79 protein-coding genes, 1 tRNA gene and 1 rRNA gene (1 of these 81 running past the window's edge) are annotated in these 89,454 nt (G+C 73.9%); 57 read left to right on the top strand and 24 right to left on the bottom strand.

Translation table 11 applies throughout. From position 1 onward, the window contains the following. Positions 1–20: 20 nt before the first annotated feature. Positions 21–137: ribosomal RNA gene (gene rrf, locus RM425_RS14710) — 5S ribosomal RNA — on the top strand. A 439-nt stretch (positions 138–576) separates the two neighbouring features. On the opposite strand, the gene RM425_RS14705 is transcribed toward rrf, so the two are convergent. Continuing rightward, on the bottom strand, positions 577–1,443 hold the full coding sequence (locus RM425_RS14705; RefSeq protein ID WP_311345967.1) for a hypothetical protein: 867 nt from the start codon (positions 1,441–1,443) through the stop codon (positions 577–579). 297 nt (positions 1,444–1,740) lie between these two features. Here RM425_RS14705 and RM425_RS14700 point away from each other — a divergent pair, with 297 nt between their 5' ends. Continuing rightward, positions 1,741–2,649, top strand: coding sequence for a tetratricopeptide repeat protein (locus RM425_RS14700; protein WP_311345966.1), 909 nt, complete (start codon positions 1,741–1,743; stop codon positions 2,647–2,649). Between the two features lie 93 nt (positions 2,650–2,742). Continuing rightward, a complete protein-coding gene (locus tag RM425_RS14695; RefSeq protein WP_311345965.1) occupies positions 2,743–3,102 on the top strand; it encodes a single-stranded DNA-binding protein in 360 nt (119 codons plus the stop codon). Between the two features lie 5 nt (positions 3,103–3,107). Here RM425_RS14695 and RM425_RS14690 read toward each other — a convergent pair whose 3' ends face one another. Further along, on the bottom strand, positions 3,108–4,448 hold the full coding sequence (locus RM425_RS14690; protein ID WP_311345964.1) for a DUF1015 domain-containing protein: 1,341 nt from the start codon (positions 4,446–4,448) through the stop codon (positions 3,108–3,110). A gap of 71 nt (positions 4,449–4,519) precedes the next feature. On the opposite strand from RM425_RS14690, the gene RM425_RS14685 reads away from it, so the two are divergent. Beyond that, complete coding sequence (locus RM425_RS14685; RefSeq protein WP_311345963.1) at positions 4,520–5,608, top strand: HAD-IIA family hydrolase; 1,089 nt, start codon at positions 4,520–4,522, stop codon at positions 5,606–5,608. 13 nt (positions 5,609–5,621) lie between these two features. Here RM425_RS14685 and RM425_RS14680 read toward each other — a convergent pair whose 3' ends face one another. Then, positions 5,622–5,960, bottom strand: a complete 339-nt coding sequence (locus RM425_RS14680; RefSeq protein ID WP_311345962.1) for an alkyl sulfatase C-terminal domain-containing protein — start codon at positions 5,958–5,960, stop codon at positions 5,622–5,624. 199 nt (positions 5,961–6,159) lie between these two features. On the opposite strand from RM425_RS14680, the gene RM425_RS14675 reads away from it, so the two are divergent. The 5 genes from RM425_RS14675 to RM425_RS14655 all read left to right on the top strand — a co-directional run bounded on the left by RM425_RS14675 (position 6,160) and on the right by RM425_RS14655 (position 10,811). Further along, complete coding sequence (locus tag RM425_RS14675) at positions 6,160–6,390, top strand: hypothetical protein (RefSeq protein ID WP_311345961.1); 231 nt, start codon at positions 6,160–6,162, stop codon at positions 6,388–6,390. After that, the gene (locus RM425_RS14670) at positions 6,390–7,184 is read left to right on the top strand and encodes a TlyA family RNA methyltransferase (RefSeq protein WP_311345960.1); all 795 of its coding nucleotides are present in this window, start codon (positions 6,390–6,392) and stop codon (positions 7,182–7,184) included. Before RM425_RS14675 ends, RM425_RS14670 begins: the two co-directional genes overlap by 1 nt. Beyond that, on the top strand, positions 7,181–8,224 hold the full coding sequence (locus RM425_RS14665) for an NAD kinase (RefSeq protein ID WP_311345959.1): 1,044 nt from the start codon (positions 7,181–7,183) through the stop codon (positions 8,222–8,224). Before RM425_RS14670 ends, RM425_RS14665 begins: the two co-directional genes overlap by 4 nt. Beyond that, complete coding sequence (gene recN / locus RM425_RS14660) at positions 8,199–10,031, top strand: DNA repair protein RecN (RefSeq protein WP_311345958.1); 1,833 nt, start codon at positions 8,199–8,201, stop codon at positions 10,029–10,031. Before RM425_RS14665 ends, recN begins: the two co-directional genes overlap by 26 nt. Before the next feature lie 63 nt (positions 10,032–10,094). Continuing rightward, on the top strand, positions 10,095–10,811 hold the full coding sequence (locus RM425_RS14655) for a class I SAM-dependent methyltransferase (RefSeq protein WP_311345957.1): 717 nt from the start codon (positions 10,095–10,097) through the stop codon (positions 10,809–10,811). 180 nt (positions 10,812–10,991) lie between these two features. On the opposite strand, the gene RM425_RS14650 is transcribed toward RM425_RS14655, so the two are convergent. Then, positions 10,992–11,834, bottom strand: a complete 843-nt coding sequence (locus tag RM425_RS14650) for a TetR/AcrR family transcriptional regulator (protein ID WP_311345956.1) — start codon at positions 11,832–11,834, stop codon at positions 10,992–10,994. Between the two features lie 212 nt (positions 11,835–12,046). Here RM425_RS14650 and steA point away from each other — a divergent pair, with 212 nt between their 5' ends. Genes steA through RM425_RS14610 form a run of 8 tightly spaced genes read left to right on the top strand, consistent with a single transcriptional unit; the run spans position 12,047 to position 22,501 of the window. Then, entirely contained in the window at positions 12,047–13,234 is a 1,188-nt protein-coding gene (gene steA / locus RM425_RS14645; RefSeq protein WP_311345955.1) for a putative cytokinetic ring protein SteA, read from the top strand. Continuing rightward, positions 13,231–14,178: a copper transporter gene (locus RM425_RS14640; RefSeq protein ID WP_311345954.1), complete on the top strand. Its 948-nt coding sequence runs from the start codon at positions 13,231–13,233 to the stop codon at positions 14,176–14,178. The genes steA and RM425_RS14640 overlap by 4 nt, the downstream gene beginning before the upstream one ends. After that, positions 14,175–15,023, top strand: coding sequence for a hypothetical protein (locus RM425_RS14635; RefSeq protein WP_311345953.1), 849 nt, complete (start codon positions 14,175–14,177; stop codon positions 15,021–15,023). The genes RM425_RS14640 and RM425_RS14635 overlap by 4 nt, the downstream gene beginning before the upstream one ends. After that, positions 15,020–16,642 carry a murein biosynthesis integral membrane protein MurJ gene (gene murJ / locus RM425_RS14630; RefSeq protein WP_311345952.1) on the top strand — a complete coding sequence of 541 codons (1,623 nt, stop codon included), beginning with the start codon at positions 15,020–15,022 and terminating at the stop codon, positions 16,640–16,642. Before RM425_RS14635 ends, murJ begins: the two co-directional genes overlap by 4 nt. Continuing rightward, the gene (locus RM425_RS14625; protein ID WP_311345951.1) at positions 16,635–17,792 is read left to right on the top strand and encodes a glycosyltransferase family 4 protein; all 1,158 of its coding nucleotides are present in this window, start codon (positions 16,635–16,637) and stop codon (positions 17,790–17,792) included. Before murJ ends, RM425_RS14625 begins: the two co-directional genes overlap by 8 nt. Further along, positions 17,789–20,194, top strand: coding sequence for a hypothetical protein (locus tag RM425_RS14620; RefSeq protein ID WP_311345950.1), 2,406 nt, complete (start codon positions 17,789–17,791; stop codon positions 20,192–20,194). The genes RM425_RS14625 and RM425_RS14620 overlap by 4 nt, the downstream gene beginning before the upstream one ends. Continuing rightward, positions 20,169–21,905, top strand: a complete 1,737-nt coding sequence (locus tag RM425_RS14615; protein ID WP_311345949.1) for a CTP synthase — start codon at positions 20,169–20,171, stop codon at positions 21,903–21,905. Before RM425_RS14620 ends, RM425_RS14615 begins: the two co-directional genes overlap by 26 nt. Continuing rightward, positions 21,905–22,501: an NUDIX hydrolase gene (locus tag RM425_RS14610; RefSeq protein WP_311345948.1), complete on the top strand. Its 597-nt coding sequence runs from the start codon at positions 21,905–21,907 to the stop codon at positions 22,499–22,501. The genes RM425_RS14615 and RM425_RS14610 overlap by 1 nt, the downstream gene beginning before the upstream one ends. A gap of 196 nt (positions 22,502–22,697) precedes the next feature. Here RM425_RS14610 and RM425_RS14605 read toward each other — a convergent pair whose 3' ends face one another. Continuing rightward, positions 22,698–23,426 carry a phosphotransferase family protein gene (locus tag RM425_RS14605; protein ID WP_311345947.1) on the bottom strand — a complete coding sequence of 243 codons (729 nt, stop codon included), beginning with the start codon at positions 23,424–23,426 and terminating at the stop codon, positions 22,698–22,700. Positions 23,427–23,598: 172 nt separating this feature from the next. Here RM425_RS14605 and RM425_RS14600 point away from each other — a divergent pair, with 172 nt between their 5' ends. Beyond that, entirely contained in the window at positions 23,599–25,068 is a 1,470-nt protein-coding gene (locus RM425_RS14600; RefSeq protein ID WP_311345946.1) for an HNH endonuclease signature motif containing protein, read from the top strand. A 94-nt stretch (positions 25,069–25,162) separates the two neighbouring features. Here the strand turns inward: RM425_RS14600 and RM425_RS14595 are convergent, their stop codons facing one another. Beyond that, positions 25,163–25,771: a hypothetical protein gene (locus RM425_RS14595; protein WP_311345945.1), complete on the bottom strand. Its 609-nt coding sequence runs from the start codon at positions 25,769–25,771 to the stop codon at positions 25,163–25,165. A gap of 131 nt (positions 25,772–25,902) precedes the next feature. Between RM425_RS14595 and ald the strand changes: the two genes are divergently transcribed. The 6 genes from ald (at position 25,903) to scpB (ending at position 31,568) form a co-directional block, all read left to right on the top strand. Further along, complete coding sequence (gene ald, locus RM425_RS14590) at positions 25,903–27,018, top strand: alanine dehydrogenase (protein ID WP_311345944.1); 1,116 nt, start codon at positions 25,903–25,905, stop codon at positions 27,016–27,018. 50 nt (positions 27,019–27,068) lie between these two features. Beyond that, positions 27,069–27,995, top strand: coding sequence for a site-specific tyrosine recombinase XerD (locus RM425_RS14585; RefSeq protein ID WP_311345943.1), 927 nt, complete (start codon positions 27,069–27,071; stop codon positions 27,993–27,995). A 211-nt stretch (positions 27,996–28,206) separates the two neighbouring features. Further along, positions 28,207–29,112 (top strand): AAA family ATPase, encoded by a 906-nt coding sequence (locus tag RM425_RS14580; RefSeq protein ID WP_311345942.1) that lies wholly within the window; start codon positions 28,207–28,209, stop codon positions 29,110–29,112. Beyond that, positions 29,109–29,624, top strand: coding sequence for a hypothetical protein (locus tag RM425_RS14575; RefSeq protein ID WP_311345941.1), 516 nt, complete (start codon positions 29,109–29,111; stop codon positions 29,622–29,624). The genes RM425_RS14580 and RM425_RS14575 overlap by 4 nt, the downstream gene beginning before the upstream one ends. 149 nt (positions 29,625–29,773) lie before the next feature. After that, on the top strand, positions 29,774–30,649 hold the full coding sequence (locus RM425_RS14570) for a segregation and condensation protein A (protein WP_311345940.1): 876 nt from the start codon (positions 29,774–29,776) through the stop codon (positions 30,647–30,649). 73 nt (positions 30,650–30,722) lie between these two features. Next, complete coding sequence (scpB, locus tag RM425_RS14565; RefSeq protein ID WP_311345939.1) at positions 30,723–31,568, top strand: SMC-Scp complex subunit ScpB; 846 nt, start codon at positions 30,723–30,725, stop codon at positions 31,566–31,568. 23 nt (positions 31,569–31,591) lie between these two features. Here scpB and RM425_RS14560 read toward each other — a convergent pair whose 3' ends face one another. Next, the gene (locus tag RM425_RS14560) at positions 31,592–32,032 is read right to left on the bottom strand and encodes a hypothetical protein (RefSeq protein WP_311345938.1); all 441 of its coding nucleotides are present in this window, start codon (positions 32,030–32,032) and stop codon (positions 31,592–31,594) included. Between the two features lie 116 nt (positions 32,033–32,148). On the opposite strand from RM425_RS14560, the gene RM425_RS14555 reads away from it, so the two are divergent. Next, positions 32,149–32,994 (top strand): pseudouridine synthase, encoded by an 846-nt coding sequence (locus tag RM425_RS14555; protein WP_311345937.1) that lies wholly within the window; start codon positions 32,149–32,151, stop codon positions 32,992–32,994. 25 nt (positions 32,995–33,019) lie between these two features. Here RM425_RS14555 and RM425_RS14550 read toward each other — a convergent pair whose 3' ends face one another. From RM425_RS14550 to RM425_RS14535, 4 genes are all read right to left on the bottom strand, one after another. Beyond that, positions 33,020–34,117: a LacI family DNA-binding transcriptional regulator gene (locus RM425_RS14550; protein ID WP_311345936.1), complete on the bottom strand. Its 1,098-nt coding sequence runs from the start codon at positions 34,115–34,117 to the stop codon at positions 33,020–33,022. Between the two features lie 142 nt (positions 34,118–34,259). Continuing rightward, complete coding sequence (locus RM425_RS14545; protein ID WP_311345935.1) at positions 34,260–35,096, bottom strand: carbohydrate ABC transporter permease; 837 nt, start codon at positions 35,094–35,096, stop codon at positions 34,260–34,262. Between the two features lie 37 nt (positions 35,097–35,133). After that, positions 35,134–36,114, bottom strand: a complete 981-nt coding sequence (locus RM425_RS14540) for a carbohydrate ABC transporter permease (RefSeq protein ID WP_311345934.1) — start codon at positions 36,112–36,114, stop codon at positions 35,134–35,136. Between the two features lie 7 nt (positions 36,115–36,121). Beyond that, the gene (locus tag RM425_RS14535; protein ID WP_311345933.1) at positions 36,122–37,414 is read right to left on the bottom strand and encodes an ABC transporter substrate-binding protein; all 1,293 of its coding nucleotides are present in this window, start codon (positions 37,412–37,414) and stop codon (positions 36,122–36,124) included. Between the two features lie 107 nt (positions 37,415–37,521). On the opposite strand from RM425_RS14535, the gene RM425_RS14530 reads away from it, so the two are divergent. The 9 genes from RM425_RS14530 to der all read left to right on the top strand — a co-directional run bounded on the left by RM425_RS14530 (position 37,522) and on the right by der (position 48,367). Beyond that, positions 37,522–38,793 carry an endo-1,4-beta-xylanase gene (locus RM425_RS14530; protein ID WP_311345932.1) on the top strand — a complete coding sequence of 424 codons (1,272 nt, stop codon included), beginning with the start codon at positions 37,522–37,524 and terminating at the stop codon, positions 38,791–38,793. A gap of 112 nt (positions 38,794–38,905) precedes the next feature. Then, positions 38,906–41,245, top strand: a complete 2,340-nt coding sequence (locus RM425_RS14525) for a beta-xylosidase/alpha-l-arabinosidase (protein WP_311345931.1) — start codon at positions 38,906–38,908, stop codon at positions 41,243–41,245. Further along, positions 41,245–42,255: an acetylxylan esterase gene (locus tag RM425_RS14520; RefSeq protein ID WP_311345930.1), complete on the top strand. Its 1,011-nt coding sequence runs from the start codon at positions 41,245–41,247 to the stop codon at positions 42,253–42,255. The genes RM425_RS14525 and RM425_RS14520 overlap by 1 nt, the downstream gene beginning before the upstream one ends. Continuing rightward, positions 42,255–43,757 carry an arabinosylfuranosidase ArfA gene (arfA, locus tag RM425_RS14515; RefSeq protein WP_311345929.1) on the top strand — a complete coding sequence of 501 codons (1,503 nt, stop codon included), beginning with the start codon at positions 42,255–42,257 and terminating at the stop codon, positions 43,755–43,757. The genes RM425_RS14520 and arfA overlap by 1 nt, the downstream gene beginning before the upstream one ends. A gap of 82 nt (positions 43,758–43,839) precedes the next feature. Beyond that, complete coding sequence (locus RM425_RS14510) at positions 43,840–44,913, top strand: ABC transporter ATP-binding protein (protein WP_311345928.1); 1,074 nt, start codon at positions 43,840–43,842, stop codon at positions 44,911–44,913. Further along, complete coding sequence (locus RM425_RS14505; RefSeq protein WP_311345927.1) at positions 44,910–45,827, top strand: aldose 1-epimerase family protein; 918 nt, start codon at positions 44,910–44,912, stop codon at positions 45,825–45,827. Before RM425_RS14510 ends, RM425_RS14505 begins: the two co-directional genes overlap by 4 nt. An 85-nt stretch (positions 45,828–45,912) precedes the next feature. Next, on the top strand, positions 45,913–46,275 hold the full coding sequence (gene aroH / locus RM425_RS14500) for a chorismate mutase (protein ID WP_311345926.1): 363 nt from the start codon (positions 45,913–45,915) through the stop codon (positions 46,273–46,275). Between the two features lie 59 nt (positions 46,276–46,334). Continuing rightward, positions 46,335–47,024, top strand: coding sequence for a (d)CMP kinase (gene cmk, locus RM425_RS14495; RefSeq protein ID WP_311345925.1), 690 nt, complete (start codon positions 46,335–46,337; stop codon positions 47,022–47,024). Next, the gene (gene der / locus RM425_RS14490; RefSeq protein WP_311345924.1) at positions 47,021–48,367 is read left to right on the top strand and encodes a ribosome biogenesis GTPase Der; all 1,347 of its coding nucleotides are present in this window, start codon (positions 47,021–47,023) and stop codon (positions 48,365–48,367) included. The genes cmk and der overlap by 4 nt, the downstream gene beginning before the upstream one ends. Positions 48,368–48,400: 33 nt before the next feature. Here der and RM425_RS14485 read toward each other — a convergent pair whose 3' ends face one another. Beyond that, entirely contained in the window at positions 48,401–50,554 is a 2,154-nt protein-coding gene (locus tag RM425_RS14485; protein WP_311345923.1) for an MMPL family transporter, read from the bottom strand. A 215-nt stretch (positions 50,555–50,769) separates the two neighbouring features. On the opposite strand from RM425_RS14485, the gene RM425_RS14480 reads away from it, so the two are divergent. Further along, positions 50,770–50,843 (top strand) — tRNA-Pro (locus RM425_RS14480). A 102-nt stretch (positions 50,844–50,945) separates the two neighbouring features. On the opposite strand, the gene RM425_RS14475 is transcribed toward RM425_RS14480, so the two are convergent. From RM425_RS14475 to RM425_RS14465, 3 genes are all read right to left on the bottom strand, one after another. Further along, positions 50,946–51,332: a tyrosine-type recombinase/integrase gene (locus tag RM425_RS14475; protein WP_311345922.1), complete on the bottom strand. Its 387-nt coding sequence runs from the start codon at positions 51,330–51,332 to the stop codon at positions 50,946–50,948. A 255-nt stretch (positions 51,333–51,587) separates the two neighbouring features. Then, positions 51,588–53,783 carry a prolyl oligopeptidase family serine peptidase gene (locus RM425_RS14470; RefSeq protein ID WP_311345921.1) on the bottom strand — a complete coding sequence of 732 codons (2,196 nt, stop codon included), beginning with the start codon at positions 53,781–53,783 and terminating at the stop codon, positions 51,588–51,590. Between the two features lie 672 nt (positions 53,784–54,455). Beyond that, positions 54,456–55,361, bottom strand: a complete 906-nt coding sequence (locus RM425_RS14465; RefSeq protein ID WP_311345920.1) for an endonuclease/exonuclease/phosphatase family protein — start codon at positions 55,359–55,361, stop codon at positions 54,456–54,458. 458 nt (positions 55,362–55,819) lie between these two features. Here RM425_RS14465 and RM425_RS14460 point away from each other — a divergent pair, with 458 nt between their 5' ends. Beyond that, complete coding sequence (locus RM425_RS14460; RefSeq protein ID WP_311345919.1) at positions 55,820–56,329, top strand: GNAT family N-acetyltransferase; 510 nt, start codon at positions 55,820–55,822, stop codon at positions 56,327–56,329. A gap of 396 nt (positions 56,330–56,725) precedes the next feature. Here the strand turns inward: RM425_RS14460 and RM425_RS14455 are convergent, their stop codons facing one another. Beyond that, entirely contained in the window at positions 56,726–57,172 is a 447-nt protein-coding gene (locus tag RM425_RS14455) for a GNAT family N-acetyltransferase (protein ID WP_311345918.1), read from the bottom strand. 259 nt (positions 57,173–57,431) lie between these two features. Beyond that, positions 57,432–58,757, bottom strand: coding sequence for an AI-2E family transporter (locus RM425_RS14450; protein WP_311345917.1), 1,326 nt, complete (start codon positions 58,755–58,757; stop codon positions 57,432–57,434). A gap of 288 nt (positions 58,758–59,045) precedes the next feature. Between RM425_RS14450 and RM425_RS14445 the strand changes: the two genes are divergently transcribed. Both RM425_RS14445 and RM425_RS14440 read left to right on the top strand, forming a co-directional pair. Continuing rightward, a complete protein-coding gene (locus RM425_RS14445; RefSeq protein ID WP_311345916.1) occupies positions 59,046–59,705 on the top strand; it encodes a hypothetical protein in 660 nt (219 codons plus the stop codon). Positions 59,706–59,793: 88 nt separating this feature from the next. Continuing rightward, positions 59,794–60,549: a hypothetical protein gene (locus RM425_RS14440; protein WP_311345915.1), complete on the top strand. Its 756-nt coding sequence runs from the start codon at positions 59,794–59,796 to the stop codon at positions 60,547–60,549. A gap of 4 nt (positions 60,550–60,553) precedes the next feature. Here the strand turns inward: RM425_RS14440 and RM425_RS14435 are convergent, their stop codons facing one another. The 3 genes from RM425_RS14435 to RM425_RS14425 form a co-directional block, all read right to left on the bottom strand. After that, positions 60,554–61,192, bottom strand: a complete 639-nt coding sequence (locus RM425_RS14435) for a histidine phosphatase family protein (protein ID WP_311345914.1) — start codon at positions 61,190–61,192, stop codon at positions 60,554–60,556. 159 nt (positions 61,193–61,351) lie between these two features. Continuing rightward, positions 61,352–63,556, bottom strand: coding sequence for an MMPL family transporter (locus RM425_RS14430; protein ID WP_311345913.1), 2,205 nt, complete (start codon positions 63,554–63,556; stop codon positions 61,352–61,354). Positions 63,557–63,560: 4 nt separating this feature from the next. Continuing rightward, positions 63,561–64,148: a TetR/AcrR family transcriptional regulator gene (locus RM425_RS14425; RefSeq protein ID WP_311345912.1), complete on the bottom strand. Its 588-nt coding sequence runs from the start codon at positions 64,146–64,148 to the stop codon at positions 63,561–63,563. A 199-nt stretch (positions 64,149–64,347) separates the two neighbouring features. Between RM425_RS14425 and RM425_RS14420 the strand changes: the two genes are divergently transcribed. The 4 genes from RM425_RS14420 (at position 64,348) to RM425_RS14405 (ending at position 68,687) form a co-directional block, all read left to right on the top strand. Further along, positions 64,348–65,982, top strand: coding sequence for a molybdopterin-dependent oxidoreductase (locus RM425_RS14420; RefSeq protein ID WP_311345911.1), 1,635 nt, complete (start codon positions 64,348–64,350; stop codon positions 65,980–65,982). Positions 65,983–66,272: 290 nt separating this feature from the next. Further along, a complete protein-coding gene (locus tag RM425_RS14415) occupies positions 66,273–66,470 on the top strand; it encodes a hypothetical protein (protein ID WP_311345910.1) in 198 nt (65 codons plus the stop codon). Between the two features lie 119 nt (positions 66,471–66,589). Continuing rightward, positions 66,590–66,817, top strand: a complete 228-nt coding sequence (locus RM425_RS14410) for a hypothetical protein (RefSeq protein WP_311345909.1) — start codon at positions 66,590–66,592, stop codon at positions 66,815–66,817. Between the two features lie 208 nt (positions 66,818–67,025). Next, entirely contained in the window at positions 67,026–68,687 is a 1,662-nt protein-coding gene (locus RM425_RS14405) for a patatin-like phospholipase domain-containing protein (protein ID WP_311345908.1), read from the top strand. 869 nt (positions 68,688–69,556) lie between these two features. On the opposite strand, the gene wrbA is transcribed toward RM425_RS14405, so the two are convergent. After that, on the bottom strand, positions 69,557–70,156 hold the full coding sequence (gene wrbA / locus RM425_RS14400; protein WP_311345907.1) for an NAD(P)H:quinone oxidoreductase: 600 nt from the start codon (positions 70,154–70,156) through the stop codon (positions 69,557–69,559). 278 nt (positions 70,157–70,434) lie between these two features. On the opposite strand from wrbA, the gene RM425_RS14395 reads away from it, so the two are divergent. From RM425_RS14395 to RM425_RS14370, 6 genes are read left to right on the top strand one after another with little or no spacing between them, the layout of a single operon-like run. Further along, positions 70,435–72,075, top strand: coding sequence for an acyl-CoA carboxylase subunit beta (locus RM425_RS14395; protein WP_311345906.1), 1,641 nt, complete (start codon positions 70,435–70,437; stop codon positions 72,073–72,075). Next, positions 72,072–74,036, top strand: a complete 1,965-nt coding sequence (locus RM425_RS14390; RefSeq protein WP_311345905.1) for an acetyl/propionyl/methylcrotonyl-CoA carboxylase subunit alpha — start codon at positions 72,072–72,074, stop codon at positions 74,034–74,036. The genes RM425_RS14395 and RM425_RS14390 overlap by 4 nt, the downstream gene beginning before the upstream one ends. Further along, positions 74,029–75,801, top strand: coding sequence for an acyclic terpene utilization AtuA family protein (locus RM425_RS14385; RefSeq protein ID WP_311345904.1), 1,773 nt, complete (start codon positions 74,029–74,031; stop codon positions 75,799–75,801). Before RM425_RS14390 ends, RM425_RS14385 begins: the two co-directional genes overlap by 8 nt. After that, a complete protein-coding gene (locus tag RM425_RS14380; RefSeq protein WP_311345903.1) occupies positions 75,798–76,415 on the top strand; it encodes a TetR/AcrR family transcriptional regulator in 618 nt (205 codons plus the stop codon). The genes RM425_RS14385 and RM425_RS14380 overlap by 4 nt, the downstream gene beginning before the upstream one ends. After that, the gene (locus RM425_RS14375) at positions 76,412–77,188 is read left to right on the top strand and encodes a TIGR03084 family metal-binding protein (RefSeq protein WP_311345902.1); all 777 of its coding nucleotides are present in this window, start codon (positions 76,412–76,414) and stop codon (positions 77,186–77,188) included. The genes RM425_RS14380 and RM425_RS14375 overlap by 4 nt, the downstream gene beginning before the upstream one ends. A gap of 45 nt (positions 77,189–77,233) precedes the next feature. Then, complete coding sequence (locus tag RM425_RS14370) at positions 77,234–78,379, top strand: NAD(P)H-dependent flavin oxidoreductase (RefSeq protein WP_311345901.1); 1,146 nt, start codon at positions 77,234–77,236, stop codon at positions 78,377–78,379. A 153-nt stretch (positions 78,380–78,532) separates the two neighbouring features. Here the strand turns inward: RM425_RS14370 and RM425_RS14365 are convergent, their stop codons facing one another. Then, positions 78,533–78,736, bottom strand: a complete 204-nt coding sequence (locus RM425_RS14365; protein ID WP_311345900.1) for a hypothetical protein — start codon at positions 78,734–78,736, stop codon at positions 78,533–78,535. Between the two features lie 55 nt (positions 78,737–78,791). Here RM425_RS14365 and RM425_RS14360 point away from each other — a divergent pair, with 55 nt between their 5' ends. Next, on the top strand, positions 78,792–79,328 hold the full coding sequence (locus tag RM425_RS14360; RefSeq protein ID WP_311345899.1) for a DUF2243 domain-containing protein: 537 nt from the start codon (positions 78,792–78,794) through the stop codon (positions 79,326–79,328). 8 nt (positions 79,329–79,336) lie between these two features. Here RM425_RS14360 and RM425_RS14355 read toward each other — a convergent pair whose 3' ends face one another. Then, positions 79,337–81,097, bottom strand: a complete 1,761-nt coding sequence (locus RM425_RS14355; RefSeq protein WP_311345898.1) for a hypothetical protein — start codon at positions 81,095–81,097, stop codon at positions 79,337–79,339. Between the two features lie 114 nt (positions 81,098–81,211). After that, a complete protein-coding gene (locus RM425_RS14350) occupies positions 81,212–82,987 on the bottom strand; it encodes a hypothetical protein (RefSeq protein WP_311345897.1) in 1,776 nt (591 codons plus the stop codon). A gap of 265 nt (positions 82,988–83,252) precedes the next feature. Between RM425_RS14350 and RM425_RS14345 the strand changes: the two genes are divergently transcribed. The 8 genes from RM425_RS14345 to ftsR all read left to right on the top strand — a co-directional run. Continuing rightward, complete coding sequence (locus tag RM425_RS14345; RefSeq protein ID WP_311345896.1) at positions 83,253–85,334, top strand: elongation factor G-like protein EF-G2; 2,082 nt, start codon at positions 83,253–83,255, stop codon at positions 85,332–85,334. Between the two features lie 79 nt (positions 85,335–85,413). Continuing rightward, entirely contained in the window at positions 85,414–86,094 is a 681-nt protein-coding gene (locus RM425_RS14340; protein ID WP_311345895.1) for a CDP-alcohol phosphatidyltransferase family protein, read from the top strand. Beyond that, entirely contained in the window at positions 86,091–87,002 is a 912-nt protein-coding gene (locus tag RM425_RS14335) for a DUF881 domain-containing protein (RefSeq protein ID WP_311345894.1), read from the top strand. The genes RM425_RS14340 and RM425_RS14335 overlap by 4 nt, the downstream gene beginning before the upstream one ends. A 3-nt stretch (positions 87,003–87,005) precedes the next feature. Beyond that, on the top strand, positions 87,006–87,338 hold the full coding sequence (locus RM425_RS14330) for a small basic family protein (RefSeq protein ID WP_311345893.1): 333 nt from the start codon (positions 87,006–87,008) through the stop codon (positions 87,336–87,338). Further along, positions 87,335–88,108, top strand: a complete 774-nt coding sequence (locus tag RM425_RS14325) for a DUF881 domain-containing protein (RefSeq protein ID WP_311345892.1) — start codon at positions 87,335–87,337, stop codon at positions 88,106–88,108. The genes RM425_RS14330 and RM425_RS14325 overlap by 4 nt, the downstream gene beginning before the upstream one ends. 95 nt (positions 88,109–88,203) lie before the next feature. After that, positions 88,204–88,608, top strand: coding sequence for a glycine cleavage system protein GcvH (gcvH, locus tag RM425_RS14320; protein ID WP_311345891.1), 405 nt, complete (start codon positions 88,204–88,206; stop codon positions 88,606–88,608). Between the two features lie 260 nt (positions 88,609–88,868). Next, positions 88,869–89,387 (top strand): oxoglutarate dehydrogenase inhibitor Odhl, encoded by a 519-nt coding sequence (gene odhI / locus RM425_RS14315; protein ID WP_311345890.1) that lies wholly within the window; start codon positions 88,869–88,871, stop codon positions 89,385–89,387. A 3-nt stretch (positions 89,388–89,390) separates the two neighbouring features. After that, a protein-coding gene (gene ftsR, locus RM425_RS14310; protein ID WP_311345889.1) for a transcriptional regulator FtsR crosses the window boundary here: on the top strand, positions 89,391–89,454 show its 5' end (the start). The gene runs 674 nt beyond the window's last position; the window shows 64 of its 738 coding nt (coding positions 1–64); its start codon is at positions 89,391–89,393; its stop codon lies beyond the right edge, outside the window.

Here is an 89,454-nt window from a genome sequence, read left to right as displayed (position 1 = left end):
TTCGAACAAGTTCACAGAGTTACGGCGGTCATGGCGAGAGGGAAACGCCCGGTCTCATTCCGAACCCGGAAGCTAAGCCTCTCAGCGCCGATGGTACTGCCCTGGAGACGGGGTGGGAGAGTAGGACGCCGCCGGACAACTATTACCGAACGGGGGTCAGAGCCACGCGCTCTGACCCCCGTTCGCGTTGTCCGTTGTTCAGCACTCGTCGGCTCCGCCGAGTGTGCCGCTATTCGATGAGGTACCCCGAACATGACTACTCCGCGACGCGGTTCAGACGGCCCGCGCGGTTCCTCCGGCCGCGCACAGCCAGGATCCGGACGACCAGGGGCCCGCGCTCAGCGGCCCGCGGGTGCTTCGGGCCGGCCCGGCGTCGCTCGGAACGTTGCCGGTGGGCGGGGTCGTCCTGCTGAGGGTGACCGTCAGCCGCGGCCGCAGAGCGACAGGGATGCCCGGTACTTCGCCGAGCGAGGCAACGACAGGTCGGGCGCAGCACCGCGTCGTCCGTCGGCCGGCGGAGGATCAGCAGGTCAGCGGGGGCGCTCCGCCGACCGCACCTCCGTTGCCGGTGGGTCGTCACGTGACGATCGGAGCGGCTGGCAGGACCGTCGCCCTTCCAACGACCGACCTCAGCGTGACCGTCCGCAGGGCGATCGTTCCCAGGGTGGTGGCTGGCAGGACCGTCGCCCTTCCAACGACCGACCTCAGCGTGACCGTCCGCAGGGCGATCCTTCCCAGGGTGGTGGCTGGCAGGACCGTCGCCCTTCCAACGACCGACCTCAGCGTGACCGTCCGCAGGGCGATCGTTCCCAGGGTGGTGGCTGGCAGGACCGTCGTCCCTCCAGCGACCGGCCCCAGCGGGATCGCCCGCAGGGTGGTGGCTGGCAGGACCGTCGCCCGTCGGGTGACCGCCCGCAGCGTGATCGTCCCCAGGATGATCGCCCGCAGGGTGATCGCCCGCAGCGTGATCGTCCCCAGGGTGGGGGCTGGCAGGAGCGTCGCTCCTCGGGTGACCGGCCGCAGCGGGATCGTCCGCAGGGTGGTGGCTGGCAGGACCGTCGTCCCTCGGGTGATCGTCCCCAGGGTGACCGACCGCAGCGTGATCGCCCGCAGGGTCATCGTCCGCAGGGTGGGAGCTGGCAGGACCGTCGTCCCTCGGGTGACCGTCCGCAGCGGGATCGTCCGCAGGGTGGGAGCTGGCAGGACCGTCGTCCCTCGGGTGACCGGCCCCAGGGTGACCGACCGCAGCGTGATCGCCCGCAGGGTGATCGTCCCCAGGGTGGGAGTTGGCAGGACCGTCGCCCCTCGGGTGACCGGCCCCAGAATGGGAGCTGGCAGGAGCGTCGCCCCTCGGGTGACCGTCCGCAGCGGGATCGTCCGCAGGGTGGTGGCGGGCAGGACCGCCGTCCCTCCAGCGACCGACCGCAGCGTGATCGGCCGCAACGGGATCGTCCCCAGGGTGGGAGCTGGCAGGACCGTCGGCCCTCGAGTGATCGCCCGCAGGGTGATCGCCCGCAGCGCTCCGGCACCGGCGCGCCGGACTCCGGCGGTACGGGCAGCTGGCGTGACCGCCGCCCGGCGGACGAACGGCGCAGTGGTCCCGACCGGGGCCCGCGGACCGACGACCGGACGGACCGTCGTCCGCCACTTCCGCCCGGCCCGGAGATCCCGGAGTGGGCCGATCCGCGCGACCTCGACCCGGCCGTCCGCACGGCCCTGCGTGGGCTCGACTCTCGCGGTGTGGACAAGGTCGCGGGGCACCTGGTCGCCGCCGGCACGCTGATCGACGACGACCCGCACACTGCGCTGGCCCACGCGCGGGCGGCGCGTGACCGTGCGTCCCGTGTGGCCGTCGTGCGGGAGGCGGTCGGCGTCGCGGCGTATCACGCGGGCGACTACGCCGAGGCGGCGCGGGAGCTGCGCGCCTACCGTCGCATGAGCGGCGACCACGCCTACCGGGCCGTCCTCGCGGACTGCGAGCGCGCGCTCGGTCGGCCGGAGGTCGCCCTGCGCCTCGTCGCCGAGGCTCTGGCCGAGTCCCCGGACGAGGAGGAGCTGGCCGAGCTGCGGCTCGTCGAGGCCGGTGCACGCCGCGACCTCGGTGAGGACGCCGCAGCCCGGCTGGTGCTCGAAGCCGGGCTCGGCGGGCGCCCCACGCCCGACTCGCTGGTGGAGGGGGACGAGATCCGACTCCGCTTCGCGGCGGCCTACGCCGACCTGTTGCACGCACAGGGCGAGCACGCGCTGGCGCAGGAATGGCACGACGCCGTCACCGCCCTGGACGCCGAGGCGCTGGCCGACTCGGTCGAGTTCACCGAGATCGAGGAGGCCGACGAGGACGAGGACGCGGTGCCTGAGGACGAGGACGCGGTGCCTGAGGACGAGGACGCGGTGCCCGACGACGGGGACGAGGAGCTCGACGACGCGGAGTCGCTCGAGGCTGCGATCGAGGCGGAATTCGAGAGCTCCGACTCGGAGGAGCCGGACGTCCACGGCGCCGACTTCCCGACCGCGGGGCGCTCCTTCCAGGACGAGGTCGAGGCCGAGGTGGCCGAACTGCTCGGCGAGACCGACGCGGGCACCGGGGACGCTGCGCCGTCCGAGGACGACGGACCGGCGGGCGACGGTCCGAAGGGCACGACCCCCTGACACCGGGGCGGTAGCCCGTCCACACCTACCACCTGGTTCCACAGATGACGGCCGCCCCTGTGTCGGGGGCGGTCGTCGCACCAGGCTCGGTCCATGAGCGTGGCTGTGATCGACCGGAACGACGTGGTGCTACGGGGACGGCTGTCCGCACCGGCAGAGAGCCGCACTCTGCCCAGCGGGGACACCTTGGTGAGCTTCCGGCTGGTGGTGCGCCGGCCCGAACCCAGGGCCCGCGGTCAGTCGGTCGACGTGCTCAGCTGCATCACCTATGACCGGTCGCTGCAGCGGCGCGTGGCGGCCTGGCAGCCGGGGGACGTCGTGGAGATCGAGGGAGCCCTGCAGCGGAGGTTCTGGCGCACCGGGTCGGGCACGGCGTCGGTGTGCGAGGTGAACTGCCGGCGGGGGCGCAAGGTGCCGCGCGCCGGCGCCTCGGCCACCGAGCGCACCGCGTGAAGAGGTCAGTCCGCCAGCGGGCGCAGGACCAGCCCGGTCCGGGGCTTGGGGACGAACAGCGTCGACTTCCGGGGCATCCGGGCTCCCGCCCGGGCGACGGCGGCGACGTCAGCCGGCGACGGGGGGCGGAGCAGCAGCGCGACCCCGGCGCGCTCGGTCGCGGTCCGCAGCGCCTCCTCGACGGTGTGGGCGATGAGCACACTGTCGGGTCGGTCCGGCCGGCCCCACAGCCCCTCGATCAGTCCCCGGTGGGCCAGGACGACGTCGAGACGGCGCCAGGCATCGGGTGCCTCCGAGGGCACCCGGGCGCGGACCGAGGGCGCCGGGTCGTCCAGGTGGAGCAACCGTCGGCCGTCGCTGATCAGGTAGCCGGAGCCTTTCGGGCGGCTCGACCAGGTGCGGACCGCATCGATGAGCGCCGCCTCGTCGGACGGGCCGGCGGGCACGGGGACGCCGGAGACGGCGAAGCCGCGCGCCGCGGCCGCGGCGGCGTCGTCCAGATCGAGGTCCGGCAGCACCCGGTGGATCGCGGCCACGCGCAGGCCGCCGGGGCCCATCGGCGTCACGAGCGCCAGCACGGCGTCGCAGCCGGTGCAGCCGGGGTCGATGCGCTGGTGGGCCCGCGCGGCGGCGAACCGGTGATGGCCGTCGGCGATCACGGCCCCGGTGCGCCGGAGTGCGTCGGCGAGCCCGGTGATGACCGGCGGCTCGGTCACCCGCCAGAGCCGGTGGCGGACGCCGTCGTCGTCGAGGAGCTCCAACGTCGGTGCGGCCTGGAGGGCGTGGTCGGTGAGCGCGGCCACGTCGGGGTCCACGTCGTGGGCCAGGACGATCGGTTCGAGGTCGGTACGGGTCGCCGCCAGCAGTGCCCGGCGCCCCTCGACGGCCTCGGGGAACGTGTCCTCGTGGGGCAGCACGGCGGACGAACCAGGTGCGGGGATGCTGACCGCTGCCAGCCACCCCGCGGTGGCCGCCTCGCCGTCCGGTGGTTGCAGCTCGTAGGCCCAGACGGCCGGCGCCTCGTCCCGTACCAGGATCCCCTCGTCCTGCCAGGCCCGGAGGGTCTGGGCGGCCTGGGTGGCCCAGGACGGCGGGGCGCCGGCGGCGGCCGGCGGCGCGGCCCCACCCGGGGCGTCGCCCTGCGGCAGGATGAGGCGCACGATGTTGTGCGGATCGGAGCCCGCGAGGCGCTCCCGCCCGTCCGTGGTCACCAGGTCGTAGGCCGGCGAGCTCACGCGGGCCAGGTGCGCCGGATCGGGCGACGCATAGGTGAGGGCGCGGAAGGGCCGCACCTCCAGACCTGTCGCATGATCGGACGGGCGGCGGTCCGCCGGCGACGAGGGCACGACCAGATCGTAGGAGCGTCGCGGTGCCACGCCGTCGGCGCGATGGGATGACCAGCAGCAGGAGGACACCGATGACCGGCACCCCATCCCTGGCGGCGGGGTCGGGCGGACCGCTGGCCGGCCAGCACGACGTGGCGCTGCTTGACCTGGACGGTGTCGTGTACGTCGGGCCCGACGCGGTTCCGGGCGTTCCGCAGGCCCTGGGCGACGTGCGGCGGTCGGGCATGCGCCTGGGCTACGTCACCAACAACGCCGCCCGCACCCCGGAGGAGGTCGCCGCGCACCTGACCGAGCTGGGCGTCCCTGCCGATCCCGCCGACGTCATCACCAGCTCGCAGGCCGCGGCCACCGTCGTCGCAGGACTCCTGGGCCCGGGCGCCCGCGTTCTCCCGGTCGGTGGCCCCGGTGTCGCGACGGCGCTGCGGGCAGCCGGCCTCACCGTCGTCGAGCGGGCCGAGGACCGCCCGGACGCCGTCGTCCAGGGCTACGGCCGGGAGGTCGGCTGGGCGCAGCTCGCCGAGGCCGTCGTCGCGGTGCGCAACGGGGCCCGGCACGTCGCCACCAACACCGACGCCACCATCCCCTCCCCTCGCGGACCGTTGCCGGGGAACGGCGCGATGGTGCAGGTGGTGAGCGCGGTGACCGGCCGGGAGCCGCTCGTCACCGGCAAACCGGATCCGGCGATGCATGCCGAGTGCGTGCGCCGGACGGGTGCGCGCCGGCCGCTGGTGGTCGGCGACCGGCTCGACACGGACATCGAGGGCGCCCGGCGGGCGGACGCGGCCAGCCTGCTGGTGCTGTCCGGGGTCACCGATCCCGGACAGCTGTTGGCCGCCGTCCCCGAACACCGGCCCGACCACCTGGCGCACGACGCGTCCGGCCTGCTCGCGGTCCACCCGGCGGTCGTCGGCACCCCGACGGGATGGCGGTGCGGCGCCTGGGAGGCCCGGCCGGCGGAGGCCGGTGCCCTGCGCCTGGGGCAGCTGGCGGACGGCGAGCGGCCGGCCGGGGACGGGGCGTCCGACGGCCTCGACGGGCTCCGGGCGCTGTGCGTGGCCCACTGGACCCACCACCCCGATGACGGGGCGGCAGCCCGAGTGGTGGCCGGCGACGCCCCCGCCAGGGCAGTCCTCGACGGCTGGTGGCTGGGAACGGGCTAGCCGGAGCCGATGGTCAGAGCAGCTTGCGCAGCCGGAGCATGTCCCGCAGCCCGGCCTCGAGCTTGACGCGCCCGGCCGCCCAGGCTGACGCGAAGGACAGGTCGCCGCCGGTCAGGGCCACGAGGTCGTCGCTGGTCATCGTCAGGCGGATGTCGGCGCGGGGGACCTCCGGGCCGTCCGGCAGCACCTCCAGGTCATGGACCGCGCCGGCGCTCAGCCGGCCCATCACCACCTGGTCCAGGTCGGTCAGCCGGCAGGACAGGCTGCGATCCAGCCCGGCGGCGGCCGGGTTGGACGCCAGGTCGCCGAGGATGCCCCGGAGGGCGGTGAGGCACTGATCGATCGTGGCCACGCGGGCGCTCTCCTGCCGACGTCGGGACGTACCGGGCGCCAGACGGTAACGCCTGCCCTCCGTCGCGCCGGTGCCCCGTCATCGGTGACCGGTAACCTCGGCGGCGCACCGGAGAGGCGCAGAACCGGCACCACCGGCGCGCGAGGGTCCGCGTTCGACGATCGCCGCACCACCACCCAGCACGCGAGAGGCGGGAACGATGACCGAACCGCACCCGCAGCGACCCGTGCCGGGCCCGCCGCGCCACACGCCGGGCCCGGACGGCTCCCCGGAGTCCGCCCGGCCGATCGCCTCCGGTGAGCACGCGGCTTCCGCTGCGGAGGACCCGTTCGCCGATCTCGACCAGCGCCCTGTCGCCGAGCACGTGGCCGTCTACGAGGCCGAGCACGGCCGGCTCCAGCGCGAGCTCGGCACGATCGACCAGCTCTGATGACCCGCCGCAGGCTCGACGCCGAGCTGGTGCGCCGGGGCCTGGCCCGGTCCCGCGAGCACGCGGTCGCCCTGATCGCCGAGGGCCGGGTCGCCGTCTCCGGACGCGCCGCGACCAAGCCGGCCACCGGCGTCGACGCCGGTGACCCGGTCGTCGTCCGCACCGACCCGGAGCAGCCGAGCTGGGTCTCCCGCGGGGCGCACAAACTGCTCGGCGCCCTGGAGGCGTTCCCCGTCGCGGTCGAGGGCCGCCGGGCGCTGGATGCCGGCGCCTCCACCGGTGGCTTCACGGAAGTGCTGCTGCGGCGCGGCGCGGCGGGGGTGGTGGCCGTCGACGTGGGCTACGGCGAGCTCGCCTGGTCCCTGCGCACCGACGACCGGGTGAGCGTCCACGAGCGCACCAACGTCCGTTCGCTCACCCCCGAGGCGATCGGCGGGCCGGTCGACCTGGTCGTGGCCGACCTGTCGTTCATCTCGCTGCGGCTGGTGCTGCCGGCGCTCACCGGCTGCGCGTCCCCGGAGGCGGATCTGCTGCCGATGGTGAAGCCTCAGTTCGAGGTGGGCCGCGAGCGGCTCGGCGCCGGTGGGGTCGTGCGCGATCCCGAGCACCGGGTGCAGTCGGTCCTGCAGGTCGCGACCGCCGCGGCGGCGCTGGGGTGGGGGACCGCCGGCGTGGTGGCCAGCCCGTTGCCGGGCCCCGCCGGGAACGTGGAGTTCTTCCTGTGGCTGCGCCGGAACGCGGCGCCGGTGCAGGAGGACGACGTCCGACGAGCAGTCCAGGAGGGACCGCAGTGAGTCCGACCACGGAGGGCGTGCCCGCCTCTCAGCCACGGCGCGTGCTGCTGACCGTGCACACCGGCCGGCGGGACATCGTCGCGCTGGCCCGCAGCTCGGCGGCGCGGTTGCAGGACGGCGGCATCGTCGTGCGCCTGCTCGAGGACGAGGCCCGGGACCTGGACATCCCCGGCGCCGAACTGGTGCCGGCCGACGCGGAGGCCGCTCTGGACACCGAGATCGTCATGGTCTTCGGCGGCGACGGCACGTTCCTGCGCGCCGCGGAGCTGGCCCGGTACACCGATGCCGCGCTCATGGGCGTCAACCTCGGCCGGGTCGGCTTCCTCGCCGAGACCGAACCGGAGGCCGTCGAGGAGACGCTGCAGGCCATCGAGCGGTGCGAGTACTCGGTCGAGGAGCGGCTCGCCATCGAGGTCGACGTCGTCGACGCCGGCGGAACGGTGACCGGCGGGACCTGGGCGCTCAACGAGGTGTCGATCGAGAAGGCCGAGCGCTCGCGGGTGCTGGACGTCGTCATCTCCATCGACGGCCGGCCGCTGACCAGCTTCGGCTGCGACGGCGTCCTCTGCGCCACGCCCACCGGCTCGACCGCGTACGCCTTCTCCGCCGGTGGCCCGGTGGTCTGGCCCGAGGTCGACGCGTTGCTCCTGGTGCCGACCAACGCCCACGCGCTGTTCGCGCGGCCCCTGGTCACCTCGCCGTCCTCGGTGCTCACCGTCTCCGTGCCCGCCGACGGCAACCGGGCCCGCGTCTCGGCGGACGGACGCCGGATGGTCGACGTCCCCGACGGTGGGCGCGTCGACGTCCGCAAGGCCTCCCGCCCGGTGCGGATCGCCCGCGTCCACGCCGCCACCTTCGGCGACCGCCTGGTGGCCAAGTTCGGGTTGCCGGTGCGCGGCTTCCGTGATGCCCGCCACGCCGGGCCCGGCCACGAGCTGAGCACCCGCCGGAACGTCCTCACCCGTGACGTCGTCACGGGGGACGGCGACCTCGCCGCCGGAGGGGAGGCGGCCGGTGCCGGTGCGCGCGACGACGCCTGACGAAGGACCCTCCTGCCCCCCACCCCTCGCTCACGCTCGGGGCGGGACCCTGCAGGAGGGCCGTTCCAGCACGTCACCCGGGCGGCTGACGGAGCTGCGGATCCGCGGGCTCGGGGCGATCGACGACGTCACCCTCGAATTCGGCCCCGGCCTGACCGTCGTCACCGGTGAGACCGGCGCCGGCAAGACGATGGTCGTGACCGGGCTGACCCTGCTCTTCGGCGGACGAGCCGACCCGGGGCGCGTCCGGGCGAACGGGCGGGCCGGGGTCGAGGGCCGGCTGGCCCTGCCACCCGACTCCCCGGTGTGGCAGCGGGCGGCTGACGCAGGAGCCGACCCCGACGACGACGGCAGCCTCATCCTGGCCCGCACCGTGAGCGCCGAGGGCCGGTCCCGGGCGTTCCTCGGCGGGCGCAGCGTGCCCGTCGGCGTGGTCGCCGAGCTGGCCGACAGCCTGCTCGCCGTGCACGGGCAGACCGACCAGCTGCGGCTCTCCCGCCCGGCCGAGCAACGCCGGGCACTGGACCGCTACGCCGGACCCGCGCACCTCGCGCTCCTGGACCGCTACCGCGCGGCCCACGAGCGCTGGCGGGCGGCGGCCGCCGAGCTCGACCGCCGCCGCACCCAGGCGCGCGAGCTGGCCCAGGCCGCCGACGTGCTCCGGCACGGCCTCGAGGAGATCGAGGCCGCCGCACCGGAGCCGGGGGAGGACGAGGCCCTCGCCACCCAGGTGAAGCGGCTCAGCGACGCCGACGCACTGCGTGAGGCGGCCGACGAGGCGCGCATGGCCCTGGTCGGCGACGTGACCGGCGATCTCGGCGGGGGAGAGGCGCCGCAGGACGCCACGGCCGCCTTGTCCATCGCCGAGCGCGCGCTCGCCGCGTCCGACGACCCGACCCTGGTGCTGCTCGCCCAGGACCTCGCGGACGCCGTGGCCGTCGTGTCCGACGTCTCCGCCCAGCTCGCCGGCTACGTCGCCGATCTCGACGCCGACCCCGCGCGCCTGGCCGAGGTGATGGATCGACGCGCGCTGCTCACCGCCCTCGTGCGCAAGTACGCGGCGCCGGGTGAGGGCGTGGCCGGGGTGCTGGCGTGGGCGGAGGACGCCCAGCGGCGGCTGTCCCAGCTCGACGTCTCCGACGAGGCACTGCACTCGCTCGCCGCCGAGCGGGACGCGGCACGGGCCGAGGTCGACGCGCTGGGCGCCGAGATCTCCGCCGGCCGGCGGTCGGCCGCCGAGGGGTTCGCCGCCGAGGTGGGACGGGAGCTCGCCGGACTGGCCATGAAGAGCGCCCGCGTCTCCTTCGCCGTCGACAGCGACCCGGACGAGCCCGGCCCCGACGGTCTGGACCAGGTCGCGCTGCTGCTGGCCGCGCACCCGGGCGCGCCCGCCCGCCCGGTGCAGAAGGGTGCCTCCGGCGGTGAGCTCTCCCGCGTCATGCTCGCCATCGAGGTGGTCTTCGCCGGTGCCGATCCCGTCCCGGTCATGGTGTTCGACGAGGTCGACGCCGGCGTCGGTGGACAGGCCGCGGGGGAGATCGGCCGGCGGCTGGCCCGGCTGGCCCGTCAGCACCAGGTCGTCGTCGTCACCCACCTGGCGCAGGTGGCCGCCTTCGCCGACACCCACCTCGTCGTCGACAAGTCCCCGGACACCGGGGCCGGGGTCACCGCCACCGACATCCGCGCGGTCGACGGCGACGACCGGGTGCGCGAGCTCGCCCGGATGCTCTCCGGCCTGGCCGACAGCGACACCGGTCGGGCCCACGCCCGGGAACTGCTCGCGGTCGCCGCGGAGGCACGTGGGTGAACGGTGCGTGCCCGGTCGGGTGATTCGGGCGTGCACGACCGAACGGCGGGGTAGGACCATTCGGTGACCTGCTTCTCCTCGGCCGACGAATCGGCGCACTACGGGTTCTCCGTCTGCATGCTGCTCGCGCAGTACCGCGCCCAGCTCGGCTGGGAGCGCGACGGTGTCGTCGAGCTGGGAAGCGGTGACGCCACCGCCATCTCCGACGTCGTGGCCAGCCTGCCCGGGCTCCGGGTGCGCGGCTTCGACATCAGCGCGCCGTCGGTCGAGAAGGCACGCGCGAACATCACCGCCCGCGGGGTGGCCGACCGGTACACCGTCGAGCTCGGCGACTTCTTCGACCAGGCCGATGCCTCCGGCGGGCCGCAGATCGCCGCGGTGATCTCCAACCCGCCCTACATCCCTGCGCCCGACCGCGACATCCTCATGCCCGAGCTCTGGGGCGGCGTGTACGGCAACGACCTGGTCCTGCAGCTGCTCAAGGCCGGCTACGACAACGTCATCGCCGCCGTCGCCAGCTACTCCGACCCGGTGACCACCGTGCGCACCGCCGAGGACGCCGGCTACCGGGTGGCGAACTTCCTGGCGATGGGGCTGGACTACGGCGCCTACAGCAGCGAGCCGAAGGTCCGCGACCACGTCCGCCGGCTCTGCGCCGAGGGCCGTGGCTGGGCCGGGGACGACGAATACATGGTCGCGGTCGCGCTGTTCACCCGGAACCCCGACGTCCCCGGCGACCGCGCCGACCAGCTGCTGAACTCACTCCAGATCACTCCGTGATCTGAGGATCCTTCCGTGATCCTCCGGATCACACCGCGGCCACGAGCCGTCCCCGACCTGCGCTGAGCCGGTCCCGGCACTCCTCGGGAAACCCTCCGGGTCCCCGCTCGTCGGGCCGCCTCGCAGGGCGGCTCCAGTCACCGCCGAGGGGGACCCTCCGGGTCCGCCCTCGGCGGGTGACTACCTCCGCTTGGCGTAGCCGGCGAGGCCGAACTGGAGGAGCGCCAGCCCGCGGCGGCCCTGGCGGCGCAGCTCACCGGAGAGCTCCGGTCCCGTCACCCCGGCGAGCACCCGGTCGCGCGCCAGTTCGAGCAGCGAGGCGTAGAGGCCCAGGACGGCGTGTGCCGCGAGCCACGGCTCGACCTGCCCCGGCCACGCGCGCGTCTCCTCGGCGATCAGCCCGGCCAGCGAGTCGGTCAGCTCGCCGAGGATCTCCCGCTCCCGGACCTGCAGCGTGCGGCTGCCGCGGATGACCCGGGCCATGCGGGCCACGCCCTCGGCCGCTTCCGGCGCCCCGAGCAGACCGACGGCGGCGACGACGAAGCTCCCCGCCGCAGCGGACACCGACTCGCCGGACGGACGCTTGCGCACCGCGTCGAGCAGGGCTTCGCGCATCGGCGGGTCGGCGTCGAAGACCAGCCCCTCCTTCATCGGGAAGTGGTTGAAGACGGTCTTCTCCACGACTCCGGCGCGCTTGGCGATCTCGACCACGCTGACCGCGTCGAAGCCCCGGTCGGCGAACAGGTCGGCGGCGGCGTCGACGATCCGCGCCCGTGTCTCCTGGTAACGCTGCTCACGCCGGCCGGGTGCGCGAGCGGCGCGGCGCGCGGCGTCGGCGTCGTCCTCGACGGCCGGTGCAGCCGTACGCGCGGCGTCCCCACCCGGCGAGGCGGGTCCGGTCGCCGCCGGTGCGGTCGACTCCCGCTCGGCGGGCAGGCCGTCCGGCGGGGGTGCGGTCGGGAACGCCCTGATCAGCGGCGAGGGGACCGAGGGGACGGGTTCGGCCGCCGGTGCCGTCGGCACGGGGGGAAGAGGATCGGTACGGGGTACTGCGCGGGCCACTCCAGTCACATGCGCAACGCTAGTCACGAGTGCGTAACGATCGAGCGCCGACGCGATCGGCACCGGCACTGGCGTGTCGCGCCGCCCTGGTGTCGTGCACTCTGCGTGACTGTCAGGTCGCAGGCGCGCGTCGGAGGATCGACGGGTCACCGGCGCGTGAAAGCATGGAGTTCATGCGCATCGGCACCCTCGGACGTGGCCGGGCACAGGAGACGGGTCCCGGTGTCAGCGGAACCGTCCGCTTGGACCGCCGCACGAAGACCCTGACCAAGCGACTGCGCCCCGGCGACATCGCCGTCATCGACCACGTCGACATCGACCGCGTCAGCGCTGACGCGCTGGTGGGCTGCAAGGTCGCCGCCGTGGTCAACGCGGCCCCCAGCATCTCCGGGCGCTATCCGAACCTCGGGCCCGAGATCCTCGTGAACGCCGGTATCCCGTTGCTCGACGGCGTCGGCCGGGACGTCTTCGCCGCCCTCAAGGAGGGCAGCACCGTCCGGCTCCACGACGGTCAGCTGCTGACCGAGGACGGCACCGTGGTCGCCGAAGGCGTGGCGCAGGACGCCGAGCGCATCACCGCCTCCATGGCCGAGGCGCGGGCCGGGCTGTCGACGCAGCTCGAGGCGTTCGCGGCCAACACGATGGAGTACATGAAGCGCGAACGCGCGCTGCTCCTCGACGGCGTCGGCGTGCCGGACGTGGCCACGGCCATCGACGGCCGGCACGTGCTCATCGTCGTCCGCGGCTACGACTACAAGGAGGACCTGCACGCGCTGCGGTCCTACATCCGCGACTACCGGCCCGTGCTCATCGGGGTCGACGGCGGCGCCGACGCGCTGATCGAGGCCGGCTACCAGCCGGACATGATCATCGGCGACATGGACTCGGTCAGCGACGCCTCCCTCACCTCGGGGGCGGAGGTGGTCGTGCACGCCTACCCCGACGGCCGGGCACCGGGGCTGCCGCGGGTGCAGGAGCTCGGCGTGGAGGCCATCACCTTCCCGGCGGCCGCCACCAGCGAGGACATCGCGATGCTGCTCGCCGACGAGAAGGGCGCCAAGCTCATCGTCGCGGTGGGCACCCACGCCACCCTCGTCGAGTTCCTGGACAAGGGCCGTGGCGGCATGGCGTCCACGTTCCTGACCCGCCTGCGGCTGGGCGGGAAGCTGGTCGACGCCAAGGGCGTCAGCCGGCTCTACCGCAGTCGGATCTCGACCGCGGCCCTGGTGGTCCTCGTGCTGGCGGCCTTCATCGCCATCGGCTCCACCCTCGTGGTGTCCACGGCCGGACGGGTCTACTTCGGTCTGCTGCTCGACCAATGGAACGGCTTCATGTTCTGGCTGGAGAACCTCTTCTCGTGATCGACTTCCGTTACCACCTGGTCTCGCTGATCGCCGTCTTCCTGGCGGTGGCACTCGGGATCGTCATCGGCACGACCGCGCTCAACGGGCTGCTCCTCGACGATCTCGAGGGCCAGGTCAGCGCCCTCGAGCAGGACAAGCGGTCGCTGGAGGACCAGACGCGGTCGCTGCAGGCGCGGCTCGACGCCGAGGACCAGTTCGAGATCGCCGTCGCCCCGGCCCTGGTCGACGGCGCGCTCGCCGACAGCAGCGTGCTGCTGGTGGTCGCCGACGACGACGTCGACACCGAGACCGTCGAGGAGGTCGGCGACCTCATCAGGCAGGCAGGCGGCACCGTGGCCGGCCAGATCACGTTGACCCCGGAGTTCAGCGACCCCTCCTCGGAGTCCAGCCTGCAGAGCTACGCCACCGGCTCCGGTCTGCCCGCCGGCATCACGCTGCCCGAGGTCGACGACGCCGGGCAGCTGGTGGGGTCCCTCCTGGCGCAGGTGCTCATGGTCCCGCCGGGCGGGGGCGAGCCCGACAGCGCCGCCACGTCCTCGGTCCTGGCCGGGCTCCCGGCGCTCGAGGTCCTGCGGATCGAGAGCGAGTCGGTGGCCCCGGCGGACTACGCCGTCGTCCTCACCGACGGCGAGCTCACCGACGACCAGGCGGAGGAGCGGACCGCCAATCTGGTCGAGCTGGTCGAGGCGCTGGACCAGGCCGGCTCCGGCGTGGTCGTTGCCGGCAACGCGATCTCGGCCCGCGAGAACGGCCTGGTCGGGACGGTGCGCAGCGACCCCGAGCTCGCCGCCGCCGTGTCCACCGTCGACAACATCAACGCCCCGGCCGGCCGGATCAGCACCGTCCTCGCGCTGCGGGCCGAGGGCGAAGGCACCTCGGGCGCCTACGGGACCGGAGAGGACACCCAGCCGGTGCCGCCGCTCCAGGCCGCGACCCCGTGAGGTCACGGCCCTCCGTCCGCAGCCGGGTGGGGCTCGTGCTCGCCGGTGCCGCGGCCGGACGGGCCGCGCTGGGCGCGGCGGGCGCCCTCGCCGCCACGGAACGCGGCCACGTGTGGCGCCGCACGAACTACGCCGGCCGCGAGCTGACCCTGCTCGGGGGGCCGGCGCTCGCCGTGGCCGCCACCGCCGCCGGCGTCCTCGGCGCCCCGGCGGGGCTGCGCGCCGCCACGGCCGTCGTCGGGGGCGTGTCGGCCCTGGTGGGCGGCTACGACGACCTCGCCGGAGCCCGGCCGGAGCAGGCACGGGACAAGGGACTGGCCGGCCACCTCCGTGCCCTGCGGGCCGGACGGGTCTCTGCCGGCGCGGTCAAGGTCGCGGGCATCGGGGCCGCGGGGGCGGTGGCCGCGCTGCTCACCGCCCGCGGCCGGGGCCCCGGCGCCCTGACCGACGCCGTCCTCACCACCGGCCTGGTCGCCGGCACCGCCAACCTGGTGAACCTGCTCGACCTGCGGCCGGGCCGGGCGGCGAAGGTCGGCCTCCTCGCGGCCACGGCCACCATGGGCGGCCCTGCGGGCACCCTCGTCGCCGGGCCGCTGGGCGCCACGCTCGCGGTGCTGCCGGCCGACCTCGGCGAGCAGGTGATGCTCGGCGACAGCGGGGCCAACGCACTCGGCGCGCTGCTCGGCCTGCGGCTGGCCGCGGCACCGTCCCGGCGCCGGCGGGCGGGACTGCTCGCCGCCATCACCGCCCTGACCCTCGCCAGCGAGAAGGTCAGCTTCACCCGGGTGATCGAGGCGACCCCCGGCCTCCGGGACCTGGACCGGCTCGGCCGCCGGACCTCGTGACCCGCCGCTCGGTCGCCCAGGGGGTCGCCGGGGCGGCGGCGCTGATCGCCGTCCTCACCCTGCTGGCCCGCGTGGCCGGCTTCGGCCGCACCCTGGTGTTCACCAACGCGGTGGGTGCTGACAGCACCGGTGACGCCTACCAGGCGGCCAACACCGTGCCCAACATCGTGTTCGAGGTCGTGGCCGGGGGAGCGCTGGCGGCCCTGGTCGTGCCGATGCTCGCCGGTGGCATCGCCGTCGGCGACCGGGAGCAGGTGCGCCGGACGGCGTCGGCCCTGCTCGGCTGGACCCTGCTCGTGCTGACACCGCTGGCGCTGCTCATCGCCGCGTTCGCCGAGCCGATCGCCCGGGTGCTCAACCCCGGCGAGCCGGCGGAGGCCGACCTCGCCGCCCGGCTCCTGCTGGTCTTCGCGCCCCAGGTCGTGCTCTACGGCATCGGCATCGTGCTGGCCGGCGTCCTGCAGGCGCACCGGCGCTTCGCCGCCCCCGCCATCGCCCCGCTGCTCTCCAGCCTGGTGGTCGCCTCGGCCTACCTGCTGTTCGCGGGCATGGGCGGCAGCCGCGACGTCGCCGGCCTGTCCCGGCCGGCCGAGCTCGTCCTGGGCGTGGGGACGACGCTGGGCGTGGTGGCGCTGAGCCTGAGCCTGCTCGTCCCGCTCCGCCGGCTCGGCCTGGGACTGCGGCCCTCGCTCAGCTTCCCGGTCGGCGCGGCCCCGCGGGTGCGCCGGCTGGCGGTGGCGGGTGTGCTCACCCTGGCCGGTCAGCAGCTGGTCGCCTTCGTCGCGATCCGCCTCGCCGGCGGCGACGCGCCCGACGGCAGCCTGGTCGTCTACGGCGCCGGCCTCACGCTCTTCCTCGTCCCGTGGGCCGCGCTGGCCGTGCCTCTGGCGACGTCGGCCTACCCGGGCCTGGCCGAGCGTGCCGACGTCGGCGACGACGCCGGGTACGCCCGCACGCTGGCCCCGGTCACCGCACTGGTGGTCGCCGCCTCGGCAGGAGCCGCTGCACTGCTGATCGCGGTCGCCGGACCCATGGCGCGGATCTTCCTGAGCTCGGGCACCGACGCCGACGTCAGCGCACTGCGCGACACCACGATCGCCTTCGCCCCGGGGCTGGTGGGCTACGGGCTCGTCGCCGTCCTGACCCGCGCCCTGTACGCACGCGGGCAGTGGAAGGCGCCGACCGGCTGCGTGGTCGGCGGCTGGCTGGTCGCCGTCGTCGCCGACATCGTCCTCGCCGGCGCGCTGCCGGCCGCCGACCGGGCGGCCGCGCTCGGTGCCGGGCACACGCTGGGCGTCACCGTCGCCGGGCTGGCGCTGCTCGTCGTGGTCGCGCGCACCGCTCCCGCGGGCTCGCTCACCGGGTTGCCCCGCATCGGGACGGCGGCGCTGGCCGCGGCGGCGGCGGGGGCGGTTGCCGGGCTCGCCCTCTCCCGCGCCCTCGGCGCGGACCCGGTGCCCGACCAGGGGGTCGTCGCCGCCGTCGGCGTCGGCGTGCTCGCCGCGGCATCCGTGCTCGTCGTCCTCCTGGCGGTCATGATGGGAGCCGCGCGCGGCCCCCTGACCGCCGCGCTGCGCGCCTTGCGCGCGCCCGACCGGCAGGAGGTGCACCGTGGCTGAGCGGCCGCCGCTCGCGGGCCGCCGCGTCGTCGAGGTGCTGGCCACCAGCGCCGGCGGGGTGGGCGCGCACGTCCGTGCCCTGCTCCCGACGCTGCGCGAGGCCGGCGCGGACGTGGGGGTGTGCGGTGCCCCGGCGACCGAGGAGCTGTTCGGCTTCACCGCCACGGGCGCGGACTTCACCCCCGTGGGCATCTCCACCGGCCTGGCGCCGGTGGCCGATGCCCGGGCCGTCCTCCAGCTGCGCCGTGCCCTGGTCGGCGCGGACCTCGTGCACGCCCACGGGCTGCGCGCCGGGCTCGTCGCGGCGGCCGCGCTCCGTCTCGGGGGACGGCAGCGGCTCCCGGGGTCGAACCCACCGCTGGTCCTCACGCTGCACAACGCGCTGCAGGAGGGCGGCGGCCGGCTGCGGAGCGCCCTGCAGGCCCTGGAGCGGCTGACCGTCCGCGGAGCCGATCTGGTGCTCGCCGTCTCCAGCGACCTGGCCGTCAACGCCCGCCGGGCCGGTGCGCGCGACGTGCGGGTGGCCCCTGCCCTGGCACCGCCGCTGCCTCCCGCCCAGCGGAGCCGCGCCGAGGTGCGGGAGGAGCTCGGCGTCGCCGACGGCCGTCCGCTGGTGGTGGCGGTGGGCCGGCTGCACCCGCAGAAGGGCTACGACGTGCTCCTGGACGCCGTCGGGCGCTGGGCGGGTGACGACGCGCCGCCGCTGGTCGCGATCGCCGGGGACGGCCCGCTGCAGGAGGAGCTGGCCGCCCGCATCGACGCCGAGCGGCTGCCGGTCGTCCTGCTCGGCCGGCGCGGCGACGTCGCCGACCTGCTCGGCGCGGCCGACGTGTGCGTGCTGCCGTCGCGCTGGGAGGGCAGCCCCTTCACCGCCCAGGAGTCGCTGCGCGCCGGCACCCCGCTGGTCTCCACGCGCGCGGGCGGCATCCCCGAGCTGGTGGGGGAGGCCGCCGACCTCGTGCCGGTCGGCGACGCCACCGCGCTCGCCGACGCGGTCCGGCGGGTGCTCACCGATCCTGCCCACGCCGCCGGGCTGGCCGAGGCCGGGCGGCGCCAGGCGGCCCGGTGGCCGGACGAGGCCGGCGCGGGGCGCCGCGTCGTCGCCGTCTACCGCGAGCTGCTCGGGGCGCCGGAAGCCGAGCACCGGTGAGCACCGGCCGGCGGTGGACCCTGCCGCTGGTGCTGCTGCTGACGGTCCTGCTGGGGTGGGTGCCGGCGGCCTCGGCGGCGGACGACGCAGGGGCGGGCGAGCCGGCGGCCGCGGACCGCGTCGTGGTGATCGGTGTGCCCGGCCTGGTGTGGAGCGACGTCGACCCCACGACGACCCCCCAGGTCTGGGACATGGCCGAGCAGGGCTCGATCGGCGCGCTGTCGGTCCGCGCCGCGCGGGGCACCACCTGCCTGCTCGACGGCTGGGCGACCCTCGGCGCCGGCAACCGGGCCCGCTTCCCGGGACCCGACGACGGCCTGCCCCCGGTGCCGCTGCCCACCGTGCCGCTCCCCGAGGACGGGCCCGGCGTCCCCGTGCCGGAGGGTGCCCCGGAGGAGCCCGCCGACGACGCGGTGGAGCCCGAACCGCGGGTGGACACCTCGCTGTCGTACTGCGGCCTGCAGGAGCGGATCGCCGCGGTGGCGCTGGACGACCCGGCGGCCACGGTGCAGCGGACCGCCGACGACGAGGGCACGGCGCGGTTCGGCGCCGAACCCGCGGCGCTGGGTGCGGGCGTCGGGTGCGCCGCGGTGGCCGGGCGGGCGGCGGCGCTCGCGGTCGCGGCGCCCGACGTCCAGCTGGAGCGCCGGGTGGTCCTGCCCACCGACCCGGCCGAGCTGACCGCCTTCCTCGACGAGTGCCCGCTGAGCCTGGTCTCGCTGGACCACCTCACCATGGCGGGCAGGCCCGGTGTCGACCGGACCGACGACGGCACCGAGCCGCTGCCGCGGGCCGGCGCACTGAGCCGCATCGACGAGGCGGTGGGCCGGGTGCGGGCCGCCGTGGCGGAGCTGCCGCAGGACGCGCTGGTGCTGCTCGCCGGCATCTCGGAGGTCAACGACGGCCGGCCGCAGCTGCACGTCGGCATCGCGACCGGGCCCGGGTTCGACACCTCCGGGTGGCTGACCTCGGCGAGCACGGGGCGGGCGCCGTACGTCCAGCTCATCGACCTCGCGCCCACGGCCCTGCGGGCGCTCGGGCTGGACGTGCCGGCATCGATGAACGGCCAGCCGCTGCGGGCCACCGCCGACCGTCCGCCGCTCGCCGACGCCGTCGCCGCGCTGGAGCACGTGAACGTCGCTGCGACGGTGCACCACCGCAACGTCAGCACCTTCTTCTGGCTGGTGGTCGGCGTGGGTGTCGCCGTGGTGGTCCTCGGCGTGCTGGTGCTCGGCCTGCGCGGCACGCGCGCGGCGCGGACCGGCCCGGGACGTCGCGCTCCGGACGCCCTGCGGGTGCTCTGCCTCGCGGCCGCGGCGCTGCCGGTGGCGACGTACCTGGCCGGGCTCGCCCCGTGGGAGCGGACCGGCTCCCCGCTGACGTCGCTGGTGCTCGCGGTGCTGGCCGCGGTCGTCGTCGTCACCGCGGTGGCCCTGCTCGGGCCCTGGCGGCGGTCCGAGCTGGGGCCGCCGCTGGTGGTGGTGGCCGGAACGCTCGCGACGCTGGTCGGGGACGTGCTGACCGGCTCGAACCTGGAGCTCAACGGCCTGCTCGGCTACAGCGCGATCGTCGCCGGCCGGTTCACCGGCTACGGCAACCTCAGCTTCGGGTTGCTGTCGGTCAGCGCCCTGCTGGTCACGGCCGCTGCCGCCGCCGCCGTCGGCCGCCGCGTGCCCCCGGAGCGCCGGAGTGCGGCGGTGGCCGCCGTCGTGCTCGGCGCGGGGGTGCTGACCGTCGGGGTCATCGGCGCCCCGGCGCTGGGCCGCGACTTCGGTGGCGTGCTCGCGGCCCTGCCCGGCTTCCTGCTCCTGGCGATGCTGCTGACCGAGGTGCGGGTCACCGTCGTCCGGCTGACCGCAATCCTGGCGGCGGCCGTGCTGGCCGTGGGCAGCATCGCCGTCCTCGACTGGACGGGGCCCGCCGCCGAGCGCAGCCACCTCGGCCGGTTCGTCGAGCAGGTGCTCACCGGCGAGGCGTGGACGGTCGTGTCGCGCAAGGCGGAGGCCAACCTGAACATCCTCCTGGGCAGCCCGCTGGCCTGGATGCTGCCGGTGGCCCTGGTCGCCGCGGTCTGGCTGCTGCGCCCCGGGGGCCCGCTGCGCACCGTCGACGGGGTCCCGCCCGGTGGCCTGGCCCCGGCCGACGCCGCGGTGCTGCGCTCGGCGCTGCTCGTCGGCGCCCTGAGCCTGACGCTGGGCGCGGCGGTGAACGACTCCGGCGTCGCACTCCCGGCCACCGCGGCGGCGCTGCTGGTGCCACTGTTGATCTGGCTGGCCGCCGCACCAAGGCCGGGCACCCCCGGGAAGGGTGAGGGCGTACGTGGCGCTGCCGACACGGGCCCGGACGACGACCCGGACCGTGTTACGGTCGTCTCCCGTGGGTCGACCGTCTGGAACGCTTGAATCCGTCGCATCTCGCGGCCTCCTCCGCAACTCCCAGCCGACGAAGTTCGTCTTCGTCACCGGCGGGGTTGTCTCCTCCCTCGGCAAGGGCCTGACCGCCAGTTCGCTGGGCGCGTTGCTGTCCAGCCGCGGGCTGCGGGTGACCATGCAGAAGCTGGACCCCTACCTCAACGTCGATCCCGGGACGATGAACCCGTTCCAGCACGGCGAGGTCTTCGTCACCGAGGACGGCGCCGAGACCGACCTGGACGTCGGTCACTACGAGCGGTTCCTGGACATCGACCTCTCCGGCCGGGCCAACGTCACCACCGGCCAGGTGTACTCGGACGTGATCGCCAAGGAGCGCCGCGGGGAGTACCTCGGCGACACCGTGCAGGTCATCCCGCACATCACCAACGAGATCAAGTCGCGCATCACGGCCGTCGCGGAGGGACCGGACCGGGTCGACGTCGTCATCACCGAGATCGGCGGCACGGTCGGCGACATCGAGTCGCTGCCCTTCCTCGAGGCCGCCCGGCAGGTGCGCCACGAGATCGGCCGGGACAACTGCTTCTTCCTGCACATCTCGCTGATCCCCTACATCGCGCCCTCGGGCGAGCTGAAGACCAAGCCCACCCAGCACTCGGTGGCCGCGCTGCGCAGCATCGGCATCCAGCCCGACGCACTGGTCTGCCGCTCGGACCGGGAGATCTCCGAGGGCCTCAAGCGCAAGATCAGCCTGATGTGCGACACCGATGCCGAGGGCGTCATCTCCTGCCCCGACGCGCCGTCGATCTACGACATCCCGAAGGTGCTGCACAGCGAGGGCCTGGACGCCTACGTCGTCCGCCGGCTGGGCCTGCCCTTCCGCGACGTCGACTGGACCGTCTGGGGCGACCTGCTCGACCGCGTCCACGCGCCCAAGCAGACGGTCACCATCGCGCTGGTCGGCAAGTACATCGACCTGCCCGACGCCTACCTGTCGGTGACCGAGGCGCTGCGTGCCGGCGGCTTCGCCCACCACAGCCGGGTGCAGATCCGCTGGGTGCCCTCCGACGACTGCGAGACCCCCGAGGGTGCGGCCAAGGCGCTGGCCGGCGTCGACGGCGTGTGCATCCCGGGCGGCTTCGGTGTCCGCGGCATCGAGGGCAAGCTCGGCGCGATCCGGCACACGCGGACCAACGGCATCCCGACCCTCGGGCTGTGCCTGGGCCTGCAGTGCATGGTCATCGAGTACGCCCGCGACGTCGCCGGGCTGGAGAAGGCCAACTCCACCGAGTTCGACCCGGAGACCCCCGAGGCGGTCATCGCCACGATGGCCACGCAGGTCGACGTCGTCTCCGGAGCGCGCGACATGGGCGGCACCATGCGGCTGGGCAGCTACCCGGCCACCCTGCAGCACGGCTCGGTCACCGCCGGCGTCTACGGCTCGACCGAGATCACCGAGCGGCACCGGCACCGGTACGAGGTGGCCAACGCCTACCGCGACCGACTCACCGAGGCGGGGCTGGTCTTCTCCGGCACGTCGCCCGACGGCACGCTGGTCGAGTTCGCCGAGCTGCCCAGGGACGCGCACCCGTTCTTCGTGGGCACCCAGGCGCACCCGGAGCTCAAGAGCCGCCCGACCCGTCCGCACCCGCTGTTCGCCGGGTTCGTCCAGGCCGCCGTGGACTACCAGGAGTCCGCGCGGCTGCCGGTGGTCATCGACGAGGCGCAGCAGGTCGGCACCTGATGAGCGACGCCGCCCCGCACGACTACCGGGTGCTGGACAGCGAGACGGTCTTCGACGGCCACGTCATCTCGCTGCGCCGGGACACCGTGGCGATGCCCGGCGGCGGGGACTCCGTACGCGAGGTCGTGACGCACCCGGGCGCGGTGGCCGTGGTGGCCCTCGACGACGACGGGCAGGTCGTGCTGCTGCGGCAGTACCGGCACCCGGTTGGGCAGTACCTGTGGGAGCTGCCCGCGGGGCTGCGCGACGCCGACGGCGAGCCCCCGCTGGAGACGGCGAAGCGCGAGCTGGCCGAGGAGGTGCTGCTGGCCGCCGAGCGCTGGTCGCTGCTCACCACCACCTACAGCTCGCCGGGCTTCTGCGACGAGATGGTGCTGGTCTACCTCGCCGAAGGCCTCACCGAGGTCACCCGTCCCGACGGGTTCACCGTCGAGCACGAGGAGCTCGACCTGACCGTGGAGCGGGTGCCGCTTGCCGACGCCGTGCAGCGGGTCTACGACGGCGACATCCGGAACGCCGCCGCGGTGGTCGGGTTGCTGGCCGCCGCGCAGGCGCGGGTCGCCGCGCCACGGCTGCGCGACGTCGACGCTGAATAGTCGATCAGGGAGCGCAGGTCAGCGCACGCGAGGACGGCACTCGCGGGTGACGGATCGGGCTGCTCCGAGGAGATTGTTCCCCGGATGTCAGTCAGGCGCCCGGTACTCCGGACCTCGCCCTGAGCGGCCCTCTAAGGGACATTCAGCAGTGCGCCATGTGCCGCTGACGGGCATCAGCGCCTGCGCCCCCAAGGAGTCAAAGCACGGACGTCAGCAAGGCGACCTCGGGCGATGGGTCGAAGCCGTGCTCGACAAGCCAGCGGATCGCACGCAAGTTCTTCATCGACCACCATGCGCGGATCACGTCGAGGTCGACTTCAGTGCCGTAGCCGGCGGCAACGTCGCCCAGGTGTTCCTGGTGGCCGAGTGTGAGAAGGGCGAGGTCGAACAGCGCGTCGCCCTGGCATGCCTCTGACCAGTCGAGGACGCCGGTGATCTCGTCTTGGTCGACGAAGACGTGGGCGACCTGCAGGTCGCCGTGCACGAAGGCCGGAGTCCACGGTCGGAGCGCGGTCTCGGCGATCCGGCGGTTCCGCGTGATCACGTCGCCGGGGAGCACGTCGTTGACCGCGAGCCACTCGCACTCGTGGTCGAGTTCCGTTGCAAACTCGTCGGTGCTCCGGCCCGGCCAGGGCGGCAGTGGGGCGTTGTGCAGTGTTCGGGCGGCGGCACCGGCCGCCTCCCATGCTGCTGACGATGACGTCGACGGCTGGCCGAGGCGGCTGAGCGCCGCCCCCTTGAGGGCAGCGAGGGCGAGCACGGGCGGCTTCCGCCACAGCACGTCCGGGGTCGGGATCGGAGCCATGCTCATTGCCTCGACCTCGACGTCGGCGCGTTCCTGATCAGCGTCGATCTTGAGGAACACGTCGCCAACACGCAAAGTTGTGCGCTCGTGATGGGCGACGACGACTTCAACCTCACCCACGCTGGCCATCGTCGCGGGATGGCCCTTGAGGACGCAACGTCGTTATCGCCTGCCGCATGTCCCATAGGCCGCCTTCAGGACGAGTCCGAGACGTAGTCAGGCCTAGGGCAGCTCCGCACCAGCTGTCCTCATCTCGCCCAGAACTGTCAGAGGTGGCCCGTAGCTTCGTGGTGTGCAGACGACGGCGGGGTCCTCCGTGGTGGAGGGTGTGCTGATCGACTGGGTGCGCACCCAGCCGGAGCCCGACCCGCGCGTGCCGGTGTCGTGGCTGGACGACGTGCAGGTCGCTGAGGAGCTGGCCCGGATCCAGCGGGACCGGGCGAGGCAGACCGCTCGGGAGGCGGAGCTGATCCTGCGCCTCGCCGAGCTGCGCCCCGACTCCGACGACCCGCCACCGGGCACACCGGGCGCCCGTCGGCGGAGCTGGCAGAAGACCGATCCCGAATTCGCCGGGGTGAGCGAATTCCTCCCGGACGAGGTCGCGCACGCGATCAACCTCGGCCGGGGCACCGCGGCGTTCCGGGCGCGGCGAGCGTTCACCTGGCGGGAGAACCTGCCGGCCACCTTCGCCGCGCTCCGCACCGGCCGGCTCGACGAGCGCCGGGCCGGCGCGCTCGCCGACGTGCTGCAGCACGCCCGGCCGGAGCTGGCGCAGGCGGTCGAGGCGGCACTGCTGGACGGGGCCGTCGAGCTGTCGCTCGCGCGCCTGCGGGACCGAGCGTTGGAGCTGCTGGCGGAGCTGGACGCCACGGCGGTCGAGGAGCGGCGGGCGGAGGCGCAGCAGGCCGCCGACGTGCGGGCTTTCCCGACCGCCGACGGCATGGCCACCCTGACCGGGGAGATGAGCGCCGACGAGGCGGCCGCCTGCTACGCGGTCATCGACCAGCTCGCGAGGATGGCGCAGGCCGACGGCGACGAACGGCCGATCGGCGTGATCCGCTCAGCGATCATGTCGATGCTGATCCTGCGTCCGGTCGACCACGGCCTCCCCGGTGTCACGGTGCAGCTGACCGTCACCGCTGCCCTCGACGGACTGGAGGGCACGAGCGCCCGAGGCGGGGCGGTGGACGGGTTCGTGATCACCGCCGCACACCTGCGTCAGCTGCTCCAGCGGCTGGGGGCGATCGGACTGACGCCGCCTGCCGGCGGATCGCTGACGTTCGCGCTCACCGACGAGCGCGGCCGGCTGCTGGCCACGGTGAGCGCCGCCGAGCTCGCCCGCCTCGCCGCCCGGGGCTGCTCCGAGCACCCCGATGCGGCCTGCGACTGCGCGGTGCTGGGCATGCCGGAGGACACCGACGAGTACGCCCCTCGCATCGCCCAGCGGCGGTTCGTCACGACGCGGGACCGGCGGTGCCGGATGCCGAACTGCGGTCAGCGGGTCGGGATGGCCGATCTCGACCACGTGATCGCGCACTCGGTCGGTGGACGCACGTCGTGCGCCAACCTGTGCTGCGCCTGCCGTTCGCACCACCGGCTGAAGACCTTCGCCCACGGCTGGGAGTTCCGTCTGGAACCGGACGGCACCCTTCGCGTGACCAGCCCGTCCGGCATCACCCGGAGCACCCGCCCACCGGGCCTGCGGCGACCTGAACCCGAACCCGCGCCGCTCGACCCGGCGCAGTACCCCCCACCCTTCTGACTCCTCGGTCCTGCTGCCCGGTCCGGGCCGACGCGGCGACGAGTCGACCCGATCGCGTTTCTCCGAGTCGACTGCCGCATGCCCGCGTGTCCGGTCAGCTGCTCGGCACCCGCAGGCCGAGCCGGTCGAGTTCGACCGTGGCGAGTTCCCGGACCGCAGCGGGGTCACCGGACCGCCAGGCCCCGGTCGTGCCGGGCGGCAGCGCGGCCAGGCGCGGGAGCGGAGCGGTGGCGACGGCCCGGGCGGCGAGCAGCTCGAGGTCGAGGGTGCCGGCGAGCATCCGCTCGACGACGGCCACCTCGCGGACGAACCGCGTGCGCCACGGCAGCCAGCGCAGGAGCAGCCAGCCGATCGGCAGGACGATCAGCGCGGTCACCAGCACCAGGGCCAGCGTGCCGACGGCGTCCTGCACCGCGGCGCCCGCCCCTCCGACCGACCCGGCCGCATCCGCGAGGCCCTGGAACGGCTCGGCCAGATCGTCCCCCACCAACGGCAGGCCGTCGGCGATACCCGCGGCGGTGTCCATGGCCCCGGCGACCGAGGAGCCCAGGTCCTCCACGGACTGGCTGGGCCGGTCGAGGACGTGGACCGCGTCGTACGTCTCCAGCGCGGCCCAGATCCACACCGCCGCCCAGACCAGCATCCCGAGGTCGGCGCCCACCTGGCGCCAGCGGAGATCGGCACGTTCGGCATACAGACGCATGCAGCGATCGTGGCCGATCGGCGGACCTTTCGCCGGGTCTCCACGCGCGAGCGGCCCGGACCCGCCCGCGGACCTACACTCCGCCCAGAGCCGGTCTGCTCGGGGCGGCCGCCGGTCGGGGAGGTACGTCGGTGCGGATCGGGCTGGTCCGGGAGATCAAGAGCGGTGAGTACCGGGTGGCGCTCACCCCCGCCGGCGTGACCGAGTTGGTGCGTGCCGGGCACGAGGTGCTCGTCGAGCGCGGCGCGGGGGAGGGGTCCTCGATCCCGGACGCCGACTTCAGCGCCGCCGGCGCGCAGCTGGTGTCCGGGGCCGAGGACGTGTGGGCCGGGGCGGACCTGCTGCTCAAGGTCAAGGAACCGGTGGCCGAGGAGTACGGGCGGCTGCGCGCCGGCCAGACCCTGTTCACCTATCTGCACCTGGCCGCGTCGAAGGAGTGCACCGAGGCGCTCGTCGCCTCGGGGACCATCGCGATCGGCTACGAGACGGTCCAGACCGCCGACGGGGCCCTGCCGCTGCTCGCCCCGATGTCCGAGGTGGCCGGCCGGATGGCTCCACAGGTGGGGGCGCACGCCCTGGAGCGCGCGCACGGCGGCCGGGGGGTGCTGCTCGGCGGCGTGCCGGGCGTGTACGCCGCGAAGGTCGTCGTCCTCGGGGCGGGGGTGTCGGGCATGAGTGCCGCGGCGATCGCGCTGGGGATGCAGGCCCAGGTCGTCGTCCTGGACAAGGACGACGACAAGCTGCGCGCCGCCGACCGGATCTACCAGGGCCACCTGCAGACCCTCGCCTCCACGTCCTACGAGGTGGAGCGCGCGGTCCTGGACGCGGACCTGGTGATCGGCGCGGTGCTGGTGCCGGGGGCCCGGGCGCCGGTGCTGGTGAGCAACGAGCTGGTGGCGCGGATGAGGCCCGGCTCGGTGCTGGTCGACATCGCCGTGGACCAGGGGGGCTGCTTCGAGGACACCCGGCCCACCACCCACGACGACCCGACCTTCCGGGTGCACGGATCGGTCTTCTACTGCGTCGCGAACATGCCGGGCGCGGTGCCCAACACCTCCACGCACGCGCTGACCAACGTCACGCTGCCCTATGTGATGGCACTGGCCGAGCGCGGCACGGTGGCGGCGGTGGGCGCCGATCCGGCGCTGGCCCGTGGGGTGAACGTGGCCGCCGGATCGGTGGTCCTCCCCGAGGTGGCCCGGGCGCACCGTCTCCGCGCGGCCCCGTTGGCGGAGGTGCTGTCCTGACCGTCACGGACGTCGCCGGGCGCCGGTCGGGCTCCGACGTGGCGCGGGTGGTGACCGGGTACCTGGACCACCTCACCGTGGAGCGCGGCCTGGCCGCCAACACCATCGCCTCCTACCGTCGTGATCTGCGCCGGTACACCGAGTACCTCGAGACGGCCGGTGTGCGCGCACTGGGCGAGATCGCCGAGTCCGACGTCGCAGGCTTCCTCGCCGCGCTCCGGCGGGGGGACGAGGAGCACCCGCCGCTGTCGGCGACCTCGGCCGCCCGCGCCGTGGTGGCGGTGCGGGGACTGCACCGCTTCGCGCTGCTCGACGGACTCGTGCCCGACGACGTCGCCGCGGAGGTCCGCCCGCCGACGCCGGCCCGCCGGCTGCCCAAGGCCGTGCCGGTGGAGTCGGTGGTGGCGCTGATCGAGGCCGCCGGTGCGGTGGAGGGGCCGCGAGGGCTGCGCGACCGGGCCCTGCTGGAGCTGCTGTACGGCACCGGCGCACGCATCTCCGAGGCGGTCGGGCTCGCCGTCGACGACGTGGACCGGGGGCAGGCGACGGTGCGGCTGGCCGGCAAGGGCGGCAAGGAGCGGATCGTGCCCGTGGGCAGCTACGCGCTGCGTGCGGTCGAGGAGTACCTCGTCCGTGCCCGGCCGGAGCTGGCCGGGAAGAGCCGCGGCGGCGTCCGCGGCGGCACGCTGTTCCTCAACGTCCGCGGCGGGCCGCTGTCCCGGCAGAGCGCGTGGCAGATCCTGCGCTCTGCCGCCGAGCGCGCCACCGGCGGCAGCGACGAGCTGGCCCGGTCGGTGTCCCCGCACACGCTGCGGCACTCGTTCGCCACGCACCTGCTCGACGGCGGTGCCGACGTCCGGGTCGTCCAGGAGCTGCTGGGCCACGCGTCGGTGACGACCACGCAGGTCTACACGCTGGTCACCGTGGACCGGTTGCGCGAGGTCTACGCGACGAGCCATCCGCGCGCACTCAACTGACAGTCACTCCGCTCGGTCGTCGGCAACTCCTGTCCCCGATTCGGCTGTAGCAGTCACACGCGTTGTCACTCGTCGCCATGTCGACAAGTCTCCGGCGCGTCTCCTTGGGTGTTCCCGCCACTCTTCGTAGCGTCCTCATCACCCGAGCGGACAGGACGGCTGGACGCACCCGGATCACCGGGATCGGGCACGAGCTGGAGGCAACAGACCCATGGCGATCCGAGCGGACGCGGCCCCCGCCGTCGCGCGGCCGCGCGACACCGACCCGGAGATGGGTGCCGCCGCCTCGCGGCAGGACCCCGCGCGCGCCCGGCAGCGCCGGCTGCCGGACCCCAAGCCGCTGACCGAGCACGGTCCGGCCCACGTCATCGCGATGTGCAACCAGAAGGGCGGCGTCGGCAAGACGACGTCGACGATCAACCTGGGCGCCGCGCTGACCGAGTTCGGCCGCAAGGTGCTGCTCATCGACCTCGACCCGCAGGGTGCCCTGTCGGTCGGGCTGGGCATCCCGGCGCAGAACATGGACCGCACGATCTACAACGCCCTGATGGAGCGGCAGACCACGCTCCGGGATGTCCGGGTGCACACCGACATCCCGGGCCTGGACCTGGTGCCCAGCAACATCGACCTGTCGGCCGCCGAGGTGCAGTTGGTCAGCGAGGTCGCCCGTGAGCAGACCCTGATGCGCGTGCTCGCCGACGTGCGCGACGAGTACGACTACATCCTCATCGACTGCCAGCCCTCGCTGGGCCTGCTCACGGTCAACGCCCTCACCGCCGCGCAGGGGGTCATGATCCCGCTGGAGTGCGAGTTCTTCTCGCTGCGCGGGGTGGCTCTGCTCGTCGACACCATCGACAAGGTGAAGGAGCGGCTGAACCCGCAGCTGGAGATCTCCGGCATCCTCGCCACGATGTACGACGCGCGGACCGTGCACTGCAAGGAGGTGTTCAGCCGGGTGGTCGAGGCCTTCGGCGACACCGTCTTCCAGACCGTCATCCAGCGCACCGTCCGGTTCCCCGAGACCACGGTGGCCGGCCAGCCGATCACCACCTGGGCGCCGACCTCCTCGGGTGCCGCGGCCTACCGCGACCTCGCCAAGGAGGTCATCGCACTGTGACTCGTCGACCCGTGCTCCCGGGGGCGTCGGAGCTGTTCCGCCGCACCGACGCCGCCTCTGCCGTCCCCGAGGTCACCGAGCTGCCCAGCCTGAGCAGCACCGTCAGCTCGCCCGCCCTCCGCAACGCCGCGGCCGGCCGCCGCGCCGAGGAGGCGGCACCGGCGAGCCCGCTGACCCTGGTGCCCGGCGGAGCGACGCCGGCCGCACCCGCGAACGACGAGCTGGAGGCGTTCCGGGGCGCACCGGCGCCGGCTCCGGTGCTCAAGCCGCACGTGCCGACCCGGGGTCGTCCCGCCCGCGGCCGGGAGCGGGCGAAGCACGACGAGAAGATCACCGTCTACATCTCGGCCGACGACCTGATGGAGCTGGAGACCGCCCGGCTCACGCTGCGCGGCCAGCACGGCGTGGCCGCCGACCGGGGACGCATCGTCCGCGAGGCGATCTCGGTGATCCTCGCCGACCTGGCCGACCGCGGCGAGGACTCCGTCCTGGTGCGCCGGCTCAAGGCGTAAGCGACAACTCTGTCGTCCTCCGGACGACACCGCGACCACGTGCCGTCCCCTTGGCGTGCTGAGCCCACCCGTCCTTCCTCGGGGAGCCCGTCGGGCCCCCGTTCGTCAGGACGACCTGGTGCGTTGACGATCTCTTCTAGGCTGCGGTCGTGACCGAGGCGCAGCCGGCATCGCGCTTCACCGTCCGGCTGACCAACTTCGAGGGTCCCTTCGACCTCCTGCTGCAGCTGATCGGCAAGCACAAGCTCGACGTCACCGAGATCGCGCTGTCGACGGTCACCGACGAGTTCATCGCCCACCTGCGGGCGCTGGGCGACGAGCTCGACCTCGACCAGGCCAGCGAGTTCCTCGTGGTCGCCTCCACGCTGCTCGACCTCAAGGCCGCCCGGCTGCTGCCCGCGGCCGAGGTCGACGACGAGGAGGACCTCGAGCTGCTCGAGGCCCGGGACCTGCTGTTCGCCCGCCTCCTGCAGTACAAGGCCTACAAGCATGCCGCCGCCTTCCTGCGCGAGCGGGAGACCGAGGCCGCCCGCCGGTTCCCCCGCGCGGTCGGGCTGGAGGCGCGGTTCGCCGAACTCGTGCCGGAGGTGCGGCTCGACCTGACACCCGAGCAGTTCGCCGCCCTGGCCGCGCGGGCCCTGGCGCCCAAGGCCCCCGAGGTCGTCGGCGTCGCCCACCTGCACGCCGCGGCGGTGAGCGTCAGCGAGCAGCTGATGGTGGTGCGCGACCACCTGGCCCGCGCCGGCACCGTCTCCTTCCGCGCGCTGACCGCCGACTGCACGCACACCCTGGAGGTGGTCGCCCGGTTCCTGGCGCTGCTGGAGCTCTACCGCCAGCAGCGGGTCACCTTCGAGCAGCTGACGCCGCTGGGCGACCTGCACGTGCGCTGGGCCGGACGGGAGCCGTCCGGTGAGGCGGTCGACGTGGACGGCGCGCTGCCCGGGCCGGGCCCGGACGGCAGCCGTCCGCCCGCCACCGACGACGACATCGACATCGACATCGACATCGACGAGGAGTACTCGTGAGCGAGCGTGCGAGCGGACGCATGAGCACAGCAGCCAGGCGCACGGGCTCGACGAGCGCGAACGAGGTGAGCCCGTGAGCAGCGACGACGACCGGCCCGGCGACGGACCGGCCCCCATCTCCTGGGAGGCGCTGGCCGCCGAGCTCGCGGCCACCCGCGAGGCGGCCGAGCGCCGGGGCGACGACGACCCCGCCGCCTGGGACGCCGTCGCGGCGGAGCTCGCCGCCCGGGTGTCCGAGCTCCCCGGCGACGTCGTGGACGTGCCGCCGGTCCCGCTCGAGGACGACGGCGACGCGGCGCCGGCAGCGCCGACGGCCGCCCCGGAGCCCGAGCCCGCACCCGAGCCGGAACCGGAGCCCCTGGAGCAGCTGGACCCGGACGAGCTGCGCGGCGGGCTCGAGGCGCTGCTGTTCGTCATGGACGACCCCGTCGACGAGGTCACCCTCGCCGGGGCGCTGCACTGCGACGTCGCGCAGGTCCGCACCGGCCTGGCCGACCTGGCCGCGGGCTACGACGCCCGGTCGGCCGGGATCACCCTGCGCCGGGTGGGGGAGGGGTGGCGGCTCTACACCCGCGAGGAGCACGCCGGCATCGTCGAGCGGTTCCTCGTGGACGGGCAGCGCAGCCGGCTGACCCAGGCCGCGCTGGAGACCCTGGCCGTCATCGCCTACCGGCAGCCGGTCACCCGCGCGCGGGTCGCCGCGATCCGCGGCGTCGGCGTCGACGGCGTCATGCGGACGCTGATCACCCGCGGGCTGGTGTCGGAGGTGGGCAGCGACCCGGACAGCGGGGGAGGGCTGTACGGCACGACGCCGTTGTTCCTCGAGCGGCTCGGGCTCACTTCGCTCGCCGACCTGCCGGAGCTGGCCCCGCTGCTGCCGGAGACCTCCACCGTCCTCGACGAGCACCCCGACAGCTGACCCGGCGCCGGCGACGTCGTCGCTCAGTCCGGCGGGGCGAGCGTCACCGTGGTGTCGTCCGAGGACCGGCCCCAGTCGAGCACCGCGGTGACCGGACGCGTCGGATCGAGTCCGTCGGGCACCTCCACGACCGTGACGTGCGGTGCGTCGTCGGCGCTGCACACCTCCTGGTCGGGGCGCAGTTCCACCACGTCGATCGTCAGGTGCTGGGGCTCGGTCACCGTCGGGGCACCGGGTCCCCGCGGACAGCTCGAGCTGCCGCGGATGGTCACCGCCAGGTAGTCGCCGCCGTCGACCCAGGCGAGCGGGTGGTCGCCCACGGGCTCGATCCGGTAGCGCGCGAAGTCCTCCCGGCCGCTCTCGCTGACCGGAGGCACGCGCTCGACGGGATCGGGCGAGCACGCCAGGAGCGCGCCCGGCGCACCCAGCGTCGTCATCAGCAGGAGCCCCGCCCACCGCCGCATCGGTCGACTCCTCCCGTTGCACCCGCCGGCGACGGACGCTATCCGGCCGCGCGCCGCGGTGGGGTGCGCGACGGCGTGGCGGGAGCACCTCCGCCGAGGTGGGAGACTGGGCGGTGATGAACGCTGCGACCCCGAACGACGACGTCCCCACCGCTTCCGGCGAGGGCTGGTCCGAGGACATGGAGCTCGCTCCCGTCCACCCCGCCGACCGTGCCCCCGAGACCGACGGCGACGACCGAGAGGGGGAGCGGCTGCAGAAGGTCCTGGCCCGGGCGGGCGTGGGATCCCGCCGCGTCTCCGAGGACATGATCGACGCCGGCCGGATCAGCGTGAACGGCGCCGTCGTCCGGGTGCAGGGCATGCGGGTCGACCCCACCCGGGACAAGATCGCCGTCGACGGCGTGCGGGTCGAGACCCGCGACGACCGCGTCACCTACGCGATGAACAAGCCGCCGGGCGTGCTCACCGCGATGAGCGACGACCGCAACCGCCCGACCGTGGGTGACATGGTCGGCGACCTGGCGCCCGGGCTGGTGCACGTGGGCCGACTGGACCAGGACACCGAGGGCCTGCTGCTGCTCACCACCGACGGGGAGCTGGCCCACCGGCTGGCGCACCCCTCCTACGGGGTGCGCAAGACCTACCTCGCCCAGGTGTCGGGCTCGGTGCCCCGGGACCTGGCGAAGCGGCTGCGCGGCGGGATCGACCTCGACGACGGCCCGGTGAAGGTGGACTCGTTCCGCGTCGTGGACACCCACGCGGGCCAGTCGGTGGTCGAGGTCGTGCTGCACGAGGGCCGCAAGCACATCGTGCGCCGGCTCCTGGCCGCGGTCGACCTGCCGGTGTCCCGGCTGACCCGTACCGCGGTCGGCCCCATCGAGCTGCGCGCGATGCGCTCGGGCACCATCCGCAAGCTCAGCCGGCAGGAGCTCGGCACCCTCTCCGAGCTCGTCGGCCTCTGAGCCGTCCGGCGGGCCGACGACTCCGTCAGCGCGCCCCGCGCGGGGCGACGGCGGACGCCCGGACGACGACGGACGTGTCCAGGGTCCGGTGGGGCCGGGCGAGGTCGTCGCCGGAGATGAGGGTCAGGAGCATCCGGGTCGCCTCCTCGCCCATCCGCCGGATCGGTTGCTGCACGGTCGTCAGGGGCGGATCGGCCAGGGCGGACTCCGGGATGTTGTCGAAACCGACCACGGAGAGGTCGTGCGGCACGTCCAGGCCGAGCTCGGCGGCGACCGCGAGCGTCTCCAGGGCGGAGAGATCGTTCGCCGCGAAGATCGCGGTCGGTGGATCGGACCGGGCCAGCAGGTCCCGAGCCGCCTCGCGCGCCGGTTCGGCCTCGAAGTCACCGCACCGCACCAGGCTCTCGTCCACCTGCACCCCCGCGGCGGCGAGCGCCTCGCGGTAGCCCTGCTCCCGCTGCTGCGCCGACAGCAGGTCCGACCGTCCGGTGATCATGCCGATGCGGGTGTGGCCCAACGCGAGGAGGTGCTCCACGCCGAGGCGGGCCCCCTGCAGGTTGTCGGCAGCCACCGACGGCAGGCCCGAGGGCCCGGTGTGCGGATCGACGGCCACGACCCGGCCGTCGGCCTGCACGTCGGTCACGGTCGGCGTGACCAGGACGGCGCCGTCGATGAGGGACCCCATCAGCCGGCTCAGGGACCGCCGCTCCCAGCCCACGTGCGCCTCGACGTGCCCACCGGCGGAGTAGGCGATCAGCTCGTAGCCCGAGCCGTGGATGGCGTCGGCCACTCCCTTGAGGACCTCGGTGCTGAAGGGCTCGAAATCCATGACGAGCACGCCGATGACGTTGGTGCGGTGGTTGCGCAGGCTGCGCGCGACGAGGCTGGCCTCGTAGCCGAGCCGGTCGATCACGCGGGTCACGTGGCCGACGGTCTCCGCGGACACGCCGTAGCGCCCGTTGATCACCTTCGACACGGTGGAGATCGAGACGCCGGCCTCCGCGGCCACCTGCTGCATCGTCACCCGGCCCTGGAGGTACGGAACGGGCAGGACCGGCGCTCCGGCATCCGTGCTCGCGGCGATGCGCCCGCCGACACCGTCACGGGGTGGGTGGAGCGTCATGGACGACCTCTCGTCGGTGGAAAGGCGGGGCCGTGCCTCACCGGCTCGCACCGTGGTCGGCTGCAGCTGTATCGGAATGTCCGGGACGCACGATAGGAGGTGGAGTCCGTCAGGACGTGGCTTTCCCGACGGGCGCGGGAGCTCAACCCTTCACCGCTCCCTGGAGCCCGCTGACGATCCGCCGCTGCATGGCCAGGAACAGGATCAGCGCGGGGATCATCGCCAGTGTGGTGAACGCCAGCACCCCCGCGGTGTCCGCCGAGTACTGGGTGGAGAAGTCGGCCACGCCCAGCGGCAGGGTGCGCATCTCGCCCTGCAGCAGGAGGAGCGGGAGCAGGTAGGCGTTCCAGGAGGTCACGAAGGCGAGGACGCCGACCGTGACGAGTGCCGGCATCGACAGGGGGATCGCGATCCGCCAGAAGATCCCGATCCGGCTGGCGCCGTCGAGCATGGCGGCTTCCTCGAGCTCCTTGGGCAGCGCCATCAGGAACGGCCGCAGGATCACCACCGTGACCGGCAGGGCGAACGCCGCCTGCGGCAGGGCGACGCCCCACCAGCTGTTGCCGAGCTGCAGGTCGCGGGTGACCAGGATGAACAGCGGGATGATGGCCACGGCCGCCGGGAAGAGCAGCCCCAGCACGAACACCAGGAACAGCGGCTCGCGCAGCGCGAACTGGTAGCGCGCGAGCGGATAGGCGGCCATCACACCGGCGAGTACCGCCACCGCAGTCGTGATGACGGCGATGGCCGTCGAGTTCAGCGCGTACCGCCAGAAGGCCTCGTTGCCCAGGACGTTGCCGTAGTTGCCGAACACCCACGGGTCGGGCAGGCCGGCCGGGTCGCGGGCCAGCTGGGCGTTGGTGCGGAAGCCACCCAGCGCGCCGTAGAGCACCGGCCCGAGCGTGACCGCCACGACGGCCAGCGCCACCAGGTAGACGAACGGGCCACCCCGTCCGTACGTCGTCGATCGCCTGGCCATCACCGGGAGCCCTTCTCGAGTGCGGGTGTCGCGGCGGTCACGCGTCGGCCTTCGTGTCGCGGCGGAGCACCAGGAACTGGTAGGCGACCGCCATCGCGAATCCGATGAAGAACAGCACGACGGAGGCCGCGCCGGCGATGCCGTAGTTGCTGCGCTGCGTCCCCTGGCTGACCAGGTACGTCGCCATCGTGGTCGTCGCGTTCGCCGGCCCACCACCGGTGAGGATCCAGACCATGTCGAACAGCTGCAGGGACCCGATCATCGACAGGAAGACCCAGGTGCGGATGGTCGGTGCGATGAGCGGGACCGAGATGCGGCGCTGGACCTGCCACCACGAGGCGCCGTCGAGCTGCGCCGCCTCGTGCAGCTCGTCGGGCACGCCCTGCAGGCCGGCGAGGAACAGCAGCACGGCCAGACCCAGGTACTTCCACGTGAGCACGACGAAGACGGTCGTCAGGGCGAGGTCGGGCGTGCCGAGGAAGCCCTGCTCGGGGACCGGGATCCCCACCGACGACAGCATCTGCTCGAGCAGACCCGACCGCGGCTGCAGCAGCTGGAACCACACGACGCCGGCGATGACCTCGGCCAGCACGTAGGGGACGAAGATGATCGTGCGCAGGAGCCCGCGTGCGCGGATCCGGCGGTTGAGCAGCAGCGCGAGCGCCAGGCCCAGCGGCAGCTGCACCAGGATCGAGGCGAAGACGATGATGAAGTTGTGGGTGACCGCGTCGGTGAAGACGTCGTCGCTCAGCACGAGGGCGTAGTTGTCCAGCCCGACGAAGTCCACCATCGGGCCGAAGCCCTTCCAGCGGTAGAAGGACATGCGGGCCGCCGAGTACACCGGGTAGACGACGAAGATCGCCATCAGCGCCAGGGCCGGCGTCACGAACAGCAGGATCTCGAGGCGCTGCCGGCGCTTCTCGCGGCGGCGGCGTCCGGTCACCCGGGGCGCGTCCGCGCCCCGGGTGACCGCTGCGCCGGGGTCCGTCGCCGCCGGCGCAGCGGTCACGTGGGTCATCGGTGGATCACTTCTCCAGGTCGGCGGCCTGCTGAGTGTCGTCGACGATGTCCTGCGGCGACGCCTGGTCGGCGAACAGCAGGGCGATCGCGTCGTTCATGGCGCCACCGACCGACGCCCCGAACGCGGTGTCGAAGTAGAGCTGGATGTAGGGAGCCGCGTCACGGACCTCGAGGAGCTGGGCGAGGGCCGGGTCGGACACCGCGTCCGTGGCGGCGGGGTTCGTGGGGAGCCCCATGTCGTTCTCCGCGAAGCCGACCTGCACGTCGTCCGACAGCAGGTACGTCACGAAGTCGACCGCCGAGTCGGGAGCGTCCTGCGAGACCGCCCACGCGTCGCCACCACCGAGCTGCGCCTCCGGGTCTCCCTCGCCGCCCGCGATCTCCGGGAACGGGAACCAGCCGGTCCGGTCACCCAGGCCCTCGCCGTCCTCGGTGAGGCCCTGCATGACGCCGGGCTCCCAGTGGCCGGCCAGCTCCATGGCCACCTGGTCGGTGGCGAGCAGGCCGGAGGCCGAGGTCGCCCCCTCCTGGGCCGGGGTCGTGAGGAAGCCCGGGTTGAAGGGTTCCGTCTCGATCAGGTTCTGCAGTTCCTCGCCGGCCTGGGTGAAGCAGGGGTCGGTGAACTCGAGGCTGGTGACCGCGTCCTCGAGGACGTCCTGCCCGCAGGACCGCAGCGCCGTGTAGTACCAGTAGTGGGCGGCCGGCCACTTGTCGCCCGCGCCCACCGAGAGCGGGGTGATGCCCGCGGCCTTCAACTGGTCGATGACGGTGTAGAGCTCCTCCATCGTGGCCGGCGGCTCCTGGATCCCGGCCTGCTCGAAGAGCTCGGTGTTGTACCAGAAGCCCACGACGCCGAGCGAGAACGGCAGCGCGTACGTCTGGCCGTCCACCTGCCATCCGGCCACGTTGCCGCCGAGCATGTCGATCTCCTCCGAGGCGTCCTCGGAGAGGTCGCGCACCAGGCCCGCCTCGACGTGGTCGGCGAGCTCACCGCCGCCCCGCTCCATGTAGACGTCCGGCAGGTCGCCGCTCTGGAACGCCGCCTCGAGCCGGTCGACCATGTCCTCGTGCGCCATGGCCTCGATCTCGACCTGCACGCCGGGGTTGTCGGCCTCGAAGTCCTCCGCCACCTGCTCGTAGTAGCCCCTGCCGGGCTCGTTGTTCGAGTTGTGCCACCAGGTGATCGTGTTGTCGTCGCCTCCCGAGGCGCTGGTGTCGTCACCACCGCAGGCTGTGGCTGTCAGCAGCACCGCACTGCTGCAGAGCACCGAGAGAGCTGCTCGCCCCGAACGCCGCATGTCTGACTCCTTTGTCAGTCCGCACGCCCTCTGTGGCGTGGAACACGTCCCGAGAAGATGGCAGGCGCGGCTTGGCAATGTCAAACGTTGTCGATAACGTTTTCGGTGTGACCTGCTCCACTGATGCCGATGCCCTGCGGCGAGCCGACGCAGTGGTGACCGTGCGCTCCGCCGACGGCTCGCCCTGCCCCGGCACGGACGTGCTGGTCGAGCAGGTGCGGCACGGCTTCTCCTTCGGCAACATCGGCTTCGACTTCGTGGGCCCGGCGAACGGGGAGCACGGCGAGGGGCGGGAGAACGTCTTCGGCGGAGCCGACCCGGAGGCGGCCGGGGCGCTCGAGGCGCTGTGGCTCGATCTCTTCACCACCGCCACGCTGCCGTTCTACTGGGCCGGCTTCGAACCGGTGCAGGGCGAGCCCGACACCCGTCGCCTCCGGGCGGCCGCCGCGTGGTTCCGCGAACGGGGCGTCACGGTCAAGGGGCACCCGCTGGTCTGGCACACGCTCACCCCCGACTGGCTCCGGGAGCACTCCGACGAGGACGTCGAGACCATCGTGCGGGCCCGGGTCCGGCGGGAGGCCGCGTCCTTCGCCGGCCTCGTCGACACCTGGGACGCGATCAACGAGGTCGTCATCATGCCGGTCTTCGCGAACGAGGACCGGCAGAACGCCGTCAGCCGCCTGTGCCGCCGCATCGGTCGCATCCCGACGATCCGCCTGGCGTTCGAGGAGGCACGCGACGCGAACTCGGCCGCGACGCTGGTCCTCAACGACTTCGACCTGTCGACGGCGTACGAGTGCCTGATCGAGGGCGTCCTCGAGGCCGGCATCCGGATCGACGCGATCGGCCTCCAGAGCCACATGCACCGGGGGTACTGGGGCGAGGAGCGGACGCAGGAGGTCCTGGAGCGGTTCGCGCGCTACGGACTCCCGCTGCACTGGACGGAGACGACCCTGGTGTCGGGTGACCTCATGCCGGCGGAGATCGAGGACCTCAACGACCACCGGGTCGGCGAGTGGCCCTCCACGCCGGAGGGGGAGGAACGGCAGGCCGTCGACGTCGTCCGCCACTACCGGACGCTCCTCGCCCATCCCGCGGTCGAGGCGGTGACCTACTGGGGGATGACCGACCAGGGCGCCTGGCTGGGCGCCCCCGCGGGGCTGGTGCGCTCCGACGGCACCCCGAAGCCCGCCTACGACGCCCTCCACGGCCTCGTCAAGGGCGAGTGGTGGCTGCCGCCGACCCGGCTGCGGACCGATGCCGACGGCCGGGTCGCCGTGCGCGGGTGGGCCGGCGAGTACACGGTGTCGGCGGGGAACGCCTCGGGCGCCTTCGTGCTGCGGCCCGACCGGACCCCGCCCGAGGTCACGGTGGCCTGACCGCCCCGCCGCCCGCCCGACCGACCGCCCACCCGACCGCCCACCCGACCGCCCCACTGCCCGACCACCGCAGCACCGAGCACCACCGAGACAGGACGGACTTCCGAAGAGCATGGTCTCCAACGTCGGCATCGACACCGCGCCGTGGCGCGACCCGGGCGTCCCGCCGGAGGACAGGGTGGCGGACCTCATCCCGCGCATGACGCTGGAGGAGAAGATCGCCCAGCTGTACGGCGTGTGGGTGGGCATCGATGCCACCGAGGGCGAGGTGGCCCCGCACCAGCACGAGATGGCGGCGGCGCCGGTCGACTGGGAGGAGCTCATCCGGAACGGGCTGGGGCAGCTCACCCGGCCGTTCGGGACGGCCCCCGTGGACCCGCTCGTCGGGGCCAAGGGCCTCGCCGAGAGCCAGCGGCAGATCATGTCGGCCGGGCGGTTCGGCATCCCCGCGCTGGTGCACGAGGAGTGCCTCACGGGGCTCGCGGCCTGGACGGCGACCGCCTTCCCCTCACCGCTGTGCTGGGCGGCCAGCTTCGACCCCGACCTCGTGGAGCGGATGGCCGCGCTGATCGGTCAGGGCATGCGCCGCCTCGGCGTCCACCAGGGGCTCGCGCCGGTCCTCGACGTCGCCCGGGACCTGCGCTGGGGGCGGGTCGAGGAGACCATGGGCGAGGACCCGCACCTGGTCGGCACGATCGGCAGCGCCTACGTCCGCGGCCTGGAGTCCAGCGGCGTCGTGGCGACCCTCAAGCACTTCGTCGGCTACTCCGCGTCCCGTGCGGGGCGCAATCTGGCACCGGTGTCCGCCGGGCCCCGGGAGATCGCCGACGTGCTGCTCCCGCCGTTCGAGATGGCGCTGCGGGCCGGCGCCCGGTCGGTGATGAACTCCTACACCGACATCGACGGGGTGCCCTCGGCGGGCGACCCGGCGCTCCTTACGTCGCTGCTGCGGGGGACCTACGGCTTCACCGGCACCGTGGTCGCCGACTACTTCTCGATCGCGTTCCTCCAGGCCCTGCACGGCGTGGCCGGTTCCCCCGCGGAGGCCGCCGCGCTCGCCCTCGAAGCCGGGATCGACGTGGAGCTGCCGACCGTGAGCTGCTACGGCGAGCCGCTGGTCGGGGCTGTCCGCAGCGGAGCCGTCGACGAGGGTCTGGTGGACCGGGCCCTGCGCCGGGTCCTGCTGCAGAAGTGCGAGCTCGGCCTGCTCGACGCCGACTGGTCGCCCGACGCACCGGCCGTCCTCGACGGCCACGTCGACCTCGACTCCGCGGAGTCCCGGGCCGTCGCCGGGGAGCTGGCGCGCCGTTCGGTGGTCCTGCTCACCAACGACGGCACGCTGCCGCTGCGCGACGGCCTGCGCTTGGCCGTGGTGGGCCCCCGCGCCGACACCACCCAGGCGATGCTCGGCTGCTACTCGTTCCCGATGCACGTCGGCGTCCACCACCCGGAGGTGCCGGTCGGCGTCGACATCCCGACGTTCGCCGACGCGCTCAGGACGTCGCCGGCGGCGTACGACGTCGTGGTCGCGGACGGCTGCCCCGTCCTGGGCGGCGACGACGAGGGCATCGCGGCCGCCGTGCGCGCCGCGGCCGAAGCCGACGTGTGCGTCGCCGTCCTCGGTGACCAGGCGGGCCTCTTCGGCAACGGCACCTCGGGGGAGGGCTGCGACGCCGTGGACCTCCGGCTCCCCGGCCGCCAGGAGGAGCTGCTGGAGGCGCTGCTCGCCACGGGGACGCCCGTCGTGCTGGTGCTGCTCGTCGGCCGCCCCTACGAGCTGTCCCGCCAGGTCGACCGGCTGGCCGCGGTGCTGTGCGGGTTCTTCCCCGGTGAGGAGGGCGGCCCGGCGATCGCCGACGTCCTCAGCGGGCGGGTGGCCCCGTCGGGCCGGCTGCCGGTGAGCTTCCCCCGGGCGGAGAGCAGCCAGCCGGGCACCTACCTCGCGGCGCCTCTCGGCCGGCGCACCGACGTGAGCGTCGTGGACCCGACCCCGCTGTTCCCCTTCGGGCACGGGCTCGGCTACGGCTCGGCCACCTGGACGGGGAACCGGTCGGTCAGCGGACCGGAGTGGGACACCGACGGCAGCACCGAGGTGGAGGTCGGGCTCCGCAACGACACCGACCACGAGGTGACCGAGGTCGTTCAGGTCTACCTGCACGACCTGGCCGCCGAGGTGGTGCGGCCGGTGCAGGCCCTCGTCGCCGCCCGGCGGGTGGACCTGGCGCCGGGGTCGGCCGTGACCGTCCGGTTCGCCCTGCACGCCGACCTGACCTCCTTCACCGGCCGGGACGGTTCGCGGATCGTCGAGCCGGGCGAGGTCGAGCTGCGGGTGGGCGCCTCCAGCGCCGACGTGCGGGAGGTGCTGCGGTACACCCTCACGGGTCCCTGCCGCACGGTCGGGGCCGACCGGAGGCTGCACCCGGAGACGGTCGTCGAGCAGAGCGCCGGCTGATGCCGCAGACCGACCTCCCGCTGGAGGAGCTGCGGCGCTACGACCCGCAGCTGGCCGCCCCGGACGATCTGTGGGAGTTCTGGACGGCGACCCTCGAGGAGGCGGCCGGGCGCCCGCTGGACGTGCGCTGCACGCCGGTCGACTCCGGGCTGGTGACGGTCGAGACCCACGACGTGTCCTTCGCCGGCTTCGGTGGCTCCGAGGTGCGCGGCTGGCTGCACCTGCCGGCCGGCGCCCTCCGCGGGGACGGCCCGCTGCCCGGGGTCGTCCAGTACCAGGGGTACAACGGCGGCCGTGGGCTGGCCCACGAGCACGTCCTCTGGGCGTCGGCGGGCTTCGCGCAGCTCGTCGTCGACACCCGGGGCCAGGGGAGCGGCTGGGCCGTGGGGGACACGGGCGACCCGGTGGGCTCGCCGGCCGCCCAGCCGGGCTTCCTCACCCGCGGCGTCCTGTCCCCGCAGGACTACTACTACCGGCGCGTCTACACCGACGCCGTGCGGGCGGTCGAGGTGCTCCGGCAGCTCCCGGACGTCGACGGCGACCGGATCGCGGTGACCGGCGTCAGCCAGGGCGGCGGCATCGCGCTGGCCGTGTCCGCCCTCGCCGCCGGGGTGGGCGCGGTGATGGCCGACGTGCCGTTCCTCTGCGACTTCCCGCGTGCCACGCGTGTGGCCCCCGGTGACCCGTACGGCGAGGTCGTCCGCTACCTCAAGGCCCACCGCGACCGCGTGGACCGGGTCTTCGAGACGCTGAGCTACTTCGACGCCGCGGTCCTCGGGCGTGGGGCCTCCGCCCCGGCGCTCTTCTCCGTCGCGCTCATGGACGAGATCTGCCCGCCGTCGACGGTCTTCGCGGCCTACCAGGCCTACGGGGGCCCGAAGGAGATCTCGGTCTACCCGTTCAACGACCACGAGGGCGGGGAGGGCCACCACCAGCGCCAGCAGCTCGCCTGGCTGGGCACCCGGCTCCGGGCGCCTCACGCGCCGGCGGTGCGGGGACGGGGAGCCTGATGCTGCACGCCCGCCTCACCGTCGACCCGGCGCACCCGGTGGGCCCGGTGTCGCGACGGCTCTTCGGCGCCTTCGTCGAGCACATGGGCCGCAGCGTGTACGGCGGGATCTACGAGCCCGGCCACCCGGCGGCGGACGAGGACGGTTTCCGCCGGGACGTGATCGACCTCGTCAGGGAGATGGGGGTGACCACGGTGCGGTACCCCGGAGGGAACTTCGTCTCTGGATTCCGCTGGGAGGACGGCGTCGGGCCACGCGACGAGCGCCCCGTCCGGCTCAACCTGGCGTGGCACAGCACGGAGACCAACGAGGTAGGGCTGCACGAGTTCGCGGCGTGGCTGGAGAAGGTCGGCGCCGAGCTGATGCTGGCCCTGAACCTCGGCACCCGGGGCACGCTGGAGGCCCTGGACCTGCTCGAGTACGCGAACGTGCCGTCGGGCACGACGCTCGCCGACCAGCGGATCCGCAACGGGCGCCGGGAGCCGTTCGACGTCCGGATGTGGTGCCTCGGCAACGAGATGGACGGACCGTGGCAGCTCGGCCAGCGGTCCGCGGAGGACTACGGCAAGCTCGCCGCCCGGACGGCGAAGGCCATGCGGCAGGTCGATCCCGACCTCGAGCTGGTCGCCTGCGGCTCGTCGGGCGCGTCGATGCCGACCTTCGGTGAGTGGGAGCGCACCGTCCTCTCCCACGCCTACGACGACGTGGACTTCATCTCCTGCCACGCGTACTACGAGGAGGAGGACGGGGACCTCGGCTCCTTCCTGGCCTCCGCGAAGGACATGGACCGGTTCATCGAGACGGTCACCGCGACCGCCGACCGCGTCAAGGCCGTGCGCAGGAGCCCGAAGAGGATCAACATCTCCTTCGACGAGTGGAACGTCTGGTACCTGTCCCGGGTGCCGGCGGACCTCGCGAAGCGCATCGACGACTGGCCCCTCGCGCCACCCATCAGCGAGGACCCCTACACCGTGGCGGACGGCGTCGTCGTGGGCAGCCTCCTGATGTCGCTGATCCGGCACGCCGACCGGGTGACGAGCGCCTCGATCGCCCAGCTCGTCAACGTGATCGCCCCGATCGCGGCCGAGCCGCAGGGCCCGGCGTGGCGCAAGTCGACCTTCTTCCCGTTCGCGGTCACCTCCCGACTGGCACGCGGCGTCGCGCTCCGCGTGGGCGTCGACGGCCCGACCTACGACACGGCCGCGCACGGCGAGGTGCCGGTCGTCGACGCTGCTGCCACGACCGACGCCGGGAGGGCCGCGCTGTTCCTCGTGAACCGCTCGCAGACCGACGACGTCGAGGTGTCGATCTACGTGTCCGCGCTCGGCACCTCCACCATCGAGGAGGCGCTGACCCTCTCCGATCCGGACCCGCACGCGGCGAACACGGCCGACCGGCAGGACCGGGTCGGGCCGCGCCGCAACGACTCGGCCGCGCTGGCCGACGGCGCGCTCCGGATCCTCCTCCCGCCGGTCTCGTGGTCGGCGGTCTCCCTCCGCTGACCACCTGACGAGGCACCACCGCACGGCACCACCCCAGAGCCCGAGACCCGGCGACGACGCCGGGGGAGCAGAGGAGCAGGACATGGCAACGGTCACCTACGACCACGCGACGCGGGTGTACCCGGGCGCGCAGCGGCCGGCGGTCGACGCGCTCGACCTCACCGTCGAGGACGGCGAGTTCCTGGTGCTCGTCGGCCCGTCCGGCTGCGGCAAGTCCACGTCGCTGCGGATGCTGGCCGGCCTGGAGGACGTCAGCGAGGGCCGGATCCTCATCGGGGACCGCGACGTCACCGAGGTGGCGCCCAAGGACCGGGACATCGCGATGGTGTTCCAGAACTACGCGCTCTACCCGCACATGACCGTGGCCGACAACATGGGCTTCGCCCTGAAGATCGCCGGGATGGGCAAGGCGGCCATCGCCGAGCGGGTGCAGGAGGCGGCGAAGCTCCTCGACCTCGAGGACTACCTCGCCCGCAAGCCGAAGGCGCTCTCGGGCGGTCAGCGCCAGCGCGTCGCGATGGGCCGGGCCATCGTCCGCCAGCCGCAGGTGTTCCTCATGGACGAGCCGCTGTCCAACCTCGACGCCAAGCTGCGCGTGCAGACGCGGACGCAGATCGCGCAGCTGCAGCGCCGGCTCGGGATCACCACCGTGTACGTCACCCACGACCAGGTCGAGGCCATGACGATGGGCGACCGGGTGGCGGTGCTCAAGGACGGCCTCCTGATGCAGGTCGGCCGGCCCCGCGAGCTCTACGACCGTCCGCGCAACGCGTTCGTCGCCGGCTTCATCGGCTCGCCCGCCATGAACCTGTTCACGCTGCCCGTCACCGACGGCGGGGTGCTGTTCGGCGACGTCGTCCACCCGGTCGCCCGCGACGTGCTCGGGCCGGCGGAGGACTCGCAGGTCGTAGTCGGCGTCCGGCCCGAGGACCTCGAGGTCGCCGGGCACGGACTGCCGATCGAGGTCGACGTCGTCGAGGAGCTCGGTGCCGACGCCTACGTCTACGGCCGGACCCGCCTGGGCGACGGTGAGCACGAGATCACCGCCCGCGTCGACGGCCGCCGGCCGCCGGCGCGGGGCGAGGTCCTCACCGTCACGCCGCGCCAGGGCCACGTGCACCTGTTCGACCTCGCCTCGGGGAACCGGCTCGGATGAGCCTGCCGCCCACCGGCGAGCAGTTCGTACTGCGCTCGGGATCGGCCGAGGCCACCGTCGTCGAGGCCGGTGGCGGTCTGCGGACCTACCGGTGCGGGGACCGCGACGTCGTCGACGGGTACGCGGTGGGGGAGCGGGCGGCCAACGCCCGGGGTCACGTCCTCGCGCCCTGGCCCAACCGGCTCGCCGACGGCTGCTGGACCTGGGAGGGCGAGGAGCACCGCACACCGGTCACCGAGCCGGAGAGCGGCACGGCCATCCACGGGCTGGTCCGGTTCGTCGCCTGGCGGCCCGTGGCCCGGGCCGGGGACGCGGTGGAGCTCGAGCACCTGCTGCACCCCCAGCCCGGCTACCCGTTCACCCTGCGCCTGCGGGTCCGGTACGAGCTGGACGCCGGGGGCCTGCGGGTCACCACGACGGCGTCCAACGCGGGGGACCGGCCGTTGCCGTACGGGGAGGGCCACCACCCCTACCTGGCCTCGGCCGCAGGGCTGCGGGTCGACGACTGCACGCTCACCGCGCCGGGCGCGGTACGGCTGCGGGCCGACGACCGGGGGCTGCCCACCGGCAGGGAGCCCGTGCGCGGCACGCCGTTCGACCTGCGCGGCGGTCGGAGGCTCGGCGACCTCGTCCTCGACTCCTGCTTCACCGACCTGGCACGGGGCTCCGACGGCCTGGCCCGGGTGCGGTTCACCCGGCCCGACGGCACGGGCGCGGAGGTCTGGCTGGACGAGGGATACCCCTACCTGCAGCTGTTCACCGGCGACATCGTGCCGGAGCCGCGTCGCCGCCGCGGCCTGGCGGTGGAGCCGATGACCTGCCCGCCGGACGCGCTGCGCACCGGGGAGGGGGTCCGTCGCCTGGCGCCGGGGGAGTCGACGACGTCGACGTGGGGGATCCGGCCCCTGGGCTGAGGCCCGGCGGCGGGCTGGCGGCGCCTCCCTAGACTCGACCGAGGCGCCCGGTCCTCCGGGTGCCGGAACCGAACGAGGAGGGTGCATGGCCGTCCGAGCCATCCGGGGCGCGACCCAGGTCGACGCCGACGACCGGGAGCAAGTGCTCGAGGCGACCCGCGAGCTGGTGAGCACCGTGCTGGAGCGCAACGCGCTGCAGCACGACGACGTCATCAGCATCGTCTTCACCGCCACGCCCGACCTGGTGTCGGAGTTCCCGGCCCTCGCCGCGCGCGAACTCGGGATGGGTGACGTGCCGCTGATGTGCGCCACCGAGATCGCCGTCCCGCACGCCCTGCCGCGGGTCCTGCGGCTCATGGCGCACGTGGAGACCCCGCGGCCGCGCGCCGAGATCCAGCACGTCTACCTCCGCGGTGCGGCGGCCCTGCGCCGGGACATCGCGCAGTGAGGGAAGGACCCCGTCCCCCCCAAGGCTCACAGGCTCGCCTCGGGCCCCTGGACGCGGCCGTGCCGTTCCGCGGGGCGGTGACCCTCGACGGCCCGTCGGGCACCGGCAAGAGCACCGTCGCCCGGGGGGTGGCCGCACGCCTGGGCGCGGCCTACCTGGACACCGGGGCCATGTACCGGGCCGCGACCGTCGCCGTCCTGGACGCCGGCGTGGAGCTCGACGACGCCGAGGCGGTCGCCCGGGTCGTGGCGGGGGCCCGCATCACGGTCGGGACCGGGGCCGGCATCGAGCGGGTGGAGGTCGACGGCGTCGACGTCGCCGTCCGCATCCGGGGCGCCGAGGTCACGCGGGCGGTCTCCGCGGTCTCCGCCGTCCCGGCCGTCCGCCGGCAGCTGGTCGCCCAGCAGCGCGACCTCGTGGGCGCCGCGGACACCGTCGTCGTCGAGGGGCGTGACATCGGCACCGTCGTCCTGCCCGACGCGACGCTCAAGATCTACCTCACCGCAGCACCCGAGGTCCGCGCCCAGCGGCGGGCCGGGCAGCTCGGGGTCACCGACCCCGCGCAGATCGACGCCCTGGCCGCGGACCTCCGCCGGCGGGACGAGTACGACAGCAGCCGGGCCGACAGCCCGCTGCGACCGGCCGCGGACGCCGTGGTCGTGGACAGCAGCGAGCTGAGCCAGCAGGCCGTGGTGGACCGCATCGTGGCGCTGGCCGAGGCCGCGCTGGTGACAGGGGACCGCACATGACGGAGAACCAGGACGGGCCGCTGCCCGTCGTCGCCATCGTCGGACGGCCGAACGTCGGCAAGTCGACGCTGGTCAACCGCATCCTCGGCCGGCGCGCCGCCGTGGTGCAGGACGTCCCGGGGGTGACCCGGGACCGCATCTCCTACGAGGCGCTGTGGAACGGCAAGCGCTTCACCGTCATGGACACCGGCGGCTGGGACCCCAAGGCGACCGGGATCGGCGCCTCGATCACCCGCCAGGCGCAGTTCGCCATGGAGACCGCCGACGTCATCGTGCTCGTCGTCGACAGCCAGGTGGGCGCCACCGACACCGATCTGGCCGCCGCGCGCGTGCTGCGCCGCAGCGACCGGCCGGTGATCCTCGTGGCCAACAAGGTCGACGACGAGCGCAGCGAGGCCAACGTCGCCGAGCTGTGGAGCCTGGGCCTGGGCGAGCCGCAGCCGGTCAGCGCGCTGCACGGCCGCTCCAGCGGCGACCTGCTCGACCTGGTCCTCGACGCGATGCCCGAGGCGCCGCGCGAGCAGGAGCAGGAGGAGGGCCCCCGCCGCGTGGCCCTGGTCGGCCGGCCGAACGTGGGCAAGTCCAGCCTGCTCAACCGGCTGGCCAAGGACGAGCGCTCCGTCGTCGACTCGGTCGCGGGCACGACGGTCGACCCGGTGGACTCCATCGTCACCCTCGGCGGCGAGGAGTGGCGGTTCGTGGACACCGCCGGCCTGCGCCGCAAGGTCAACACCGCCAGCGGCATGGAGTACTACGCCAGCCTGCGCACCGAGGGCGCCATCCAGTCCGCCGAGGTCGCCGTCGTCCTGCTGGCCGCCGACGAGGTCATCAGCGAGCAGGACCAGCGGGTGATCTCCCAGGTCGTCGACGCCGGACGGGCCCTGGTCATCGCCTTCAACAAGTGGGACACCCTCGATGAGGACCGGCACGACCAGCTCGAGCGCGAGGTCGAGCGCGATCTCGCCCGCATCAAGTGGGCCACGCGGGTCAACATCTCCGCCACGACCGGACGGGGCGTCGGCAAGCTGGCCGACCACCTGCGCTGGGCACTGGCGTCGTGGGAGAAGCGCGTCCCCACCGCCGAGCTCAACCAGTTCGTCCGGGCGCTGGTGCAGGAGACCCCGCCGCCGGCGCGCGGCGGCCGGGCACCCAAGATCAAGTACGTGACGCAGGCCGACATCCGCCCGCCGCGGTTCGTCGTCTTCTCCACCGGCTTCCTGGAGGCCGGCTACCGGCGGTTCCTGGAGCGCAAGCTGCGCGAGCAGTGGGGCTTCTCGGGGACGCCGATCGAGGTATCGGTCAAGGTCCGCGAGGGACGGGACAGGGACGGCAAGAAGGGCTGAGGAGGGCCGGCCCGCGCCGGCCCTCCCCACCCCTCAGCTCCGGCGCCCGACGTCGTGCGGAGCGCCCGGGCGGGTCCGCGGCGCGGGCACGTGGACGTCGTCGGCGTCCCCGACCTGCTCGGGCTCGTCCCGGCGGTGCGCCAGGCGGCTGGGCCACCACATCCACCGGCCGATGTCCAACGTCAGGGCGGTCACCAGCACCGACCGCACGACGATCGTGTCCAGCAGCACGCCGAGCGCGACGGCGATGCCGAGCTGGGTGAGGAACGTCAGCGGCAGGGTGCCCAGCACCGAGAACGTCGCGGCGAGCACCAGCCCCGCCGACGTGATCACCCCGCCGGTCGCCGACAGGCCGATCAGCGCCGCCCGCCGGGTGCCGTGGTCGAACGCCTCCTCCCGCACCCGGGTCATGAGGAAGATGTTGTAGTCGATGCCCAGCGCGACGAGGAAGACGAAGACGAACAGCGGGAACGAGCTGTCGGTGGTGCCGACGCCCAGCGTCCAGTCGAAGATCAGCGCGCTGATGCCGAGTGCGGCGCCGTAGGACAGCACCACCGTGCCGATGAGCAGCAGCGGCGCCACGATCGCCCGCAGCAGGACGCCGAGCACGAGCAGCACCACCACCATGATCAGCGGGATGATCACCCGGTTGTCGCGCTGCGACGCCGTCTGGACGTCGAGGTTGACGGCCGTGTTGCCACCGACCACCGCCTCGCCGTCGCCGACGTCGTCGAGGCCGGTGCGCAGCCGCTCGATGGCGTCGTAGGCGGCCTGGCTGTCCGCCGGGTCTGCCAGGGCCGCCTGCACCAGCGCGGCGTCTCCGGTGACCCGCGGCGCCTCGACCCCGCCGATGCCCTCCGTGCCGGCGACGGCGTCGGCCACCTGGTCGGCGTCCTCGGCGGTGGTCAGCACGTAGACCGGGTTGCCCGCGGTCGCGGGGAAGTGCTCGCCCGCCACCTGCTCGCCGGTGATCGACTCCGGGGTGCCGCGGAAGGAGTCGGCCTGGGTCAGCCCCTTGGCGTCCAGGCCGAACATGCCGATGCAGGCGGCCAGCAGCAGCAGGCTCGTGACCACCCAGACGGCCCGCGGACGCGGCCGGATGAGCCCACCCACCCGCGCCCAGATGCCGGTCGCGCTCGGCTCGGGGCTGCCCAGGGCCGGGCGCACCGGCCAGAACACCCAGCGTCCGCAGATGACCAGCAGCGCCGGCAGCAGCGTCATCAGCACGACCAGCGTGACGGCGACGCCGATGGCCGCGACCGGGCCGAGGCCCGCGGTGGAGTTCATGTCCGCGACGGCCAGGCAGAGCATGCCGAGGATCACCGTGCCGCCGCTGGCCAGCACCGCCGGCCCGGCGCGGTGCACCGCCTCGGTCATCGCCTCGTGCCGGTCGGCGTGCAGCCGCAGCTCCTCCCGGTAGCGCGCGACCAGCAGCAGCGCGTAGTCGGTGCCCGCGCCGATGACCAGGACGGTGAGGATGCTGGCGCTCTGCGCGTTCACGGTGAGGTCGGCGTGCCGGGCCAGCAGGGTGATGACGGCCTGCGAGCAGAAGAGCGCCACCACCGCGGAGAAGATCGGCAGGATCCACAGGACCGGGCTGCGGTAGGTGACCAGCAGGATCAGGACGACCACGCCGAGGGCGGCGAACAGCAGCGCCCCGTCGATGCCCTCGAACGCCTCGGAGGAGTCGGCCGCGTTGCCCGCCGGGCCGGTGACCCAGGTCCGCAGGCCGTCGGGCCCGTCGCCGGCGATCTCGCGCACGTCGTCCACGAGCGGCGCTATCGCCTCCCATCCGCCGTCGCCCATGTCCAGGGGCACCACCAGCTGCGCCGCCTGCCCGTCCTCGGACGGGATCGGCCCGCTGATGTCGCCGGCGAGCGCGTCGAGCCGGCCGAAGGCGGCCGCGTCCTCCTCGACGGCGGCGAGGTCGGCGGCGGTGAGTCCCTCGGTCCGCTCGTAGACGACGACGGCGGGGATGACATCGGGATCGGAGCCCAGCTCGGTCTGCCGCTCGAGCGCCAGCGTGGACTCGGCGTCGCCGGGCAGCCACGAGGAGACCTCGTTGTCCTGCTCGTCGGTGAGTGCCCCGGCCAGCGGGCCGGAGGCGGCGGCCAGAACCAGCCAGAGGACGAGGATGACCCACTTGAGCCGGCGATGGCTCACCCGGGATGCGAACGACCTACCCATGACGAATGTCCCTCCGGCACCCGTGGTGCCCTGGTCGAGGAGGATGTCGGCGCCCCGTGCGCAGCAGGCTGGCACGGCCGCCGAGCGATGTCACCGGGTTTGACGGCGCGGGCGGGCGGAACTGAGCGGGGGGCGCGGATCGGTGCGCGGGGGTGCGGTAATCTTCCGGGGCGGTCGTCGCGCGCCCCGGGGTTCCGGGCCAGTGCGACGGAGCGCGGGCTGTAGCGCAGCTTGGTAGCGCACTTGACTGGGGGTCAAGGGGTCGCAGGTTCAAATCCTGTCAGCCCGACAGAGAAACTGCAGGTCAGAGGCGGGTCGGCTGTCAAGTCCGGCCCGCCTCTTGCGTGAGTACAGCAACGGGTACAGCAACGCGGCCGGGGCGCAGCAACGGTCACCAGCGGAGTGCCTCGCCGAGCCGGTCTGCCGCCTCGCGCTGCTGGCCGGGACCGACGTGGCTGTAGATGTCCGCCGTGATGGCGTAGGACGCGTGACCGAGGTGCTCTTGGACGACCTTGGTATGCGTCCCGGCGGCCAGAAGAAAGCTCGCCGCCGAGTGCCGCAGCGTGTGCAGGTGGACGTCGGCCAGACCGGCACGCTGGGCCAGCTGCTCGAACCGCCGCAGGACGTTGCGGGGCTCAAGCGGGGTCCCGATCTCCGTGGTGAAGACCAGGCCGCCGTCCCGCCACGTGCCGGCGGCCGAGCGCCGCTCATCCTCCTGTCGGCCGCGGTGTGCCCCCCGGCCACCGAAGCGGTAGCCGTCGACGGCGATCAGCAGCACCGGTTCGACTGGGCGAAGCGGTCGAGCTCACCCCCAGGCCGGGCAAGACGTAGGGCTCGACGGTGAACCGGTACAGCCGCTTGGGTTCCCAGGCCAGAACGCTCTCCTTCCTTTACGCGCCTTCGGGCAGCTGCGGTAGCGGTCATTCCGTCGGGGCGCCGGCTCCGGCAGCGGAGAAGAACAGGCATCAGCCGCCTGAGCCCGTCGCCCCACCGGGGGACGACGGGCTCAGTGCCGACGGGCTCAGTGCCGACCTCAGGCGGCGTGACCGCCCGAGGCGAGCCGGGCACGGGTAACCGTGTAGGTGGCCGTTCCGGGATTGATCGCCACCTCGACGACCTTGCCGTCGGCGACGAGCCGAACCTTCCCGGCGTGGGTGGCGCTCACCTCGAGCGTGACGTTCTGCCGGGGGTCGAGACCGGCCCGGCGCGCGTCGAGGGTGGCGGACCCGACGTTGGTGAGGGTCGCCACGAGCGTGTTGGCCTTCGGGATCGTGGGCGTCGGCCCCCACGTGCGGCTGATCTCGTCGTAGGGCAGGGGCGTCGTGCCGGTCGCCGTGCCTCGCTTGCTCGTGGGGTCACCCACGCCGGTGGCGTGGCTGTGCACGTCGACGACGGCCTCCGGGAGGGGGGAGCCCACGGCCGGGTCGGCCAGCCGGACGCCGGAGACCCAGTAGGCGTGGTCATGCACGAGCCCGAGCGCCCGGTCGTCGGCCGCTGGCGTGTACCCGAACGTGACGTGAGCGGGGTCGCGCACCACCCGCGAGTCGCCGAAGAACGACACCGCCTGGGGAAGGTTGTAGCTGAGCAGCGCGAGGGTGAGGTGCTCGGCGGTCGGGAACGTCTGGAACCGGAACCGGTAGCCGAGCGAGTCGAAGCTCTGGAGACCCGAGGGACCGGCGGCACCGACGTTTTGCTGCGTCGGGCCGGCGATGGGGACGAGCTCGTCGAGGACGGCGGCGATGTTGAGGAACGGGATGTGGCGGACGTTCTCCAGCCACTGGTTCGTCAGGGTTTCGATGCCGCCGGTCGGCGCGGCCGGCGGGACCCAGATGCCGTCACCGGGCGGGCCGACGACCGTCATGGCCTTGCCGAACAGGTCCGGGTAGAGCGTTGCGAACCGGTAGGTGCCGTAGCCGCCCATCGAGTACCCGGTGAGCGCCACCCGGTCCGGGTCGAGCGCGAAGTGCGCGGCGACGTCGTTCCAGACCTCGAAGACATCGTATTCGGCCTCGTGCTGGTACCAGCCGTCCTCGCCCCGGGCATGCGGTGTGGCCACGAGGTTCGACCGCTGCTCGCCGAGCTGCTGCACCCCGGTCGAGCCGTTGTACTGCCAGTGGTTCTCGCCGAGCGAGTGCAGGTCCAGCGTGAAGCCGGCGGGCGTCGCCGCGTCGTAGCCGGTGGGCACGTACAGCGAGTACGGCTGGAGCTGGCCCAGCGTGGCGGGGAAGCCTTCGAGGTTCTTGCCCTCGCCCCGGTCGAGGCGGCTCGGCAAGAAGCGGACCATCGTCCCCGAAGTGGGGACCGTCGTGCGGTCGACGCCGGCGTCCAGGGCGGCGAAGTCGATGTCGTGGGCGAAGCGGGCTGGCGCGTCGTCGGCCAGGGCGGCGGCCTGGGCCTCGTCCGGGGCGGCCGACGACCGGAGGATGGGCTCGTCGAAGCGGAACCCCAGGTTGAAGATGGCGGAGGGGTCGGTGTCGACTAGGTTGGCACCGCCGGGATGGGTCGTGGTGGCGACCGCCCCCGGACGCAGCCAACCGCCCGTGCCCGGGTCGTGCAGGCCGACGGCGAGCGTCGCCCGCCAGCTGCCACGGGGGTCGGCGACCGTGCGCGGGACCGACACCGTGATCTGGTTGGCCTCGAGGTCGACGCGTGCGGCGACCGGCGTCGACGTCCACGTCATGCCGTTCCAGCGGCTCCACTCCGCGCCGGTGCCCCACGTGGTCAGCACGGCGTCGGTCCCCGGGAACGGCGAGCCGGGACGGCGGGGGAGCGTGGCCGAGCCGGTTTCCGCGTTCCGGTCGGTGTCGAATGCGAGAGCGACGATCGTCGTATCGGACTCGACGAGCGCGTTGAGCGTGAAGCGATAGGCGACCTCGTCGGCTTCTGCCGCCATCCGGAGCTCGACGAGGTCGGCGGCGTTGCCGGCGAAGCGGGCCTGGTCGGTCGGGTAGGTGAGCCTGGCGCCGGCGCCGGTGTCGTCGTAGAGGTGATCGGTGTAGGAGTACTCGCCGTCGGCGTAGCGCTCGGTTCCCGAGACCCGGTCGTACGGCTGGCGGAAGCGGTCGTCTCGGTTCTCGAGCTGGGGCGCGCGTGGCGCCGGCGCGTACAGCACGTCCGGGCCAGGACGTGCTCCGCTCGAGACGGTCGGCAGTGACGTCGCGATCGAGGCATCCGCCGGCGGCGCCGTCGTCACCCCCAACCCGCTCGCGACCATGGCCAGCACGGCCACGCCCGCCCCTGTACGGATCGTTGATCCAGGCATTCGAACCCCGTTCGGCGGTCTTGGCCGCTCGACGCGGTTGCGCAGCGACTACACGAATCTTTCTGTGCCCGAACCTTCGCCGCAACCGCTGCTCGATGCACATGCGCTGGTCGCGCCCACGGACCGGCCGGTCACGTGCCCATGGGGATCGACAACGATCGGACCACCTTCGATGCTGCTGATGCTCTCGGTCACCCACCGCCCGACGACGCAACCACGGGGGATCTTCTAGATACCTGATTTTTCGGTGTGCCCGCGCGCAAGGTGGCCCCGGCCACGGGTCGGTGCCTTGACTCCTCGACCTGGGCGACGCGACCGAGCGTGAGGGAGAAGTACAGCAACCGCTACAGCAACGCGGTGTGGACGTGGGCGGATGAGTGCGAACCCGAGCGGACGCGGCAGCCGTCTGACCTGCGGAAACGGCCGAGTACGAACAGGCACGAACCCGACGAATGTGACTGGGGGTCAAGGGGTCGCAGGTTCAAATCCTGTCAGCCCGACAGCGAAGCCGAAGGTCAGAGGCGGGTCGATCATCACGGTCGACCCGCCTCTCGCACGAGTACAGCAAACGGGTTCGAGTACAGCCACGGTCACGGGGTCGGGCCGATCGACGTCGGCCCGACCCGGGCGGGCCGACGTTCAGGCGGCGGGACGCACGGAGGAGCCTGCGCCGACCTTGTCGCCGGGCAGCTCGAGGTCCGCGGCCACCGGCAGGTGGTCGGACCCGGTGGTGCTCAGCACGGCTGCGGTCCGGGCCACCACGTCGTCGGTGTGCATGACGTAGTCGATCCGGGCGTAGGGGTTCGTCGCCGACAGGGTGTAGCCGTTCCCAACTCCGGCCTCGGCCCAGGCGTCCACGAGATCCTCGGTGATGGCCGCGATCTCGGGGGTGTCCGGCCGGGCGTTCAGATCGCCGGTCAGCACCACCGACTCCTGGGGCATGCCGATGACCTCCCGGATGGCCGCAATCTGGGCGATGCGCTCCTGCTGGCTGTTGTGCTGCAAGTGGGTGGTGAACACGCGCACCGGGACGCCGCGGACCGTGACCAGCGCCTCCAACAGGCCCCGCTGCTCGAGGTTGCCGGTGCGCGGCAGGAGCGTGTTCTGCCACTCGTGGATCGGCGCGTCGGAGAGGATCGCGGTGCCGTACTGGCGCCGCGGCTCACCGGGGTTGAGCGGGTCACGGTCCAGGTTGGCGCCGTAGACCACGTGCATGTGGAGCATGCGGGCGAGCTCCTGGGCCTGGTCGGCGAAGGCGCTGCGCTCGCTCCAGTGCCGGTCCACCTCCTGCAGGCCGACGATGTCGGCGTCGGAGTCCCGGATCTCCGCGGCGATGCGGGTCAGGTCGAGGCGGTCGTCCGGCCCGGCGCCGTGGTGGATGTTGTAGGACATGACGCGGACCGGCCGGTCGGGAGCAGAGGGCCCGGCCGGGCCGGGGCCGGCCGCGGCGGGGGCGGCAAGGCCGGCAGTGATGAGACCGGCCGCGAGTAGCGGGATGGTCAGCTTGCCGGCGAAGCGGCGCAGGGCAGCGGAACGAGAGCGCACGGGACCTCCAGGCGGAGTGGCAGGGATGCCCCTACGGAAGCGCGGCGAGGTGTCCGCCGTCGTGCCGGTGCCGGTCCCTCCGGTGAACCTCAGGCGTTCAGGGCCAGACGCCCGAAGCGCCCGCCGCCGGCCGGGGCCCGCCTGGCAGCGCGGACCGGGCGAAAAGCATGCCGTCCTCCTCGAGGACGGACCGCAGGCGCAGCCGGTCCGCCGTCGAGAGGTGTCCGCCAGCACCGATTCTCCCCATCGGCCGGATCGGGGGGCGGGATCGAGAGGTCGAACGGGTCGAGGACGCCTGCGGTGACCGCCCAGTGCAGCGACTGTGGCCCTTCTCGCACGGCACCTGCCCCGACCCGAGGTCGGCGAGCCGGTCGAGCACCAGCCCCGGTCGCCGATCCCCGAGCGGGACATGCGCAGGAACGTGTCTCCCGAGCCGCCGCAGGGACGAACATGGGTGGATGGCCAACCCGACCGGGACGTACCGAGTGCGACAGGCGTCAGCCGAGGATCTGCCAGCCGTTCTCGAGGTGCTGGCGCAGAATCAGGCGATCGCCCCAGAACAGGCGTCGCCTCGGCCGCATATTCCGTCCGGGCCGGAGCGCGTCAGCTGGGAACGCATGGCGGCTACCCCGGACCTCACCGTCTACCTGGCGTTCCACTCCCTGACGGATGGGGAAGGAGCAGAGCAGGAGCACCCGGTGGGCACGGCCGCGATGGTGCTCATGCCTCACCTCACCTACGACTGCCACCCGTCCGCGTTCATCGAAGCAGTCGTGGTCGCCTACGCCCACCGCCGTCGCGGCGTGGCGCGATCGCTCGTGCAGCAAGCGCTCGACGACGCCCGCGCCGCTTCCTGCCGGAAGGTGCAGCTGCTTTCTCACAAGCGCCATGCTGACGACGGCGCGCACGAGCTGTACCAGCGACTTGGCTTCACTGCAGAAGCCGAAGGCTTCCGCCTCTACCTCTAGCTCCGACTGAGGTGGAGCAGCAGCGCACGCTCATCTCCGGAGGCCCCTCAGCGGACGCCGCAGGACTTCGGTGACCGAACCCGTTGCGGCGACGTCCGCACGGCACAGGAGCTGCCTGGCCGGTGTCCCGCAAGGGATGGCGGTCTCAACAGGTCAACGCACCACACGTTGATGCGGTTCTGTACCGGTGGTCGTGACGTGCGGACCGGATCAACCCCGCCGCGTTCGGTGGTTCGGTAGTCCGGTGGAGCGGGCCACGTTGAGCAGGGCGGCACAGGTCGTAGGCGATGTGCTTCCCGGCCCGCAGAAGAGCCCCACGAACTACTTCTCGTGGGGCGGAGGAGAGCTTGAGCTGTTGCCTGGCAGGCGACCCTCGGCCGCCTTGCGGCGATGACGTCACGGGTGTGGGTTGGTGCAGGTCAGAGTCGCCGATAGTAGGCAGTCGTATCGCTGCTGGACCGGCCATCGAGAGTCTCGAGGTGCCGCCGTATCGGTGAATCCGAGCTTGCGGTAGAAGCCGATCGCGTCGTCGTCCGTCTGCGCAGAGATTGCCAGCCCAGGGTGTCTGCGCTGTAGCTCGTGCACCAGGCTGGATCCGATGCGCATGCCGCGCCGCGACTCGGCAGTCGCGATGTACTTCATGACCACCTGTGAGTCGCCTTGGTCGTACGCGACGAAACCGACCACCACGCCATCCGCCACGATGCCAGCCACCGCGAGACGTGGCAGGTGATTGGCGCGGATGCGGCGCAGCGAGAGATCGTCTGCCTCCGTTGCGAGCCACAGAAGATGCAGGAACTGCGGCGATTCGAGATCAGACCGACTCAGATCGCGAACGTCCATACGTGATGCTCCCAAATCCGCCTCCACCCATGCGTCCGCAAACCGATCGCCTCGTGGGCCTGTCTGTGGAGGTGCGCCATGGCGGCGATGCTGATCGGCTACGCAAGGGTGCCGACCGACGCCCAAGATCTCACCGGCCAATGCGATGGGCTATTCGCGCTCAGGGTCGAATCGGGTCGCCTCCATGTCGACCACGGCTTGACCGGCTGTCAGCCCGACATCTGTGGTCTGTCCATCGTCCGGGGGTGTGATCCCGTCGTCACCGCGTCCCGGCCGGCGCACCCGCCGGCTCGGACAGCGGGGTGGCCCCGCGCCGCGGTGCGTGCTCGTCCCCGGTGGTGCCCGCCGCGGTTCCCGGCCCCGGGGAGGGCGGGCCCTCCACCGCCTGACCGAGGGGCTCCAGCGGGTGCAGGCGCAGGTATTCGACGACGCGGTAGGTCACCGCCGTGACCGGGACGGCCAGCAGCGCTCCTGCGATCCCGAACAGCAGCCCGCCGGCCGTCACCGCGAGCAGGATGACGGCGGGGTGGAGGTTCAGCGCCCGCCCCATGATCAGTGGCTGCAGCAGGTTGCCCTCGACCTGCTGGACGACGAGGACCACCACCAGCACGATGATCGCGTCGGTCATGTCGTTGGTGACGAGGGTGACGAGCACGGCCACGGCCCCGCTCACGGTCGCACCCAGCAACGGGATGAAGGCTCCGACGAACGTGAGCAGGGTCAGCGAGATCCACAGGGGGACGCCGAGGATCAGCAGCGCCGCGCCGATGCCGACGGCGTCGATGAGCGCGACGACGACGACCCCGCGCACGTAGCTGGCCAGGGTGTCCCAGGCCGAGCGACCGGCACCGTCGACCTGCTCCCGCCGGCGGGCGGGAACGCGCTCCAGCACCCACGCCCACATGGCGGCGCCGTCCTTGAGCAGGAAGAACACGAGGAAGGCGACCAGGATCATCCCGCCCAGCGCGGTCACCGCCATGCGGGCGCCCGCCGTGGGGCTGGGGCTGGCCTGGTAGAGGAAGCTGACGATCTGGTTGCGGATGTCGGCCACCTGCTGGGGGTCCAGGCCGAGTGGACCTTCGATGGCCCAGACGCGGATGCGGTCGATCCCGGCGGCCAGGGGTCTGGTCAGGTCTCGCAGGGCGGTGGCGGCACGGAAGCCGACGAGGAAACCGATGCCCAGGATGACGGCGACGAGCGTGAGCACCGCCAGGAGCGCGGAGGGCGCGTCGGGCATCCCGCGGCGTCGCAGCGCGTGCGAGATGGGTGCGGCCAGTGCGGCGAGGAGCACGGCGAGCGCCACGGCAAAGGTGACCAGCGGCAGCCGGAGCACCAGCCAGAACGCCAGCCAGCCCATCGCGGCGAGCGCGAGGACGGCTCCGCTGACGGCCAGCACGTGCACCGTCCAGCGCGGTGCACCGGGACCGAGCCCGCGCTGCCGTGGCGCGGCCTGCGCGTCGGCCACGACGGTGCCGGGGCGACCAGGCGTTCCGTCGCCGTCGGGCGCCGGGGCTCTCTCCTCGCCTCCGCCGGCGGCGGCGGTCGGCCGGTCCCGCCCGCCGTCCAGCCCGCGTTCCTCGGACATGCACGGCTCCTGCCTGCCTTGCCGGCCTGTCAACCGGTCGTCATCCTGTTCCAGCGGGCTCCATGCCCCAAACCACGCGGCTCGGACGGTAGTGGCCCGGATGTCAGCCGATCGTCATGGACGAGGCCGATCGGGCGGGGGGCACCGCAGCGGACCGCGGGAATGCGGGCATTGCGACTTGGTGTCGGAAGCGGCCGGGCCGGGATGGCGTCGGGCCGGCGGGGCACCGCGTCGACGAACCCCGGAACGCCCAGGCGCTCTTCCCGACATCCCGACCGGAGGAAGCGGATGAACAGCCCACGCAGGACCGCCGTCGTGGCGCGGAGAGGCGGACCGGCCGGCGTACTCCTGGCGACCGTCCTCGGCCTCGCCGCGTGCAGCGGGCCGGCCGACACCGAGCCGACGGCGACGACCGCGGCGGAGCTGACGGAGGTCCGTGAGGAGGTCGCCGGCCTGCGCGACCGGGTGGCGACCCTCGAGGACCGGGTCGGCGACCTGCAGGACCGCCTCGCCGAGGGAGGTGCGGACGAGCCGGTGGGCGAGCCCGACGCCCCGGGTGACGGGCCCCCGGACGGTGCGCCCCCGGAGTCCGACCCGTCGTTCTTCGGCGAACCCGAGGCCCCGCTGGGCGAGCAGGTCACCGTGCGCGGCGAGGTCGTGGAACTGGTGGCCTCCACATCGATCGCCAGCGTCCTCCGCGTCGCCGGGGAAGCCGGGGAGCCGGTCGCGGTCGTCACCGTCACGCCGTCCTCGGACATCGGCACCGGCGACGAGGTGGAGGTGTCCGGCACCGTCCTGGACGTCGACCCCGACACGTTCGAGGCGGACTTCGGCATCGCGGCCGACGAGCTCTTCGACGACCCGCAGGCGTGGCTGGACGACGCCGAAGGGCAGATCGCCATCGCGGCCACCAGGATCGAGGCGGTCCCGGCACCGTCCGGGAGCTGACCGTCCGCCGCGCCGGTCCCGCGCCGCGCCGGTCCCGCGCGGAGAACGCGGGAGGCCGCGGACCCCCGCACGTGCCACGATCCGCGGCATGGACGCCCCCGCGCCGCACCGGTTCGTCGCCCACGTCATCGAGGAGGCGGCGAACAAGATCCACGACGACGACGTCGCGCAGCAGTTCGGCTTCACCGGCGCGCTGGTGCCCGGGGTCGAGCTGTTCGCGCGGATCACCACCCCGCTGGTGGCGGCCTGGGGGGAGGAGTGGCTGTCCGGCGGGCGGGTGGACGTGCGCTTCCGCCGGCCGGTGTACGACGGCGAGGAGCTCCTCGTCGAGGTGGACGACGGCCGGTTGACCGCCACGGGTGCCGACGGCGAGGTGCGCTGCGTGGGCTCGGCCGGTCGTACCGGCGAGCGTCCCGATCTCACCGGCTTCGCCGAGGTGCCCGCCGCCGCCCAGCCGGTGGCCGACCCGGTCGTCGGGCCGTTCGGCAGCGTCTCCGAGGCCGTTCCCGTGGAGCAGAACGAGTGGTACCTCGACGCCGTCGGCGAGCCGCTGGCGCTGTACCGGGAGAACGCGTGGGCGCATCCGGGGATGCTGGTCAAGGCGGTGCACCGGCTGCTCACCCGGAACGTCGCCCTGGGGCCGTGGATCCACACGGCGAGCGACTGCCGCTTCCTCGGCGTCGCCCGGCTGCCCGCTCTGGTGACCTCGCACGGGCGCGTGACCTCCGTCGGCCGGAGGGGCGCGAACGACGAGGTGCGCTACGACGCGCTGGTCCTCGCCGACGGCGAGCCCGTGCTGCACGTGGCGCACACCGCGCTCTACCGGCTCGGCTCCGCCGGCTGATCGGTCACGAGGTCTTTTCTCCCGGCCCGTCCTGTCCTCCTCGCCGGGAAGCGGGGCCCGCGAACCGCCACCCTCCGGCGTCGTGCTGCAGGGAGTACGTCGCGCAGCCGGGCATGTCGTTCCCGTCGCGTGGCAGGCCGGGCCGGCCGCGTGCGATGGCGCCGAGCAGCGCGAGGATCGCACCCCCGTGGCTCACCACGAGCACGGTGGCTCCTCGATGGCGTCGAGCCAGGTCGTCGAGCACGAGCAGCATCCGGCCGGCCACCTGGTGGCCGTCCTCACCGCCGGGGATCCCCACCTCGAGGTCTCCCCGGAGCCACGCGAGCATGAGCGGCTCGAACAGACCCGGGTCGTAGGGCCGTCCACGTTCATCGCCGACGTCGTACTCCTGGAGGCCCATCCGCACGTGCACGGGGAGCCCGAGCACCCCCGCGGAGATCTCCGCGGTCTGGACGGCGCGGGACAGTTCCGAGCAGACGACGGTCGAGATCCCCTCCGCGCGCAGCTCCTGACCCAGCGCCCGGGCCTGGCTGCGGCCGAGCGCCGTGAGGCTGCCGCCGCTGTCGCCGCTGCCGCTCGTCTCGTACGCCGCTTCACCGTGCCGCGCGAGCACGACCCTCGTCAGGGACCGGGCAGCGCGCACGGCGCCACCCTAGGCAGACCTCGACGTGGTCGCCGACCGGATCCGCGTCGTCCGGGTCGGGGAACGACACCTGGCCGTGCGTGCACCCGTGTCGGTCAGAATGCGTGCGCGACGAGGGCAGGCCGGCCCAGTGGCCGCCCTGCCCTCGTCACGACTGGATCAGCGGGCGGCGGACCCCACGGTGTCCGCCTCGGCCCGCCGCGGTGCGCCCACCTCGTCGTCCGAGGCGTCGTCGCCCTTGAGCGCAGCGCCCTCGACGTCCAGGTGGGGCAGCCAGCCCAGCCAGCGGGGCAGCCACCAGGCGCGCTCGCCCATGAGGGCGAGGGCGGCCGGCACCAGCACCATGCGGACCACGAAGGCGTCCACGACGATGCCCACCGCCAGCGCGAACGCGATGGACTTCAGGGTCGGGTCCGGGCTGGTGGCGAAGCCGGCGAAGACGCCGAACATGATCAGCGCGGCGGCCACCACGACGGGGGCCGAGCGCCGGAAGCCCGCGCGGATCGCCTCCAGCGGTGCCTCACCGGAGGTGTGCGCCTCGTGCATGCGGCTGACCAGGAACACCTGGTAGTCCATGGCCAGGCCGAAGAGGATCCCGATGACCAGGATCGGGGTGAGGCTGATCAGCGGCCCGGTGCTGGTGAGCCCCACCAGGTCGGACAGCCAGCCCCACTGGAAGACCGCCACGGTGGCACCCAGGGAGGCGCCCACGGTGAACAGGAAGCCCAGCACACCGACCAGCGGCACCAGCAGGGAGCGGAACACCAGGACCAGCAGCACGAACGCCAGGCCGACGACCAGTGCCAGGTAGACGGGCAGCGCCTCGTCGAGTGCCTGGGCGACGTCGACGCTCACCGCGGTGGCGCCGGTGACGTAGGCGTCTGCTCCGTCGAGGCCGGCGAGCTCGGCGCGGAGGTCCCCGACCAGGTTCTCGGTGGCCTCGGTGTCCGGGCCGGACAGGGGGATGACGGTGAGCAGGGCCGCGGTGCCGTCCGCGTCGGGCACCGGCGGGGTCACCAGCGCGACGTCGGACAGCGCGGAGATCGGCTCGCTGACCTCGGCGGCCGCCTGCGCGGCGCCGTCACCCTCGACCAGGACGGCCAGCGGGCCGTTGATGCCCTCCCCGAACCCCTGGGCGAGGAGCTCCTGCGCCCGGGCCTGGGTGCTGCCCGGCTCCGGCGTCGGGATCAGCGTGGTCTGCATCGAGGTGAACGGGATGGCGATGACCCCCAGCGCCAGGACCGTGGCGACCACCGTGAGGACGCGGTACCGGGTCACCGTGGCCACCCAGCGGGCCAGGAAGCCCGGACCGCGGGTGGGTCGGCCGAGGTCGTCCCCGGCGCCGGCGCGCGCCTTCCGCGGCAGGGCCCGCGCACCCAGGAAGCTCATCGCGGCCGGCACGAGGGTGAGCGCGACCAGGACGGCGATGACGATCGTCGCCGCCGCGGCGACGCCCATCTGGGTGAGGAAGGGGATGCCCACCACGGAGAGGCCGAGCAGAGCGATGACGACGGTGAGCCCGGCGGTGACCACGGCCGAGCCGGCCGTTCCGGTGGCCGTCGTGATGGCCGTCGGGACATCGGCCCCGCGGAGCAGTTCCTGCCGGTAGCGGCTGATGATGAACAGGGCGTAGTCGATGCCGACGGCCAGGCCGAGCATGCCCGCGAGGGCCGAGGTCGTGGAGGACAGCTCCAGGAAGCCGGTGGCGATCGTGATGCCCAGGACGCCGACCCCGACGCCGACCGAGGCGGTCAGCAGGTTCATCCCGGCGGTCACCAGCGAGCCGTACGTGAGCGCCAGGATGATCACGGCGAGGACGACGCCGATCACCTCGCCCACGCCCATGTGGGGGGCGCCCGCGTTCAGCGCCTCGCCCGAGGCCTCGACGGTGAGGTCGCCGATGCCGGCGTCCTCGACGGCGCTCAGCAGCGCGGCCCGCTGGTCGTCGGTCACGTCCTCCACGAGGCCGCCGTAGGCCACGGTGCTGTAGCCGATGGTCTGGTCGGCGTTGACCGCGGGCGCCGCGGGGTCCAGCGGGTTCGAGGCCGCGACGACGCCGGGCAGCGCGCCGAGGGTGTCGACCAGGTCGCCCACCGCCGCGGCGGTCCCCGGGTCGGTGAGCGTCTGCCCCTCCGGCGCGGCGACGGCGACGCGGACGGTGGCACCGCCGGCGCCGAACTCCTCGGTGATCTTCTCCTGCGCGACCGTCGACTCCTGGCCCGGGATGGAGAAGGAGTTCGACGTCTCGCCGGACAGCGTGAGGGCGCCCGCGCCACCGGCGACGAGGACCGCCAGCCAGACGAGCACGACGGCGAGCCGGCGGCGGTGCGAGAACGCCCCGATCCGGGACAACAGGTGAGCCATGGGGTCAGGCCTCCGGGGTGGGGACGGATCGGCGGTGGCCGAGTGCGTCGAAGCAGGCGACGACCATGTGCGGCCGCCACGCGGCGGTGAGGTTCTGCTGGTGGGCGGCGAGGGTGAGGACGCCGAGAGCGGCCAGCGCGGCGGCGACCCGCACGGTGCGCTCGGCGGTGGTGGCCGCCGGATCGACGCCGAACGCGGTGAGCGCGGCGGCGCCCGAGGCCTGGATCGCCTCGGCCTCACCGGCGGCCACGTCGCCGGGCGTCCCGGTGCTCACCGGTGCCAGCAGCAGAGACACCAGCCCGGGATGGGCCAGGGCGACGTCGACCCACGCCTCGATCGCCCGCAGGTCGCGCTCGGGCCCGACCGGCAGATCGGCGACCAGGGCGAGCACCTGCTGCACGAGGGCGCCGGCCCGGGCGACCACCGCGGCCTGCAGCGAGTCCTTGGTGGGGAAGTGGTGCTGCAGCCCGGCCTTGGACAGCCCGACGGCGTCGGCGATCTCCTGCACGGAGGTCTTGGCGCCGCGACGGGCCAGGAGGGCGGCGGCGCGGTCGAGGATCTGGTCCTCCGCCTGCTGCCGGAATGCGCTCACGTCGACGAGGCTACGGCGCTACCGGCCACTTTGGCCGGTAAACCGGCCAAAGTGGCCGGTGACCCCGCTCACGGAGCACCACGGGGGCGAGAGGTGGCCGAGGCTTCTCCGGCGGGCGGCGCGCGGGCGCGCATGACGATCCCGAGTCAAAGTCGACGGCTTCGTGTCGTCACCCGCCCGCCGGGACATCGCGTCCGGTGTGACGCAGAGCGGAGAACGGTCCCCGGCGCAGGACATCGGCCCCCGGGCGGTGCGGCGGAGCACCGGCGCGGTGGCGGGCATCGCGGCGGTGGCGGCGGCGCTGGGGATGGCCGAGCTCGTCGCCGGGCTGATCCCGGACGCCAGGTCGCTGGTCGTCTCCGTCGGTGACGCCGTCATCGACAGCGTGCCCGGCTGGCTGGAGCGGGCGGCCATCTCGACGCTCGGCAGCGCGGACAAGCCGGTGCTCATCGGCGGCGTTCTGGTCGTCTCGGTCCTCCTCGGTGCGGCTCTGGGCGTGCTGGCCCGGCGCCGGTTCGCCGTCGCGGCCGCGGGCTTCGTCGCCTTCGCCGCTCTCGGCGTGGTGGCCGCACTGTCCGACCCGCGCAGTCAGGTCTTCATCACACTGCTCGTCGGCGTGGTCGGGGCGGCGGTCGGTGTGGCGGTGCTGCACCTCCTGCTCCGCGTGGCCCGGTCCGGCCAGGCAGCGGATCCTGCGTGCGCTCCGGACGAGACCGGAGCGGTCGCACCGCGAGCGGGCAGCACGGCCGTGGCTGCCGAGCGGCCGCCGGTCGACCGGCGACGGTTCCTGTCCCTGGCCGGCGGGACGACGGCGCTCGCCGTCCTGGCCGGGGTCGGGGGCTACCTGCTCGCCGGGCGGGAGCGGCTGGCGGAGGTGCGCGCGGCCATCCGCCTGCCGCGCCCGGTCCGGCAGGCCGGACCCGTTCCGGCCGGCGCCGACCTCGAGGTCCCCGGCCTGACCCCGCTGTTCACCCCGAACGAGGAGTTCTACCGGATCGACACCGCCCTCCGGGTGCCGATCGTCGACCCGGACGAGTGGCAGCTCGAGGTGCGCGGCATGGTCGACGAGCCGTTCACCCTGACCTACGCCGAGCTCATGGAGCTGCCGCAGATCGAGGCCGACATCACGCTGGCCTGCGTCTCCAACGAGGTCGGCGGGGACCTCGTCGGCAACGCCCGCTGGCAGGGCGTACCGCTCCGGGCCCTGCTGGACCGGGCCGGGCTGCAGGAGGGTGCCACCCAGCTCATCGGCCGCTCGGTGGACGGCTTCACCGCCGGCTTCCCGGTGCTCACCGCCCTGGACCTCGAGGAGGCGATGGTCGCCGTCGCGATGAACGGCGAGCCGCTGCCCGCCGAGCACGGGTTCCCCGCACGGCTGGTCGTGCCGGGGCTGTACGGCTACGTCTCGGCCACCAAGTGGCTCTCGGCCATCGAGCTGACCGACTGGGACGTCGACGGCTACTGGATCCCGCGCGGCTGGGCCAAGGAGGGCCCGATCAAGACCCAGGCCCGGATCGACGTCCCGCGGTCGGGGCGGTCCGTACCTGCGGGACGGGCGGTCATCGCCGGGGTGGCCTGGGCGCCGACCCGGGGCATCGAGGGCGTCGAGGTCCGTGTCGACGACGGGCCGTGGCGGGACGCGGAGCTCGCCGAGCGGCTGGACGTCGACTGCTGGCGGCAGTGGTTCCTGCCCTGGGACGCCACCCCCGGCCGGCACGTGATCGCCGCCCGGGCGACCGATGGTGCAGGAGAGGTCCAGACCGACGAGCGCACCCCGGTGGCGCCGGACGGAGCCTCCGGCTACCCGATCATCGAGGTCCGTGTCGAGGACTGACCCGGAGATCCGGCACTGGTCGCTGACGGCCCGGATCGCACCCCTACCCGGACGGCGCCGGGCCACCGCGGGAACGTGGGTGACGGGCCGGTCGGCGCTCGATCGTCCGGGGATGTGTCAGCACGATGACATGTGACCGGTGGTCGTGTTCGGCCGTCTCCGGTCTGGGCAGCCAGTTGCTGCGATCTGAGCCCTCGGCGAGAGGAGCGACCCGGCCGGTTCCCCCGACTCACCGACGACTGACGCCGCCCCGCGATCGGGCGGCACACCTCTCGGTCGAGACAAGAGCGATGCATCTCCACTTCTGGCCCGCGGTGAGCGCGGGCTTCGCCGGCGGCGCCGTGATGTCCCCGATGATCGCGGCGATGCGCGCGGCCGGCAGGACCCAGATGGACATGGCCCTCACCGAGGGGTCGATGTTCTCGGGCAACCGGCGCACGGCCACGGCCATCGGCATGGTGATGCACCTGGTGGCCTCTCCGCACTGATCATCGGGTCGGCCTACGCGTGGCTGTTCGACGCGTTCGGCGTCAGCGACGACAACGCGTGGTGGATCGGCGCCCTCTACGGCGTCGGCCACGGGGTCATCGGGGGCCTGGTGATGGGCATGCTCCCGGTGCTGCACCCGCGGATGCACAGCGGCGTCGACAGCTCTCGGGTGGAGCCCATCGCCGAATCGTCCGACGGGCCCCTGCTGCTGAAGCCGCCCGGTGTGTTCGCCAAGAACTACGGCTCGCTGACCCCTCCCGGCGTGCTGATGACCCATGTCCTCCACGGCCTGGTGGTCGGCCTCGTCTACGGCTGGCTGGCCCGACGGCTGCTGCTCGACTGTTGAGCTTCGGTGACATGCCTGGCGGGGGCGCGTCGGACGGGCGGGGAGCGGGCACCAGTCGACCCGTCACCTGCCCGGGCCGCTCCCGCGGCCCCCGGAGGTGACACGACCCGGCAGCGGACGTCGCCGGCGACGGCCAGGGGGAATCGATGTCCGTACGCCCACCAGGAGTCGCTGCGCGAGGTCCTTCGGCCGGCGCAGGCCCGCAGGCATGACAGGCCGAACGGTCCGCATCGCGTTGAGCGTCACCAGCGGGGCCTCGCTCGGGGCCTACGAGGCCGGCGCGGTCGCGGGCCTGGTGGTCGCGCTGCAGCGGCTCAACGAGCGCAGCCACCGGCGTGGTGAGCCGCCTCCCGTCGTGCTCGACGCCGTGGGGGCGACCTCCGCCGGTGCCATGGTCGGGCTCCTGGCGTCGCGGTGCCTGCTGGGCGGACTGGACCCGTTGCCTGTGTTGCACGAGGCGTGGGTGCGCCAGGCCAGCCTGCGTCGGCTGGCCCACGGCCGGCGTGATGCGCCGCTGTCGATGGTCGCCGTCCAGCGGGACACCGTCGGTCTGCTGGAGCCGCGGGACCGGCGCGGGAGGCCGGTGCACCGGACGCCTGCTGCGGCCCGGCAGGCACGGCCCATCGAGTACAGCGTCGCGCTGGGCTCGCTGCAGGGGCTGACGTACCGCATCGACGGGACCGGAGCAGATCCGGCACTCGCCGGCCTGACACACGTGGACAGGGCCACCTTCACCCTGCGCCGGGACGACGGCCGGGACAGGTACGTCCGGCCACGGAACAGCAGCCCCCTGGATGCGGCCATCGCCTCCATGTCCCACCCGGCCGCCTTCGGACCGAGGGTGCTGGACCGGAGAGCGGACGAGGAGGCCTACCTCCGGGCCGGCGTGTCCGACTTCCCGGCCTCGGGCCATTTCTGGTGCACGGACGGTTCGGCCCTGCTGACCCGCCCTCTCGGTGGCACGCTCGATGCCGCGCGCCGGGCCGACCGTGCGGCCACGGATGCCGGCGACGGGGCGGGGGACCGCCCCGGGCACGGCTCCGACGAGAGCGCCGGGCGGATGCACCTCCTCGTCCATCCGCACACCGCCGGCCCGGGCGCCTCCCGGCGATGGACGGATCCGGACGGGGCGCCTCCCTGGACCAGCACGCTGGCCCGCCTGCTCACGACCTTGACCACCGAACCTCTCTACGCCGACCTCCGCGCCATCGAGGACGTCAACGCCCGTCTGCGGTGGTCCCGGGAACTCGCCGAGGTGTTGGCCCCGCACCTGTCGGCCGCCTCGTCCGACGCGTTGCGCGAGGTGCTGGGCCGGATGACGGCGGAGCAGGCCGGCCCCGGGGCCTCCGGAGACGGCCTCCCGACCGACTCGGGCGGTGGCCCGGGTACCGAGGACCTCGGCGACCTGTTGCTCCGCGTCCTGCGCACGGCCGGCGGTGTCGCCGGCAAGTTCCCGGTGGGCACGGAGGTCATCTCGCCGCTGCAGCTGGTGGAGCAGCCGGCGGACGCCGGGGGATCCCCCCGGGGTCAGCAGCAGGTCCCGTCCCTGCTCGCCGGCGAGTTCATGGGCAGGTTCGGCGGCTTCACGGCTCGCGCACTGCGGCAGAGCGACTTCGCGCTCGGCTGGCAGAGTCTGTCCGCCTGGTTGCCGGACGCCTTCGCGCGTGCCGGTGTCCCGGACGAGGATATTGCCGGGGCCGTCGATGCGGTGACCGAGCGGGACGTGCGGCACGACGGCGCCGGACGCCGCGGCGGCGCGGGGCTCGGGGACGCCCCCCTGGCTGCGAGGCTGAGACTGGTCGGGCTGATCGGCCGGGCTGCGCGAGGGGCGGCCTCCGACGTCCTGCGGGGGCGGCGGCACAGCGGGTGAGGGCCGGGCCGGACGGGGACGGTCCCGTCCTCCCCACCTCCGGCCGGCTCGGACAGCGAGGGGGCGGCGTGCTGCGGAGGTCGCCCGTGTCCTCGGGGTCGCCGGCGAGGTCGGGAGCCGGTCGCGGTCGTCACCGTCACGCCGGACGGGCAGCTCGCCATCGCGGCCATCAGGGTCGGACGCCCCCAGCACCGGCCGGGAACTGACCCCGCCGCGTCGGCCGGCACGGGGCGGGGCTGCGGAGGGCGGGTCCTGCGACCCCGCGCTCCGCCACGGTCGAGGACCGGTCAGTCGTTCTGGCCGGCGGCCTGCACGATCTCCACCCGCTCGGCGGAGATGGCGACGGAGTCCTCCTCCTCCTCCTCCTCGAACCAGGCCAGTTCCCCCGCGGGCGTGGTTCCTGCTCGACATCTACGCCACCAACCACGACCCCCGGCTCTGGACCGATCCGGGAGCGTTCCAGCCCGGGCGCTTCACCACGGGGGGCGGGGATCCGTACACGTTCGTCCCCAGGGCGGTGGCGAATTCGAGGCCGGTCACCGCTGCGCGGGGGAGTGGCTGACAACCTCCGTCATGGAGCGGGCGGTCCGTCTGCTGACCTCGGCGATGAGCCAGGAGGTCCCGTTGCAGGACCTGAGCGTCGACCTGGGGCGGATGCCGGCGTCCGGCTCACCGACGTCCGGCCGGCGTGACGGGACCTCGCCTGACCGACCATCGAGGTCGGGGTCCGGCGTCGGCCTGCGGTCCAGGGGCCGCCGCCGACGTCGCCCTGATCGCCCTCCGCGCCGACGCCGCGGATCCGGTCGTGACCGGTGCCCACCGTCTCCGGGGCGGCCCGGCGGAGCCGCCCCGGAAGACGCCGCGGGTCGTCAGGCGACGAGCTTGGCGCTGATCTCGGCGAGCCGGCGGCCCTGGTACCGGGCGGCGGTGAGGACCTCGTCGGAGGCGGCGTTCGCGTTGCCCGCCGAGGCGACCGAGGCGCCGTAGGGGTTGCCGCCGGCGGCGAACAGCAGCGGGTCGGTGTAGCCCGGCGGGACGATCACGGCACCGAAGTGCGAGAAGATGTTGAACAGCGTGAGGATCGTCGACTCGTTGCCACCGTGGGTGTTCTGCGCGCTGGTGAACGCCGTCGCGCCCCGGTTGGCCAGCTTGCCGGTGGCCCACAGGGGTCCGAGCGTGTCGATGAAGGACTTGAGCTGGGCCGACGGCGTGCCGAATCGGGTGGGGGTACCGAGGGCGTAGCCGTCGGCCCATTCCAGGTCGGCCGGCTCGGCGAGCGGGATGTCGGCGACGGCGTCGAGGTGCGCCCGCCAGGCGGGGCTGCTGTCGATGGCGGCGGCCGGGGCCGTCTCGGCGGCCCGGCGGAGGCGGACCTCGGCGCCGGCCTCCTCGGCCCCCTGGGCGACGGCCCGGGCCAGCTGGTGGGTGTTGCCGGTGGACGAGTAGTAGACGACGGCGATCTTGGTCATGGGCGCTCCTGGCGGCTCGGTGGTGGGAGGTCGGGGCGCTGAGCGGTAAATCGTTGTGCGCTCAACTATCGCCGACGGTACCGCGCGGATGCCGATGCGGCACGGCGGGACGAACACGGCTGCACATCGGCTGTTCCGGTCACCCCGGTCGCGCGACCTGCGGGGAAGGTGGCCTTCGTCCGGGCGCGAGGAGCTCTTGTTCCGCGCAGTCGATGCCAGGGAGTCGCGGCGCGCCGGTAACGTTGACTCAAGCGAATTACCGCCCTAGGTTCCGACCCATGGCCCGCTCGTTGCTCGCCCCGCCGCTGCGTTCCTCCCTGGATCCGGGCAGCAAGGGCTTCCGGCAGAACCGCGCCGACATGCTCGAGCAACTCACGGTGCTCGACGAGCTGCTCGACGAGGCGGCGGCCGGAGGTGGCGAGAAGGCAACCGCACGGCTGCGGCAGCGCGGCAAGCTGCCCATCCGCGAGCGCATCGCGCACGCCCTGGATCCGGACAGCCCGTTCCTGGAGATCAGCCCGCTGGCCGCCTACGGGTCGGACTACACCGCCGGCGGCGGCATGGTCGTCGGCATCGGCGTGATCGCCGGCGTCGAGTGCGTCGTCATGGGCAACGACCCCACCGTCCTCGGCGGCGCGCTCACCCCGTATGCGCTGAAGAAGTGGGCCCGCGCGCTGGAGATCGCCCGGGAGAACCGGATGCCCTACGTCAGCTTCGTCGAGTCCGCGGGTGCCGACCTGCGGCCCGGGGGAGGGGGCGGCGGCCGGTCGGCCCAGACGTCGCACTTCGCCGAGAGCGGCCGGCAGTTCTACGAGATGACCGAGCTGTCCAGGCTCGGCGTGCCGTCGGTCTGCGTGGTGTTCGGGTCCTCCACCGCGGGCGGCGCCTACCAGCCGGGGCTCTCGGACTACGTCGTCGTCATCGACCAGCAGTCGAAGGTCTTCCTCGCCGGCCCGCCGCTGGTGAAGATGGCGACCGGCGAGGAGAGCGACGACGAGACCCTCGGCGGCGCCCGGCTGCACGCCGACGTCTCCGGGCTCGGTGACTACTTCGCCGAGGACGAGCTGGACGCCATCCGGATCTGCCGCGAGGCGGTGTCCCACCTGAACTGGCGCAAGGTCGGTCCGGAGCCGTCGCTGCCCGCCGACGAGCCGGTGCACGACCCCGAGGAACTTCTGGGCCTGGTCAGCCGCGACCTGCGCCGGCCCGTGGACGTCCGCGACGTGATCGCCCGGGTCGCCGACGGCTCCCGCTTCGAGGAGTTCAAGCCCCGCTGGGGGCCGACGCTGGTCTGCGGCTGGGCCTCGATCCACGGCTACCCGGTCGGCGTCCTCGGCAACAACGGCGTGCTGCACCCGGACTCCGCGCAGAAGGCGGCGCACTTCATCCAGCTGTGCAACCGGATCGACGTCCCGCTGGTCTTCCTGCAGAACATCACCGGCTACATGGTCGGCCGGGACTTCGAGGCGGCCGGGATCGTCAAGAAGGGCAGTCAGATGCTGAACGCCGTCACCAACTCGACGGTGCCGCACCTGACCGTGATCATCGGGTCGTCCTACGGCGCCGGCACGTACGGCATGTCCGGGCGGGCGTTCGGCAACCGCTTCACCTTCACCTGGCCGACGGCGAAGATCGCGGTCATGGGCCCCAAGCAGATCGCCGGGGTCATGTCCCAGGTCCGCCGGGGCCAGGCGGCGCGACAGGGCGTCCCCTTCGACGAGGAGGAGGACGCGAAGATCGTCGCGATGGTCGAGGCGGGCCAGGAGGAGGGCTCGCTGGCGTTACGGGCCACGGGCGCGGTGAGCGACGACGGGATCATCGACCCCCGCGACACCCGCACGGTGCTGGGCATGTGCCTGTCGTTCGTGGCGAACGCACCCGTCGAGGGCGCCCAGCAGTTCGGGGTGTTCCGGCTGTGACCACCACCTTCGACACCGTCCTCGTCGCAAACCGCGGCGAGATCGCCCGCCGGGTCTTCCGCACCGCCCGTGCCATGGGGTTCCGCTGCGTCGCCGTCTACGTGGCCGCCGACGCCGGGGCGCCGTTCGTCGCCGATGCGGACGAGGCCGTCCGGCTGGACACCGGCTACCTCGACGGGGCCGCCGTGATCGCCGCCGCCCGCGCCACCGGCGCGCAGGCGATCCACCCCGGCTACGGGTTCCTGTCGGAGAACGCCGGCTTCGCCGCCGACGTGCTCGCCGCCGGCCTGGTCTGGGTGGGGCCCACCCCCGAGGTCATCGCCGCGATGGGCGACAAGCTCGCCGCGAAGAAGGCGGCGGTCGCCGCAGGCGTCCCGACCCTGCCGTCCTCGGACGACCCGGCCGACGGCGACGCCGTCGGGTACCCGCTGCTGGTCAAGGCGGCTGCGGGCGGCGGCGGCAAGGGCATGCGGGTCGTGGAGTCGGCCGCCGACCTCGCCGAGGCGGTGGCCGGCGCCCGACGCGAGGCGCTGGCCGGCTTCGGTGACGACCGCGTGTTCCTGGAGCGCTACGTGCGCCGGGCCCGGCACGTCGAGATCCAGATCCTGGGCGACGAGCACGGCTCCCTGCTGCACCTCGGCGAGCGCGAGTGCTCCATCCAGCGACGGCACCAGAAGATCGTCGAGGAGTCGCCGTCGCCCGTCGTGGACGACGCCCTGCGCGCCGCGATGGGGGAGGCGGCCCTGGCTCTGGCCGGGGCGCTGGACTACCGCTCCGCCGGCACCGTCGAGTTCCTGGTGGACGACGACACCCGCGAGTTCTTCTTCCTGGAGGTCAACACCCGCCTCCAGGTCGAGCACCCGGTCACCGAGGAGGTCACCGGCATCGACCTGGTCCGCGAGCAACTGCGGGTCGCGGCGGGGGAGCCGCTGGACCGCGCCCAGGCCGACGTCCGCTTCACCGGGCACGCCGTCGAGGTGCGGCTCTACGCCGAGGACCCCGCGGCCGGCTTCCTCCCCGCCACCGGGACGGTCGCCGCCTTCGCCCCGGCGGCCGAGCCCGCCGTCCGCTGGGACTCCGGCGTGGAGGCGGGCTCGGTGGTCGGCGTCAGCTTCGACCCGATGCTGGCCAAGGTGGTCGCGCACGCACCGACCCGGCGCGAGGCGGCCGGCCGGCTGGCCCTGGCCTTGTCCCGGCTCCACCTGGGTGGGCTCACCACGAACCGGGACTTCCTGGTCGCGGTCCTGCGCCACCCCGCGTTCCTCACCGGGGACACGACCACCGACTTCATCGAGCGCCATGCACCGGCGACGCAGCTGGTGCTGGACGACGACGAGCTGCGCCGGGGAGCCGCAGCGGCGGCGCTGTGGCTGCAGGGCCGCAACCGCGCCGAGGCCCGTGTGCTGCGGACCGTCCCGACCGGCTGGCGGAACGCCCGGCTGCCCGACACCACGGTGCGGCTGCGTCACCGGGACGACGAGGTCGAGGTGCGCTACCGCAGCCGCCGGGACGGCACGTTCACCGTCCGGGAGGTCGGAGAAGCCCGGGTGCACGCCTGGTCGCCGGACGGGATCGACGTCGAGATCGGCGGCCGGCGGACCCGCCACGCCGTCACCGCCGACGGCGACCGGCTGTACCTGCAGACCCCGCGGAGCACCGTCGAGCTGGCCGTCGTGCCGCGCTTCGTGCCTCCGGGGGCCGCCGTGGCCGAGGGCGGGTTCGTCGCCCCGATGCCCGGCGTCGTCCTGGACGTGCGCTGCGCCGTCGGCGACCGGGTGGTCCCGGGACAGACGCTGGTGCTGCTCGAGGCGATGAAGATGGAGCACCACGTGAAGGCGCCCGTCGCAGGCACGGTCACCGAGGTGCGGATCGCCGACGGCCAGCAGGTCGAGAACGGCGCCGTGCTGCTCGTGGTCGAGCCGGATGCGACGACGCCGCAGGACGAGGCTCCCGGTGCCTGAGCCGCTGCGGATCGCCAACTGCTCCGGGTTCTACGGCGACCGGCTCTCCGCCGCCCGGGAGATGGTCGAGGGCGGGCCGATCGACGTCCTCACCGGCGACTGGCTGGCCGAGTTGACCATGCTGATCCTGGCGCGCAGCCGGGCCTCGCGGCCGGGCGGCGGCTACGCCCGCACCTTCGTGACCCAGATGGAGCAGGTCATGGGCACCTGCCTGGACCGCGGCATCAGGGTGGTCGCCAACGCCGGCGGGCTGGATCCGGCCGGCTGCGCGGAGGCGGTGGCCGAGGTGGCCGGCACGCTGGGTCTCTCGCCGACCATCGCCTACGTCAGCGGTGACGACCTGCTGCCGCGGCTGGACGAGCTCGTCGCCGCCGGCGTGGACCTCGCCCACCTCGGCACCGGTGCGCCGCTGGGCGACCCGTCCCGGTTCATCAGCGCCAACGCCTACCTCGGCTGCTGGGGGATCGTCGATGCGCTGACCGCCGGCGCGGACATCGTCATCACCGGGCGGACCACCGACGCCGCCATCGTCTGCGGTCCCGCCGCCTGGCACCACGGCTGGGCGCGCGACGACTGGGACGCCCTCGCCGGCGCCGTCGTCGCCGGGCACGTCATCGAGTGCGGCACCCAGGCCACCGGGGGCAACTACTCCTTCTTCACGGAGGTGCCGGGCATGGCCCGCACCGGCTTCCCGTGGGCGGAGATCGCCGGTGACGGGTCCTCGGTCATCGGGAAGCACGACGGCACCGGGGGCCAGGTCTCGATCGGCACGGTGACCTCGCAGCTGCTCTACGAGATCGGCGGCCCGGCCTACCTGGGCCCCGACGTCACCGCGCGCTTCGACACCGTGGCGCTGGAGCAGGTCGCGCCCGACCGCGTCCGGATCAGCGGTGCACGCGGCGAGCCGCCCCCGGAGACGCTCAAGGTCGCCATGAACTCACTCGGCGGCTTCCGCACCGACCTCGGCATCGCCCTGGTGGGGCTGGACGTCGAGGCGAAGGCGGCCCTGGTCGAGGAGGCGTTCTGGGCGGCGTGCCCGTACGCGCCCGCCGACTTCGCCGAGGTCACCACCACGGTGGTGCGCACCGACAAGGCCGACCCGGCGAGCAACGAGGAGGCCGTCGCCGTCTGGCGGCTCACGCTCAAGGACGCCGACGAGCGCAAGCTCGGCCGCTCGGTCGGGGCGGCGATGACCGAGCTGGCCCTGGCCACGATCCCGGGCTTCTTCGGCGTGGGCGGCGGCGGCCGGGATGCCCGCCCCTACGGGGTCTACCGCCCCTCGCTGGTGCCGGCCGGGCTCGTGCCCCAGCAGGTGACCGTCCTGGGCGGGCCGACGTCGGTCGTGCCGTCCACCGCGCCGCGCACACCGGCGGCCCCGGTGCAGCCGCTGCCCGGTCCGGCGGCCCCGGCGCCGGCGGGGGAGACGCGTCGGGTCCCGCTGGGCCGCGTCGTCGGCGCGCGGTCCGGGGACAAGGGGGGCGACGCCAACCTCGGCGTGTTCGCCCGCACCGATGCCGCCTGGGCCTGGCTCGACGGATTCCTGACGTCGGAGCGGCTCGCCGAACTCCTGCCCGAGACCGCGCCGCTGCCGGTCGAGCGCCACCGGCTGCCCGCGCTGTGCGCGCTCAACTTCGTCGTGCACGGGCTGCTCGGCGAGGGCGTGGCCGCCTCCACGCGCCAGGACGGGCAGGCCAAGAGCCTGGGGGAGTGGCTGCGCGCCCGGTACGCCGACGTCCCGGTCGCCCTCCTGGAGGACGGCGCATGAGCAGCCTGGCCACGATCGAGCGCCCCCGGCCCGTCCTGGACCGGGAGCGCGAGGAGCAGCTCACCGAGCGGCAGCGCGAGGTGCTCCGGCAGCTCGACGCCATGTTCCGCGACGGATTCGCCGAGCTCACCATGGCCGAGATCGCCGCGCGGGCGGGCTGCTCGCTGCGGACGCTCTACGCGCTGGCGCCCAGCCGGGACGAGCTCGTGCTCATGGTCGTCGACCGGCAGCTGTGGCGGATCGGCGGCAACGCCCAGCGGATCATCGCCGACGAGATGCCGCCGCTGGACGCCATCCGGGCCTACCTGCGGGCGGCGCACGTCGCGGTGAGCCGCGCGACCGACGCCTGGTCCCGCGACATCGGCAACGTCCCGGCGGTAAAGGCCCTCGTCGACAGCCACAACCAGTACCTGATCGACGTCACCCGCATCCTCCTGGACACCGCCGTCGGCCGCGGCGACATCGCCGACGTCGACACCGCCGCGATCGCCCGGGTGCTCGCCGGTCTCGGCCGGAGCTTCGCCGATCCGGAGGTCGCGCGCACGCTGCGCAGCTCGCCCCCGCAGGCCGCGGACGAAGCGGTCCAGATCATCCTGAAGGGACTTCTCCGATGACCGACGTCTCCGCGGTCGCCGCCGACCTCGCCGCCGAGCACGAGGCGCTCGACGCCGTCCTCGGCGAGCTGACCGACGCGCAGTGGGCCACGCCGACCCCGAGCCCCGGCTGGACGGTGGCCGACCAGGTCGGCCACCTCACCTACTTCGACGGCGCCGCCGTGCTGGCGCTGACAGACGAGGCGGCCTTCGCGGCGTCGATCGGCCCGCTGCTCGAGGACATGGACGGGGTCACGCTGCACCGCGCCCTCGCTCCGCGGGACCTGCTCCGCGCGTGGCGGGAGAACCGCTTCCGCCTCATCGAGGTGGCGCAGCAGGTCGACGCGGGCGGCCGGGTGCCCTGGTACGGGCCGTCGATGAGCGTGCGGTCCTTCCTCACTGCCCGGCTCATGGAGACCTGGGCCCACGGCCAGGACGTCGTCGACGCCGTCGGCGCCTTCCGCGAGCCGACCGAGCGGCTGCGGCACATCTGCCAGATCGGCGTCATCACCCGCAGGTGGACCTACGCCAACCGGCGCGAGGAGCCACCCGCCGTCGACGTCCGCCTGGAGCTGGTGTCCCCGGCCGGCGACGTCTGGCGGTGGGGACCCGACGACGCGCCGGAGTCCGTCCGCGGGCCGGCACTCGACTTCTGCCTCGTCGTCACCCAGCGACGGCACGTCGACGACACCGCGCTGGAGACCGACGGCGCGGCCGCGCGGGACTGGATGGAGAAGGCACAGGCCTTCGCCGGCCCTGCCACCACCGGGCCGGCGCCGCGCGACCGGTCCTGAACTCCTCCGACCCACCCTCGACCACCACTGAGAGAGGCACCGCCCGTGCGCACTACCGCCACCGACCTCGTCGGCATCGACGTCCCGATCTTCGCCTTCAGCCACTGCCGCGACGTCGTCGCCGCGGTGACCAACGCCGGCGGGCTCGGCGTCCTCGGCGCCGTGGCGCACACCCCGGAGCAGCTGGACATCGACCTCGCCTGGATCGAGCAGGAGGTGAAGGGCCGGCCCTACGGCGTCGACCTGCTCGTGCCCGAGAAGTTCGCCGGCTCGGAGTCCGGCGGCCTGGACCGGGAGGCGCTCGGCGACCTGCTGCCCGCCGGGCACCGGGAGTGGCTCGACGGACTGCTGGACCGGTACGGCATCCCGCCGCTGCCCGCCGACACGCCGACGGGTGGCCGCAGCTCCGGCGTCGGCGGCATGCGGGTGGACCCCAAGAGCATGGCGCCCCTGCTGGACGTGCTCTTCGCCCACGAGACCAGGCTGGTGGCCTCCGCGCTGGGCCCGCCGCCGCCGCACTTCATCGAGCGCGCGCACGGTGCCGGCATCCCCGTCGCGGCGCTGGCCGGCTCGGTCGAGCACGCGGTCCGGCACCAGGCCGCCGGCGCCGACCTGGTCGTCGCCCAGGGCACCGAGGCCGGCGGGCACACCGGCCAGATCGCCACCATGGTGCTTGTGCCCGAGGTGGTCGACGCCGTGGGCCCGCTGCCGGTCCTCGCCGCCGGGGGCATCGGCCGCGGCCGCCAGCTGGCCGCCGGGATGGCCCTGGGCGCCGACGGCGTGTGGTGCGGCTCGGTGTGGCTGACCACCGAGGAGGCCGAGACCAACCCGGCGGTCAAGGAGAAGTTCCTCCGCGCGGGCCTGGGCGACACCGTCCGCTCGCGGTCGATGACCGGCAAGCCGGCCCGCATGCTGCGCAGCCCGTGGACCGAGGAGTGGGAGTCGGCCGACGGACCCGGGACGCTGCCGATGCCGCTGCAGCCGATGCTCGTGGGCGAGGCGCAGGCCCGGATCAACCGGGTCGCGGGCACTCCCGGCACGCCGGCCAACGACCTGGCCACCTACTTCGTCGGCCAGATCGTCGGGAGCGCGAGCATGAGCTCGGTCCGGCCCACCCGGCGGGTGGTGCACGAGATGGTCGAGGAGTTCGTGGAGGCCGTCGAGCGGCTCACCCGCTTCGTCGAGAGCTGACCCGGCGCGGCCGCATCGCCGATCCGGTCGTCGCCGATGCCGGTGACGACCGGATCGCTGCTGTCGCGGCCATGGGTACGACCGTTATCCCCAACATCAACACCCCGAAGGGGTCGGGCGAAGAACACCGCAACAAAGGGACGGGGCCAGGCCTCAGGACCCGGTGAGGCGGCGGCACTCACGGCAGGGGTCGGCCGAACCCAGGCCCCGCGGGCCGTTCCACTTCCCCTGGACGACGTCGACCGACGCGCCGCAGACCGCGGCCCACGGCGCGGGCAGGTCCGCGGTGGCGGACAGGACGGCGTGCGCCGTACCGGTGCTCTGGTTCCGGCCGGCGGCGTGGTCGCTGCTGCTCATGCGTTCCAGCATGCGCGGGCGGGTGCGGCACGCGCCGCCGGGGTAGCGGCCCGGCATGGCGGCATCGGTACGGACGACAGCGGGGGAGCGGCTGCCCTCGCGGGCGTCGGGGCTCCTGTACGGCATCGGCCTGGGCGGCTTCGTGGACGGCATCGTGCTGCACCAGATCCTGCAGTGGCACCACATGATCAGCGCCGTCGACGGCCAGGACCCGGGCACCCTCGCCGGGCTGGAGGCCAACACCGTCGCCGACGGCTTCTTCCACGTGGGGACGTGGGCCGCCGTCGTCGCCGGGATGGTGACCGCGCTGATCGCCTGGCGCCAGGGGCGGATCGCGCCCAGCTGGAGCTTCCACATCGGCCTCGTCGTCGCCGGCTGGGGGCTGTTCAACCTCGTCGAAGGGCTGGTGAACCACCAGATCCTCGGCGTCCACCACGTGCGCGACGACCTGGGCGCCCCGCTCAGCTGGGACATCGGGTTCCTGGTCTCCGGAGTCGTGCTGATCGTCGCCGGTCGGCTGCTGCACCGCCGCGGCGTCCGCGACCTCGAGCAGCGGGGAGCGCGGAGGGCCGGCCCGGCGGACGGTGGCTGACCCGCCCCTCACGGGCTCGGCGGGACCCCGCCGTAGACCTGCAGCTCACCGTCGACGAGCAGGATCTGCTGCCACGGCTCCGGCGGCGGGGAGCTCCCGTCGGAGTAGGCGAGCGTGACGACGTACCCGGCGTCGTCGGCCCGGTCCGTGAAGCGGTCCCCGAACGGCATGCGCCAGAACGGGGACACCTGCACGTCCACGCCGTCGCGATGGAGCTCCAGCACCAGACCGGTACCCGGCCAGAAGGTCCCGACCAGGTCGTCGGGCCGGGTGGTGCCGGGGAAGTCGACCCGGACCACCGGCTCGTCCGTGCCGGCGCGCAGCCCCCGCTGGTCGAGGTCGGCCAGGACCGCCTCCTCGAGGCGGCCGATCTGCCCGGTCACGTCGGTCATCGGGGGAGTCGCCCGCGCCGTGCCCAGACCGGTGACCAGCACGGCGGCCGTCGCCAGGACCGCGAGCGGGACCGCCAGCAGGGCGTCCCCGCGGCGCGGGCCGGCCCACCGCCGGGCCACCGCGCGCAGTTCGGGCATGAGGCTCACCCCGACCGTGGTCCAGGCCAGGATGCCGACGACGACCGTCCACCGCGTGAGATAGGTGTAGGTGAAGCCGTCGATGCGGGCGATCGCGGCCACCCCGGCGGCGGCGACGGCGAGGGTCAGCACGCCCAGCCAGACGACGTCCTCCCGCCTGCGACGGACGCCGTCGGCCAGTGCGAGGACGAACATCGCCAGACCGACCGCGATGGCCACCGGCGGCCACGCCTCCGGCAGCAGCGGCTCGTCGGGGGACCCGGCTCCCACGAGGTAGGCCGGGATCTTCCCGAACTCGTCGGCGACGCCGCGCAGACCGGTGCCGAGCCCGGCCGGGTCCTCGGGTGAGCCCTCGAGCAGGTACTCGGCCAGCTCGCCCAGGTTGCCCGGCGATCCGGTCACCTGCTGGACGAGGGGCGGCGTCCAGAGCAGGGCGGCCAGGGCGAGGGCGGCGACGACCGCGACCAGCCAGCGCAGCGCCCGGCGCGGCCGGTCGGCGCCGTCCGGTACCGGGCGGTTCCTCCGCCGCAGGCGTCGGACAGCGCGGAGCAGCAGCCCCAGCACCAGCACCGCGCCGACCGCGCCCACCGCCGGCAGGTAGCCGATGTGGGCCTGGAGGGCCAGCGACATCGGCACCACGGCGAGCGGCAGCGCCCAGCTGTTCCCGAGGATCGCCGTCCAGCACAGGAGCACCCCGGCCAGAAACGGCAGCACCGGCAGGAGGGGGTTCCACGAGTCGTACAGGAAGCCCGCCCCGAGCATGCGCACGCTCAGCGCCAGGACGAGCACGGTCCACAGGGCGGGCAGCGCGCCCGCGCGGCGGTGCACCAGCCACACCGCCACCGCCGTGGCGAGCCCCGCGATGACCAGCGTCCCGACGGCCATGGCCTGCGTCGCGCCGCCCAGCACGCGGTAGACACCGGCCAGCAGGTAGGTGGCCATCGGCCCGGGGTGGTACCAGCCGAAGCGCGAGTAGGCACCGAGCAGGACGTCGTGCTCACCGACGGCGTCCACCGACAGCGCCAGGATGGCCTGGTCCCCGAAGGGGAAGTAGGGCTCGTCCCGGTCGAGCCAGAGCGCTACCAGGCCCAGGATCGCCGGCAGCGCAGCCAGCAGTCCCAGGGCGGCGCCGAGCCCCCGCCGGGCGGCGGGGGACGTGCGGGCTCCGTCGTCATCCGGCGAATCCGCGGCCACCGGGGGAGTGCCCGTGATCGGTTCGTCGGTCCGGCTGGTGGTCACTGGAGTCGTCCAGACGTCGTAGGTCGCGGAACCGCAGGCAGGGTAGCCGTCGCGGCCTGCCCGGCCGGGGCGGCGTGCCCGCGCGACGCCGTCCGCCGGGCGAGCCGGCACGCCTCACCCGCCCGGCGGCGCCCCGCCGTAGACCTGGTACGCGCCGGCGATGGCGAGCAGCTCCTGCCAGGGCGCCGGGGGCGGGGACGTCCCGTCGGACCAGGCCACGGTGGCCACGCAGCCGGCCTCGTCCGGCCGGGCCGTGCAGCGCTCGCCGAAGGGGATGTGCCAGACCTCCTCGACCTGTACGCCGACCCCGTCGCGGTGCAGGGCGAGCACCACGCCCACACCGGGTTCCACCGTGCCGACGATGACCGGCCGGGTGGTCGGGACGAAGTCGACGCGCACGACCGGCGCGTCGGGCCCGGTCAGCAGCCCGCGCCGGTCGAGGTCGACGACGACCGCCCGCTCGAGGGCGACGACGTCGCCCGTGACGTCGGTCGTCGGGGTGTCCGCCCGGGCCGTGCCGACCGCCGCCACCCCCACCACGACCACGGTCAGCGCCGCCAGGGGCATCCCGAGCACGGTTCCGGGCCGCAGCGCCGGGAAGCGGCCGGCGAGCACCCGCCGCACCCCGGACTCGAGCTCCGGGAGCAGGCCGAGGCCCACCGTCGTCCAGGCCAGGATCCCGACGACGAGGGTCCACTGGGTGAGGTAGTGCCGCGTCCAGCCGTCGATCCGGGTGACCGCCGCCACGCCGGCAGCGGCCACGGCCAGCGTCAGGACCCCCGACCACAGCGCGTCCTCGCGCCGCCGTGCGGCGGCGACGGCCAGCGCCACGGCGAACAGGGCGATGCCGACCGCGATCGCGGCAGGCGGCCACCGCCCCGGCAGGACGAAGTCTCCGGGGACGTCCGCCCCGGCCACGTGCGCCGGGAGCTTCCCGAACTCGTCGGCGACGCTGCGCAGCCCCACCGCGAGGCCGGCGGGCTGGTCCGGCGGGGTCCTCAGCAGGTAGTCGTACAGCACCCCGGCGTTGCCGGGCGTCCCCGTGAGCTGCTGCACGACGGGCGGCGTCCACAGCAGCAGCCCGACCGCGACCGCGACGCCGCCGGCGACCAGCCAGCGGCGGGGACGCCGCACCGGCTCCTCCGCCCCGATCGTGGCGGCTCCCGCCGCCCGCCGCCGACGGTGCCGCACCGCCCGGAGCAACAGCCCGGCGACCAGCACGCCGCCGACGGCCCCGACGGCGGGGAGGTACCCGACGTGGCTCTGCGCGGCGAGCGACAGCGGGACGACGGCGAGCGGCAGGGCCCAGGCGTCCCCGCGGAGGGCCGTCCAGCACAGCAGCACCCCGGCGAGGAAGGGCAGCACCGGCAGCACGGGGTTCCAGGTGTCACGGAGGAAGTCCTCGCTCGTGAGGTGCACGCTCAGCGTCACCACGAGCAGCGTCCAGACGGCCGGCACCAGCCCTGCGCGGCGCCGGACCAGCCACACAGCCACGGCCACGCTGATCCCGTTCATCACCAGCGCTCCCACCGCCAGCCCCTGGAGGGCCTCGCCCAGCAGCTTGTACGGAACCGCGAGGAGGTAGGCCGCCATCGGCCCGGGGTGGTACCAGTCGAAGCGCGAGTAGGCCCCGAGCAGCACCGCGTCCTCGCCCACGGCATCGACGACCAGGGCCAGGAAGGCGTGATCGCCGATCGGCAGGTACGGCTCCGCACGGTCGTGCCAGAGCCCGGCCAGACCGGCCAGGGCCGGCAGGCCCGCGAGCAGCAGGAGCGCGGCGGTGAGGACCACGCCTCCGCGCCGGCTCACCGTCCGGGAGGGCCGGGCGGGTGCCGCTCGCTCCAGCGGCGGCGGCACCGGGGGGAGCTGCCCCATCCGGCTGGTGGTCATCGCGGAAGTCCAGACGTCATGGGCCACAGGTGCGGCGCGAACGATAGCGGCGGGTGCAGCGCGACCGGGGCGGACACGGCCCGGAGGCGCAGCGCCCGTGCCGGTCTCCCTTGATCCAGGCACCACGGCGGGGCACGCTGTGAGCCAGACCACAGTGCGCCGCCAGGAGGCTGCCGTGAACGTGCTCGTCGGAGACCGGATCGCCGTCCGTCCCACCCCGTCCTCCCCACCGCGCGCCGCAAGCGCGCAGAGCTGAGCCGGGCGCATGGCGAAGGACATCCCGGCGGCGCCCGCGCCGCGGCCGGCCGAGCAGGTGCGCAACGTCGCGCTCGTGGGTCACACCGGTGCGGGCAAGACGACCCTGGCCGAGGCGCTGCTGGTGGCCACCGGGGCGCTGCCCCGGGCCGGCCGGGTGGAGGACGGCACGACCTGCCTGGACACCGAGGACGTCGAGATCCGGCAGCGGCGGTCGGTGTCGCTGGGCGTCGCGACCGTCGAGCACGCCGGGCACCGGATCACCCTCCTGGACACCCCGGGGGCGCCGGACTTCGTGGGGGAGCTGCGCGCCGGGCTCCGGGCGGCGGATGCCGCGCTGTTCGTCGTCTCGGCCGTCAACGGGGTGGACGCCACCACGGTGGCGCTGTGGCAGGAGTGCGCCGCGGTCGGCCTGCCGCGTGCGGTGGTGCTGACCCAGATCGACCGGCCGCAGGCCGACGTCGACGAGGCGGTGCACTTGTGCCAGACGCTGCTGGGGGAGGGCGTCTTCCCCGTGCACCTGGTCGACCGGGCCGCCGATGGCTCGGTGCGCGACCTCGTCTCCCTGCTCGATCCCGACGCGGCGAGCGGACCGGCGGGCCCGCAGGATGCCGGTCGCCTCCGTGCCGAGCTGATCGAGGGGATCATCGGCGAGAGCGAGGACGAGGTGCTCATGGAGCGCTACCTCGCCGGTGACCAGCTCGTGCAGTCGGACCTGATCGCCGATCTCGAGACCGCCGTCGCCCGGGGTCACTTCCACCCGGTGCTGTGCGCCGCGCCGCCGGCCGGCATCGGCGTCGCCGCTCTCCTCGAACTCGTCGTCTCCGGCTTCCCGTGCCCGAGCGAGCACGGCTGCCCGCCCGTGACCCGGCCGGACGGCGCGCCGGCACCGGCGGTGTCCTGCGATCCGGACGGACCGCTGGTCGCCGAGGTGGTGAAGACGACGACCGATCCCTACGTCGGCCGGGTCTCGCTCGTGCGGGTCTTCTCCGGCACGCTGCGCCCGGACATGGCGGTCCACGTCTCCGGGCACGGCATGGCCGACCGCGGGCACCCCGACCACGACGTCGACGAGCGCATCGGTGCGGTCAGCTCGCCCCTGGGATCGTCGCTGCGGCTCGTCCCCGCCTGCCCCGCAGGCGACGTCTGCGCGATCGCCCGGCTCACCAGCGCCGAGACCGGGGACACGCTGTCCTGCCCGGAGGACCCGCTGCTCGTCCCGCCGTGGGAACTGCCCACGCCGCAGCTGCCGGTGGCCGTGGAGGCCGCCTCGCGCGGGGACGAGGACCGCCTGGCCACTGCCCTGGCGCGGCTGGTCGCCGAGGACCCGACGGTCCGCCTGGAGCGCCGGCCCGAGACGGGGCAACTGCTGCTGTGGTGCGTCGGTGAGGCGCACGCCGAGGTGCTGCTGGAGCGGCTGCGCAGCCGGCACGGCGTCTCCGTCATCACCGTCCCGGTGCGGGTGGCCCTCGTGGAGACGCTGGCCGGGCCGGCGCGGGTGACGGCGCGGCACGTGAAGCAGTCCGGCGGGCACGGGCAGTACGCCGTGGTCGTCGTCGAGGGGCAGCCGGGGCCGCCGGGCAGCGGGATCGTCTTCGAGCAGCGCATCGTCGGCGGGACGGTGCCCGGTCAGTTCCACGGGAGCGTGGAGAAGGGCATCCGGGCGCAGGCCGAGCGCGGCCTGGGCGCGGACCGCTCCGTCGTGGACGTCCGGGTCACCCTGGTCGACGGCAAGGCGCACTCGGTGGACTCCTCGGACGCGGCCTTCCAGGCGGCCGGCGCGCTGGCCCTCCGCGAGCTCGCCGCGGCGGCCGGCACCCGGCTGCTGGAGCCGTGGTGCGAGGTGGCGGTGCAGGTCCCGGGGGAGTACGTCGGAGCGGTCATGAGCGACCTGTCCGCCCGCCGGGCACGGGTCACCGGCAGCGACACCGATCCGGCCGCGGACCGGGCGACGGTCCGCGCGGAGGTCCCCGAGGTGGAGCTGCTCGGGTACCCCGGGGCGCTGCGCTCGATCAGCCACGGCACCGGCTCCTTCGACCGGCGTCCCCTGGGCCACGAGCCCGCTCCCGCGTCGCTGTCGGTGCCCGCCTGAACCCGGCCCCGTGCAGGGACCCGCCGCGAGCGGGCGAGTGGCGGGGGGCACGGGGTCCTTCTACTAGCCTCTGCGCAGGGTGATCAGCGGGCTGGAGGGGATCGTGACGTCGTCGAGCGGGCCATCGGCCGAGTCGACGGCGCCGCACGGCACCGTCCCCGTCGGGCGGGACGACCTGCCCGACCGCGTGTGGACGCTGCCCAACGCCCTGTCGGTCCTGCGCCTGCTGGGCGTGCCGCTGTTCCTCTGGCTGCTGCTGGGGCCGGAGGCCGACGGCTGGGCGGTGATCGTCCTGATGATCTCGGGCATCACCGACTGGGCCGACGGCAAGCTCGCCCGCTGGCTGGACCAGAGCAGCCGCCTCGGCGCCCTGCTGGACCCGGCGGCCGACCGGCTCTACATCGTCTGCACGCTGGTCGCCCTCGCGCTGCGCGGCATCGCGCCGGTCTGGATGGTCGCGCTGCTCCTGGGCCGCGAGCTCGTCCTCGGCGTCGGGCTGCTCGTGCTGCGCCGGTACGGCTATCCGCCGCTGCAGGTGCACTACCTCGGCAAGGCCGCGACCTTCCTGCTCCTCTACGCCTTCCCCGGCCTGCTGCTCGCCGACGGCAGCGGCTGGCTGCCCACGGTCATCGAGCCCTTCGCCTGGGCGTTCACCATCTGGGGCACCGCCCTCTACCTGCTGGCCGGCGTCTTCTACGTCGTGCAGGTCATCGGGATCGTGCGCGCCGAGCGGGCCGCTCCCGCGGGCGCGGTGCCGTGACCGCGCAGCCACCGGGCGGCGGCCAGCGCTCCCTGGGTGCCTCGCTGCTGGACGACGTGCTGGCCGAGACGCTGGACCCCGCCTACGCCCAGGCCGCCGAGGCCCGGACGGCGACCGACCCGGCCACCGCCGCACCCCGGTGGCGCGGCGCGGTGCTGGTGGCACTGACCATGGTGGTGGCCGGCGTCCTCGCCGCGGTCACCTACGACCAGGCCGCCGCCCGGGTGCAGGGCCGGCAGGAGATCCGCGCCACCCTCGTCGACGACATCCGTGCCGGGTCCGACGCCAGTGACGAGCTCGCCACCGAGCTGGAGCAGCTGCGTGCGGAGGTCGGCCGTGCCCGCGACGAGCTGCTGGCGTCGTCGGCCACGGGTCAGCGCGCGCTCGACGAGCTCGCCCGCGCCGAGGCCGGCGCGGCGGCGGTGCCGGTCAGCGGCCCGGGCCTGCTGGTCACCCTCGCCAACGCCGGGTCCGACGCCGACGACGACCCCGTCGGTGGTGCCACCGAGGCCGACGTCCGCGGCCGGGTCCGGGACGGCGACCTCCAGCTGGTGGTCAACGCGCTCTGGGCGGCCGGAGCCGAGGCGATCAGCATCAACGGCCAGCGGCTGGGCCCCACCAGCGCCATCCGGTTCGCCGGCGAGGCGGTGCTCGTCGACTTCCGCCCGGTGAGCAACCCCTACGAGATCAGCGCGATCGGCGACCCCGAGACCCTGCGCAGCGGATTCCTCGCCAGCCCGGAGGTGGCTGCACTCGCCCTCGTCGAGGAGTCGTTCGGGCTCGGCTTCGACTTCGGCCGCGAGGACGACCTGCGCCTGCCCGCCGCCAGCACCCCCGAACTGCGGTGGGCGCGGCCGGTGCCCGACGAGCCCCGCACCCCGCCGACCGACCCCGCGACCGGAGACTGACCCGTGATCCCGATCCTCGGCCTCGTGGCCGGCGTCCTGCTCGGCCTGCTGGTCGACCCCACCGTGCCGCTGTGGCTGCAGCCCTACCTCCCGATCGCGGTCGTGGCGGCGCTGGACGCGGTCTTCGGCGGTCTCCGCGCGCGGCTCGACGGCATCTTCGACGCCAAGGTCTTCGTCATCTCCTTCGTCTCCAACGTCGTCGTGGCGGCGCTCATCGTCTTCCTCGGGGACCAGCTCGGCGTGGGCGCCCAGCTGTCCACCGCCGTCGTGGTCGTGCTCGGCATCCGGATCTTCGGTAACGCCGCGGCCATCCGGCGGCACGTCTTCCGGGCATGACCACCGACCCGACGCCTGGCACCCCGTCGCCGGCGGGGCAGGCCGCGGCGCCGGAGGATCCGGCCGGTGCGGAACCGGCGCCGGGCCGTCGCCGCGACCTGCGGGCCGCCGTCCTGATCGGGGTCCTCACGCTGCTCCTCGGCTTCGCCTTCACCGTCCAGGTCCGCAACTCCGACGACGAACAGCTGCTCGCCGGTGCCCGGGAGGAGGACCTCGTGCGCATCGTCGACGAGGTCAACTCGCGGGGCGTCCGCCTGCGGGAGCTGATCGCGGACGAGCGCAGGGCGTTGCGGCAGCTCACCAGCTCGGACAGCGAGACCGCCTCGGCGCTGGAGGAGGCGCGCAGCCGGGCGGCGTCTCTCGGCGTGCTCAACGGCACCGATCCCGCGCTGGGGCCGGGGCTGCGCATGACGCTCCGGGACCCGGACGACGCGGTGCGGGTCACCGACCTGGTCGACGTGATCCAGGAGCTCCGCGGCGCCGGGGCCGAGACGATGCAGATCGACGGCGTCCGCGTGGGCCTGACCACCGCGGTCACCGGCACTGCGGGTGCGCTGATGATGGACGGCCGGCCGATCACCGCTCCCTACGAGGTACTCGTGCTCGGCTCCCCGCAGGACATGGAGACGGCGCTGAACATCCCCGGGGGAGTGGTGCAGAACATCGGGAGCCGCGGCGGGTCGGTGACGATCGAGCAGGTGCCGGAGCTCGTCGTCGACGCGTTGCGACTGCTCCCGGAGGCTCAATACGCTGATCCGGAGGACGACTGAAGAAGGACCCCGGTTCCTCCCACCCCTCGCTCCGCTCGCGGCGGGACCCTGCACCGGGGCCGGTACGCGACCACCCCACCATGGAGACTTGCCGCATGAACACGCCTGACGACCGCCGATACACCGACCAGCACGAGTGGGCACTGGTGCAGGGCACCGACGGCACGTCGACGGTCGTCCGCGTCGGCATCACCGACCACGCCCAGGACGCACTGGGGGACATCGTCTTCGTGCAGCTGCCCGCCGTGGGCGACGAGGTGACCCCGGGTACGCCGATCGGCGAGGTCGAGTCCACGAAGTCGGTCTCCGACGTCTACGCGCCCGTCGCCGGCGTCGTGGCCGCCGTCAACGAGGCGCTGACCGACGCCCCGGAGACCGTCAACGCCGATCCGTACGGATCGGGCTGGCTGGTGGACATCAGCGTGCCGGGCGAAGGGGGCGACCCGATCGGTGCACTGCTGGACGCCGACGCCTACCAGGCCCTCGTGGACGGGTCCTGACGGCCCCGCCTGCGGGGCCGGAGCGCCCGCCGCTCACTATGATCGCGACGGGGCACGGAACCGCCGGTGACCAGCCGCGCAGCTCCCCACCCCGACCCCGCACGTGCGGTTGACCCCCGGGTCGACCGCTGGTTCCATGACCACGGCCCGCCGCATCCGCGGTGGCCGACACACGGCGGGCCAGCCGGCCCGTCGACCGCCGGCCGCCCGCGGCCTGTCCAGGCCCGCGGCGACGCCCCTCGTACCGGAGGAGACGCAACGTGCACTGCACTCGATGTGGACACGAGAACCCCGAGGGCAGTCGCTTCTGCGCGCAGTGCGGCTCGGCGCTCCCCCCTGAGCGCATCGGCGAGTCGACCAGCGTGATCCCCAAGGTCGGGGGAGAGGACTCCGGCGAGCAGCCGGAGACCACCGAGTCGCCCGCCGACGCGCACGCCGGCGCCGTCGAGTCCCTGCCCGCAGGGTCCGCGCTGCTCGTCGTGAAGCGAGGCCCGAACGCGGGCAGCCGGTTCCTGCTCGACCAGGACGTCACGACCGCCGGGCGCCACCCCGACAGCGACATCTTCCTCGACGACGTCACCGTGAGCCGCCGGCACGTCGAGTTCCACCGGGAGGGTGGCGGCTTCTCGGTGCACGACGTCGGCAGCCTGAACGGCACCTACGTCAACCGCGAGCCGGTCGACGTCGCCAACCTGGCCGGCGGCGACGAGGTGCAGATCGGCAAGTTCCGCCTCGTCTACCTGACCGGTCCGCGTACCGGCGAGCCGGCTGCTCGCTAGGGCATGACGGCAGTGCCCGAGCGCGAGAACGCGCCCGGGGACGCCGGCGACCAGCACACACCACGCC

This window comes from Blastococcus goldschmidtiae (assembly GCF_031845325.1).
Taxonomy (GTDB): domain Bacteria; phylum Actinomycetota; class Actinomycetes; order Mycobacteriales; family Geodermatophilaceae; genus Blastococcus; species Blastococcus goldschmidtiae.
Note: the sequence above shows the minus strand (reverse complement) of the source record. Positions and strands in the feature narration are given on the sequence as shown.

Coding starts and splice junctions, on each gene's coding strand:
- RM425_RS14695 (WP_311345965.1), top strand. CDS start 2,743: ATGAGCGTGGCTGTGATCGACCGGAACGACGTGGTGCTACGGGGACGG.
- RM425_RS14685 (WP_311345963.1), top strand. CDS start 4,520: ATGACCGGCACCCCATCCCTGGCGGCGGGGTCGGGCGGACCGCTGGCC.
- RM425_RS14675 (WP_311345961.1), top strand. CDS start 6,160: ATGACCGAACCGCACCCGCAGCGACCCGTGCCGGGCCCGCCGCGCCAC.
- RM425_RS14670 (WP_311345960.1), top strand. CDS start 6,390: ATGACCCGCCGCAGGCTCGACGCCGAGCTGGTGCGCCGGGGCCTGGCC.
- steA (WP_311345955.1), top strand. CDS start 12,047: ATGCGCATCGGCACCCTCGGACGTGGCCGGGCACAGGAGACGGGTCCC.
- RM425_RS14610 (WP_311345948.1), top strand. CDS start 21,905: ATGAGCGACGCCGCCCCGCACGACTACCGGGTGCTGGACAGCGAGACG.
- RM425_RS14595 (WP_311345945.1), bottom strand. CDS start 25,771: ATGCGTCTGTATGCCGAACGTGCCGATCTCCGCTGGCGCCAGGTGGGC.
- RM425_RS14580 (WP_311345942.1), top strand. CDS start 28,207: ATGGCGATCCGAGCGGACGCGGCCCCCGCCGTCGCGCGGCCGCGCGAC.
- RM425_RS14560 (WP_311345938.1), bottom strand. CDS start 32,032: ATGCGGCGGTGGGCGGGGCTCCTGCTGATGACGACGCTGGGTGCGCCG.
- RM425_RS14555 (WP_311345937.1), top strand. CDS start 32,149: ATGAACGCTGCGACCCCGAACGACGACGTCCCCACCGCTTCCGGCGAG.
- RM425_RS14550 (WP_311345936.1), bottom strand. CDS start 34,117: ATGACGCTCCACCCACCCCGTGACGGTGTCGGCGGGCGCATCGCCGCG.
- RM425_RS14545 (WP_311345935.1), bottom strand. CDS start 35,096: ATGGCCAGGCGATCGACGACGTACGGACGGGGTGGCCCGTTCGTCTAC.
- RM425_RS14540 (WP_311345934.1), bottom strand. CDS start 36,114: ATGACCCACGTGACCGCTGCGCCGGCGGCGACGGACCCCGGCGCAGCG.
- RM425_RS14535 (WP_311345933.1), bottom strand. CDS start 37,414: ATGCGGCGTTCGGGGCGAGCAGCTCTCTCGGTGCTCTGCAGCAGTGCG.
- RM425_RS14525 (WP_311345931.1), top strand. CDS start 38,906: ATGGTCTCCAACGTCGGCATCGACACCGCGCCGTGGCGCGACCCGGGC.
- RM425_RS14520 (WP_311345930.1), top strand. CDS start 41,245: ATGCCGCAGACCGACCTCCCGCTGGAGGAGCTGCGGCGCTACGACCCG.
- arfA (WP_311345929.1), top strand. CDS start 42,255: ATGCTGCACGCCCGCCTCACCGTCGACCCGGCGCACCCGGTGGGCCCG.
- RM425_RS14510 (WP_311345928.1), top strand. CDS start 43,840: ATGGCAACGGTCACCTACGACCACGCGACGCGGGTGTACCCGGGCGCG.
- RM425_RS14505 (WP_311345927.1), top strand. CDS start 44,910: ATGAGCCTGCCGCCCACCGGCGAGCAGTTCGTACTGCGCTCGGGATCG.
- aroH (WP_311345926.1), top strand. CDS start 45,913: ATGGCCGTCCGAGCCATCCGGGGCGCGACCCAGGTCGACGCCGACGAC.
- der (WP_311345924.1), top strand. CDS start 47,021: ATGACGGAGAACCAGGACGGGCCGCTGCCCGTCGTCGCCATCGTCGGA.
- RM425_RS14485 (WP_311345923.1), bottom strand. CDS start 50,554: ATGGGTAGGTCGTTCGCATCCCGGGTGAGCCATCGCCGGCTCAAGTGG.
- RM425_RS14460 (WP_311345919.1), top strand. CDS start 55,820: ATGGCCAACCCGACCGGGACGTACCGAGTGCGACAGGCGTCAGCCGAG.
- RM425_RS14455 (WP_311345918.1), bottom strand. CDS start 57,172: ATGGACGTTCGCGATCTGAGTCGGTCTGATCTCGAATCGCCGCAGTTC.
- RM425_RS14450 (WP_311345917.1), bottom strand. CDS start 58,757: ATGTCCGAGGAACGCGGGCTGGACGGCGGGCGGGACCGGCCGACCGCC.
- RM425_RS14445 (WP_311345916.1), top strand. CDS start 59,046: ATGAACAGCCCACGCAGGACCGCCGTCGTGGCGCGGAGAGGCGGACCG.
- RM425_RS14440 (WP_311345915.1), top strand. CDS start 59,794: ATGGACGCCCCCGCGCCGCACCGGTTCGTCGCCCACGTCATCGAGGAG.
- RM425_RS14430 (WP_311345913.1), bottom strand. CDS start 63,556: ATGGCTCACCTGTTGTCCCGGATCGGGGCGTTCTCGCACCGCCGCCGG.
- RM425_RS14415 (WP_311345910.1), top strand. CDS start 66,273: ATGCATCTCCACTTCTGGCCCGCGGTGAGCGCGGGCTTCGCCGGCGGC.
- RM425_RS14410 (WP_311345909.1), top strand. CDS start 66,590: ATGCTCCCGGTGCTGCACCCGCGGATGCACAGCGGCGTCGACAGCTCT.
- RM425_RS14405 (WP_311345908.1), top strand. CDS start 67,026: ATGACAGGCCGAACGGTCCGCATCGCGTTGAGCGTCACCAGCGGGGCC.
- wrbA (WP_311345907.1), bottom strand. CDS start 70,156: ATGACCAAGATCGCCGTCGTCTACTACTCGTCCACCGGCAACACCCAC.
- RM425_RS14395 (WP_311345906.1), top strand. CDS start 70,435: ATGGCCCGCTCGTTGCTCGCCCCGCCGCTGCGTTCCTCCCTGGATCCG.
- RM425_RS14380 (WP_311345903.1), top strand. CDS start 75,798: ATGAGCAGCCTGGCCACGATCGAGCGCCCCCGGCCCGTCCTGGACCGG.
- RM425_RS14375 (WP_311345902.1), top strand. CDS start 76,412: ATGACCGACGTCTCCGCGGTCGCCGCCGACCTCGCCGCCGAGCACGAG.
- RM425_RS14365 (WP_311345900.1), bottom strand. CDS start 78,736: ATGAGCAGCAGCGACCACGCCGCCGGCCGGAACCAGAGCACCGGTACG.
- RM425_RS14360 (WP_311345899.1), top strand. CDS start 78,792: ATGGCGGCATCGGTACGGACGACAGCGGGGGAGCGGCTGCCCTCGCGG.
- RM425_RS14350 (WP_311345897.1), bottom strand. CDS start 82,987: ATGACCACCAGCCGGATGGGGCAGCTCCCCCCGGTGCCGCCGCCGCTG.
- RM425_RS14345 (WP_311345896.1), top strand. CDS start 83,253: ATGGCGAAGGACATCCCGGCGGCGCCCGCGCCGCGGCCGGCCGAGCAG.
- RM425_RS14325 (WP_311345892.1), top strand. CDS start 87,335: ATGACCACCGACCCGACGCCTGGCACCCCGTCGCCGGCGGGGCAGGCC.
- gcvH (WP_311345891.1), top strand. CDS start 88,204: ATGAACACGCCTGACGACCGCCGATACACCGACCAGCACGAGTGGGCA.